A 115,343-nucleotide genomic window follows, 5' to 3' on the forward strand; every position below is an offset into this window, starting at 1 on the left:
GCCGCCGGCCCCGGCGCCTACCTCGCCGTCTCGGCGAGCGAGAACGTCGACATGGAAGCCGTCACCTACCGGATGCAGAAGACCGTCGACCGGCTCGGCAAGGAACTGGTGAGCCCGCCCCGGCAGGGCATGGACACCTGGCAGGGCGGCCCGGGCAGCCAGGCATGACCCCGCCGGCGCCGCGACGCGACAAAGGGCTGGTCCGCCCGTACGTCGTCACCGAGGGCCGCTCCCACCCCACGCGCAACACCTTTGACCTCGTCACCCTGGTGCTGGCGCACGAGGACCGGCCGCTCGGCGGCCTCAGTCCGGAGAAGCACGCCCTCATGGAGCTCTGTCTCGGCGGCGCCCTGTCCGTCGCCGAGATCGCCGGTCATCTGATGCTGCCCGTCAGCGTCGTCAAGGTGCTGCTCGGCGATCTCGTCGACAGCGGCCACCTCTCCACCCGGGCCCCCATCCCCTCGGCAGAGCTGCCCGAGGCCCAGATCCTCCAGGAGGTGCTCGATGGACTCCGCGCTCGCCTCTGACGGAGCCGTCTACCTGCCCCGTACCGTCCGGACCGCGGCGAAGATCCTCGTCGTGGGGCACTTCGCGGTCGGCAAGACCACCTTCGTCGGCTCGCTGTCGGAGATCCGGCCGCTGCGCACCGAGGAGACCATGACCCAGGCCGGCGCGCTCGTCGACGACCTGGCCGGCATCGACGGCAAGACCACCACGACCGTCGCCATGGACTTCGGCCGGCTCACCCTCAGCGAGAGCCTCGTCCTCTATCTCTTCGGCGCGCCCGGCCAGCAGCGCTTCACCCGGCTCTGGCAGGACATGACCCAGGGCGCGCTCGGCGCGCTCGTCCTCGCCGACACCCGGCGGCTGGACCAGTCCTTCGAGGTCATGGGGCTGCTCGAAGAGCTGGGGCTGCCGTACGCGGTCGCCGTCAACCACTTCGACGGCGCCCCCGCCTACCCCGACGAGGAGATCCGCGAGGCCCTCGACCTGCTCCCGGAGACCCCGCTGATCACCTGTGACGCCCGCGACCGGGTCTCCTCGACCCGCGCCCTGATCACCCTCGTGGAATACCTCAGCGCCCGCACCGCCCAGGAGCACGTGTGACCTTCCGCCCGGACGCACCACCCCCCGGGTGCCCCGCGCACCAGGCGCCGCCCACGGCACCCCCTCCGCAGGCGCCGCCCGCGACGTACACCCCGCTCTACGGGCCCGACTTCGCCGCCGACCCGCACGCCGTCTACCAGCGGCTTAGGCAGCACGGACCCGCCGCGCCGGTGGAGCTCGCCCCCCGGGTCAGGGCCGTGCTCGTCACCGACTACCGCGCCGCGCTCGAAGTCCTGCGCAGCCCCGGCCGGTTCGTCAAGGACGCCCGCCACTGGCGCGCCCTCGCCGACGGCCGCGTCGAGGCGGACAACCCGGTGGTGCCGATGATGGCCTACCGGCCCAACTGCCTGTTCTCCGACGGCGACCACCACCGCCGCTACCGCCAGGCCGTCGACGACAGCCTCGCCCGGATCGACCCCAACGCCCTGCGCGGCTACGTCGAGCGCAGCGCCGACAGCCTCATCGACCGCTTCACCGCGCTCGGCGAGGCCGACCTGCTCGGCAGCTACGCCAAGACCCTCCCGCTGCTGGTCTTCCAGCAGCTCTTCGGCTGCCCGCCCGAGCTCGGCGACCGGCTCGTCGAGGGCTTCTCCGGCATCTTCGACGGCGTCGAGGCCGAGCGCGCCGACGCCCTGATCACCAGCAGCCTCCTGGAGCTCATCGCCCTCAAGCGCCGGCAGCCCGGCGCGGACGTGATCTCCTGGCTGATGGCCCACCCCGCCCGGCTCAGCGACGAGGAGATGCTCCATCAGCTCGTCGTCCTGATCGGCGCGGGCACCGAGCCCCAGCAGAACCTGATCGCCAACGCGCTGCGGCTGCTGCTCTCCGACGACCGCTTCGCCGGCGACCTCGCCGGGGGCAGCCTGCCCGTCGACGACGCCCTCGACGAGGTCCTCTGGCTCGACCCGCCCATGGCCAACTACGCCGTCCACTACCCCCTGGCCGACGACACCCTCGGCGACGTCCCGCTGCGCGCGGGCGAGCCCGTCGTGGTCAGCTTCGCCGCCGCCAACACCGACCCCGCCCTGCGCACCGGCCAACCGGCCGGCAGCCGCGCCGGCAACCGCGCCCACCTGGCCTGGAGCGCGGGCCCCCACCACTGCCCCGCCAAGGACCCCGCCCGGCTCATCGCGGCCGCCGCCGTCGAGCGGCTGCTGGACCGACTCCCGGACCTGGAGCTGGCCGTCCCCGCCGACCGGCTCGTCTGGCGGCCCGGCCCCTTCCACCGCGCGCTCACCGCGCTGCCGGTGCGCTTCCCGCCGTTGCCCGTCCCCGTGCCGGCGCCCCCGCCCGTACACCCCGGTATGGCGCCACGGCACCCCGGTATGTCCCCGCAACACCCCGGTATGTCCCCCCACCCTCAGCCGTCCGCGCCGACCCCGGCCGAGACCCCTGGAGACCGCCGATGGACCGCTCCGCATGCCCCGTCACCATCGATCCCGCCGGCCGTGACATCCACGGCGAGGCCGCCCGCCTCCGCGCCCTCGGGGAAGCGGTCCGCGTGGAGCTCCCTGGGGGCGTGGTGGCGTGGGCAGTGACCAGCCAGCCGCTGCTCAAGCGGCTGCTGACCGACCCGAGGGTCTCCAAGGACCCGAACCGGCACTGGCCCGCCTGGATCAACGGCGAGATCTCCCCGGAGTGGCCGCTCTACACCTGGGTCGCGGTGACCAACATGTTCACCGCCTACGGGAGTGACCACAAACGGCTGCGCACCCTCGTCGCCAAGGCCTTCACCGCCCGCCGCACCGCCGCCCTGCGCCCCCGGATCGAACGGATGGCGACGGACCTCCTCGACCGCCTCGACGCCACCCCGCCCGGCGCGGTCGCCGACCTGCGCGAGGAGTACGCCTATCCCATCCCCATCCAGGTCATCTGCGAGCTCTTCGGCGTCGAGGACGAGTCCACCCGGGAGGGCCTGCGCCGCTGCGTCGACTCGATCTTCCACACCTCCGCCGACCCGGAGGAGGTCACCGCCACCTACACCGAGCTCTACGGGCTGCTGCGCGGCCTCGTCGCCGCCAAGCGGGAGACGCCCGGCGACGACATGACCAGCGTGCTGATCTCCGCCCGCGACGAGGAGGACGGCAAGCTGAACGAGCAGGAGCTCGTCGACACCCTCCTGCTGATGATCGGCGCGGGTCACGAGACCACCGTCAACCTCCTCGACAACGCCATTCATCTCCTCCTCACCCACCCCGAGCAGCTCGCCCTCGTCCGCGACGGCAAGGCCGGCTGGGACGACGTGATCGAGGAGGCTCTGCGCGTCCAGGCGCCCGTCGCCAACCTCCCGCTGCGCTACGCGGCGGAGGACATCGAGCTGGACGGGGGAGTGGTGCTGCGCGCGGGCGACGCCATCGTCGCCGCCTACGCCGCCGCCGGCCGCGACCCCGGCCTCTACGGCGACGACGGCGATCGTTTCGATGTGATGCGTGCCACCAAGGAGCACCTCTCCTTCGGTCACGGCGTCCACTTCTGCCTCGGCGCCCCGCTGGCCCGGCTGGAGGCGGCCGTCGCACTGCCCGCCCTCTTCGCCCGTTTCCCCGAGATGTCGCTGGCGGCGGCACCGGGGGAGCTCGCTCCGGTGGAGTCCTTCATCTCCAACGGCCATCGCGCGCTGCCGGTCCGACTGCGGCCGTAGCCCGCATTTTGAACTGCCCTTTACCCACCCGGAGTGATCGCGTAGCGTACGAAGGATCGACTCCAGGTGGGTGGCGGGTGGGCGGCGGCTATGGGCAACCCGTACGATCCTCTGCGTGTCCAAACTGACCGACCTGCCGAAACGGATCCTCATCGGCCGGGCGCTGCACAGCAACAAGCTGGGAGAAACCCTTCTCCCCAAGCGCATCGCCCTTCCCGTCTTCGCCTCCGACCCGCTCTCCTCCGTGGCGTACGCGCCGGGCGAAGTGCTTCTCGTGCTGTCCGTGGCGGGCGTCTCCGCCTACCACTTCAGCCCATGGATCGCGGTGGCGGTCGTCGTGCTGATGTTCACGGTGGTCGCCTCGTACCGCCAGAACGTCCACGCCTACCCGAGCGGCGGTGGCGACTACGAGGTCGCCAACGTCAACCTCGGCCCCAAGGCGGGCCTGACCGTCGCCAGCGCCCTGCTCGTCGACTACGTCCTGACCGTCGCGGTCTCCATCGCCTCCGGCATCGAGAACCTCGGCTCCGCCATCCCCTTCGTCGTCGAGCACAAGACCGCGTGCGCCATCGCCGTCATCGTGCTGCTGACCCTGATGAACCTCCGGGGCGTCAAGGAGTCCGGCAAGCTCTTCGCGATCCCCACCTACGTCTTCGTCGGCGGCGTCTTCGTGATGATCGCCTGGGGCGCCTACCGCGGCCTGGTCGCGGGCGACACCATGAAGGCCCCCACCGCCGACTACACGATCAACGCCGAGCACACCGGCCTCGCGGGCTTCGCCCTCGTCTTCCTGCTGCTCCGCGCCTTCTCCTCCGGCTGTGCCGCGCTCACCGGCGTCGAGGCGATCAGCAACGGCGTCCCGGCCTTCCGCAAGCCGAAGTCCAAGAACGCCGCCACGACCCTGGCCCTCATGGGCGGCCTGGCCGTCACCATGTTCTGCGGCATCATCGCCCTGGCCCTGGTCACCAAGGTGCGGATGGCCGAGAACCCCGCCACCGACCTGCTGAAGAACGGCACGCCGGTCGGCGACGGCTACACCCAGAACCCGGTGATCTCGCAGGTCGCCGAGGCCGTCTTCGGCAACGGATCGTTCCTCTTCATCGTGCTGGCGGCCGCCACCGCGCTGGTGCTGTTCCTCGCGGCCAACACCGCGTACAACGGCTTCCCGCTGCTCGGCTCGATCCTCGCCCAGGACCGCTACCTGCCGCGCCAGCTCCACACCCGCGGCGACCGGCTCGCGTTCTCCAACGGCATCGTGCTGCTGGCCGGCGCCGCCGCCGTCCTGACGTACATCTACGGCGCGGACTCCACCAAGCTGATCCAGCTGTACATCGTCGGCGTCTTCGTCTCCTTCACCCTGAGCCAGACCGGCATGGTCCGGCACTGGAACCGCCTCCTGGCGACCGAGACCGACCCGGCCAAGCGCCGCCACATGGTGCGCTCCCGCGCCATCAACACCTTCGGTGGCTTCCTCACCGGCCTGGTCCTGGTCGTCGTGCTGGTCACGAAGTTCACCCACGGCGCCTGGGTCGCCATCCTCGGCATGGTGATCTTCTACGCCACCATGACCGCCATCCGGCGCCACTACGACCGGGTCGCCGAGGAGATCGCCGCCCCCGACGAGCCCGGTGAGGAAACCGTCCGCCCGTCCCGGGTGCACTCCATCGTCCTGGTCTCCAAGGTCCACAAGCCCACCCTGCGGGCCCTGGCCTACGCCAAGCTGATGCGCTCCGACACCCTGGAGGCCGTGAGCATCAGCGTCGACGCGGCCGAGACCAAGGCCCTGCGGGAGGAGTGGCAGCGGCGCGGCATAGACGTCCCGCTGAAGATCCTCGACTCGCCCTACCGAGAGATCACCCGCCCCGTCATCGACTACGTCAAGGGCCTCCGCAAGGAGAGCCCGCGCGACGCGGTCAGTGTCTACATCCCCGAGTACGTGGTCGGCCACTGGTACGAGCACCTGCTGCACAACCAGAGCGCCCTGCGCCTGAAGGGCCGCCTGCTCTTCACCGCGGGCGTGATGGTCACCTCCGTGCCGTGGCAGCTGGACTCCTCCGAGGTCGCCAAGCGGCGCGCCCGCAAGCGCGCCGAGTGGAACGCGCCGGGCTCGGTGCGCCGCGGCCCGGTCGGGGAGTCGAAGAAGGAAAAGGCCGCGACGAAGAAGTAAGCGGCGCGGGACACCGATGTCGCTGATACACCGATGTCGCTAATGGGGTGCGGCGGGACGTAAACTGGACGGCTGTTGTCCAGGGGGGTCCCACCGCACCCCTTCCTTGTATTTCCTACGTAACTGGAGTCGACCAGTCATGCAGCACGAGACCGAAGCATCGCTGGTCGGCCACGAGTACGAGGTCGAGGTCGGCCCGGTGGCCCACGGCGGCCACTGCGTGGCGCGTACGGAGTCGGGCCGGGTTCTGTTCGTCCGGCACGCGCTGCCGGGCGAGCGGGTGATCGCCCGAGTGACGGAGGGCGAGTCGACGTCCCGCTTCCTGCGCGCGGACGCGGTTCGTGTGCTCGAGGCCTCCAAGGACCGGGTCCCGGCCCCCTGCCCCTTCTCCGGTCCCGGCAAGTGCGGCGGCTGCGACTGGCAGCACGCGAAGCCGGGCGCGCAGCGCCGCCTCAAGGGCGAGGTGATCGCGGAGCAGCTGATGCGTCTGGCGGGCCTCACGCCGGAGGAGGCCGGCTGGGACGGCACGGTCATGCCGGCCGAGGGCGACAAGCTCCCCGCGGGCCAGGTCCCGGCCTGGCGCACCCGCGTCCAGTACGCGATCGACGCCGAGGGCCACGCGGGCCTGCGCAAGCACCGCTCGCACGAGGTCCAGGTCATCGACCACTGCATGATCGCGGCCGAGGGCGTCAGCGAGCTGGGCATCGAGAAGCGCGAGTGGCCGCAGATCGCCTCGGTCGAGGCCATCGCCGCCACCGGCTCCCACGACCGCCAGGTCATCCTCACCCCCAAGCCGGGCGGCCGCCTGCCCATCGTCGAGCTCGACAAGCCCGTCTCCGTCATGCGCATCGGCGAGCGCGACAAGCAGGTCCACCCCGTCCACGGCCGCGCCTTCGTCCGCGAGCGCGCCGACGACCGCACCTACCGCGTCGGCGCCGGCGGCTTCTGGCAGGTCCACCCCCAGGCCGCCGACACCCTCGTCAAGGCCGTGATGCAGGGCCTGATGCCGCGCAAGGGCGACATGGCCCTCGACCTCTACTGCGGCGTCGGCCTCTTCGCCGGCTCCCTCGCCGAGCGCGTCGGCGACAAGGGCGCCGTCCTCGGCATCGAGTCCAGCAAGCGCGCCGTCGAGGACGCCCGCCACAACCTCCGCGACCTGGACCGCGTCCGCATCGAACAGGGCAAGGTCGAATCGGTCCTCCCGCGCACGCGCATCGACAGCGCGGACATTGTTGTCCTGGACCCGCCGCGAGCTGGTGCGGGCCGCGACACCGTCCGCCACCTGGCCACGCTGGGCGCGCGCCGCATCGCGTACGTGGCGTGCGACCCGGCGGCGCTGGCGCGGGACCTGAAGTACTTCGCGGAGGAGGGCTACGAGCCGGTGAAGCTGCGGGCGTTCGACCTGTTCCCGATGACGCACCACGTGGAGTGCGTGGCGATCCTGAAGCCGGTGAAGACGGAGGGCTGAGCTGCTGGCTTCGTACGTGCGCATGAGGTGCGGCACGAGCGTTGTGTGCGGTATCACGACGTTCGGCAGCATCCGGCCGACCGATGGCGATGTGCGGAGCGGACAGCACGATCAAGCGAGATCCGCCAAAAGGTCCGTCAAAGCCACCTCCTCCTCGACCCGTACCCCGAGCTCGCTCAAGGCCTGTGCCAGCCCAGGGTCCCAGGGTGATGCGGCCGGCGTGCCCGTCAAGGGCGGAAGCTGCGAGGCGGTGGCGGCCCGAGCGCGGTAGTCGGTGGCCGTGAACCGCCACGGGCGCCATGGCACATGGCTCAGCAGCACGTTCGCTATCCGGAGTCCGCCCCAGTCGAAGTCGCCGTGGTAGAGGAGAGCGGCTCCGTCCGCGTGCAAGTGGCGCAAGAGAGTGAGGGCGGCTGTGGACGGTTGGCCCTGGAGGCAGACCAGGGGTGGGCAGTCGGGGCCGTGGGCGTCGGCGGCGGCCGCCAGGACCGCCGGGTTCTCGCAGATCCGTACCACCGGCGGTGTTGCCCGGGGGCGTTGGTGAGTGAGTTGCCGGAGGGTCAGGACACATGGTTCGCCGGTTTCGGCCATCCAGTCCAGGGCCGGGGTGCCGCGAAGGTTCAAGGTGAGGACCGTCGAGGACAGCTCGTCGCGCAGTAGTCCCGCTGACGCCCATGCATCGCGCCGCCACGCGGCGCCGTTGCCTTCGGGGAAGCCGGTGAGGGCACGGATACCCGAGAGTGTGAGCGTAGCCAGGAGAGTGCCCTCGTCCAAGGCGTGCGCGCTGCCGAGTGCGCGGGCGGCGAAGGCTGGCAGGGAGACAGCCGGTTCGGCGGGGAGTTCCCGGAGCACCTTCGTGGCGTCGACGGACAGTCGCCTGGCGGCTTCAGGCGTTCGGGCGAGGCGTCGTACGAGGTTTTCGGTACGTGGATCGGTGGCCCAGGCGGTGAGGTCGGGTCGGTCGTGGCTCAGGGCCTGGAGCGGCTGATACGCCTCCTGCCAGGCACGGGACTCGTTTTGGCGTGCCCGGCTGAGGGGGACGACGGGACCTGTCAGGGCTTCTACAGCCGCTGCGAGACCGTCGGGGCTGACGCCGGAGCGGCGCAGGACCTCGTCCACGGCGTCGAGCCGGAGGGCCAGTGACCGGCCTGCGCGTGGCGTGCGGCCCAGCAGGCGTTCGACCGCCAGCCTCTGCGCTTCGGTGGGGGTGGCCAGCGAGACGGTCCCTGTGAGGGGCTGCTCGCGTTCGAGGCGTCGCCGCGCGCGCTCGACCAGCCACGCGAGCTCGGGGGCGCCGAGCAGTCGGCGGAGGCGCTCGAGATCGATTCCGGCGGGCGGCGGGGCGCTCATGACCACAACAGGTCCGGGCTGTCCACGGCGGACTCGTCCCGCTCGTACGTCGGCTCCTCCCGCCGCACCCGCGCCGAGCCGTCCCACTCCCAGCGGGTGACCAGGACCGCCGCGACGTCGTCGGTCCGTGAGAGCTGCGCGATGGCGATGCCGGGCACCTGCGGGTAGCAGGCCCACTCCCGTTCGCTGGTCATCACCACATCCAGGTCGAAGGCGTGCAGCAGGCCCAGGCACTTGGCCCGCGAATCGTCGTCGACTCCCGCGAACGCCTCGTCGAGGGTGACCAGACGGGGTGCGTGAGGGTTGCCCGCGCTCGCATAGTGCGAGGACGCGGCGGCGAACAGCGGCACCGACACGGTGAGGACGCGTTCGCCACCCGAGGCCGGTCCGGTGGCCGGGACCCAGCGGCCCTGCTGGTGGCGTTCGATGCCGAATTCGTGCCACGTGCGGTAATCGAGGGCGGTGGTGAGGTGTTCGAGCCAGCTGCCCGCGGCGTCGCCGGTCTGCTGCTGGGCGATCTGCGCCTGCAGGAACTCGCCGACCGCCTCCCGGTCCTCGGGAGTCCAGGCATCGGCGGACTGACGCAGGCGTTCCCGCGCCCGGTCGAGTCCCGCCGGGGCCTTGCGAGAGGCCCGCCACACCAGGCGCAGCTTCATGCCGGTCGAGGTCGGGCGTTCCTCCAGCTCGGCGTTCATGGCCCGTACGTGCCGCTCCGCCGCGCCGATCAGTTCCTGCAGGGTGCCCGCCACCTCGGTGACGAGGTGGGTTTCCAGGGCCTCCCTCTCATGGGCAGTCAGTATGCGGGTGAGTTCACCGACCTCGATGGCCAGCGCCTCGGCGAGTTCGGGTACGGCCCGTTCACGGCCCTGGTAGACGATGTCGACGACCATTCCGTCCTCGATCACGCGGGCGGACGCTGTGTGCCCATGCCGGGACAGGGCGTCCTGCAGCGTCTTGAACTCTTCGCTGAGCCGCCCCTGTACCCGCTCCCAGGCCCCGTCGGAGTCATCCGTCCCGGACAGTTCCGTCTCGATGGAACGGGCCAGGGCGATGGCGGGGGTGGCCGCCCATGGACCTTCGCCGGCGGGCGGCACCGCCAGACCGGGCAGGGCCACCGCGATCAGGCCGGTGCCGGCGAACCTCTGGAGACCCGCGATCGCCTCGGCACGGGCGGAGGCCGCCTCGACAATCCCCTGTTCGAGCTGCTCGATACGGCCTTCGGCCTTGCTGGCCCGACGGTCCGCGTCGGTGTGCCGCCCATGCGTGCGGCGCTGCTCGGCTCCGCATTCGCGCAGGGAGTCGGTGGTCTCGGCCAGGCGGCGCTGGAGTTCGGCGACGGCCGCGCCGACCATGGAGCGCAGGGTGCTGTGGCGCTCGGCGGCGGCGGTGGCCTCGCGGGCCGCGTCTGCGGCTCGCAGCGCGTGCTCCTCGGCCCGCTGCTCCGCTTGCTGGGCCTCGTCGCGTTCGTCGTCCGCCTGACGGGCCGCTTCGGCGCGCTCGCGCAGGATGGGCCACAGGTCGGCGAGGACGAGGGTGAGGCCGGTGAGGGCCTGGCGTACGGCGGCGAGCCCGGCCCGGTCGGAGGGCAGGCCCAGGTCGGCGGCGGTCGTGCCGAGTTCCGCCGTGGCCCGCTCGGCCTGTTGGGCCGCCTCGTTGAGATCGGCGGCCCGTTCGTCGCGCCGGGCACGGTCGCGGCGCACGGCGCCGGCGGCTGCGGCCACCTGGGCGTACGCCTGCCTGAGCGGCGCGTCGTCGGGTACGGCGGCCAGCTCGGCGTCGAGCCCCTGGCGGCGCGCCACGACGGCCTCGGCCTCGGCCACGGTGGCGGCCAGATCGTCTCGAAGCGCGGCGAGCTCCGTGCGCAGAGTGGCCATACGGGACCGGCGCGCCTCTTCACGGGCGCCCTCACCGATGTATTCCGCGGAGGACTTGGCCCACCGGCCGGTGAGCGCACCGACGCGGAAACGTCCGTCCGTCGCCGCCCAACTGTCCGCGCCGCCCGCCTCACCCAGCCCGATCGCCGCGAGCAGCCGCGTCACCGTCTCCTCACCGACCGCCGCGGCCCGTGCATCACCGTGATCGACGGCCGGGCGCAGCGCATCGGCCAGGGACGGGCCGGTCAGGAGCCCGGTCCGTGGCGCGAGCAGCACATCGTGCCCGTCGGGTTCGAGTGCCGTGCCGTCCGGGAGCACCCAGGCGTCCAGCAGGCCGGATGCCTCCAGGGCCGCTTCCAGCCCCGCGCGGTCGGTGTCGCCGAGTCCGTCCCGGAAGTCGACGAGCCGCCACAGGGGGGAGCCGGTCGCCCGCTCGCGCAGCCCCGGGGTACGGGTGTACGGGGCCTTGGGCCCGCGCTGGCCTCCGGCTTCGAGCGCGGCCAGCTCCTGTTCCATGTCCCGTACGCGGGACCGCAGCCCGGCCTTGCGATGAGTCAGGCCTGCCGCGTGATCGGCGAGGCGCGCCGACGTGGCGCGGTGGGCGCTCGAGGCGCGGGTATGGGCCGGGTAGGGCCCGTCGAGGTGCCGGGTCCACTCCTGGAGCTCGTCCAGGAGGCCGACCGGATCCAGGTATGCCAGCTCGTGGCACTCCTCGGCGTGCCGGCGTACGGCATCCAGCAGCGCCCGGCCGGCTGCCGCCGTGGTCTCCTCCGCCTTCTGCTGCGCCTCCGCCGCGAGTGCGAGGTCGGATTCCGCCTCGTCGAGCCGCCGGGAGGCCGCACGACGCTCGCTCGCGGTCCGGTCGGCCTCGTCGGCGAGGCGTTCCACGTGGGCGAGGTTGCGCCACGTGCGGTCCGTCGCCTCCTCGGCCGCCTCCCGGGTCGGCTCGTCCGGCAGGGCGACCAGGGCCTTGTCGGCTTCCTCGCGGGCCCGGGCGAGGATGGTGCCGGCCTGGCGCCGGGCCGAGGCGAGCCGGTTCTCGGCCGCGCCGAGCCGTTCCACTGCTCGCTTGTGGAGGCGTTTCGCCTCTCCCCGGTCGGCTTCCGCGCGCTCCCGTTCCCCCGCCGTGCGGGCCGCATCCGTGGCCGCTTGCTCCAGTTCACGGGCGCTGCGCATCTCGGGTCCCGCGCGCAGGGCGGTGTCCTGTGCCCGCAGCCGTGTCTCGGTCTCCTCCAGAACGGCGATGCGTTCCTCGGCGGCTGCCCGGTCCTCTTCCGCGCGGGCCTTGTGCGCCTGCGCTTCCACGAGATCCCGCTGCAGGTGCTCGTACCGGGAGTGCTCGCTGCGGGGGAGGCGGGCCCGCCGGCGGGACGCGACGCGGGCGTAGCGCCGGTAGTGGTCCAGGAACGCCGAGGCGGCGTGCTCGGCCTCGGCGGCGGCCCGCAGTTCCTCCTTCTCCTCGTCCAGGGAGCGGAAGGCCTCCGCCGCGTCGGCGACGACCGCCTGGTCCATGGGCGGCAGCGCTTCGGTCAGCGCCCGGGAAAGAGCGGCCTCGTTGGGCCGCTTCGACAGCTGGGGCTGGCGCAACTGGATGAGCAGGTCCACGAGGGCGGCGTACCGCTGCTCGCCGAGCCCGAACAACGCTTCGTCGACGGCCCTTCGGTAGGCCTTGGCCTGGTCGTACACCATGCCGTGCCCGGCGATCGCCTCGGCGAGCCGGTCACGGGACAGGGCGGTGCGGGTGGCGTCGAGCAGGCTGAGATCCCGGCCGACCCGCTGGTCGGTGACCGCGTACCAGTGGCGGGCGATGCCGCGCCCGGTGACGGCCTTGAGCCCGCAGGCGAGCGTACGGAAGTGGGCCTCGCCGGTCGTCCCGTCCCGTCGGCCGAACTCGATCCAGGTGTAACCGAGCCGTTCGGGATGAGGGTGTTCGCCCCCGAGGAGCAGGTTCCACTCCATGCGCTTGCCTGGGTCGCCGTCGGGCTCGACACGGCGCGGGGTGAGGTCCCCGTCCAGCAGGAACGGCAGGGTCAGGGCGAGAACCTTGGACTTACCGGTGCCGTTGTTGCCACGCAGCAACAGCCGTCCGTCGCGGAAGTGGAACTCCTCCTCGTCGTAGTGGAAGAGGTCGACGAGCCCGATGCGCATCGGTTGCCAGCGGGAGCGCGTGGGGACGGGGAGGGCGGTCACTGCTTGCTCGCCTTTCGCTGCTGGGGCATGCGCCGGTTGCGGGGTTCGAGGACGACGGCCTCGCCGACGGCGTACCGGGCGAGGGCCGGGCGGGGCGCGATCTCATCGCCGCGGCGGGTGATGAGTCCCAGGGCGGTGAGCTTGGCGAGTGCCTGCTCGACCAGTTCGCCTTCCGCTCCCGGTTCCTTGGCGGACTTGGCCCAGAAGCCTCCGTACGCGACGGCGAGTTCACGGACCTTTCGCTGGAGCTCACCGATGGTGACAGGCCCGTCCGCCGCCGCGAGATGCTCGGTGAGCAGCAGAGTGACGTGGCCGTGGGTGCCCTGTTCGGGCATGCGGACGTCGGTGAGGTCGTCGTCGGGGTCGATCATGGCGATGCCCTCGGCCCGTACTTCGGCGACGAGCCCGGTCAGTTCCGTGATGCGGGCGATGAGGAAGCCGCGCTGCCGGGTGAGATAGGCGAGTTCCGCGTCGGTCAGCTCGTCGTAGTACAGCACCGGATCGTCGAGCAGGCGACGGGTCAGTGTGCGGCGCATCGCGCGGAACCGCAGGTCCTCGCTGTCCAGGGCGGTGTCGGTGGTCAGCTCGGCCAGCCGCTCGTCGAAGGTGTCGGCTCGCACTGTGGAAGGGCCTCGGCGGGTGGCGAGCAGCCCGGCCAGCACGCGGCGCTCGACGTCGTACAGGACGTCGCCCGCTCCGCTGACGTACGCCTCCTCGTCACCGGCGACCCGCCGCAGAACACCGAGACTCAGCAGGAGTTTCACGACGGCGGCGAGATCGAGGCGCTCGTCGCGGCGGTCCAGGGTGAAGTGGATCCCGGCGGCGGTGAGGTGGGGATCCGCCGCGTCCATGACGACCTGATCGGCGAGGCGACCGAGTGCTATCTGGGCTTCGCTCCGTTCCAGGGTGGCGAGGGCGAGGCAGAGCAGGACATAGCGTCGGCGGGTGAAAGGGGCGCCGGCCCGGCCGACCTCACGAGCGGGGTGCGTCGGGTCGGCGGGACAGCCGGGAGCCTTGCGCAGGCGGGCCGCTTCGGCGTCCACGTGGAGGGACCAGCCGGTGTTGCGGTCGAACCACGCCCGCAGTTCCGAAGCGTGGCGGCGGACGAGCCGGAAGTCGTCCGAACGCGGTCCGTGGGCGAGGAGGAGAGGTTCCTTGAGCAGAGCGCGTGCGGCTTTGCGTAGCTCCGAGGAGTGTTGTCCCTCCAGGACCTCGGCGAGCGGGGTGCTCATCGCCTGCTGTCCCTCTCGGTCAGGTCGATGATCTCGACGATGTGGTCGGGGCCCCGGAACGTCCCCCCGGGGGTGGTGACCTCGGCGGTCGTGCCGTCGCCGAGCGCTGTGAGACGGATCTCCATGGAGCCGTCGTTGCTGGTGGCGGACGTGTGCGTCATGCCGGGCCGCCAGGTGGCGAGGGCGTCACCGAGGAGCTGGAGGAAGAGGCCGAACGCGAGCGGGTCGAGCTCACCGAGGGCGGAGAGCCGGGTCGCCCCGTCGGTGGCGAGCCGCGCCCGCGCGGTGGCGGTCTCGGCGGCTTGCTTGGCCGCGATCTCGGCGAGGTGGCGGCGTGCCTCGGAGCGGTCCTCGACCTTGCGGGGTTTGCCGCGCCGTTCGTAACTGCCCGTGCGCCTCAACTGAGGGCTGATACGAAGGGGTTCTGCTTCGGCCCACGGGGTGGCAGCCGGTACGGGCCGGGCCATGCGGGTGGCGAGGGTGTCGGCGTCGACGGTGAGATGACGGGAGGGGTAGAGCCCGAACGCGCTGCGCCACAGGCGGTGCCGGGCGTCGTCGTCGGGTGCCTCGGCGAACCAGCGGGCGAGCGTACGGAAGTCGGCGGAACGGTCGGAGCGCCCGGCTCTGCGTTCGTTCAGCGACCGTACGACCGCCAGGAGCTGGGGGATCGCGCCGAGAGCCCGGCCGCGCAGCAGCCGCGCCTGTGATTCCCGTCCGTTCCTGCTGATGAACCAGGCGGCGAGCCCGTCCCAGCGCCCGGTCCACCGCGCGCACGCCTCCCGCTCGGCGTGTTCCGCGTCCTCCGGAGAGGCGTCGGCGGCCTCGCGAACGGCGGCGGTCCGGAGCAGCGGTGCGATCACGTCGCCGTCCTCCAGTTCCAGGATCAGCTGGGCGATGCGTCCGCCAAGCGTGATCAAGTCCTGGATGAACCGCTCCAGATACTGGATGAGCCGGTCCTTGTAGGCGAGGAAGACCTCCTCCTCGACGTCGTGCAGGTCGATGGTGCGCTGCAGAGACCCCATGAAGGCCCGGGCGTTCTCGGCGAGGGTCGCGAACCGGCTGGTCAGCGCGTCGAGTGCGAGGTAGGTCTTGGCCGGGTCCGGTAACTCTTCGGCCCCCAGGACAAGGAGAGCACGCAGTTGGGTGACGATGTCGTGCAGCGCGACCGCCTGGAGCGCGCCCCGCCGGCCCAGCGCTTCGTCATACGCGGAAAGCGCCTCCTCCGCCGCCTCTCCCGCCTGGGTGAGCTGGTAGACGAACCGCTTGCGGTAGAAGTCCTCGACAGCGGTGACGCGGGCCGTATCGGGATCGGCGCGCAGGTTGCCCCACTTGACGAGGCTGTCGAGCGCGTTGACCACGGCATCGAGCTCGGCCGGACGCTCACCGGCGGGCAGGGCGGCGTGCACGTCCTCGGGGCGCAGGTGTACCGCGAAGCGCTCCTTGGCGGTGAGGAACGTCTGCATCGTCCGCCGATAGAGGGCGGAGCCGGGTGCGGTCAGATGCGCGAAGGGGGCGTACAGGGGAGGGGCTGGGGATTTGGGCGTCGGGGTCATCGCCCGGTCATTCTTTCCGATAACTCGTGGCATGGGTGCGTAAAGCTGGGAATCTCACAGGTCGAAGCAGCGCCTGTGGGTTTGTGTCGCACGCTGCAACTGGCTCGCCCCGCCCGCTTAGGGGAACGTTTCTCCACAGGGCGAAGCATGTTCGATCCCGGTGGGCCTATCGTCTGTGCTCCTTCCGACCCGAGAGGGAGCGAATCATGGACGCTCTACGGCACATCGCCGCCGGCCTGGTGCTGGACCTCGCCGCCGTCTGTCTGCTGGCCTTCGCGATCTACTATCCGCGCCATCGCCGACGTGACCTCGTACCGGCCTACCTGGCCCTGAACACCGGCCTGTTCACGGTCGTCGCGGCCTTGGCGGCGGTGGGCGGCAGAGGGGCGGCCGCGCTCGGGTTCGGGCTGTTCGGGGTGTTGTCGATCGTGCGGCTGCGGTCGGACGCGGTGCAGCAGGAGGACGTCGCGTACTACTTCACCACGCTCGTCCTCGGCCTCGTCTGTGCGCTGCCGAATGTGACGGTGCCGGTCAAGGCCGGGCTGAGTGCGGTACTGCTCCTCGTGCTCTGGGTCGCGGACAGTCACTGGCTGCTGGCCCGCTCGCGCCGCGCCGTCGTCACTCTCGACCGGGTGCACCGTGAATCCGCCGCGCTCCGGGCCGATCTCGCCAGGCGATTGGGCGAGCCACTGCGGTGGACCGTCATGGAGGTGGACTACGTCCGTGACCTGATGGTCGTCGACGTCCGGTACCGCGAGCCGGACCTGGACGAGAGCCCGCACCTCGGCACGGAGGTCTTGGCCGGACTCCGGGTCGCACCTGTCTGCGAGCCGGTATGACCGCCGCCATGGCAGCTTCCACGACAGCCGCGCGGGCCGTCGCGCGGGTGGCTTGGGCCGCCGCACCCATCTCCCTGACCGAAGTGAACGAACGGGCCGGACTGCTGACCCGTTTCGACCGCAGCTATCTCGTGCCCGCACCGGTCTTCCTGAGCATGGCCGGCTGGCTGACGGATGCCCGGTGGCCGGGTGGCCCCTTCCGGGTGCTGGCCATCGGCGGGCGTCGGGCCTTCCGGTATCACTCCGTCTACTACGACACCCCGGAGCTCCGCTCCTTCCACGACCACCGCCAGGGCCGCCGGCTCCGCTTCAAGATCCGTGAGCGGGTGTACGAGGACTCGGGGGAGCGGCAGTTCGAGGTCAAGCTCAAGGGGAGGCGTGGTGCCACGGTCAAGCACCGTCGCGCTCTGACCGGCTCGGAGACCCTGCTCGACCCCCATTGCCGCGCGTATCTCGCCGAGACCCTGCAGCGGGTGCACGGCATCGACGCGCCCACGGCCCTGCGCCCTTCCCTCACCACGGACTACCTACGGACGACTCTGGTGGGCGACGGCGAACGCGTCACCTGTGACGCGGGCCTGATCTGCGGCGACCCGCGCACAGGGCGGGCCGTACGCGGCGACGCCGCGCTCGTCCTCGTCGAGACGAAGTCCGCAGGCCACCTCAGTGACGTCGACCGGCTGTTGCACGCTCATGGGATGCGACCCGCCGTCTTCACCAAGTACTGCGGAGCCTTGGCGGCTCTTCGCCCCGCCCTCCCGGCGAACCGCTGGCGGCGGGCGGCCCGGCGGGTGTTCGGGGAGGGCGGGTGACGTGGAGGGCGGATGACAGCAGTCGTGAGGAGCGCGTCAGTGCCGTACTGGCCTCTCAGACCAGCGGTCGGTACGCCGTCAGCGTCACCGACAGCGTGACCTCGTACGGCTCCCGCAGCGCAGCGATCCGTGCCGCCAGGGCTTCGCCGTCGCGGTGCCAGGCATTCGGGCCCATGCCGACCAGTTGGGTCAGGGCGTGGTGGTCGAGCGTCATGGTCGTCGTCAGGGCGCGTGACGCCGTGGTCGAGAAGTGCGGGGCGAGCTGGTCGGAGAGGCGCTGTTCCTTGCGCTCGTCCACGCGCATCAGGTCGAGGGCGTCGATCAGCTCCTGGAGGTGGTCGGTGCGGGGCGTGACGACCAGGAGGGTGCCCCGCGGGTGGAGGACCCGTCGGAGCTCCGGGCCATTGCGGGGGGCGAAGGTGTTGACGACGAGCGCGGCGGAGGCGTCCTGCAGGGGGAGGGCCTGCCAGGCGTCGGCCACCACGGCGCCGATGCGCGCGTGCGCCTTGGCGGCTCGGCGTGCGGCGAACTTGGAGATGTCGAGGAGGATGCCCTCCGCCTCGGGAAAGGCGTCCATGACATGGGACTGGTAGTAGCCCGTGCCGCCGCCGATGTCGAGCACGCAACCCTCGGCCGACGAGTCGGTCGCGTCGCGCGCCAGGGCGACCAGCGCGTCGGCGATGGGGGCGTAGTGGCCGGCGCTCAGGAATTCCGCGCGGGCGTCGACCATCTCCCGGGTGTCGGCGCTGTACTTGACCGCCCCCGGGAGCAGGTTCACATAGCCCTGCTTCGCCACGTCGAAGGAGTGGCCGTTCGAGCAGGCCAGCGCACGGTCCTTCATGGCCAGGGGAGCGGTGCAGTGGGGGCAGTGCAGGTACCGCACAATATGGTTCAACATCGCGTACCGATCGTACCGTTATGCGTGATGCGTCAGGCCCGGGGATTCCGGGGTCGCAGGCCGGTGAGGGCCATGTCGACAAGGCTGTCGGCGAATTCGTGCGTCAGCGGCTGGCTCCGCAGCAGCCAGCGCTGGGCGAAGGGGCCGAGGATCAGCTCCGCGGCCAGGCGCGGGTCGATGTCCTCGGAGACCTCTCCCGCGTCCTGCGCGGCGCGGATCCGGTCGACGTAGGCCTGGGTGCCCGGTTCCATCACCTTGCTCGTGAAACCGGCGGAGACCTCGGAGTCGTTAACCATGGCCACGTAGAGCGCGCGATACGGGGCCTGGAACGCCGGGTCGTTGAACTCGTCGACCGTCGCCCGCAGCACGGCCTTGAGGTCCGTCGCGAGGTCGCCGGTGTCGGGCAGCGTGCCTTCGCCGGCCTCCATGGTCTCGGTGAAGGCGTCGAGCAGGACGGCCCCCTTCGACGGCCACCAGCGGTAGATCGTCTGCTTGCCGACGCCGGCGCGGGCCGCGATGCCCTCGATCGTCAGCTTGTCGTAGCCGGTCTCGCCGACGAGGGAGAGGGCGGCCTCGCAGATCGCCTGGCGTGAGCGCTGGCTGCGCCGGGCGGCGTCGGGTGCTGTCTTGTCGGGCATGAAACGGGAGTGTAGCGAGTGATCGAGGCGATACGTTTCGTTTCGCCGACGGGGTGGTGTTTGGGCGCCCAAGAGCCGGCCCCTGGGCCGATCGGCCCCCTAGGGGCGCGTGTCATTGGGCCTAACGGGGGCTTTTTATCCCTAGAATCGCGGGATGTACATACCCAGCACGTTCCCCGGAGGGGTGGTCCGGTGAACCGGTCCGAGGCGACTGATGAGCAGTGGGAGGGGCTTGCCCAGGTCGTTCCGTTGCGGAGCCACCAGGCCTGGCCGTCCTGGCCCGACCACCGGGCCCTGCCCGAGGAGGAGCCCGCCGAGAAGCAGCGACGGCTCGTCGTGCTCCGGGTGCAGATCTTCGCGGACGCCCGCGAGGTCGCCGAGCACCTGATCGCCCGCGTCCCGGTGCTGCTCGACCTCACGAGCGCCGACACCGACGTGGCCAAGCGCATCCTCGACTTCTCCAGCGGTGTCGTCTTCGGGCTGGGCAGTGCCATGCACCGGGTCGACACCAATGTCTTCCTGCTGGCCCCGGAAGGGACCGAGGTGGCCTCCGGGTACCCCGATCGTAGGAAGAATGATCAGATGAAACGGTTTGGCTGACGACGTGCCGCCTACGGTCCTCAGACATGGACGCCGCCAATCCGCATAAGCGCCCCGTCGTGACCGAACTGCGGCTTTCCGCTTTCAAGTCGCACCGCAACGCCGTCTTCCCGCTCGATCCGCTGACCCTCTTCCGGGGCGGCAGCGGCAGCGGCAAGTCCAGCGCCCTGGAGGCGTACGAGGTACTCGCCCGGCTCGCGGGCGGTGACACCCTCGACGAGGCGCTGGCCCCGGTGGCCGGCGGCGCCCAGGCGTGCGTACCGCAGCAGGCCAGACCCGACGCCCAGGGAAGGCGGGGCTTCCGGATCGGGTGCACCGTGGAGGGCCCGGTGGGGCCGGTCCTGCTGGACGTGGCCGTCCAGGCCGAGCCCGAACTGCGCGTCGTCGGCGAACGGCTGACGGGGTCGGGGCTGACGCTGCTCTCCACAGCGCTGCGCGACCCCGGGCTGCCGAGGGTCGAGGCCGCCTGGCACACGGCGGGGTCCGTGCCCGTCACCCGCGCGCCCCTGCCCGACGACCGGCTGGGCACGGCGCTCCTGCCACTGCGGGTCGCGGGGAAGACCGCCGGGCAGCGGATGGTCCTCGACGCCGCCGAACAGGTCGTGATCGCCCTGCGCTCGGTCTTCCCCTGTGACCCCCGGCCCGAGCTGATGCGCGCGCCGGTCGCCGCGCGCGACGGGCGACTGCGCGGCGCGTGCGACAACGTTGCCGCGGTCCTGGGGCGCACGCGCAACGAGTGCGTCACCCGGCACGCCCTGCTGGTCGCGGCTGCGGACGCGGGGTGTCGCGGCCCGGTCGACGGGCTGTCCGTGGAGGGCCTCGACGGCGGGTTCGTGCGGGCCGTCCTGGGACGGCAGACCGGGGCCGCCACCCCGCTGGAACGGCTGGGCGATGGAGAGCTGCGCTATCTGGCGCTGTGCCTGGTGCTGCTGACGGGGCCGGGGGTGCTGGCGGTGGATCCGGCGGCTGAGGTGCTGGAGGCCCGGCAGGTGCTCACCGTCCTGGCGGACGGCCTCGACCGGTGCCTCGACGCACGGCAGGCCCGGGAGCTGCTGGAACTGGCGGCGCGGATGTGCGAACGAGGGCACATCAGACTGGTGGGAACGCTGCGGGGAGCCGCGGCGGAAGTGGCCGGTGAGGTGGCAGGGGCATCGATGGTAGACCTGGGGGCGTGAGTGAACACCCTGAACAAACTGAGCACCCTGAGCCCCATGAGGAAGCCCGCCGTGGCTGCTCTGACCGTCATGACCACCCTGACGGGTCCGGCGGACCTGCCGGATCTGACGGGCCTGCCGGGCCGCACGGACCTGCCGGACCTGACCGCCGTGAGCCCGCCGGGGCGGCGGGTCTCGACGTCCGGGCGCTGCAGGACCGGCTGGCGGCCTTCGCCGCGGCACGCGACTGGCAGCAGTTCCACACCCCCAAGAACCTGGCCGCGGCGCTCAGCGTCGAGGCGTCCGAACTGGTCGAGATCTTTCAGTGGCTGACGCCGGAGCAGTCGGCCCGGGTGATGGAGGAACCCTCGACCGCGGCGCGGGTCGAGGACGAGGTCGCGGACGTCCTGGCCTACCTGCTCCAGTTCTGCGAGGTGCTGGGCATCGATGTCCTGGCGGCGCTTTCGGCGAAGATCGACCGAAATGAGCGGCGATTTCCGGCACTGAAGGAGGCCGGTGACGGCGTCGCCGACCACGGCGGTCGTCACTCTCCGGAGTGATTGAGTTATCCACACCGCATTTGGTATCCACAGATTTCTGAATTCCCCTGGCTTTTCCGGCGGTTAGTCATCACTCTGGGTAGTGAGAGCGGGCGGACGGAAAAGCATGGGGGACGGTCATGGAGGCAGTGCGGCTCATCGTGGCCACTCGGCACGCCCTGGCGCAGGCCAGGGAGGTGCGGGACATCGTCGTCGAGGCATGGCAGGCGCAGGCGCTGGCCGAGGCCATCGGCAGCCATCTCGCCCTTCACGGGCCCTTCGAGGCGCGCGCGGCGGCCCTCGGCCTCAGCGAGGCCGGGGCCCGGGCCTCCGGCGCGCTGCGCCAGACCGCGCTGCGGTCCGGAGGCTTACGAGCGGCGCAGCTCGCCGAAGTGCGTGACCCCTGGGCGGCGTTGACGGACCTCGGAGAGCTCCTGGGCGAGGTCGGCATCGCGCTGGTGGGCGTCGCCGGCGCCTGTGATGAGGATGCCGTCTACTGGCAGTGCATAGAGGCGATCGACGCCGCCGACGAGACCAGCGACAGGATCGGAGGGCTGCTCAGACGGCTCGCCCTGCGGACGCGAGGCGGTGCGGCATGAGGCGCCCAGGGGATTGCCTGGGGGAGTGGAGGTCAGTCCGTGCCGGCGCCGCCCCTGGGCGAGGTGGGCTCGGCGGGCTCCTCGGGCTCGTCGCCGACGGCTCGCCGCTCCGACGACTGAAGGTCGGCGTCGAGCTGCGTCAGATCGGCGTTGAGCGCCGCCATCAGCTCCTCCATCTGTTGCAGCAGGCCCTTGGGTGCGCCCTGCTGTGGGGAAGCGGCCTGGGTGGGCACGGCCTCGTCGGGCGCGGCTTCCTGGGTCATGGTGGCCTCCTCGGCCCTCGCCCTCCCCGAGCGGTCGGGCGGCGTTGCGATCATCGCCTCCGGCAGCGGACACCGGTGCGCGGGCCGGGCGGTCCGGCTCCGCCCGAGCCAACGATCAGCCGGACGCGCCGGACACTGGCGGAGGCTCCGTGGGCCGCCCGGCACGGGCGAATTTCACCCGGCCGGAGTGAGTAGGGGAGGGCGTGAGGCGATCTGTTGACGTCTGTTCGAGCGGGCGGGGCTGAGGCGCGCGGAGGGGGGCGCGATAGTGGTGGGAAGAGGCCCACCCAGCCGCTGGAGGAGCACCTTGACGTCCGCCCCTGATACCCCGCCAGGCACCTTGCCGATGACACCGCCTGACGTGTCCGGAGTGCTGGATGCGGGGGTGCCGGACGCGCTGCCCGGCACCCCGCTCGCGGCCGCGCTCGCGCGAGGGCCGCTCGTCCTGGACGGCGGGCTGTCCAATCAGCTGGTGGCCCAGGGCTGTGACCTGTCCGACGAGCTGTGGTCGGCCCGGCTGCTCGCCGACGACCCCGCGCAGATCGAGGCCGCGCACACGGCTTATGTCCAGGCGGGCGCCCAGGTGCTCATCACGGCCGGCTATCAGGCGACTTTCGAGGGGTTCGCGAAAAGGGGAGTGAGGAGGGAGGAGACGGCCGCGCTGCTGCGGCGGAGCGTGGAGCTGGCGCGCCGGGCGGCCGTGCGGGCTGAGCGGGAAGTCTGGGTCGCCGCGTCCGTCGGGCCGTACGGGGCGATGCTCGCGGACGGCAGCGAGTACAGGGGACGGTACGGGCTGAGCGTCGCGGAGCTGGAGCGGTTCCACCGGCCACGGATCGAGGTACTGGCCGGGGCCGGGCCGGATGTGCTGGCGCTGGAGACCGTGCCGGACGCGGACGAGGCGCGGGCGCTGCTGCAGGCCGTACGGGGCTGCGGGGTGCCGGTGTGGTTGTCGTACAGCGTCGAGGGCGGGGCCACCCGGGCGGGGCAGCCGCTGGCGGAGGCGTTCGCGGTGGCCGCCGGGAACGACCAAGTGATCGCCGTAGGGGTCAACTGTTGTGCGCCGGGTGATGCGGACCGGGCGGTGGAGATCGCCGCCCGGGTGACGGGGAAACCGGTCGTGGTCTATCCGAACAGTGGGGAGGGATGGGATGCGCGAGCAAAGGGCTGGCGGGGGCGTGCGACATTCGATCCCGCGAGGGTCGCGGTCTGGCGGGCCGCCGGGGCCCGGATCGTCGGCGGCTGCTGCCGTGTCGGCCCGGAACGGATCGCGGAGCTGGCCGCGCTACTGGAAAAGCAGTAGGAATCCGGCCAGATGGGCCCGGATAATCGACTGCGTGTTCCTGACGATCAGTACTTCCGGTGATGCCCAGAGCCCCGCGACCGACCTCGGATTCCTGCTGCACAAGCACCCCGACAAGGCGCAGCGGTTCTCCACCTCCCATGGCACCGCGCACGTCCTCTACCCCGAGGCCGGCGTGGAGCGCTGCACCGCGGCGCTGCTGCTCGAGGTCGACCCGGTGGCGCTCGTCCGGCGCGCCAAGGGACGGGGCCGGGGCGGCGCCCCCGACTCGGCGCTGGCGCAGTACGTCAACGATCGTCCTTACGCGGCATCCTCACTGCTGGCCGTGGCGATCGGCAGCGTGTTCTCCAGCGCCATCAAGGGACAGTGTGCGGCCCGGCCCGAACTGCCCGAGCGAGCCCGTCCGTTGCGCGTCGAGATTCCGGCGCTGCCGGCCCGAGGAGGTGCCGCGCTAGTGGAGCGGCTCTTCGCGCCGCTGGGCTGGACGGTGACCGCCCGTCCGGTGGCACTGGACGAGCGGTTCCCCGAGTGGGGGGACTCGCGCTATGTGGCGCTGGTGCTGGAAGGGGAGCTGAGGCTGGTCGAGGCGCTGCGGCAGCTGTATGTGCTGCTGCCGGTGCTGGACGACGCCAAGCACTACTGGGTCGCGCCCGACGAGGTGGAGAAGCTGCTGCGCTTCGGCGAGGGGTGGCTGGAAAACCACCCCGAGCAGCGACTGATTACCAGCCGCTACCTCTCCCGACGTTGGGGCCTCACCAGGGACGCCCTCGACCGCCTGGCGCTCGCCCGGCTGGCCGAGGCCGACGACACCGAGGCCGACGAGCTGGACAACGCGGTCGACGAGACGGCGGACACCGAGGAGCGGCCCGTGCCACTGGCGGTGCAGCGACGTGCGGCGATCCTCGACGCTCTGCGCCGGTCCGGGGCGTCGCGGGTGCTCGACCTCGGCTGCGGCCAGGGACAGCTGGTGGGGGAGCTCCTGAAGGACGCCCGCTTCACCGAGATCGTGGGCGTCGATGTGTCGATACGCGCGCTGAAGGAGGCCTCGCGACGGCTGCGGCTGGACCGGATGCCGGAGCGGCAGGCAGCCCGTGTGGCGCTGCTCCAGGGCTCCCTCGCCTACACCGACCGCAGGCTCGCGGGCTACGACGCCGCCGTGCTCAGCGAGGTCGTCGAGCACCTGGACCTGCCGAGGCTGCCCGCTCTGGAGTACGCGGTGTTCGGCGCGGCCCGCCCGGCGACGGTCGTCGTGACGACGCCCAATGTGGAGTACAACGTGCGCTGGGAGACCCTGCCGGCCGGGCACGTGCGCCACGCGGACCACCGCTTCGAGTGGACCCGGAAGGAGTTCCGGGCCTGGGCCGAGCGGGTGGCCCGGCGCCATGGGTACACGGTGGAGTTCCTGCCCGTGGGCCCTGACGACCCGGAGGTGGGGCCGCCGACGCAGATGGCCGTCTTCCACAGGCGCGACGACGCGGGCGAGGACGCCGGCAAGAAGACGCACAGCGATGTGAACGACGTGAATGACGTGAACGACGTCAATGGTGTGAGTGACAAGCAGCGCGGCACCGACGAGAGCGCGAAGGAGGCGAGGACCGCATGACCGAGGACCGCACAACGGAGAGCCGTACCGCGGCGGAAAGCACCACAGAGGGGCGCACGGCAGAAGAACGCGCCACAGGAGAACGCACGGCTGAGCAGCGTGTGACCGTGGACGTTCCCGACCTGTCGCTCGTGGTCCTCGTCGGGGCCACCGGATCCGGTAAGTCCACCTTCGCCGCACGGCACTTCAAGCCGACCGAGGTGATCTCCAGCGACTTCTGCCGGGGGCTGGTCAGCGACGACGAGAACGACCAGAGCGCCAGCAAGGACGCCTTCGAGGTTCTGCACTACATCGTCGGCAAGCGCCTCGCGGCCGGCCGGCTGACCGTCGTCGACGCCACCAACGTCCAGTCCGAGCCCCGCAAGGAGCTCGTCGCCCTCGCCAGGGAGCACGATGTGCTGCCCGTCGCGATCGTCCTCGACATCCTTGAGGACGTCTGCGCCGCGCGCAACGCCGCCCGGCCCGACCGGGCCGCCCTGCCCCGGCGCGTCATTCAGCGCCATCAGCGAGAGCTGCGGCGTTCCCTGCGCCACCTGGAGCGCGAGGGCTTCCGCAAGGTGCACGTCCTGCGGGGCACGGCCCGGACGGACTCCGCCGAGGTCGTGCGCGAACGCCGCTTCAACGACCTGCGCCACCTCACCGGCCCGTTCGACATCGTCGGTGACATCCACGGCTGCCGTTCCGAGCTGGAGAGCCTGCTGACCCGGCTCGGCTACGACCTCGTGCGAGACGGCGCCGGCCGCCCCGTGGACGCCGCGCACCCCGAGGGGCGCACTGCCGTTTTCGTCGGCGACCTCGTCGACCGGGGCCCCGACAGCCCGGGTGTGCTGCGCCTGGTGATGGGCATGGTCGCCGCCGGGCACGCCCTGTGCGTCCCCGGCAACCACGAGAACAAGCTCGGCCGCTTCCTCGGTGGTCGTCAGGTCAAGGTCGCGCACGGCCTCGCCGAGACGATCGAGCAGCTCGAGCGGGAGGCCGAGCAGGACCCGGAGTTCCGGGAGCGCGTGCGGGAGTTCATCGGCGGGCTCGTCAGCCACTACATCCTCGACGGCGGCGCGCTGGTCGTCTGCCACGCGGGGCTGCCCGAGAAGTACCACGGCCGCACCTCCGGCCGGGTCCGCTCGCACGCGCTGTACGGCGACACGACGGGCGAGACAGACGAGTTCGGCCTGCCCGTGCGCTACCCCTGGGCGGAGGACTACCGGGGCCGGGCCGCCGTGGTCTACGGCCATACACCGACCCCCACGGCCACCTGGCTCAACAACACCATCTGCCTGGACACCGGTGCCGTCTTCGGCGGCAAGCTGACCGCGCTGCGCTGGCCCGAGCGCGAGCTCGTGGACGTCCCGGCCGAGCGCGTCTGGTACGAGCCGCTGCGGCCGCTGGTGAGCGAGGCGCCCGGCGGCGCCGACGGCCGCCCGCTGGACCTCGCCGATGTCACCGGCCGCCGCGTCGTGGAGACCCGGCACCTGGGCCGGGTGGCGGTCAAGGAGGAGAACGCGGCGGCGGCCCTGGAGGTCATGAGCCGCTTCGCCGTCGAGCCCCGTCGGCTGGTCTACCTGCCGCCGACCATGGCCCCCTGCGCCACCTCCAAGGAGGAGGGCTACCTGGAGCACCCTGCGGAGGCCTTCGCCGCCTACCGCGCGGACGGCGTGCGCCAGGTGGTGTGCGAGGAGAAGCACATGGGCTCCCGTGCCGTGGTCCTGGTCTGCCGTGACGCGGAGGTGGCGCGCGAGCGCTTCGGGGTGCCCGACGGCGTGCCCGGCGCGGTGTACACCCGCACCGGTCGGCCGTTCTTCGACGACACCGAGGTGGCCACCCGCCTCCTGGAGCGGCTGGGCCGCTGCGTGGCGGGTGCCGGGCTGTGGGAGGAGCTGACCACCGACTGGCTGCTGCTGGACGCCGAGCTGATGCCTTGGTCCCTCAAGGCTCAGGGACTGCTGCGCAACCAGTACGCGGCCGTGGGCGCGGCCTCCGGCGCGGTCTTCCCGGGCGCGCTCGCGGCTCTGGAGTCCGCCGCCGCCCGGGGCCTGGACGTCGCCGAGCTGCTCGGCCGCCAGCGCGAGCGGGCCGAGGACGCCGAGGCCTTCACGGAGGCGTACCGCCGCTACTGCTGGCCCGTCGGCCCAGCCGCCGGCTCGGCCGACGGCACCGACGGGGACGTCCTGGACGGGATCCGGCTGGCGCCGTTCCAGATCCTGGCCGCCGAGGGGCGCAGTCTGGCCACCGTCCCGCACGACGAGCAGCTCGCGATGATCGACCGGCTCGTGGCGGAGGACGCGGGCGTCGGCGGCTCCGGCGTGCTGCTCGCCCCCACGCGCCGCATCGTCGTCGACACCGGGGACGAGTCGTCCGTCGCCGGGGGCACCCGCTGGTGGCTCGACCTCACCGCCGCCGGTGGCGAGGGCATGGTCGTCAAGCCGCTCCAGGCGTATGTACGCGGCGAGGACGGAAAGCTCGTCCAGCCGGGCATCAAGTGCCGGGGCCGCGAGTATCTGCGGATCATCTATGGGCCCGAGTACACCCGCCCGGAGAATCTGGCCCGGCTGCGCATACGCCACCTCGGTCACAAGCGCTCGCTCGCGCTGCGGGAGTACGCGCTGGGGCTGGAGGCGCTGGACCGGCTGGCGGGTGGGGAGCCGCTGTGGCGGGTCCACGAGGCGGTCTTCGCCGTCCTCGCACTGGAGTCCGAGCCGGTGGATCCCCGGCTCTGACGCTCCGCTGGAGGCGCGGTGCGGTCACCTGCGGGCCGGTGGGGGCTGGTCGCGCCCGCGCGGCGGTAGCCGCACATTGACACTGCCCCGCGCCCCTTACGCGGCACAGGCCCGCCCGCCCCTGCGGGCCGACTGCGGTTCGTCGCGCCCGCGCGGCGGTAGCCGCATATCGACACCGCCCCGCGCCCCTTACGGGGCGCGGGCCCGCCCGCCCCTGCGGCACTCCGTGCCCCGGTCGCCGAGTGAACGTGGCGGGTTGGGGTCAGGATGGGGGGATGGGATTCCATGTCGATTCCGAGGCCGGGCGGCTGCGCCGCGTCATCCTGCACCGCCCCGACCTGGAGCTGAAGCGGCTCACGCCCTCCAACAAGAACGCTCTTCTCTTCGACGACGTGCTCTGGGTCCGCCGCGCCCGCGCCGAGCACGACGGCTTCGCGGACGTCCTCCGGGAGCGCGGTGTGGAGGTGCATCTCTTCCAGGACCTGCTGGAGGAGAGCCTGCGGTCGCCGGCGGCCCGGGCGCTGGTGCTGGACCGGGTCTTCTACGAGAAGGAGTACGGCCCCCTCGCCACCGACCATCTGCGGGCCGCCTTCGACGGGATGCCGGTCGCCGAGCTGACCTCGTGGCTCGTGGGCGGAATGACCAAGCGCGAGTTCCTGGAGCGGCACAGCGAGCCCGTCTCCGTCCGCTTCCACGTCATGGACCTGGACGACTTCCTTCTCAATCCGCTGCCCAACCACCTCTTCACCCGCGACACCTCGGCCTGGATCTACGACGGGGTGAGCATCAACGCCATGCGCTGGCCCGCCCGTTGGCACGAGACCGTGCACTACGAGGCGGTCTACCGCCACCACCCGCTCTTCGCCCCGGGCGGCTTCCACGTCTGGTGCGACGGGCAGGCGGCCTACCCCTCCACCATCGAGGGCGGCGATGTGCTGGTCATCGGCGAGGGCGCGGTCCTCATAGGGATGAGCGAGCGGACCACCCCGCAGGCCGTGGAGATGCTGGCCCGGGGCCTGTTCGCGGCCGGGTCGGCCCGGACGATCGTGGCGCTGGACATGCCCAAGCGGCGGGCGTTCATGCACCTCGACACCGTGATGACCATGGTGGACGGCGACACCTTCACCCAGTACGCGGGCCTGGGCATGCTCCGCTCGTACACGATCGAGCCCGGTGTCGGCGAGAGCGATCTCAAGGTCACCGACCACCCGCCGGAGCATATGCACCGCGCGATCGCCGCCGCCCTGGGGCTCGACTCGATCAGAGTGCTGACCGCGCGGCAGGACGTCCACGCGGCCGAGCGCGAGCAGTGGGACGACGGCTGCAACGTGCTGGCGATAGAGCCGGGCGTCGTGGTCGCCTACGAGCGCAACGCGACGACCAACACCTATCTGCGCAAGCATGGGATCGAGGTCATCACCATCCCGGGCAGCGAGCTGGGGCGGGGCCGGGGCGGGCCGCGCTGTATGAGCTGCCCGGTGGAGAGGGACCCGGTGCCGGGGGCATAGCCTCCTGAGCTGGGGCAACCGGGACGCAGCCCTCTAGGCTGGCGCATAAAAATGTGGCAGGCTGTATACACTTCCGTTTTTGACCACCGACGGCGCCGCTACAGCCGCTGACGACGTAGGAGCCCACGCCATGGCGACAGACCTCAAGGGCCGCCACCTCCTCAAGGAGACGGACCTCACCGCCGAGGAGTTCCACAGCCTGATCGAACTGGCTGCGGAGCTCAAGGCCGCCAAGCGTACGGGCGCCGAGGAGCGTCGTCTCCAGGGCCGCAACATCGCGCTCGTCTTCGAGAAGACCTCCACCCGGACCCGCTGCGCCTTCGAGGTCGCCGCCGCCGATCAGGGTGCCCACACCACCTACCTCGACCCCGTGGGTTCCCAGATCGGCCACAAGGAGTCCGTCCCGGACACCGCGCGGGTCCTCGGCAGGATGTTTGACGCGATCCAGTACCGGGGCCACGGCCAGGGCGTCGTCGAGGAGCTCGCCGCGCACGCCGGCGTGCCCGTCTACAACGGCCTCACCGACGAGTGGCACCCCACCCAGATGCTGGCCGACGTGCTCACCATGACCGAGCACACCGCCAAGCCGCTGGAGCGCGTCGCCTACGCCTACCTCGGCGACGCCCGCTACAACATGGGCAACTCCTACCTCGTCACCGGCGCCCTCCTCGGCATGGACGTCCGCATCGTGGCGCCCAAGGAGCTGTGGCCCGCGCAGGAGGTCATCGACGAGGCCGGGCGGCTGGCAGCCGCCAGCGGCGCCCGGGTCACGCTCACGGACGACGTGGCCGAGGGGGTGCGCGGCGCGGACTTCGTCGCCACCGATGTCTGGGTGTCGATGGGCGAGCCCAAGGAGGTCTGGGACGCCCGTATCGCCCTCCTCGCGCCGTACGCCGTCACCATGGACGTCCTGCGCGCGACCGGCAACGCCGCCGTGAAGTTCCTCCACTGCCTGCCCGCCTTCCACGACCTCGGCACCTCCATCGGCCGTGAGATCCACGAGCGCCACGGCCTGACCTCCCTGGAGGTGACCGATGAGGTCTTCGAGTCCGCCCACTCGGTCGTCTTCGACGAGGCCGAGAACCGCATGCACACCATCAAGGCCCTGATGGTGGCGACCCTGGGCCGCTGAGCCGGCGCCTCGCCGCATCTCGATCCGCCTCGCGACGACGCCTCGCCGACGAGTGCGCGACAGGGCCCGAAGTCGCCCCGAGCCCTATCGCGCACTCGTGACGACAGTCACACAACGGTGATAGCTTCACCGGGCAGGCACCAGCCGTCCGGCTGAAGGAGGCCGCGCTCCATGAGTCCGTTCACCGGCTCCGCGTCCCGCACCGACGAATGGCGGCACCTGCGCCTGACCCTCGACTCAGGTGTCGCCACCGTCACCCTCGACCGTCCCGACCGGCTCAACGCCCTCACCTTCGGCGCCTACGCCGACCTGCGCGACCTCCTCCCGGAACTGGCCCGCGACGGATCCATACGCGCCCTGGTCCTCGGCGGCGAGGGGCGCGGCTTCTGCTCCGGCGGCGACGTCGACGACATCATCGGCGCGACCCTCGCCATGGACACCGCCCGTCTCCTCGACTTCAACCGCATGACCGGCCAAGTCGTCCGGGCCCTGCGCGACTGCCCCTTCCCCGTGATCGCCGCCGTGCACGGGGTCGCGGCCGGCGCCGGCGCGGTCCTCGCGCTGGCCGCCGACTTCCGCGTCGCCGACCCGACAGCGCGCTTCGTCTTTCTCTTCACCAGGGTCGGCCTCTCCGGCGGCGACATGGGCGCCGCCTACCTCCTGCCCCGCGTCGTCGGCCTCGGCCACGCCACCCGGCTGCTGATGCTCGGCGACCCCGTCCACGCCGCCGAGGCCGAACGCATCGGTCTCATCAGCCAATTGACGGAACCCGGTGGCGCGCCCGCCGCCGCCCAGGACCTCGCCCGCCGGCTCGCCGACGGGCCCGCCCTCGCCCACGCCCAGACCAAGGCCCTGCTCAACGCCGAACTCGACATGCCCCTCGCCGCCTCCCTCGAACTCGACGCCGCCACCCAGGCCCTCCTGATGCACAGCGCCGACTACGCCGAATTCCACGCCGCCTTCACCGAGAAGCGGCCTCCCGCGTGGCGGGGCCGGTGACCGCCCCGGTGGCCGCCTCAGCGGTGGCCCGCGTCGCGGTCGTCGGCGGCGGCCCCGCCGGCCTCTACGCGGCCGCCCTGCTCAAACGCCAGGCACCCGAACGCGACATCACCCTCTGGGAACGCAACGCCCCCGACGACACCTTCGGCTTCGGCGTCGTCCTCTCCGACGAGACCCTCGACGGCATCGAGACCGCCGACCCCGTCTTCCACGCCGCCCTACGCCGCGAATTCGTCAGCTGGGGGGACATCGACGTCGTCCACCGGGGCCGCACCGTCACCTGTGGTGGCCACGGCTTCGCCGCCCTCGGCCGCCACCGCCTCCTCGCCCTCCTCCACCAGCGCTGCCACGACCTCGGCGTCGCCCTCCGCTTCCGCGCGCAGGCGCCGCCCGCCGACGAACTGGCCCGCTCGTACGACCTCGTCATCGCCGCCGACGGCGCGGGCAGCCGTACCCGTGACACCCACCGCGATCACTTCCGCCCCACCATCACCAGCCATCGCTGCCGCTACATCTGGCTCGCCACCGACTACGCCCTCGACGCCTTCCGCTTCGAGATCGCCGAGACCCCGTACGGCGTCATGCAGCTCCACGCCTACCCCTTCGCTCCGGACGCCAGCACCGTCATCGTCGAGATGCGGGAGGAGGTGTGGCGCCGCACCGGGCTGGACGGCCGCGACGAACAGACGTCGCTCGACGCCTGCGCCGGCTGGTTCCCCGGGCCGCTGAAGGGCCACGCCCTGCGCTCCAACCGCTCCACCTGGAACGTCTTCCGCACGGTCGTCAACGAGCGCTGGTCCCACGGTCGTACGGTCCTGCTGGGGGACGCCGCCCACACCGCCCACTTCTCCATCGGCTCCGGCACCAAGCTCGCCCTTGAGGACGCCGTCTCCCTCGCCGCGCATCTGGACGGCGCCACGAGCGTCGCCGAGGCGCTGGCGGCGTACGAGGCGGAGCGCCGCCCCGTCGTCGAGTCCCTGCAGCGGGCGGCCCGCGCCAGCCTGGAGTGGATGGAGGACCTCGCCGTCCGCGTCGGCGGGCCGCCCCGCCGGTTCACCTTCGACCTCCTCACCCGCAGCCGCCGCGTCACCCACGACAACCTCCGGCTGCGCGACCCCGGCTTCGTCGCCGCCGTCGAGGAGGAGGCGGGTGTTCCGGCCGGTACCCCGCCGATGTTCACGCCCTTCCGGCTGCGCGGGCTGACGCTGCGCAACCGCGTCGTCGTCTCCCCGATGGACATGTACTCCGCCACGGACGGCACGCCGGGCGACTTCCACCTCGTCCACCTCGGTGCCCGTGCCCTCGGCGGGGCGGGGCTGGTGATGACCGAGATGGTCTGCGTCAGCGCGCAGGGGCGCATCACACCGGGGTGCACGGGGATGTACGCGCCGGAGCACGAGCGGGCGTGGGGGCGTGTCGTCGGTTTCGTCCACGAGCGGGCCCCCGGCACGGCCATCGGGCTCCAGCTCGGCCACTCCGGGCGGAAGGGGTCGACGCGGCTGATGTGGGAGGGCATCGACCAGCCCCTTCCCGAGGGGAACTGGCCCCTCGTCGCTGCCTCGGCCCTTCCGTACCGCCCTGGCGTCAATCAGACGCCGCACGCCTTGACCGTTTCCGAACTCGCCACTTTACGGGATGAGTTCGTGCGGGCGGCTGAGGCGGCGGCGCGTGCCGGGTTCGATCTGCTGGAGCTGCACTGTGCGCACGGCTATCTGCTGTCCGGCTTCCTCTCGCCGCTCACCAATCAGCGCTCCGACGCTTACGGCAGCGGTCTTACCGGTCGGCTGGCCTTTCCGTTGGAGGTTTTCGATGCCGTGCGGGAGGTGTGGCCGGCCGAGCGGCCGATGACCGTCCGGATCTCGGCGACGGACTGGGCCGAGGGCGGTACGACCGCGGACGACGCCGTCGCCATCGCCCGGGCCTTCGCCGAGCACGGCGCGGACGCGATCGACGTCTCGACCGGGCAGGTCGTGCCGGACGAGCGGCCCGCGTTCGGGCGCTCGTACCAGACGCCGTTCGCGGATCGCATCCGCAATGAGGTGGGGGTGCCGGTGATCGCCGTCGGGGCGATCGCGTCCTGGGACGACGTCAATTCGCTGATCCTGGCTGGGCGGGCGGATCTTTGCGCGGTGGGGCGGCCGCATTTGTACGATCCGCACTGGACGCTCCATGCCGCCGCCGAGCAGGGGTACGCGGGGCCCGGTGCGCCGTGGCCCTTGCCCTACCGGGCGGGGAGTCGGAGGCCGCCCACGGGGCGGCGGGTGTAGGGGAGGGATGCCCCGGTCCCGCCCTTTCACCGTTTCTTCCAGGGGCTCCGCCCCCGGACCCCCGTGTCCTCAAACGCCGGACGGGCTGGGTAGGTTGCTCAGAAGGGCCGGATCCGTTACGCCAGCGCCGGCGCAACGAAGCGTTCCCCCGCGTCCCTCAGGCGCGCGTGCAGGGCCGCGAAGACGCGGGCGGCGCGGCTGCCGGGCCAGTCCGGGGGGAGCAGGCCCGCCGGGAGGCCCGGGTCCGCGTATGGGAGGCGGCGCCAGCGGTCCAGGGCGAGGAGGTAGTCGCGGTAGGCCGCCTCCGGCGGCACCGGCTTGCGGCGGGACCAGCGGCGGAGGACCGGTTCGTGGGCGTCCAGGAACGCGCGGTGCTGGGCGGCCAGCGCGTCGAGGTCCCACCAGCGGGCGACCGACTCGGCGGTCGGCTCGAAGCCCAGGTGGCTGCCCCGGAACAGGTCGACGTAGGAGGCCAGTCCGAGCCGCTCCAGGGTGTGCCGGGTCTCCTCGTGCACATGGGCGGGGGCGATCCACACGCCGGGGGCCGCCGTGCCGAAGCCGAGCCGGGAGAGCCGGGAGCGCAGCAGGTGGCGCTTGTGGCGTTCGTGCTCGGGCACGGAGAAGACGGCCAGCAGCCAGCCATGGCCCGTACGGGCCGAGGGGCGGCCGTAGATGCGGCGGTCGCCGTCGTCCAGCAACTGCCGGGCGCCCTCCGACAGTCCGTAGCCCGCCGCGCCGCCGGGGGTGCGGCCGGCCACGAGCAGGCCGCGTCTCTTGAGCCGGGAGACGGCCGACCGCACCGAGGGCGAGTCCACGCCCACCGCCCCCAGCAGCCGGATCAGGGCCGCGATCGGCACCGGCCCGGCGGGGCCGCCGGCGTTCCCGCGCCCGTACGCGCCGTAGAAGGTGACGATGAGGGAGCGGGGGGTGTGAAGCGGTTGCTGGTCAGTCACGGGGAAACTGTAAAGCTCCGGAACGCAGCCGAAAGCGCTGTAATTTGCCCGTGGGCGTGCGGGGAAGGGCGGGGAGGAACACGATCTCGCGAGGGCACTTGTACGGAACGATCTCCTTTTTGGTGAACTCCCGTAGCTCCGCGACCGTTTCCTCGGTGGGCGGCACTCCCTCCCGCAGGACGACGTGGGCGACGACGATCTGCCCGCGCCGCTCGTCCGGACGGCCCACGACGGCCGCCTCCAGGACGTCGGGATGGCGCAGCAGGGCCTCTTCGACCTCGGGGCCGGCGATGTTGTGACCGGCCGAGATGATCATGTCGTCTGCGCGGGCCACGAAGCGGAAGTAGCCGTCCGGCTCGCGGACATAGGTGTCGCCGGTGAGGTTCCAGCCGTCGCGCACGTACACGCGCTGCCGTTCGTCGGCGAGGTAGCGGCAGCCGGTGGGGCCGCGCACGGCCAGCAGGCCGGGGCGCCCGTCGGGTACGGGCGCGCCGTCCGGGCCGACGACGCGCGCCTCGTAGCCGGGGACGGGGAGGCCGGTCGTGCCGGGGCGGATGCGGTCGTCGGCGGCGGAGATGAAGACGTGCAGCATTTCGGTGGCGCCGATGCCGTTGATCAGGCGTAATCCCGTCGCGTGCCGCCACGCGTGCCAGAGCTCGGCGGGCAGGTGCTCGCCCGCGGAGACGCACCGGCGGAGGGACGACACGTCGTACGGGCCGAGGGCGCCCAGCATCGCGCGGTAGGCGGTCGGCGCGGTGAACAGGACGGATACGCGGTGCCGTTGGACGTCGGCGAGCAGGCACTCCGGGCCGCCCCAGTCGGTCAGCACGGTGGACGCCCCGGCGTGCAGCGGAAAGACGAGCAGGCCGCCGAGGCCGTAGGTGAAGCCGAGCGGCGGGCTGCCGGCGAAGACGTCGTCCGGACGGGGGCGCAGTACGCACGCCGAGAAGGTGTCGGCGATGGCGAGGACGTCGCGGTGGAAGTGGACGCATCCCTTGGGGTGTCCGGTGGTCCCGGAGGTGAAGGCGATGAGGGCGACGTCGTCGGCGGAGGTGTCCACAGCGCCGTAGGATGCGGGTTTATTTGCCGAGAGCCGCAGAAGGTCGTCGGGTGCGTTCCCGCCGTACAGCGTGACGCGTAAGTCCGGTATGTCCGCCGCATGGAGGTCACCGGCCGACCGGGCGTCGCACAGGGCGTGCCGGACGTGGGCGATGCGGCAGACGGTGGCCAGCTCGTGCGGGCGCTGCGCGGCCAGGACGGTCACCGCCACCGCGCCCGCCTTGAGCACGGCCAGCCAGCAGGCCGCCAGCCAGGGCGTGGTGGGGCCGCGCAGCAGCACCCGGTTGCCGGGCACGACGCCCAGGTCCTCGGTGAGGACGTGCGCGATCCGGTCGACGTGCTCCTTGAGCAGTCCGTACGACCAGACGACCCCGGCCCCGGGTCCATCTCCGGATCCATCCCCGGATCCGTCCCCAGCCCTGGATCCGTCCCCAGCCCCGGATTCGCCCCCGGCCCGGATGATGGCCGGTCGCCCGGGGCCCAGCCGGTCCACCGTGGCATCCAGCAGGCGCTCGGCGCAGTTGAGGCGGTCGGGGTAGCGCAGGTCCGGGGCGCCGGGGAGGTCGAAGCGGAGTTCCGGCCACTGGGCGGCGGGCGGGAGGTGGTCGCGCGGGAAGGTGTCGATATGGGCCGATGGCATGAGCTCCATCGCGGATGCGCCCCCTCGTCGGCGGAATCGCCGGAGAAATCGGAGGTGAACGGGGGTCTTGCCAGCGACGCGGATCCACTGTCAGCGTAACGAGGCGGTGACGGCAGTCAATAGAGCGCGATAAACCACGTGAGAGAAGGGTGGGTCGGATGGCCACACCGTTCACAGGGGAGGGGGAGCGGCGCAAGGGCTCCGCGGAGCTGCGCGCGCTCGCCGCCCGTCGCTTGCGCCCCGTCGCGGACCGGGGCGCTCCCGGCAGGGTCAACAGGCCGCTCCTCGCGACGCTCGGCGAACTCGGCCTGCTCTCCCGCGTGGTACCCCTGGCCGGTCCCGTACGCGCCCAGGACCTCTGCCTGTTGCGCGAATCGCTGGCGTACGCCTGCACGGAGGCCGAGACGGCCCTCGCCCTGCAGGGCCTCGGCGCCCACCCCGTCGTCGCCCACGGCACCCGGGCGCAGCGGGCGCGCTGGCTGCCGGAGGTCGCCGCGGGCCGGGCCGTGGCCGCGTTCGCGCTGAGCGAGCCGGGCGCGGGCTCGGACGCGGCCGCCCTGGAGCTCCGCGCGGAGCCGACCGGAGCGGGAGGGGCGGCCAGGGCAGGCGGGACGGCGGGGGCATCGGGCTGGCGGCTCCATGGCGAGAAGCGCTGGATCTCCAACGCCCCGCAGGCCGACGTCTACACCGTCTTCGCCCGTACGGGTCCGGGGACCCGGGCCGCCGGGGTCACCGCCTTCCTCGTCCCCGCCGACCGCCCTGGCCTCGGCGGGGAACCGCTGGAGATGCTCGGCCCGCACCCCGTGGGCACGCTCACCTTCGACGGCGTGCCCGTGGGCCCCGGCGACGTCGTCGGCGAGGTGGGCCGGGGTTTCCATCTGGCCATGGCCACCCTCGACCTGTTCCGGCCCAGCGTCGGGGCCTTCGCTGTCGGAATGGCCCGGTCCGCCCTGGACGCCTCGGTGGCCCACGCGGGCGAACGCCGGGCGTTCGGCGGCCCGTTGAAGGACCTCCAGGCCGTCTCCCACCTGCTCGCCGAGATGGCCACCCGCACCGAGGCGGCCGCCCTGCTCGTCCAGGCGGCCGCCGCGGCCTATGACGCGGGGGAGCCGGGCGTGGCCGCCCGCTCGGCGATGGCCAAGCTCTTCGCCACCGAGACCGCCCAGTACGTCGTCGACTCCGCCGTCCAGATCCACGGCGCCCGCGCCCTGGCCCACGGCCACCTCCTGGAGCACCTCTACCGGGAGGTGCGCGCGCCCCGGATCTACGAGGGGGCGAGCGAGGTGCAGCGCACGATCATCGCGAAGGAGCTGTACCGGGCGGCGGGCGCGGGGGCCTCCCGGTGAGCCTGGAGCGGATCGACCCCGCCGGGCTCGCGCCGGCGCGCGGCTACAGCCACGCCGTCGCCGCCACGGGCGGGCGGCTGGTGCTCCTGGCCGGGCAGACCGCGCTCGACGCGGCCGGGACGGTCGTGGCGGGTGGCCTGCCCGAGCAGTTCGAGCGGGCCCTGACCAATCTCCTGGCCGCCCTCCGAGCCGCCGGGGGCGGGCCGGAGCACCTGGCCCGGGTGACGGTCTACGCGACGGACGTGGGCGCGTACCGGGCCCACGCCCGTGAACTCGGGCGGATTTGGCGGCGCTTGGCGGGCCGCGAGTACCCGGCGATGGCCGTCGTCGGCGTGGTCCGGCTCTGGGACGAGGAGGCGATGGTGGAGCTGGACGGGCTGGCCGTGCTGCCCTGACGAACTGCCCGTGCTGCCCTGGCGAAGTCGTGCCCGCCGTTCTGACGGGCGGGGGCGCCCGGCGGCCGTGCCGCTCCGGCCGGGGCGCCCGGTGTACCGTTTGCAGCGGTTCGCGAAACTGTTCGTGGAAACCCGAGTCAGAGCAACAGCAGAGCCGAGTGAGAGCAAAGGCGGCGTGTCGATGGCCCCCCGACGGAGTGCCGACCCCCAGGCCCTGACCTTCACCGAGCGGGCCCGGCGGCAGCAGATCGTCGAGTGCACCATCGACCTGATCTCCACCAAGGGCTATCCGGCCACCTCGCTCTCGGCGATCGCCGAGGCCGCCGGCATCTCGAAGGCCGCCGTCCTCTACCACTTCTCGTCGAAGGACAACCTCGCCCGGATCACGTTCGAGCACGTGCTGGAGGGCTTCAGGGCCTATGTCCAGGAGCGGGTGGAGCGCGAGACCGAGCCGTGCGCCGCGATCGTCGCGTACGTCCGCGCGATGATCTCGTACCAGCAGGCCAACCGCCGCCACGTCCGCGTCATCACCGAGATGCTCCTCGACGACGAGGGAGGCACCCGGCTCAAGAATCCGGGCTCCCACGACAGCCACGACCGCCTGGGCCACCTGGCCGGTCTCCTGGCGCGCTGCCAGGACACCGGCGAGACGCGCGCCTTCGACCCCGTGACCGTGGCGCTCGCGATCGGCGGGGCGATCGACGGTGTGATCTCCCACTGGCTCGTCCACCCCGACTACGACCTCGACGCCGCGGCCGACGAGCTGGAGACGTTCACGCTCAGCGCGATCCGGCGCCAGGACTGACCCCCGTACGGTCCCGGCAGGCCGGCGTCTCCGTCGGCGCGATGTCATCCGTCGGCCCGGCGTCATCCGTCGGCGCGGTGTCGTCCGTCATCGCCGGGCGAAGGCGGGCACGCGCTCCGGACGTATCCCGACGCCGCCCAGGTACCCGGACACCGTCCGCAGCACCGGTACGCGCCGCATCAGCCGGACCGGCACCGGCAGCCGGTCGGGGCCGAGCGTGCCGTCGAGGATGGGCCGCAGCATGGCCTCGTGCTCGGCGATCTGCGACCGCTGGATGACGGCGACCGGCAGAAGCCGCCGCTTCTGCACCCGCTCCAGATCGTGGACGCAGACCGAGCCGTTCCGCAGGGGCTCCGCGAGGATCCGCCCCGCCGCCACGGCGTCCTGCACCGCGAGGTTGACGCCGACGCCGCCCGTCGGCGACATGATGTGCGCCGAGTCCCCGATGCAGAGCAGTCCCGGCCGGTACCAGCGTCGCAGTCTGCCCATGGTCACGTCGAGCAGCTTCACGTCGTCCCACGAGCGGATCGTGTCCGTGACCTCCTCGTCCCAGCCGAACAGGTCGCCGAGCCGGGCGCGGAACCACTCGATCCCGTTGGCCCGCAGCTCCCGGTCGGTGCCCTTCTTGATGAGGTAGGACGTCTGGTAGTACTCGCCCCGGTCCGTCGTCGCGGCGAACTGCCCGTCCTTGGCGCGCATGAAGATCGCGCCTTCCTTGGCGGCGTCGTCGGACTGCGCGGGCACCTTGATCTGCCAGACGTCCATGGGGACGTCGAAGTAGTCGGGCCGCAGCCCCGCCAGCTCGCGGACCAGCGAGTCACGGCCGTCGCAGGCGACTGTGAGATCCGCCGTGATCTCCCCGGTGACGCCGTCCGCGTCCTCGTAGCGCACGCCGGTGACCCGGCCGCCCTCGGTGAGGAGACCCGTGACGGCCGTGCGCGTCCGCAGGGTGAAGGACGGCTCCTCGGCGGCCGCGCTCGCGAGGAGGTCGAGGAAGTCCCACTGCGGGACCATCGCGATGTGCTTGTGCGGGCCCGGGATGCGCCGCAGGTCGCTCAGGGTCACGACCGTGTCGCCGATGTGCATCCGGACCAGATCCAGTTTGCGGGACGGGAGCCGTGCGAACCGTTCGCCCAGGCCGAGTTCGTCGAGCAGGCGCAGTGTCGACGGGTGGACCGTGTCGCCGCGGAAGTCCCGCAGGAAGTCCTTGTGCTTCTCCAGCACGGTCACCTCGACGCCGGCCCTGGCGAGCAGCAGTCCGAGCATCATGCCCGCGGGCCCGCCACCCACCACACAGCACGTCGTGCGTTCCATGTCTTTTCCGCTCCCCTCACGGTGGACGTCACGGTGGACGCCTGGCTGACCACGCGGTCAGCTGTCTGACCGCTCGGTCAGTCCGGAGTCTACGACAGACGGAAACGCGAGAGCCCGGCGCGTCCGTGTGAACGGGCGCGCCGGGCTCGTGGCTTGGGTGGGGGCGGGGGCTTGTGCGGGCTAGATGTCCCGGAACGTCTCGATCTGGGCGCCGATGGAGTTGAGGCGCTCGGCCAGATCCTCGTAACCGCGGTTGATGACATAGACGTTGCGCAGCACCGAGGTGCCCTCGGCGGCCATCATCGCCAGCAGCACGACCACGGCGGGGCGCAGCGCCGGCGGGCACATCATCTCGGCCGAGCGCCAGCGGGTGGGGCCCTCGACCAGGACGCGGTGCGGGTCGAGGAGCTTGACGTCCGCACCGAGTCGGTTGAGGTCGGTGAGGTAGATGGCGCGGTTGTCGTAGACCCAGTCGTGAATGAGGGTCTGGCCCTGGGCGAACGCGGCGATGGCCGCGAAGAACGGCACGTTGTCGATGTTCAGGCCCGGGAACGGCATCGGGTGGATCTTGTCGATCGGCGCGCGCAGCTTGGAGGGGCGCACGGTCAGGTCGAGCAGCCGCGTACGGCCGTTGTCGGCGCGGTACTCGGGGCTGCGCTCGTGGTCGAGGCCCATCTCCTCCAGGACGGCGAGCTCGATCTCCATGAACTCCACCGGCACCCGGCGGATCGTCAGCTCCGACTCCGTCACCACGGCGGCGGCGAGCAGGCTCATGGCCTCGACCGGGTCCTCGGAGGGCGCGTAGTCGACGTCGCGGTCGATGGTGGCCACGCCGTGCACGGTGAGCGTGGTGGTGCCCACGCCCTCGACCCGCACGCCCAGTTCCTCCAGGAAGAAGCAGAGGTCCTGGACCATGTAGTTGGAGCTGGCGTTGCGGATGACGGTCACGCCGTCGTGACGGGCGGCGGCCAGCAGGGCGTTCTCGGTGACGGTGTCCCCGCGCTCGGTCAGCACGATGGCGCGCGTGGGGGAGACGGAACGATCCACCTGGGCGTGGTACGTGCCGTCGGTGGCCGTGACCTCCAGGCCGAAGTGCCGAAGCGCCGTCATGTGCGGCTGGACGGTACGGGTGCCGAGGTCGCAGCCGCCGGCGTAAGGGATCTTGAAGTGGTCCATGCGGTGGAGCAGCGGGCCCAGGAACATGATGACGCTACGGGTGCGGCGGGCGGCCTCGGTGTCCATCGCGCCCAGGTCGAGCTCGGCGGGCGGCACGATCTCGAGGTCGTTCCCGTCGTTGATCCACCGGTGTCGCACGCCGATGCTGGCGAGCACCTCGAGGATCCGGTAGACCTCCTCGATCCGCGCCACGCGCCGCAGGGTGGTGCGCCCGGCGTTGAGCAGCGTGGCGCACAGCAGGGCCACGCAGGCGTTCTTGCTCGTCTTGACGTCGATCGAACCGGAGAGCCGGCGTCCGCCGACGACGCGCAGATGCATCGGCCCGGCGTATCCCAGGGAGACGATCTCGCTGTCGAGGGCCTCACCGATGCGGGCGATCATATCAAGACTGATGTTCTGATTTCCCCGCTCAATGCGGTTGACCGCGCTCTGGCTGGTCCCGAGCGCGTCCGCCAGCTGCGACTGAGTCCAGCCGCGGTGCTGCCGGGCGTCGCGGATGAGCTTGCCGATACGGCCGAGGTAGGCGTCTGTCATGAGTCAGACGGTATCTCAGATATGAGATTCCTTCCGCATGCGCCATGGCCTCTCCACGCGTTCTGCTCCTATCCGAACAATCGGACAGGAGTGTGGAAATCAGAAGTCCGACGTGTCGAGCTCCAGGTCGAAGGGGGCGGGGAGGTGAACAGGGGCCCCGAACGGGGTAGGGCCTTCTGCTCGCGTGTAGCCGAGTTCACCTCCAGGCTTGCTGAAGAGCATGCAAGTGCGCTCCTGGCGGTCGACCAGGAGGTAGAGGGGGGCACCGTATTCGGCGTAGCGGCGGCGTTTCGCGACCCTGTCCGTGTCGCCGTTCGAATCGGAGGTGATTTCCACGACGAGGAGCGTTTGATCGGGCACGAGGGCGCCTCCGCCCTTCGCCAACTTGCGTGGCACTACAGCCAGGTCGGGGACGTACCAGTTAGGGCTGCCCGGCAGGTCGAGGTCGCCCGAGCCGGCTCTGCATTCGAGCTTCCGCAGCACAGGGCCGAGCTGCTCGCGAATCTCGTCGGCTACGTTCTCGTGGTCCCAGGTGGGCATGGCTGGTTGGATGACCCCCTCCACGATCTGCACTCGATCCCCCTCGATGTGCTGGATCGCATACTTCAGCGCCTTTTCGGGGTCGTCGGCTGCGTAGGTGTGGGGCTGGGCACTCATCGGTCCTCCCGAGGGCATCGTGACGGCAGCATGACGACTGTCCACTGTCTACGGCAATCCACTCCGGCGACCCGCCCGTTCGGCCCAACGCTCACCCGAACTGGTGAACCACCCCCTGCGGAGGACGCGCCCTAGCGCGTCGGCATCCTGTCCTTGAGGGTGTAGCCGCCCGCCACGACCGTCGCGTCGGGGGCCGGGGCCATGCACTTCTTCAGGGGGAGCTCCCCCTTCTCCGCTCCTCCCGACAGTCCGATCCGGCTCGGGCCGCCGTTCCCGTTGGCGACGTCGGCGACGTAGAAGCTCACGCCCATGCGCACGTGCCGCTTCAGGTAGCCCGCCTTCTCCCAGGGGCCGCCGTGGTCGGTGCGGACGAGCCTGCCGGTCACGGTCGCCACCGGGCCGCCGGTGGTCAGGCAGCCGACGGCGAACTCGCCCCAGTGGTCGGACGCGGGCTCCCCGTTCATGGCGTCCGTGCGGTGCGAGATACGGAAGGTGCCCTCGGAACGTACGGGGAAGTGGCCGGGGCCGTAGGAGGAGCGGGCGTCGACGGTGACGCGGATGTCGTTGCCGGGCACGGGGTAGTCCATGCGGCCCGTCCCCGTGAGGCTGGAGGTGCTCGTGATCCGCGGCTCATCCCCGGAGGGGCTCGCCGCCACGGCGGGGGCGGCGGCCGTGGCGGTCAGCGCGGCCGCGAGGGCGAGGAGGGTGAGCGTGCGCGGGGCCCGTATGGACACGTGATTCTCCAGGTCTGGAGGGGGCGGATCGGGACGTGTCCGATCCTGGTCGCCGGGCCGTTCCCGGCCGTCGCTCCCCGGGGCGAGATCGCGTGGCCCGCCTCCGCCGCGCGGCGGAACCTCCGTCGTTCACCGGGCGCGGGCCCGCTCGGCCTATCCGGGCATGACCGATCGGCGGCGATGTATTAGAGTTATCTCGACATCGAGATATCTGCCGAGAGGCGTACCGCTGTCGCGCCAGTAAGGCATACCTAAGTTAGGCACACCTTAGCGTACGCGCGCGCCATCGGGGCGGCAGGATTGCCGCAGTACGCGAATTCATGCATGAAGGAGACTGTCGTGTCGGCGAACAGCTTCGACGCCCGCAGCACGCTGCGCGTGGGCGACGAGTCGTACGAGATCTTCCGGCTGGACAAGGTCGAGGGCTCCGCGCGCCTTCCCTACAGCCTGAAGGTGCTGCTGGAGAACCTCCTCCGCACCGAGGACGGCGCGAACATCACCGCCGACCACATCCGCGCCCTGGGCGACTGGGACTCCCAGGCCCAGCCCAGCCAGGAGATCCAGTTCACGCCGGCCCGCGTGATCATGCAGGACTTCACCGGTGTGCCCTGTGTCGTCGACCTCGCCACCATGCGTGAGGCCGTCAAGGAGCTCGGCGGCGACCCGGCGAAGGTCAACCCGCTCTCCCCGGCCGAGCTGGTCATCGACCACTCCGTCATCGCCGACAAGTTCGGCACGAAGGACGCCTTCGGCCAGAACGTCGAGCTGGAGTACGGCCGCAACAAGGAGCGCTACCAGTTCCTGCGCTGGGGCCAGACCGCCTTCGACGACTTCAAGGTCGTCCCCCCGGGCACCGGCATCGTCCACCAGGTGAACATCGAGCACCTGGCCCGCACGGTCATGGTCCGCAACGGCCAGGCTTACCCGGACACCCTCGTCGGCACCGACTCGCACACCACCATGGTCAACGGCCTCGGCGTGCTCGGCTGGGGCGTCGGCGGCATCGAGGCCGAGGCCGCGATGCTCGGCCAGCCGGTCTCCATGCTCATCCCGCGCGTCGTCGGCTTCAAGCTGACCGGTGAGCTCCCGGCCGGCACCACCGCCACCGACCTCGTCCTCACGATCACCGAGATGCTGCGCAAGCACGGCGTCGTCGGCAAGTTCGTCGAGTTCTACGGCGAGGGCGTGGCCGCGACGAGCCTCGCCAACCGCGCCACCATCGGCAACATGTCGCCGGAGTTCGGCTCCACCGCCGCGATCTTCCCGATCGACGGCGAGACCCTGAACTACCTCAAGCTCACCGGCCGCTCCGAGCAGCAGGTCGCGCTCGTCGAGGCGTACGCCAAGGAGCAGGGCCTGTGGCTGGACCCGGCCGCCGAGCCCGACTTCTCCGAGAAGCTGGAGCTCGACCTCTCCACGGTCGTCCCCTCCATCGCCGGCCCGAAGCGCCCGCAGGACCGCATCGTCCTGGCCGACGCCGCCGCCCAGTTCGAGCGTGACGTCCTCAACTACGTCTCCACCGCCGACGAGGCGGGCGAGGAGTCCTTCCCGGCCTCCGACTCCCCGGCCGCCGCCAACGGCGTCCCGTCGAACCCGGTCACCGTCACCGCCCCCGACGGCAGCACCTACACGATCGACCACGGCGCCGTCACCGTCGCCGCGATCACCTCCTGCACCAACACCTCGAACCCCTACGTCATGGTCGCCGCCGCGCTCGTGGCCAAGAAGGCGGTCGAGAAGGGCCTGACCCGCAAGCCGTGGGTCAAGACCACCCTCGCCCCGGGCTCCAAGGTCGTCACCGACTACTTCGACAAGGCGGGCCTGACCCCCTACCTCGACAAGGTCGGCTTCAACCTCGTCGGCTACGGCTGCACCACCTGCATCGGCAACTCCGGCCCGCTGCCGGAGGAGGTCTCCAAGGCCGTCAACGAGCACGACCTGGCCGTCACCTCGGTGCTCTCCGGCAACCGCAACTTCGAGGGCCGGATCAACCCCGACGTCAAGATGAACTACCTGGCGTCCCCGCCGCTGGTCGTCGCCTACGCCCTCGCGGGCTCCATGAAGGTGGACATCACCAAGGACGCCCTCGGCATCGACACCGACGGCAACCCGGTCTACCTCAAGGACATCTGGCCGACCGAGGCCGAGGTCAACGAGGTCGTGGCCAACGCCATCGGCGAGGACATGTTCAACAAGTCCTACCAGGACGTCTTCGCGGGTGACGCCCAGTGGCAGGCCCTGCCGATCCCGACCGGCAACACCTTCGAGTGGGACGCCGAGTCCACCTACGTCCGCAAGCCCCCTTACTTCGAGGGCATGGGGATGGAGCCGGCCCCGGTCTCCGACATCACGGGCGCCCGCGTCCTGGCCAAGCTGGGCGACTCGGTCACCACCGACCACATCTCCCCGGCCGGTGCCATCAAGGCCGACACCCCGGCGGGCAAGTACCTCACCGAGCACGGTGTCGAGCGTCGTGACTTCAACTCCTACGGCTCCCGCCGAGGCAACCACGAGGTCATGATCCGCGGTACGTTCGCCAACATCCGCCTGCGCAACCAGATCGCGCCGGGCACCGAGGGCGGCTTCACCCGCGACTTCACCCAGGCGGACGCTCCGGTGTCGTTCATCTACGACGCCTCGCGCAACTACATCGAGCAGGGCATCCCGCTGGTCGTCCTGGCCGGCAAGGAGTACGGCTCCGGCTCGTCCCGCGACTGGGCCGCCAAGGGCACCGCGCTCCTCGGCGTCAAGGCCGTCATCGCCGAGTCCTACGAGCGCATCCACCGCTCGAACCTCATCGGCATGGGCGTCCTCCCGCTCCAGTTCCCCGAGGGCGCCTCGGCCGAGGCCCTCGGCCTGACCGGCGAGGAGACCTTCTCCTTCGCGGGCGTCACCGAGCTCAACGAGGGCCGCACGCCGCGCACGGTCAAGGTCACCACCGACACCGGTGTCGAGTTCGACGCGGTCGTCCGCATCGACACCCCCGGTGAGGCCGACTACTACCGCAACGGCGGCATCATGCAGTACGTGCTGCGCAACCTGATCCGCAACTGAGCGGTCCGGATACGCGGTTGAGGGCCGCACCCCGTTCACGGGGTGCGGCCCTTCCGCTTGTCCGGGCGGATGTTCCCGCTCTTCACCCTCCCGAGGCATTTCACAACACGACCGGGTGATAGGGGGATTGATGAAGTGTTGTGCATTCATATGCGGGTTAGGCTCCCCGCCGGGATGGACGCGACGGTGTCGTCCCAGAGGGAGGGATGAGCCAATGGGATCCGCCGTGACCTTCGGGGAGCTCGGCCGGCTGTACGGCGAGGAGCTGCCCGCGCGGATCGCCCTGTCGAGCCTGCTGCCCACCGGCGCCACCGCCGGCGCGGGCGCCGACCACCATCCCGTCTATCCGGCCCTCGTGAGAACCGAGCACGGCACGACCGTGGCCTACGCCTGCCAGTACAAGGAGAACCCCGGCAGCCTCGGCCTCCTCGCCGCCCTGGGCCTGGCGCCCAGTACGCCCGGCTACACCATGACCTGTATCCCGGCGGCCGTTCACAGCCGCTGACCGCGAGTACCGCGAGCACCAGGGAACCCCCCAATGACTCCGCCCCCGGCCGATCCGGCGGGGGTGGCATGCCCGGGCGCCGTTCGGCGTGCCGGGAGTGGACACCACAGAAGGGGAACGGAATGGACAACGCCATCAGCGCCATCAGCTTCGAGGAACTCGACGGGATCACGGGCGAGGTACTGCCCGAGCGGACCGTCATGGGCGTCATCGCCACCCCGCTCAACCTCGTCGGCCCGGGTGACCCCGGCGCCGGCGCCGCCTCCGGCAGCTCCAGCTCCGCGGCCGCCACGGGCGGCGGCGTCTTCGCCCCCGTTCCCCACGACCACGGCACCACCATGCTGTCCGCCTGTCAGTCCATCGACCGGCAGGGCACCCCCGGCCTGCTCGGCTCCCTCGGCCTGGGCTCCGAGAACCCGACCGCCAGCGTGGTCTGCACCCCGGCGGCCGTGGCCAGCCACTGATCGGCCTCTGATCGCCTGACGGACCCGCCCCAAGCGTCCGGGGAAGGGCCGGGACCCGCTTGCCCGGTCCCGGCCCTTCCCCGCCGCCCGCCACCCTCCGGAGGACGACCATGTCAGCGCCCTGCGCCCCACCCACCCTGGTGGCCGGCATGGAACTCGTCGGCGAGTTCGAGGGATCCGGCTACCGGGAGCCACCGCAACTGGTCTGCCGCCCCGACGGCCAGATCGTCCGGCTCCCGCCCCTGCTCTACCGGGTGGTGCGCGCCCTGGCCGGGCCCCTGCCTCCCGGCCCCGAGCCCGCCATGGCCCGGATCGCCGCCGACCTCTCGGAGGAGACGGGCCGGTGCTTCACCGAGGAACACATCGTCTTCCTCATCGACAAGAAGCTCGCCCCGCTCGGCATCACCACCTACAGCGACGGCTCCCCGCCACCCCCGACCACGAAGAACGACCCGTTCCTCGCCTTCCGCTTCCGGCTGGCCGTGCTGCCAGAACACGTCACCTGGTTCCTGTCGGGCCTCTTCGCCTGGCTGTTCCGCCCGGCGGTGGTCGCCCTCGGGCTCGCCGCGTTCGTCGCGGGCGAGGCATGGCTGTGGACGACCCAGGACACGGGCGCCGCGCTGCGGGACGTCCTCACCTCACCGGCCGCCGTCCTGCTCGTCGTCCTCCTGGCGATCGCCTCGTGCGCGTTCCACGAGCTGGGCCACGGCGCGGCCTGCCGCTACGGCGGCGTCCGGCCCGGCGCGATGGGCTGCGGCATCTACCTGGTGTGGCCCGCCTTCTACACGGACATCACCAACTCCTACCGGCTGGGCCGCGCGGGCCGCATCCGCGCCGACCTCGGCGGCGTCTACTTCAACGCCGTCTTCGTCCTGGGCCTGGGCGCGCTGTACGCGGCGACCGGCTTCCAGCCGCTGCTCGTCGCGATCCTCTCCGTCCACCTGGAGATGGTCCAGCAACTGCTGCCCACGCTGCGCTTCGACGGCTACTACATCGTCGCCGACCTCATCGGCATCCCCGACCTGTTCAAGTACATCGCCCCCATCCTGCGCCGGGTGTTTCTCCGCCGCCCGCAGGACGACCGGCTGCGCGCCCTGAAGCGCTGGCCGCAGGTCGTCGTCGCGGTATGGGTGCTCTTCCTGGTGCCGGTGCTGTCCCTGCAACTGGGCCTGGTGCTGATGAACCTGCCGGAGCTGCTCGCGGCGGACTGGCGGACGATCACGTCGCTGATGGCGCACGCGGGGGCGTCCGGTGCGTCCGGCGCGCTCGGTTCCTCCGTCGACCAGGTGCTGGCCATGGTGGCCGCGTGCCTGCAGGCCGTGCTGCTCGTGCTGCCCCTGGCGGGGCTGGCGCTGGTGGTGGGACGGCCGGTACGGGCGCTGGTCCGGCTGGCGTGGCGGCGGCCGGGGCGCGGCACGGCCGGCGGGCGGGCTTGAGGGCGGAGGGGCCTGAGGGCTGAGGGTGAGCCTGAGTGAGGCGGGCCTGCGTGAGGCAGGTGGTGAGGCAGGACGCGACGGCCTCACGCAGGCGGTGAGCCGAACGGCTCAGAACATCGTGTCGTACTGGCCCCAGCCGCCGCCGATGCGCACGCGGTTCGCGAACGGGTCGTTCTGGTTGCCGTTGCCCTTGTAGAGCCACAGCACACCGGACTTGTCGCGCGCGAGCAGGTCGCTGCGGTTGTCGAGGTCCACGTCGCCGCTGGACACCAGCATGTCGTACGCGTCCCAGCCACTGCCGACCTTGACCCGGCTGGCGAAGGGGTCGTTGGAGTCCCCGGTGCCCTTGTAGAACCACAGCACGCCGTTGCGGTCCTTGGCGACGATGTCGGCCTTGCCGTCACCGTTGAGGTCGCCGCGGCCGACGATGTCCGTGAACTGGTCCCAGCCGGCGCCGACGCGGATGCGGTCGCCGAGGGTGCCGTCGGGACGGGCCAGGTACAGCCACAGCACACCGGACTGGTCCCTGGCGATGAGGTCGGCCTCGCCGCTGCCGCCGAGGTTGCCCGGGGAGGTGATGCGGTTGTAGATGTTCCAGCCGCCGCCGATGCGCTGGTGGGTCGCCGGGACGTCCTTGCTGCCGCCGTGGACGTAGAACAGCGACCCGTCGATCGTCCGGAGGTAGTGGGACTCCGCGAGACCGTCCTGGTTCAGGTCGACCTGGACGGTGGAGGTGATACCGCGCCAGTCGGTGTTGACGGCCTTCCGGTCGGTGAACCCGCCGTGGCCGTCGGGGAAGTAGCGGTACAGGGTCGTACCGTTGACCGCCATCAGCGGGAATCGGGGGGCGTCGGCCGGCGACTCCGAGACGGGCGCCTTGCCCGCCGTCACCGGGGCGACGGACTGGGCGGCCTTCTGCAGGTCCTGAGCGGACAGAGCCGGGGCGTCGGCGGCGGCGGTGCCCGCCGTGGTGCCGATCAGGGCCGCGGCTATCGCCGCGGTGGCGAGACGCGACAGGGTGCGTCTGCGCTTGTGCCCGGAAATGTGGGCCATATGGCTCTCCTGTTCGAGAATGACGCGACATCCACGGATTCGGGGTGCCGCGATACGTCGGGATCCTGCCATACGGCTCTGACAAGGGCCGCACCCTACGGTTCGTCAGGTGCGGCCCAGGGTCACGTCGGAGAGGGATCAGAACAGGTTGTTGTACTGGCCCCAGCCGCCGCCGATGCGCACGCGGCTCTCGAAGGGGTCGGTCTGCTTGCCGTTGCCCTTGTAGAGCCAGAGGACGCCGGACTTGTCGCGGGCGAGCAGGTCGCTGCGGCCGTCCAGGTTCACGTCACCGGTGGCGACGAGCTTGTCGAAGATGTTCCAGCCGCCGCCGACCTTGACCCGGCTGGCGAAGGGGTCGGCGGTGTTGCCAGTGCCCTTGTAGAACCAGAGGTCGCCGTTCTTGTCCTTGGCGAGCATGTCGGCCTTGCCGTCGCCGTTCAGGTCACCCTTGCCGACGATGTCGGTGAAGATGTCCCAGCCGCCGCCGACGCGGTAGCGGTCGGCGAGGGTGCCGTCCGGGCGGGCCTGGTAGAGCCACAGCACGCCGGACTTGTCGCGGGCGAGGAGGTCGGCTTCCTTGCTGCCGCCGACGTTGCCGGGGGAGAGGAGGCGGTCGTAGATGTTCCAGCCGCTGCCGATCAGGATGGGAGCGGGCTCGTCCGCCTCGTCCTTCCCCTGTGGCGCGTAGACCAGCGTGCCGTCGGGCGTCCGGAAGTAGGCGCTGTCGTAGTACCCGTTCTGGGCGTGGTCGACGTTCACCATGGCGGTGGTGTTCCGCGAGTCGGCACGGGAGATCTGCTCCCGGTCGCCGAAGCCGCCCCGGCCGTCGGGCGCGTACACGAAGACCTCGCCGGTCGACTTCGTCGCCTGCAGCGGGAAGTACGGCGCCGCGACGGTCGGCCGGTAGTCGGGGGACGGGTCGGCGGCGGCGGTGCCCGCCGTGGTGCCGACCAGGGCCGCGGCTATCGCCGCGACAGTGAGGCGCGAGAGGGCACGTGCGCCCTTACGGCCAAAGGTGTGGGCCACCTAGTACTCCTGTGGTGAGAAAAGACGCGGTGCCCCTGCCGGGGACCGCGAGACGCACCGGATCATTCCACAGGGTCTTCACAAGCGGAGGGCCGCACCCCCGTTGGGAGTGCGGCCCCTGTGCCACGCCATACCCTTGCGCATCGCAGGGGGCTGCCGGCTCAGAACATCAGGTTGAACTTGTCCCAGCCGCCGCCGATCTTCGTGCGGTTCTCGAAGGGGTCGTTCTGGTTGCCGTTGCCCTTGTAGAGCCACAGCACGCCGGACTTGTCGCGGGCGAGCATGTCGCTGCGGCCGTCGTGGTCGAGGTCGCCGACGCCCACGAGCTTGTCGAACATGTTCCAGCCGCCGCCGACCTTGACGCGGCTCTCGAACGGGTCCTTGTAGTCGCCGGTGCCCTTGTAGAACCAGAGGTCGCCGTTGCGGTCCTTGGCGACGATGTCGGCCTTGCCGTCGCCGTTGAGGTCGCCACGCCCGGTGATGTCGGTGTACTGGTCCCAGCCGGGGCCGACGCGGTAGCGGTCGGTCAGGGTGCCGTCGGGGCGGGCGAGGTAGATCCACATGACGCCCGACTTGTCACGGGCGAGGAGGTCGGACTCGCCGGCGCCGCCGAGGTCACCGGGGGAGAAGACGCGGTCGTAGGCGTTCCAGCCACCGCCGATCATCTTGTTGCCGGCCTCGCCGGTGTACTCCAGCTGACCGTCGGCGTGCCGGACGTACCAGCCGTCGCTCTCGCCGTTGCGGTCGTGGTCGACCTGGGTGGCCTCGGTGAAGTTCTGCCAGCCGGAGTCGAGGAACCAGGCGTCCTTGAAGCCGCCGTGGCCGTTCGCCATGTACAGGTACACGAGACCGTCACGGTCGGCCGCGTAGAGGTCGAACTGGGGAGCCGCGGCCGTGCCCTTGTCGTCGGCGGCGGCGGACCGCAGCAGGCCGGCACGCGGCTTGGCGGCCTTCTGCGGTGCGTGCTTGGGGGCGCTTTCGGCGCGCTGGTGCGCCTTGGCGGCAGAGGGGCCTGCCGGAACGTCGGCGGATGCGGTCGCGGCAGCGGTGCCGACCAGCGCGGTGGCTATCGCCGCGGTGACGAGACCGGAGAGCGCGCGTCCACGCTTACGACCGGAGAGATTGCCCATGTACTTCTCCCTTGAAGGTGATTCAGGAGCGACGCCAGGAGCATCGCGACACCTTGATCTTTGACCCAAGCTTCACGCATATCAACTGACTTATCGGGAGTTGCGCATCACACCTGGGGCCGCACTCGTCACGAGTGCGGCCCCAGGTGCCACGGCTCCCGCGGGGCGCGGGTGTGATGCCGGATCAGAACAGGTTGTTGTACTGGTCCCAGCCGCCGCCGATCCTCACGCGCTTCTCGAAGGGGTCGGTCTGGCTGTCGTTGCCCTTGTAGAGCCACAGGACGCCGGACTTGTCGCGGGCGAGCAGGTCGGCCTTGCCGTCGCCGTTGACATCACCCGTGCTCACGAGTTTGTCGTACCGGTTCCAGCCCCCGCCGATCTTGACGCGGTCGGAGAGAGGGGCGTGGGACTCGCCGGTGCCCTTGTAGTACCAGAGGTCGCCGTTGCGGTCCTTGGCGACGATGTCGGCCCTGCCGTCGCCGTTGAGGCTTCCCTTGCCGACGATGTCGGTGTACTGGTCCCAGCCGGGCCCGACGCGGTAGGGCTTCTCCAGGGTGGCATCGGGGCGGGCGAGGTAGAGCCAGAGGACGCCCGACTTGTCGCGGGCGAGGAGGTCGGACTCGAGCGAGCCGCCGAGGTCGCCGGGGGACAGGATGCGGTCGTAGACGTCCCAGCCGGGGCCGATCACCTTGCTGCCGCGGACGCCTTGGTACACCAGCCGGCCGTCGTTCTGCTGGTGGTACCAGCCGTCCATCTCGCCGTTGTGGCCGTGGTCGACGGTCGCGGTGTCCGTGACGCGCGGCGACGAACCGAAGAAGCCGTAAACTTCGCGGTCCCCGAAACCACCCCGGTCGTTCGACCGGTACCTGAAGATGTCCTGGACGTCCTTGGCGTCCTGCGCGCGCTTGGTCGCGAACAGCGGGAACCGCGGCGCGCCGGCCGAGGGCCCCACGGACTTCGGAGCGGTGTCGGCGGCCGCGGTTCCGGCGGTCAGGCCGACCAGGGCGGTGGCGATCGCGGTGGTGCGTGCCAGACCCGTGAAAATACCCATTTCTTGCCCCCCATGGCTGAATATCAGGATGCCGCGCCGCGTGACGGGCGTAGCGAGACCTCCTTGATCATCCTATGAGATCTTGGGATTTCCAGGCGTCTTTCGGACATGAAGGGCCGCGCCCCGGCCGTGCCCCCTCGAAGGGGCTCTCAGCCCGCCGCCCCCAGCAGCTCCACCTCCGCCAGCGTGGCCTCCCGGCCGTCCGCCGGCTCCAGGCGCCAGTGGCGGTACGACGCCGGAGCGCGGAGGGCGAAGACGCGGGTCTGGCGGTCCCAGGTGAAGGTTTCGGCGGTGCGGCGGTCTACCTCGGTCCAGGTCGTGCCGTCCGGGGAGCCGCGGAGCACCCAGCCGGTCGGGGCCTTGGCGCGGTCGGCCGAGGTGAGGGTGTAGGACGTCACCCGGGGGGCGCCCGGTGTGTCCAGGGTGGCGGTGGTGAAGGTCGCCGATGTGCGGGACGTGTCGTCGGTCAGGGCCGAGCCGTCGTGGGCCGTGACGTCGGTCAGCGGGGCCGGCACCTTGTCGTCGCGCGTCAGCGACGTCGGGCCCGCGTCGGGGCCCGTGGCCCAGCGGGACGGGCTCGGGCCCATCGCGAAGTCCAGGGTGCCGCCCCTGGCCGGCAGGGCGTGGGGCAGTGCGGTGCTGTGCCACGCGCGGCCGTTGACGCGCAGGCCCTGGACGTAGATGTTGCGCGCGCTATTGCGCGGTGCGCGGATCACCAGGTCGCGGCCGCTCTCCAGGTGGACGGTGGCCTTGGTGAAGAGGGGCGAGCCGATCGCGTACTCTCCCTGGCCCATCACGAGCGGGTAGAAGCCGAGGGCGCTGAAGACGTACCAGGCGGACATCTCGCCGTTGTCCTCGTCGCCGGGGTAGCCCTGGCCGATCTCGCTGCCGAGGTACAGGCGGGAGAGGATCTCGCGGACCTTCTCCTGGGTCTTCCAGGGCTGTCCTGCCGCGTCGTACATGTAGGCGATGTGGTGCGCGGGCTGGTTGCTGTGGCCGTACATGCCCATGCGGACGTCCCGGGCCTCGGTCATCTCGTGGATGACGCCGCCGTACGAGCCGGCGAACTCGGGGGCGCCCGTCTCGGGGGTGGCGAAGTAGGTGTCGAGCTTCGCGGCGAGGCCGGAGCGGCCGCCGTGGAGGTTGGCCAGGCCGCGGGTGTCCTGGGGGGCGGTGAAGGCGAAGTTCCAGCCGTTGGTCTCGGTGTAGTCGTTGCCCCAGACGCGCGGGTCGTAGGAGGCGGGGGGCAGCCGCCAGGCGCCGTTCGCGTCGCGGCCCTGGAAGAAGCCGACGCGGTCGTCGAAGAGCCTGACGTAGTTCCGGGCGCGGTTGAGGAAGTACGCGGACTCCTCGCGGTAGCGCTCCTTGCGGGTCTTCTCGTACAGCGCGCCGGCCATCCGGCCCAGGCCGAAGTCGTTGAGGTAGCCCTCGAGCGCCCAGGACAGGCCCTCGCGGGTCTTCGTGCTGGTGTAGCCGAGGAAGACGGAGGTCTCCATGCCCTTGCGGCCGGTGCCGGGGCTGTCCGGGGCGACGGTGGCGTTCTTCAGCGCGGCCGCGTATGCCGCCTCGGCGTCGAAGGGGACGCCCTTGACGTAGGCGTCGGCGAAGGCGACGTCGGAGCTGGTGCCGGTCATCAGGTCGGCGTAGCCGGGGGAGGACCAGCGGGAGATCCAGCCACCGTCCTTGTACTGCTGGACGAAGCCGTCGATCAGCCTGCCCGCCTGGCGGGGCGTCAGCAGCGAGTACGCGGGCCAGGTGGTGCGGTAGGTGTCCCAGAAGCCGTTGTTGACGTAGACCTCACCGTCGACGATCTTGGCGCCGGTCGTGGTCGGGGTGCTCTCGCCGGCGGGCGGGGAGAAGGGGCTGGCGTAGCGCGGGCGGGGCCGGGTGAGGGTGCCGGTGTTCTCGAACCCGGAGTTGGGATAGAGGTAGAGCCGGTAGAGGCTGGAGTAGAGGGTGGTGAGCTGGTCGCGGGTCGCGCCCTCGACCTCGACGCGGCCGAGGAGGGTGTCCCAGGCGGTGCGGGCGCGGGTCATGACCTGGTCGAAGCCGGTGCTCGCGGGGATCTCCTGCTCGAGGTTGGCCCGGGCCTGGTCGGTGCCGATGAGGGAGGTCGCCACGCGCAGGGTGACCGTACGGCTCGTGCCGGGCGCGAAGCGCAGATAGCCGGTGACGGCGTCGCTGCCGGTGTCGCCCTTGAGCTTGCCGCTGTCGATGACGGGCGTGTCGAAGACGCCGTGGACGAAGAGGCGCCCGGCGCCGGTGGACAGTCCGCTGCGGACGTCCGAGTAGGCGCTGAAGGAGCGGTGCTCGGGGTCGAGGGTCAGCCCGCCCCGGTCCTTGACATTGTCGAGGAGGACGCTCGCCCGCTCCGAGGGGAAGGTGAAGCGGATCATCGCGGCGTGGTCGCCGGGGGTGATCTCCGCTTTGATGCCGTTCTCGAAGGTGACGGCGTAGTAGTGGGGCCGGGCGGTCTCGTTCTCGTGCCGGAAGGGCAGGGCGCGGGCGGCGCGGGAGGCGGGCGGGACGCCCGGGGAGGCCGAGGGCATGAGCTGGAAGGTCTGCCGGTCGCCCATCCAGGGGCTGGGCTGGTGACTGGCGGAGAAGGCCTGGAGGGTGGGGAGGTTGTCGGCGTTGTTGGTCGCCGCGTACTGGTAGAGCCAGTCCGTGACGCCCGCGTTGGTGACGGGCGTCCAGAAGTTGAAGCCGTGGGGGACGGCGGTGGCCGGGAAGGTGTTGCCTCTGGAGAAGTTCGAGCTGGAGTTGGTGCCGCGGGTGGTGACGGCCCGGTCCGCCGGATGGGCGACGGGCGGTTCCACGGGGGCCGGGGCGAGGGAGATGTCGTCGATCCAGCCGCGGAACTTCGCCGGGCCCACGGGCGAGTCGTACGCGATCAGCACCCGCTCCACGGTCTTCCCCGAGGCGACGGCGCCGATGCGCGATTCCTTGTTGTTCCACTGGTTGACGTAGAGCGTCTTGGAGGCGGCCTGGCCCTGCGGGGTCAGCCGCGCGCCGTGCTGGTCGACCGCGCCGAGCTCGCTGAGGTAGGTGCCGTCGGTGAAGGCGAGGTCGACGGCGACATGGGTGGCGGGGTAGCGGGCGTCCGGCTCGGGGAGGGCGGGGAAGATCTTGTAGGAGAGCAGGGTCCTCGGGGTGACGCGCAGATGGGTCCGGAAGACCTTGTTGTACGAGTAGGCGTGGCCGGTGGCCTGGTGCATGCCCCCGTAGCGCAGCGCGTGGGTGCCGGTGAAGCCCGCGCGGGCCTTGGCGGTGGGGGAGCCGGTGGGGCCGCGGTCGATGTGGCTGCGCATGTCGGCGGGCGGCGGGGTGCCGGTGTCGCCCGCCGCCAGCTGGAACTCGGCGAGCTGGGTGACGGGCTCGCCGTTGTTGCGGGTTATCTCCAGCCGGTACTGGCGGTGGGGACGGGACCCGGTGAAGGAGAACTCACGGGTGTGGAGGCGCTTTTCGAAGGCCTCGTCCCGGCGGGTGTCGAGCACCTGCCAGGTGCTGCCGTCGTCGGATCCCTTGAGCGTCCAGTCCCGGGGGTCGCGGCCGGGGGCGTCGTTCGCGGAGGTCAGGGCGTAGCGCACGGCGGTGACGGGCCGGTCGAGCTCGAATTCCAGCCAGGCCGTGCGCGCGAAGGCGAGCCATTTGGTGGCGCTCTCGCCGTCGACGAGGTTCTCCTTGACCTCGCCCGCCTCGGCGTGCTCGCCGCTGGCGCGGACGGCGGTGACCCGGTCGGTGACATTGCCGGGGATGCCGCTGGTGTCGTCGCCGTCGACACCGGCGGCGCGCGGGCGGCCGTCGCGGCCGGTCTCGACGGTGTCGGTCCAGTCGGGCCGGGGGTCGCCGGGCTCGAAGGAGGAGGCGAAGCGCTCGTCGGCCGGGGCGGCCGCGCCGGCCCGGGCGGGCGACGCCCCGACGGGTCCGCCCTGCGTGACCTGAGCCCCCGTCACCAGTACGGTGGCCACCAGGAGCGCCGTGGGACGGGCGAGCGTACGCCATCTGCGGTACCCGGTTCCCGTTCGCATCCCTTTGCCTCTCCGCTGAACCCGGCACGGACGGCCGGACGACTCAGACAACGTTGTCACCCATGACGCGCAGTGTTAAGTAGTGCGTGAGACACCAGTGGTGTCAAGGGTCTCGGGGCTGGTGTCGCCGGACGGGCCCCAGCGGGATCCCAGGGGGCTCCGAGGGGTGGGCGGAGAGGTCTCAACTCGGGAAAGACTGACGGTCAAAGCCGCTTTCGATCTTGCCCAGTTGAGCAGGAGTGGACTATACCTGTCGAACAGTCCGGGCGGCCGTGGCCGTCGTACGGACCCGGGGGAGAGCGGCGCACGAGCACGCCGTGGGGGATTCCTTCCGGAGCGCACCCAGCACCAAGCTTCAACTGACCCGCGGTGTCGGGCCCTTCGGCGGTGGCGAATTCGCAAGGGGAGACCGGTGCACCGCCTGAGTCCTGGAGAAGGCGAGGACTTGAGCATGGGAACCACCCCGGAATTCGGCCGGCGCGACCTGATCAAACGAGCCGCGGCGATAGGCCTGATCGCGGTGCCCACGATGAGCGTGCTGAGCGCCTGCGCCAGCGGCGACAGCGGCGGCGGAAACCAGGTCGACAAGGGCGAGAAGAGCACCAAGAACCCGCTCGCGGTCAATGAGGGCGCCGCCCTGGACGTCGTCATCTTCGACGGCGGCTTCGGCCAGCAGTACGCCAAGGACGCCGAGGCCGAATACCGGAAGGCCTTTCCCAAGGCCCAGGTCAAGCACTCCGCCACCCAGGAGATCCAGACCCAGCTCCAGCCCCGTTTCAACGGCGGCACCCCGCCGGACCTCATCGACAACTCCGGTGCCAAACAGATGGACATGGGCACCCTCGTCGCCAAGAAACAGCTCACCGACCTCAACGCCCTATTGGACGCGCCCTCCTACGACGACCCGTCGAAGAAGGTCCGCGACACCCTGCGTCCCGGCGTCGTGGAAATGGGGCAGTTCGACAGCGACGAGACCTGGGTCCTCTACTACGCCTACACGGTCTACGGCGTCTGGTACTCGAAGACGAACCTGGCGAAGCTCGACGCCCAATACCCCGAGACCTGGGACGACATGCTCAAGGTCTGCGAGGCGGCGAAGAAGAAGGGCATCGCCGGCTGGACGTACGCGGGCAAGTACCCGTACTACCTGCCGTTCAGCCTCTACCCCTTCATCGCCAAGATCGGCGGTGTCGAGGTGCTGCGGAGAATCGACAACCTGGAGCCCAACGCCTGGAAGGACCCGGCCGTCAAGGCCGCCTTCGACGCCTATTACGAGCTCTACAAGAAGGGCTACATCCTCCAGGGCACCCCGGGCCTGACCCATATCGAGTCGCAGACGGCGTGGAACGAGGGGAAGGCACTCTTCCTCCCCAACGGTTCCTGGGTCGAGAACGAGTCCAAGAAGACCACGCCCGCCGATTTCCAGATGTCGGTCGGCGCGCCCTCGAGCCTCGACAAGAACGACAAGCTGCCGTTCGGCACCCTGTGGGCCTCCGGCGGCGAGCCCTTCATCGTGCCGAAGAACGCCAGGAACCCACAGGGCGGCATGGAACTGCTGCGCCTGATGCTGGGCAGGAAGTCCTCCCAGAACTTCATCAAGTCCGTCTCCTCGCTCACCTCCCTCAACGGCGGCACCGAGGGCCTGACCCTCCCGCCGGGCCTCGCCTCCTCCCAGGAGGTGCTCACCAAGGCCGGGAAGAACGTGGTCAACCCGCGCCTCGGCGACTGGTACGTGGCCCTGCAGAAGGAGAAGATCGGCGTGGGGGCGCTCGGCGAGATGATGGCCGGCCGGCTGACGCCCGACGAGGCGATCACCAAGATCCAGCGCTTCGCCGACGAGACCGCCAAGGACGACTCCGTCAAGAAGTACAAGCACAAGTGAGCGGCGGCCATGCAGCACGGTAAGTACCGCTTCATCGCGGGATTCCTGATCCTGCCCCTGGCGCTCTACGGCGTCTTCGTCATCTCGCCGTTCGTCCAGGCCATCTACTACTCCTTCACGGACTGGACCGGACTGAGCCCCGACTTCCGGATGACGGGGCTCAAGAACTACCAACGGCTCTGGAACGACGACGTGTTCTGGAAGGCCGTCTGGCACAACGTCCTGTTGCTGCTGGTGCTCCCGGTGGTGACGCTCGGGCTCGGGCTGTTCTTCGCCTTCATGCTCAACGTCGGTGGTCGGCGCAGGAAGAACGCGGCGGTCGCCGGGGTGCGCGGCTCGGGTCTCTACAAGGTCGTCTACTTCTTCCCCCAGGTGCTGTCGATCGCCATCGTCGCCCTGCTGTTCCAGTTCGCCTACAACCCCAACAGCGGCGCCCTGAACTCCTTTCTGAGCGCCGTCGGCCTGGACTCCGTACGGCCGGAATGGCTGGGCGATCCCCGGCTCGCGCTGTGGTGCGTGACGGCGGTGATGGTGTGGAGCAACGTCGGCTTCTACGTGGTGCTGTTCTCGGCGGGCATGAGCGCCATTCCCCGGGACTTCTACGAGGCAGCCCTGCTCGACGGCGCCAATCGCCTGCAGACCTTCTTCCGGGTCACGCTTCCGCTGCTCTGGGACACCGCGCAGACCGGCTGGGTCTACATGGGCATCATGGCGCTCGACTCGTTCGCCGTCGTACAGATCATGACCGTGGGGCCGGGCGGACCGGACTACTCCACCGAAGTGCTGTCCTTCTACCTCTACACCAAGGCGTTCCGTGACGGGCAGGCCGGATATGCCACGACGCTCGGTGTCGCCCTGCTCATCGTCACCATGATCTTCGCGGGCGTCGTGCTGAAGCTCGGCCGGCGCGAAAGGCTGGAGTACTGATGGCCGTGACGGCGGAACCCACCGAGGGCGGCGGCGCCGCGACCCGGGACGCCGGGAAGGCCGCTGGTCCCGGGACGCCCCGGGGGAGCATGGGCCGCGAGGGCGGCGTCCTCAACGTCTTCTCCCACGGGGTGCTCTTCATCTGGGGCCTGATGGTCACCCTGCCCCTGCTGTGGGCGGTGATGAGCGCCTTCAAGACCGACAAGGAGATCTTCACCTCGCCCTGGGCGCTGCCGCACGGGCTGCACTTCGACGCCTGGAGCCGGGCCTGGTCCCAGGCGCACATGAGCGAGTACTTCCTCAATTCCGTGATCGTCGTGGCCGGTTCGCTCACCGGCACCATGCTGCTCGGGTCGATGGCCGCCTATGTCCTGGCCCGCTTCGAATTCCCCGGCAACCGCTTCATCTACTTCCTCTTCGTCGGCGGGATGAGCTTCCCGATCATCCTGGCGCTCGTGCCGCTGTTCTTCGTCATGAAGAACATGCAGCTGCTCGACACCTACCACGGGCTGATCCTGGTCTACATCGCCTATTCGCTGCCGTTCACCATCTTCTTCCTCAGCGGGTTCTTCCGGACCCTGCCGACGTCCGTCGCCGAGGCGGCGCTGATCGACGGGGCCTCGCACACCCGGACCTTCTTCCAGGTGATGCTGCCCATGGCCAAGCCCGGCCTGATCAGCGTCGGCATCTTCAATTTCCTCGGCCAGTGGAACCAGTACCTCCTGCCCACGGTGCTCAACGTGGGGGACGACGACAAGAAGCTGCTGCCCCAGGGGCTGGTCGCCCTCGCGGTCAGCCAGGGGTACAAGGGCGACTGGTCGGGGCTCTTCGCGGGCCTGGTCATGGCGATGCTGCCGGTGCTGGCCGCGTACATCGTCTTCCAGCGGCAGGTCCAGGCGGGGCTGACGGCCGGGGCACTGAAATAGGGCACCGGAGTAGCCGGCCGCCCCGGAGCGCGGGTGGCCGGAAATGGCCTCCCGGGCCGCCCGGCCCTTACGCTGTGGCGTCGGACCCTTGACGGGACGGAAGCCCGACGGCTGAGCTTAGGGTTCATATGTTGTAGGGATGGCCGGGCTCCAGAGCCGTAGTCCGGCCTCGGGGCGGCGGTCGGGCCGGCCCGGTGAGGCGGGAGTGGATGGGCGTGGAGACTCCGGGGTCGCAGTCGTCGCTGCACCGGGCCAACCTGGAGCGGGTCGTACGCGCGGTGCGCATGGCGGGCTCGCTCACCCAGGCGGAGATCGCCCGGACCACGGGGCTGTCGGCCGCCACCGTCTCCAACATCGTCCGGGAGCTGAAGGACGGCGGGACGGTCGAGGTGACCCCCACCTCCTCCGGCGGCCGGCGCGCCCGCAGCGTCTCCCTCTCCGGTGACGCCGGGATCGTCGTGGGCGTGGACTTCGGCCATACCCACCTGCGGGTGGCCGTCGGCAACCTCGCCCACCAGGTGCTGGCCGAGGACGCCGAGCCGCTCGATGTGGACGCCTCCGCCGAGGAGGGGCTGCGGCGGGCCGAATCCCTGGTCCGCACGCTGATCACCAAGGCCGGGATCGACCCGCGCAAGATCATCGGGGTGGGCCTGGGCGTTCCCGGCCCGATCGACGTGGAGTCCGGGGTGCTGGGCTCGACCGCGATCCTGCCCGGCTGGGCCGGCACCAACCCCCGCGACGACCTCGCCGCCCGCCTCGGCGTCCCCGTCCACGTCGACAACGACGCCAACCTCGGCGCCCTCGGCGAACTGGTGTGGGGCGCGGGCCGGGGCGCCACGGACCTGGCGTACATCAAGGTCGCCAGCGGCGTGGGCGCGGGCCTGGTGATCAACGGGAAGATCTACCGGGGCCCGGGCGGCACCGCCGGCGAGATCGGCCACATCACCCTGGACGAGTCCGGCCCGGTCTGCCGCTGCGGCAACCGCGGCTGCCTGGAGACCTTCACCGCCGCCCGCTACATCCTGCCGCTGCTCCACTCGGCCCACGGCACCGATCTGACCGTGCCGCGCGTGGTGGAGCTCGCCCGCGAGGGCGACCCGGGCTGCCGCCGGGTGATCTCCGACGTCGGCCGGTACATCGGCAGCGGCGTGGCCAACCTCTGCAACCTCCTCAACCCCAGCCGGGTCGTCCTCGGCGGCGACCTCGCCGACTCGGGCGAGCTGGTGCTCGCGCCCATCCGCGAGTCCGTCTCGCGCTACGCGATCCCCAGCGCCGCCCGCCGGCTGGAGGTCGTGCCGGGGGCGCTGGGCGGCCGCTCCGAGGTGCTGGGCGCCCTCGCGCTCGTCCTCAGCGAGATGGGCGACTCGACCCTGCTGGACCCGGCCGGCCCGCCGCGTTCCGCGATACCGGCCTGACGGCCCGCCCGGATTTCGCGGCGGGGCGCCCCCAATGGGCGCTTTCGCGCACTCCGGAAAGACACGCCGACGCCGCAATGCGTCACCTCTTGAGTTCACACAGATAACGAATGGCATCGTTGCCATCTCGTTAAGAATTTACTTCTTGACGCTCCTTTGGCGGCCGAGTTGACTTCCGGTCACCTCGGCCGCAACGACGCGGCCTCGTCAGGGAGGTAACTGCAAGTGAACGCTCATTTGCGTCGCGCGGCCGTGGCCTTGGCCGCCGTCTCGATGACCGCCGGGCTGGCGGCCTGCGGCAGTGCCAAGGAAGCGGGCGGCGGTACCGCGAAGAAGGACAAGAAGGGCCCGCTGACCATCGGTCTGCTGCTGCCGGAGAACCAGACCGCGCGCTACGAGCGGTTCGACCGGCCGCTGATCGAGAAGGAGCTCAAGGAACTCGCGGGCGCCGACACCGTCATCCTCTACGACAACGCCAAGCAGGACGCCTCCGTCCAGCAGCAGCAGGTCGACACGATGATCACTAAGAAGGTCGACGCGCTGATCGTCGACGCGGTGGACGCCAAGTCGATAGCGAGCTCGGTCAAGAAGGCCAACGACAAGGGAATTCCCGTCGTCGCCTACGACCGCCTCGCCGAGGGCCCGGTCAAGGCCTACACCTCCGTCGACAACGAGCGCGTGGGCAGGATCCAGGGCGAATCCCTGCTCAAGGAACTCGGCGACAACGCCTCCAAGGGCCAGATCGTGATGATGAACGGCGCGATCACCGACCCCAACGCCAAGATGTACAAGGACGGCGCCCACGCCGTCCTCGACGGCAAGGTCAAGATCGGAAGGGAGTACGACACCAAGGAGTGGAAGCCGGAGAACGCCAACGAGAACATGAAGGGCGCCATCTCCTCCCTCGGCAAGGACAACATCGTCGGCGTCTACTCCGCCAACGACGGCATGGCCGGCGGCATCATCACGGCCCTGCGCAGCGCCGGCTTCGACAAGCTCCCGCCGGTCACCGGCCAGGACGCCGAGCTCTCGGCCGTCCAGCGGATCCTCGCGGACGAGCAGTTCATGAGCGTCTACAAGCCCTACAAGCCCGAGGCGGACGCGGCCGCCGAACTGGCCGTCGCCCTCGCCCGGGGCAAGGACGTCGGCGACATCGCCAAGTCCACCGTCACCAGTGGCACCACCAAGAAGATCCCCGCCGTCATCGTCACGCCGTTCGCGCTCACCAAGGCGGACATCGCGAAGTACGTCGGCCAGGAAGGCTTCTTCACCAAGGACGAGATCTGCACCGCCAAGTACCGCGAGCGGTGCGACGCGGCCGGGCTGAAGTGAGGGGATGACGCACATGTCCGCTCCGCCCGTGCTGGCGCTGCGAGGGATCTCCAAGCGCTTCGGGGCCGTCCAGGCGCTCACCGACGTGGAGCTGGAGATCCACGCCGGTGAGGTGGTCGCCCTCGTCGGCGACAACGGCGCCGGCAAATCCACCCTGGTCAAGACCATCGCGGGCGTCGGCCCGGCCGATGACGGCGTCATCGAGTGGGAGGGCCGGCCCGTCACCGTGGACCGGCCGCACACCGCCCAGGAACTGGGCATCGCGACCGTCTACCAGGACCTCGCCCTCTGCGACAACCTCGACGTCGTCGGCAACCTCTTCCTCGGCCGGGAGATCGCCCGCGCCGGGCTGCTGGACGAGGTCGAGATGGAACGCCGCTCCCGGGAACTCCTCGCCACCCTGTCCATCCGCATCCCCAGCGTCCGGATCCCCGTCGCCTCGCTCTCGGGCGGGCAGCGGCAGACCGTCGCCATCGCCCGCTCACTGCTGGGCGAGCCCAAGGTCGTCATCCTCGACGAGCCCACCGCCGCCCTCGGCGTGGAGCAGACCGCCCAGGTCCTCGACCTGGTCGAGCGGCTGCGCGAGCGCGGCCTCGGCGTGATTCTCATCAGCCACAACATGGCGGACGTGAAGGCCGTCGCCGACCGGGTCGCGGTGCTGCGCCTCGGCCGCAACAACGGCACCTTCGAGGTGCGCACGACCTCCCAGGAAGAGATCATCTCGGCCATCACCGGCGCGACCGACAACGCTGTCACCCGCCGCAGGGCCCGTACGACCGGGGAGGGCACGCCGTGACCGCCGACCTGTCGAAGGAAGAACCGAAGGAAGGGCCGGCGGACACCCCGCCGCCCGCCGAGGCCGCGGCCCCGCCCGTCGACCCCCGGCTGCTGGTCCGCGAGGAGGGCTTCGCCGGTTACTGGAGCGAATTCCGCCGGAAGCTGCGCAGCGGCGAGCTGGGCTCGCTGCCCGTGGTGGTCGGCCTGATCGTCATCGGCCTGGTCTTCCAGCTGCGGGATTCGGCCTTTCTGGGCGCCGAGAACCTCTCCAACCTGTTCGTCACCGCGGCGGGCACCGGCCTGATCGCGGTCGGCGTCGTCTTCGTGCTGATCCTCGGCGAGATCGATCTGTCGGTGGGCTCGGTCAGCGGCCTGGCCGCCGCCGTCCTCGCGGTGCTCAGCGTCCACCACGGCGTTCCCGAGTGGCTCGCCCTGCTGATCGCCCTGGTCACCGGGGCCCTCGCCGGGGTGCTCCACGGCTTCTTCTTCGCCCGGATCGGCGTACCCGCCTTCGTCGTCACCCTGGCCGGCCTGCTCGGCTGGAACGGTCTGATGCTCCAGGTGCTCGGCTCCAACGGCACCATCAACCTCGACGACTCCGGGCTGGTCGCCGCGCTGACCAATCACTACTTCACCGACATCTCCGCCGCCTACGGGCTGGCCACGCTCGGCGTGGCGGTGTTCTTCCTGGCCTCCTGGCGCGATGCCAGGAGGCGCGAGGCGGCCGGCGTGCCCAGCCGGCCGCTCAGCGAGATCGTGCTGCGCACGGCCGCGCTCGCGGTGCCCGCCTACGCGGTGGCCTGGCTCCTCAACCAGTACAAGGGCCTGCCGCTGGCCCTGGTGATCTTCCTCGGGGTGGTGGTCGCGCTGGACTTCGCGCTGCGCCGCACCTCCTACGGGCGCAAGATCTTCGCCCTCGGCGGCAGCGTCGAGGCGGCCCGCAGGGCCGGTGTGAACGTCGCCGCCGTACGGATCTCGGTCTTCGCGCTCTCCGGCACGATGGCGGCGCTCGGCGGCATGTTCCTGGCCTCCCAGATCAACGCCGCCAACCAGTCCTCCGGCGCCGGCAGCCTGCTGATGAACGCCATCGCGGCGGCCGTCATCGGCGGCACCAGCCTCTTCGGCGGCCGGGGCTCGACCTGGTCGGCCCTGCTGGGCGTCCTGGTGATCCAGTCCATCGCCTCCGGCATGGCCCTGCTGGGCATCGCCTCGGCGGTCCAGTACATGATCACGGGCGCGGTGCTGCTGGCCGCCGTGGTGATCGACTCCCTCTCCCGCCGGACCCAGAAGACGGCCGGCCGGGTATAGCGGGCGGATCCGTACAGCGGGCGGATCCATGGCAACGGGGCCCTGACCGGGTGGCCGGTCCGGGCCCCTCGCCGTGCGCGTCCGTCCGGCCTTTCATAGGCTGTGTGATCTCGCTCCGCCGAACGCGTGAGATAGCTCGCATCACCCGTTCACCACCGTTGCGAGCGGACCACAGGCGGAACATTAGACTCGACGGACCGGCGAGCTCGACAAGGCTCGACAGCTCGAACAAGGAGGCACGGGTGGCGCTGCTGACCCGCATCAGGGAACCGCGCGATCTGGACCGGCTCACCCCGGAGCAGCTCGACCGGCTGGCCGCGGAGATCCGCACCTTCCTCGTCGACGCCGTCTCCAAGACCGGCGGGCACCTCGGGCCCAACCTCGGCGTCGTCGAGCTGACCATCGCCATGCACCGGGTCTTCGACTCGCCCAAGGACAAGATCCTCTTCGACACCGGCCACCAGGCCTACGTCCACAAGCTGCTCACCGGCCGCCAGGACTTCTCGCGGCTCCGCGCCAAGGACGGCCTGTCCGGCTACCCCTCGCGCGCCGAGTCCGAGCACGACGTGATCGAGAACAGCCACGCCTCGACGGTCCTCGGCTGGGCCGACGGCCTCGCCAAGGCCAACCAGGTCCTGGGCAGGAAGGACCACGTCGTCGCCGTCATCGGTGACGGCGCCCTCACCGGCGGCATGGCCTGGGAGGCGCTGAACAACATCGCCGTCGCCAAGGACCGCCCGCTCGTCATCGTCGTCAACGACAACGAGCGCTCCTACGAGCCCACCATCGGCGGCCTCGCCAACCACCTGGCCACCCTGCGCACCACCGACGGCTACGAGCGCTTCCTCGCCCGCGGCAAGGACCTGCTGGAGCGCACCCCCGTCGTCGGCAAGCCCCTCTACGAGACGCTGCACGGCGCCAAGAAGGGCCTGAAGGACTTCATCGCCCCGCAGGGCATGTTCGAGGACCTCGGCCTGAAGTACGTCGGCCCGATCGACGGCCACGACATCGAGGCCCTGGAGTCCGCCCTGCAGCGCGCCAAGCGCTTCGGCGGCCCCGTCCTCGTGCACTGCCTCACCCAGAAGGGCCGCGGCTACAAGCACGCCGAGCAGAACGAGGCGGACCGCTTCCACGGCATCGGCGCCATCCACCCCGACACCGGCCTGCCCGTCTCCTCCGGCGGCGCCAGCTGGACCTCCGTCTTCGCCGACGAGATGGTCGAGCTCGGCCGGGAGCGGGAGGACATCGTGGCCATCACCGCCGCGATGATGCAGCCCGTCGGCCTCGGCAAGTTCGCCAAGGCCTTCCCCGAGCGCGTCTACGACGTCGGCATCGCCGAGCAGCACGCCGCCACCTCCGCGGCGGGCCTGGCCACCGGCGGCCTCCACCCGGTCTTCGCCGTCTACGCCACCTTCCTCAACCGCGCCTTCGACCAGGTCCTGATGGACGTCGCCCTCCATAAGTGCGGCGTGACGTTCGTCCTGGACCGGGCCGGCGTCACCGGCGACGACGGCGCCTCCCACAACGGCATGTGGGACATGTCCATCCTCCAGGTCGTCCCCGGCCTGCGGATCGCCGCCCCGCGCGACGCCGACCAGGTCCGCGCCCAGCTGCGCGAGGCCGTCGAGGTCAAGGACGCCCCCACCGTCGTCCGCTACTCCAAGGGCACCGTCGGCCCGGCCGTCGAGGCCGTCTGCCGCATCGGCGGCATGGACGTGCTGCGCCGCCCCGCCGACGCCACCGAGAAGCCGGACGTCCTCCTCGTCTCCGTCGGCGCGCTCGCCCCGATGTGCCTGGAGATCGCCGACCTCCTCGACAAGCAGGGCATCTCCACCACCGTCGTCGACCCGCGCTGGGTCAAGCCCGTCGACGAGGCCCTGCCCGGCCTGGCCGCCGAGCACCGCGTCGTCGTCACCGTCGAGGACAACGGCCGCGTCGGCGGCGTCGGCTCGGCGGTCGCGCAGGCGCTGCGCGACGCCGGCGTGGACCTGCCGCTGCGCGACTTCGGCATCCCGCCGCGCTTCCTCGACCACGCCTCCCGCAAGGAGGTCATGGCGGAGATCGGGCTCACCGCGCCCGACATCGCCCGCCAGGTCACCGGCCTCGTCGCCAAGCTCGACGGCCGCCTCGAAGGTGCCGACGAGACCCTCGAGGCCGCGGAGACGGTGAAGGCCACCGAGGCCGCCGACGCCACCGAGACCGCCGAGGCCGTCCGCGACTGACGGGACCCGCACCGAGCCGAAGGGCCGGCCGCACCACCCTCACGGGTGGTCCGGTCGGCCCTTCCGCATGGATGCGCCTGCCCTCCATCGGGTGAATCCTGGGGGTGGGTGGCTGTGGCCGCCCGTGTCACACCCCGATCATCGCGGACACTCGCCCAGTTCGGGCAGGGCGAGCGACGCCGAGCAGGTGGAGGTGAGCCGATGAGCGCAGAGCGGCCCGTCCGGAGCGACCGCGGCAGAAGCGGCATGTTCCGGACCAAGACGGTGGAGCAGTCCATCCAGGACACGGAGGAGCCGGAACACAGCCTCCGGAGGGACCTGTCCGCCCTCGACCTCACGGTGTTCGGCGTCGGCGTCGTCATCGGCACCGGCATCTTCGTCCTCACCGGAAAGGTCGCCAAGGAGAACGCCGGGCCCGCCGTGGCCCTCGCCTTCGTCCTCGCCGGCATCGTCTGCGGGCTCGCGGCGCTGTGCTACGCCGAGTTCGCCTCCACCGTGCCGGTGGCCGGGTCCGCGTACACCTTCTCGTACGCCACGCTCGGCGAGCTCCCCGCGTGGATCATCGGCTGGGACCTGATCCTGGAGCTGGCGCTGGGCTGCGCCGTGGTGGCCGTCGGCTGGTCCGGCTACATCCAGTCGCTGCTGGCCAACGCCGGCTGGCACCTGCCGGGGCCGCTGACCGGCGCCCATGGCGGCACCTTCGGCTTCGACCTCCTCGCCGCCGTCCTCGTCCTGGTGCTGACGGCCATTCTGGTCGCCGGGATGAAGCTGTCCTCGCGGGTGACGGCGATCGTGGTCGGCGTGAAGGTGACCGTGGTCCTCATCGTCATCATCGTGGGCTCCTTCTTCATCAGCGGCTCCAACTACCAGCCCTTCGTCCCGCCGTCGAAGGGCACCGAGGGCGGCAACGGGCTCGCCGCCCCGCTCGTCCAGCTGATGTTCGGCTTCACCCCGTCCAACTTCGGCGTCATGGGGATCTTCTCGGCCGCCGCCGTGGTGTTCTTCGCCTTCATCGGCTTCGACATCGTGGCCACCGCCGCCGAGGAGACCCGCAACCCCCAGCGCGACCTGCCACGCGGCATCCTCGGCTCCCTCGCCATCTGCACCGTGCTCTACGTGGCCGTGTCCATCGTCGTCACCGGCATGCAGAAGTACGACAAGCTGTCCACGAAGGCGCCGCTCGCCGACGCCTTCAAGGACGCCGGGCACCCCTTCTGGGCCGGGCTGATCAGCTTCGGCGCGGCCGTCGGCCTCACCTCCGTCTGCATGATCCTGCTCCTCGGGCAGAGCCGGGTGTTCTTCGCCATGAGCCGCGACGGGCTCCTGCCCCGCTTCTTCTCGACCGTCCACCCACGCTTCGGCACGCCTTACCGCTCCACGATCCTCCTGGGCGTCGTTGTCGCGGTCGTCGCGGGCTTCACCTCGATCGATGTCCTCGCCGAACTCGTCAACATCGGCACGCTGTTCGCCTTCGTCGTCGTCGCGCTGGGCGTCGTCGTCCTGCGCCGCACCCGGCCCGACCTGCCGCGCGCCTTCCGTACCCCGTTCGTGCCCTACGTCCCCGTGCTGTCGGTGCTCGCGTCGCTGTGGCTGATGCTCAATCTGCCGGCGGAGACGTGGGTGCGGTTCGCCGTGTGGATGGTCATCGGCGTCGTCGTCTACTTCGTCTACGGGAGGAGGATGAGCCGGGTGAGTCAGGCGCAGCGGAGCGGGCCGCCCACGGTCTGACCAGGACCAGGACCAAGACCGGGGCCCGTCGCCGGACCCGGGGGCCGCGGACTACGGGCGCACCGCCCGCGGCCCCACCACCTCGGCGCCCAGCGCCCGCACCCGCTCGCGCAGTTCCCGGTCCGCCGTGACGACCACACAGCGCCGCCCGGGCGCCCGCGCGGCGACCAGCTCCACGATCCGGTCGTCCCCGCTGCCGTCGGCCGCCTCGACGTCCACCCCGGGCACCGGGGCGGTGCCGCGCGCGGCGCCCTCCACCACCAGCACGATCTCCGGCGCCCCCATGGGGGGAGGCTCCACCGCCCCTTCCGGCAGTCCCTCCCGCGCGTATTCCGCCAGCAGGTCCCGCAGCCGCTCGGCGGCCCCGCGCCGGTCGCGCCACCAGCCGTCCGGCACCGAACCGACGACGTTGGCGGCGTCCACGACAAGAAGAGCGGAATCAGGGGTTTCGGGGTTTTCCGGGGCCCGTGCGGTCATGGCGACAGCTTCGCACGCCGTCAGCGGGCGGAATCCGCAGTGTTAATGTCGAGGATCGACAAAATCGATAAAGGCTTTCCAAGAGAGGCTGGTCAGCGAGTCATGGCAGTGCGCACGGCCACCACCACCGGCTGGTTGCTGCGGGGTAACGACGGCCGGCTGACGGCCTACGCCCCGGTCTCGGGCGGTCTCATCCGCTGGACCGAGACCCGCCCCGGCGAAGGCGAATGGACGGGCCCCCAGCGGCTGGACGTGCCGGGGCTGGAGCCGTACCTGTCCATAGCCCGCAGCGCCGAGGGCTATGTCTACCTCGCCGGGCTCCGCCGCCGTCCGCACGAGGACGGCCGGGCCGAGACCGACGTGGTCTACGCCACCCAGTTCCAGTCGGGCCGCGCCCTGACGCAGTGGCGGACCATCGGCACGCCCCACGGCGCCGACTGGGAGAAGGCCGGCCGGATCGGCTTCCCCGTGGCCGCCGCCGACGGCGTCGGCCTCCACCTCTACTTCCGCAACGCCGGCCGCGGCGTCAGCGGCCGCCGCCAGGACGCCCGGGGCATCTGGGGCCCCTGGCTGGACCTCGCGGGCAGCAAGGTCGTCGAGTCGGGGTCCGCGGCCGTCTCCGCCGACGGGCACGTCGAGCTCGTCGTCCCCGCGCCGGACCACGTCCTGCGGTGGCGCCAGGAGGAGCCCGGCGGGCCGCTGAAGCGGATGCCCGACACGGCGATGAAGTCCCTGCCGGAATCCCTCTCGTCCGTGCCGGGCGGGGAGGGGAACGTCGCGCACTTCTGGCGCACCGAGGGTGACTCGGTGCTCCACACGCGGAGCGGTGAGGGTTCGCCGGTCGCGCTGGCCTCCCTGGGCGGCGACGGCAGCGGGCCGGTGGCCGCGTTGCGCACGGTGCTCGGCGGGCGCGAGCGCACGGTGCTGGCCCAGCGGGCGGACTCCGGGCGGGTGGCGGTGGCGGTGTACGACGGGGACGACGCGTCCTGGTCGCAGACCGACGAGGAGTGTGTGGGCGCGCCGGCCCTGGCGGTGGATGCGGCGGGCCGCGTGGTTGTGGCCGTCATCGGCTCGGACGGGAGCCTGCGGGTCGCGCGGCAGCGCGGGGACGGGCCGGAGCTCGAGCTCGGGCCGTGGGCGCGGGCGTAGTTCTGCCCCGGCCCCGCCCTTTCACCGTTTCCGAAGGGGCTTCGCCCCCTCGAACCCCCGGACCGGGCGAAGCCCGGTCCGGGGCGGAGCCCCGGTTACAGACGCGTCGCGCCGCGCAGACCCGTCGCGTAGAAGCCGTTGCCGTCGAGGCGGGCCGTGCCGCCCTTGTCGCCGAAGGTGGGGCCGTTGGCCTCCTCGCGGCTGGAGACGAAGCGGGGCTTGCCGTCGGTGTCGAGGCCCATGTAGATGCCGACGTGGTCGAGGCGTTCGCCGGTGCGCTTGTCGATGTCGAAGAAGACCAGGTCGCCCGGCTGGAGCTTGTCGATGGCCGCCGGGCGCTTGTTCGTCAGCTCCAGTACCGGCACGCCCGGGGCGAGGCGGGCCATGCCGTTGGCCGTGCGCGGCAGGCCGTCGCCCTTGACGTCCTTGCCCAGCAGGGGATAGCGGGCCCGGTAGCCGAAGACCGTGCGGACGAACCCGGAGCAGTCCATCGCGCGGAAGCGCTGCGCCTCCGGCTTCTCCGCCGTGCCGTCGCGGAACGTGTAGGGGATGCCCAGGTAGTCGTAGAAGTCGGACTGCTCCAGGCGCAGGTCCCCGGCCTCGGAGCCGTTGGGGTTCAGCGGGCCGAACTGGGCGTCGCCCGCGTACGGGACGCCGTGGGCGTCCTTCTTCTGCGGGGCGCCGTCGAGGTACTCCATGGAGAACGCGAAGATGTCCGGCTCCTGGCTGCCGAGCTGGGTGGCGAACCACTCCTTGAACCAGGGGGCCTTCTCCGCGCCCTCCTTCCACTTCTCCGGCAGCAGCCGCACCCAGCTGTCGGTGGTGACCTTCGCCGACGTGAAGTTGGGCTCGGTGAACGTCCGGCTGGGGCCGGTGAGCACGGCGGTGCGGGCGTTGTCGGTGAAGGTGGCGAGCACCGAGCCGTCGGCGGAGCGCACGACCGTACGGGCCGGGGCGGCGAGGCGTTCGAAGCGGCGCTCGCCGGAGGCCGTCTTGCTCGCGGACTTGGCCGCGGGGCCGCCGAGGGTGCGTACCGGCGGGGCCGGGTCGTCCTGGCGGTCGCGCAGCTCCACCGTGAGGTAGGCGCTGCCGCCGAGCAGTCCCGCGAGAACCAGGGCGTGCAGGGTGCGCTTGCCGCCGGGCCCGCCGCCCTTGCGGCGGGTGCCGCGCTTCCGTTCCAGTTTCCGGGACATGTGCGTGAGCTCCGTGGTCAGACAGTGGGCATGAAGCCGAGCAGGATCCCGGCGGTCAGGACGACGTAGTTGGCGAGCGACACCGTCGCGGTCGCCAGCAGCGTCGCGCCGCGCGGCTGGCGGACCAGCTGATAGGCGATCAGGCCGGGGACGATGAAGCCCAGGGTCTGGTTCGCGTACATCAGGGGGAACTGCTGCTGGAGGACGATGTGGAGCGTCGCCTGGAGCACCACGCCCGTCAGGACGACGGCGGCGAAGAGCCGCTTGCCGTAGAGGATGACGTGGCGCTGGAGCAGCAGCGTGCCCAGATAGGTCAGCACGGTGATGCCGACGACCATCGCGGCGCGCTGGAGGTCCTCGACCAGGGTCAGGGCCAGCCAGCCGGGGGTGATCATGCCGCCGGGGGAGAGGTTGGTGGTGAGGTAGCAGACCAGCGAGAACAACAGCCCCAGCGCGATCCCGATGGCGGCGATCTCGGGAGTGAGGACGGCGGGGATCAACGGAAGTCTCCTGTGGGATCCATGTAGGTCGGGACGTACACCGGGGGTTCTGGCGGCTGCTGCCGCTCCTGTGGCTGTTCGTCCGTCGGCAGCTCCGCCAGGCGTTCCAGCAGCAGTTCGCCCTGGCCGTGGATGTTGCCGATGGCGATGAGCGAGGCGCCGGGGCCGAGCCGGCCCAGGATCTCCCGCTCCAGTTCGGCCGGGTCGCGGCGGTCGCCGCCCAGGTCGACGATCCGTGAGCGCCACTCGGCGGGGATCGCGTCGGCGGCGCTCTTCGTCGGGTGGCCGATCAGGAAGACCGACTCCGGGGCGAGCCGGGGGATCAGCTCGCCCATCTGGCCGTTGCGCTCGACGCGGTCCGGGCGGCAGTTGACGAGGACGTGCAGGGGGCGCTCGACGGCGCCGAGGCCCAGCAGCTGCTCGACGTTCATCAGCGTCGACTCGGGGTCGTTGGCCGCGAAGACGTTCGCGAAGCGGAACGGCACGCCCTCGGGGGTGCGGTAGCGCTCCACGGACAGCACACCCGGGTCCGGCGGCGCGTCGTACATGCCCCGCAGGGCGGTGGCCCGGTCGACGCCGAGGAGCTCGGCGACGGCGAGCGCGATGGCCACGTTCTCCTTGAACGTGAACCAGCTGAAGCCGCGCAGCTCCTCGTCGGTGACCGTCTCCGGGTCCACGGCGATCAGCCGGCAGTCGCGCCTGGCGGCCTCCTCGCGCAGGATGTGCAGCCGGTCGCGCTCGGCGGTGACGCAGATGCCGCCGACCGGCATGGACCGGCTCAGGGAGCGGGCCACGTCGTCCAGCGTCGGGCCCATCTCGGCGAGGTGGTCCTCGCGGACGTTGCACAGCACACCGATGGTGGAGCGGATCAGCTTGGTCTGGTTGACCTCCTGCAGGGCCGGCATCACGGCCATGCACTCGATGACCAGGGCGTGCGGACGGTAGGCGGCGGCCCGGCGCACGATGCCGATCTGCTCGACGACGTTCGCGATGCCGAACTTGCGGTAGACGGGCTCCTCGGTGGCGTCCGGGTGGATGAAGCGGGCCGCGGTGCCGGTGGTCTTGGCGACCGTGACCAGCCCGCCGCCGCGCAGCGCGCCCGCGCACAGCCGGGTGATGGAGCTCTTCCCCGGATGCCGTTGATCAGCACCCGGGTGGGGATCGCGTCGAGGTTGGTGAAGTGCCGGCGCTGCTCGATCACGCCCGCGACCAGGAGGACCGCACAGCAGATCACCAGGACCGTATAGAGGAAGAGCACGCGTCAGGTCCTTCCGGAGGGGCGCGCCAGCTGCTGCCGGATCAGTTCGAGGTTGCGGACGACCGCGCCCGTCTCGTCGTGGTGCTGCGGGAACAGCACCGTTCTGCGGTCGCCGCCGGCCAGCGCCTCCGCCTGGTCGGCGAGCCCCAGCAGCGGGCGGATGACGATGATGTGCAGCCAGCCCAGGCAGGCCACGGCGGCGGTCACCCCGAGGAGCCCGGCGAGCATGGTGCGCCGCTGGGCGCGGTACTCGGGCAGCTCCAGCCAGGACGTCGGCTGGGAGCTGACGACCTGCCAGCCGAGGTCCTTGACCGCGCCGCCGCCGGTGAAGGGCGCGGCGGCCGCGAGGTCGGAGGTGCCCTTGCCGCGGTGGAGGACGGCGGTGCCGGAGGTCTTGCCGGGGTGCTTCGCGGCGGTGACCGCGAGGTCGTCGAGGTGGCCCGAGGGCAGCTTCGTGAAGGCCCGGAAGCCGTGGGCGCGGTCGGCGGCGACGATCCGGTGGCCCTTGTCGATCAGCCAGACCTGGCCGAGGCCGGGCCGGGTGACCATCGAGACGAGGAACTGCGGGTCGTACTCGCCGACCACCGCGCGGCCCTTGCCGCCGGGCACGGCCGCGTAGGCGGCGATCAGCGGCTCCTTGCCGGAGGTGTTGAGCTGGACGACGGAGTCGTCGTGGGGTGCCTTGCCGGCCGGGTGGTGCGCGGCGGCGCCGGCGTGCGCGAGGACCTTGCCCGCGCCGTCGACGACGTAGACCGCGCGGTACCGGCCGTGCTCGCGCAGCGTCTTCTCCAGGACGGCCCTGTCGGCCGCCTCCGACGCCTCGCGGTCGTCCGCGCCGATGACCTGGGCCACGGAGGCGACGTCGGCCCAGCCCTCGTTGAGGGCCTTGCGCACCCGGTCGGAGGCGGTGTCGGTACGGCGGCGCTGGTCCTCCACCAGCTGCTGGGGCACGGCCACGGTGCCGCCCGCGCGGTTGACGAGCAGCAGCAGCGGCGCGGCCCAGGCGAGCAGGACCACGGCGCACACGATCACCGAGCCCCGGGTGCCGAAGCCGCCGCGCGCCCGCCCGGAACGCGTGGGCCGCTCGCCGAGCAGCTGGCGGCGCAGGCTCTCCAGGGCGGCGCCGACCCGGGCCGGCTCCCGGCCCTTGAAGCGGCGGACGGGCCGCTCCAGCTCCCCCCGGGCGAGCCGGCGGCTCTCCAGGTACAGCTGGAGCAGCGGCCGCTGGACGGTCGTCAGCAGCACCCAGCCCACGATCAGGGCGAGGACGAGCAGGACGCCGGCGGCGACGAGGCCGAACGCCTGGGTGCGCACGGCGGACGGGTCCTCGGTGATCTCGACGGACGTGACGACGGACAGGCCGAGGCCGCCCGCGGGGCTCGTCTCGCCGGGGACGCGCCCGGCGGCCGCGTAGCCCACGGCCATCCGGGTGTCGCCGCGTCCGGTGCCCATGAGGTGCCCGCTCGCGCCGGGGTGGCCGCCGGGTTCGGGGGTCTTCGCGGACTCGGCGGCGGCCTTCTTCCGGGCGCCCTTCGCCCACGCCTTGCGGGCGACGGACGGGCCGTCGCTGGCCAGGACCGTACCGGCGGAGTCGACGACCAGCAGCGAGCGGTCCTCGCCGGAGGAGATGCCGGGGACGTTGAGGGTGCCGGAGGCGACGAGCAGCCGGGGCCGTTCGCCGCGCAGGGCGGCCACGACGAGCATCCGGGTCTCGCCGGACGGCAGCCGCACCAGCTGCGGGCCGAGCGGGGCGGGGGCCCCGGCCTCGGGGTCCTTGGCCTTGGGGTCCTTGGCATTCCGCGCGCCGGGCTGCCCGGCCTTGTCGCTCTTGCCGCCCAGGACGGTCGCCAGGGGGATGTTCTCGCCGCGCGCGGCGAGGAGGGTGCCGCTGCCCGGGTCGACGACGGCGGTGCCGCGCCACTTGCCGTAGACCTTGCCGAGCTGGTCCATCAGGGCGTCGGGGGCGCCCGCCCTGTCCCCGTCGAACTGGGCGGCGGCGCGCTCGATGTCGGTGACGCTCTCGTCGAGGGAGGCCCGCAGCGACAGGGCGCCGTCCTCGGCCACATGCTGCTGGGAGGTCAGCACGGCCCGGTCGACGAGCGCCCGGTCGCGGTCGCCCAGCACCAGGGCCGTCGTACCCGCCACCGCCAGCAGCAGCGCCAGCAGGGCGGCGATCGGCGGACGGGCGCCGCCCAGCAGGGGCATGTCGGCACGCCGGCGCGTCCTGCGCCGACGGGAGCCGCGCGAAGCGGACAACAGTCTTCCTCTCGGTGGTGAGCGCGCGGGGCATGCTCACCGGAACCAAGAGGTCCTGGCCCTACTGTCTGCCGCACTGCGTTTTCGAAGCGTGAATCGTCCGGATTCTAGGCAGACTTTAAAGAAACGACCAAGTCGTTTGTCTGTACATGATCGACTTTGACCTTTTCCGCGGCTACTCCGTGAGGGTCAGCGGGCGCAGACCGTCCTTCTCCGCACCCCGGTTGAGCACCGTGCCCCGGGTCCGCTCGAAGGCCGTCCGGTAGCGCGAGCGCTGCTGCGCCGTCAGCCCCCCGCCCTTCAGCGCCGCCCCCACGTCCACCAGCCGGATGCTCGGCTCCAGCTCCACCATGGTCGGGACGAACCGGGCATCGGACACCGACCACGCGCCCTTCCGCTTGGTGAAGGAGAACCAGCCCATCACGCCCTCCTCGGTGACACCCAGCGGCTGCGCGTGCCGGGCCACCTGATTGCCCAGACCGTAGGCGAACCAGGTGCTCCCCACCTTCTCGAAGGGCTGCACCACATGCGCGTGATGGCCGACGACCAGATCGATGCCCGTCTCCTCGGCGATCCGCTCGGCCAGCCGCGCCTGCGTCCTGCTCACCTCGGGCCGCCCCTCGCGCCCCCAGTGGACGCTTGCGAAGACCACCTCGGCACCCGCCGCCCGCGCCCGCTTCTCGTCCTCCGCCATCCGCCGCACATCCGTGACGTTGACCAGCCACGGCTTGTCCTTCGGCACGGTCGTGTCGTTGAGCCCGTACGTGTAGGAGAGCTGTGCCACCTTCACGCCCTTGACGTCCAGGACGAGCGGCGTGGCGGCCTCCCGCGCGTCGCGCGCCGAACCGGTGTGCCGCAGCCCGGCCGCGTCGAGGGTGTCCAGCGTCCGACGGACGCCCTCGGGGCCGTGGTCGAGGGTGTGATTGGAGGCCGTCGAGCAGGTGTCGTAGCCCAGGTCCTTGAGCGTGCCGGCGATCTGCGGCGGCACGCTGAACTTCCGGTAGCCGAGGAAGGGCCCCTTGGGGTCGGCCAGCGCGGTCTCCATGTGGCAGACCGCGAGATCCGCCTTGGCGACGACCGGTTTGATCCCGGCCATGACGGCGCCGAAGTCGGGCCCCGGACGGCCCGCCGCCTTGGCGTCCTTGACGGCCTGCTCGGTGATCTCCGGGTGGATGAGCACGTCGCCACCGGCGGCCAGCGTGAAGGACGCCTCCACCCCGCCCGGTTCCGCGCGGGCGTACAGATACCCTGCCGTCGAGCCTCCGACGAGGAGCGTCAGGACCATGGCAAGCAGAATACGGCGGCGGAGGAAGCGTTTCACCGGGGTATTTTTACCGCCATGAGGCTCAAGCCCGAAATCTCCCCGCTGCTGACGTCCGTGCTGGTCGGCACGCTGACGCTCACGGCGCTCACCGGGCTGACCGGCTGTGCCGACCTCTCGGGCCGCGCCCGCCCGGGCGCCGCCGGCGCCCCGGACACCGGGCCGCCGGACGCGGCGGGGGCGGTCGATCTCGGCGCCCGGATCACGGGCTTCACCGACGGCATCACCCAGAACGGGCACTACCGCGTCCCCGCCGCGAGCGACCGGCGGGCCGTCGCCGACGGCGTCCGCCTCCTCCTCGACGGCGACCGCGCCGCCGCCGAACGGTCGCTGGCCGGGGCCGGCTACGCCCTGCGCACCCTCGCCGACCGTCAGGACGGCCGCCGCTACGCCGAGATCGCCGACGCCACCCGGGAGGGCGAGACCACCCGGGGCTGGGGTCGCGTCTACCTCGCCCTCCAGGGGCCGGCGCGCTGGTCCGTACAGGTGCCGCACCCCAGCGCGGATCAGCGCACCGAACAGCTGGGCATCGGTTTGCTGCGGGGCGCGCCGGGGGGAGTGCTGATTCTCGCCGGCGCGCATCGCAACGCGGCCGATTCCACGGATGGGGACGCCGCCGATGTCGCCCATCGTGCGGACTCCGTCTTCGCCGCTGTCGCGGCCGTGCTCGCCGACCGGCGGCTGCCGGCCGTCCAGGTGCACGGTTTCGCCGACTCCAGCCTTCCGGAGCACGACGTCGTCGTCTCACCCGGCAAGGGCGATGCCGGTCTGCCGGCCGCGCGTCGGCTCTCGGCGGCGCTGGGCCGCGAGAAGCTGCGGGTGTGCGAGGTGTGGCGGCGCTACTGCGGCCGCCTGGAGGGCCGGACGAACGTCGAGGGCGACCACGCGGACGCGGTGGGGGCGCCGTTCCTCCACGTCGAGCACAGCCGGACGGTGCGGTTCGATGACGCGCTGATGGGGGAGGCGGTGCGCGCGTTGACCGAGGTCGTGCGGCGGTGGAGTGCGGGGCGGGCGTAGGGGGAGGAGGCCCCGGTCCTCAAATGCCGGACGGGCTGGAGAACTCCAGCCCGTCCGGTGGTGGGTACTGCTACTGCGCCGGGACGCTCGCCACGCCCTGCGGCAGGAAGCGGCGGCCGATGACGCGCTCGGAGACGCCCTCGCGGTCCAGGTACGGCGTGACGCCGCCCAGGTGGAAGGGCCAGCCGGCGCCGGTGATCAGGCACAGGTCGATGTCCTGCGCCTCGGCGACGACGCCCTCGTCCAGCATCAGGCCGATCTCCTGGGCGATGGCGTCCAGGACGCGCGCCCGGACCTGCTCCTCCGTCAGGACGCTGTCGCCCTGCACCAGAAGGGCGGCGACCTCCGGGTCCAGCTCCGGCTTGCCGGAGTCGTAGACGTAGAAGCCGCGCTTGCCGGCCTTGACCACGGCGGCCAGGTTCGGCGAGACCTTGAAGCGGTCGGGGAAGGCGGCGGCCAGCGTCTCGGAGACGTGCAGACCGATCGCCGGGCCGACCAGCTCCAGCAGCACCAGCGGCGACATCGGCAGGCCGAGCGGCTCGACGGCCTTCTCCGCCACCGCGACCGGCGTGCCCTCGTCGATGACGTTCTGGATCTCGCCCATGAAGCGGACCAGGATGCGGTTGACGACGAACGCCGGGGCGTCCTTCACCAGCACCGCCGTCTTCTTCAGCTTCTTGGCGACACCGAACGCCGTGGCCAGGGCCGCGTCGTCGGTCCGCTCGCCGCGCACGATCTCCAGCAGCGGAAGGATCGCGACCGGGTTGAAGAAGTGGAAGCCGACGACCCGCTCGGGGTGCTTCAGCTTCGACGCCATCTCGGTGACCGAGAGGGAGGAGGTGTTGGTCGCCAGGATCGTGTGCTCGGGCACGACCGCCTCGAGCTCGGCGAACACCTGCTGCTTGACGCCCATCTCCTCGAAGACGGCCTCGATGACGAAGTCCGCGTCGCCGAAGGCGGCGGCCTTGTCCAGCGAGCCGGTCACCGAGGCCTTCAGGCGGTTGGCCTTGTCCTGGTTGATACGGCCCTTGAGGAGCAGCTTGTCGATCTCGCCGTGGACGTAGGCGACACCCTTGTCCACGCGCTCCTGGTCGATGTCGGTCAGGACGACCGGCACCTCCAGGCGGCGGAGGAAGAGCAGCGCCAGCTGGGACGCCATCAGACCGGCGCCCACGACACCGACCTTGTTCACCGGGCGCGCGAGCGAGCGGTCCGGCGCGCCGACCGGGCGCTTGCCGCGCTTCTGCACCAGGTTGAAGGCGTAGATGCCGCTGCGCAGCTCGCCGCCCATGATCAGGTCCGCGAGGGCCTGGTCCTCGGCGTCGAAGCCCTGGCGCAGGTCGCCGTTCTTGGCGGCGGCCATGATCTCCAGCGCCCGGTAGGCGGCCGGGGCGGCGCCGTGCACCTTGGAGTCGGCGAAGGCGCGGCCGCGCTCGATGGCCTGGTCCCAGGCCTCGCCGCGGTCGACCTCGGGCCGGACGACCTCGGTCTCGCCCTTCAGCACCGAGGCGGTCCACAGGAGCGACTGCTCCAGGAAGTCCGCGCCGTCGAAGAGGGCGTCCGCGATGCCCAGGTCGAAGACCTGCTTGCCGCGCAGCTGCTTGTTCTGGTTCAGCGAGTTCTCGATGATGACCGAGACCGCGCGGTCCGCGCCGATGAGGTTCGGCAGCAGGGCGCAGCCGCCCCAGCCGGGCACCAGGCCGAGGAAGACCTCGGGGAGCGAGAAGGCCGGGATGGCCTTGGACACCGTGCGGTAGGTGCAGTGGAGACCGACCTCGACGCCGCCGCCCATCGCGGCGCCGTTGTAGTACGCGAAGGTCGGGACCGCCAGCGACGAAAGGCGCTTGAAGACGTCGTGGCCGCCCTTGCCGATGGCCAGGGCCTCCTCGTGCTTCTTCAGCAGCTCGACGCCCTTGAGGTCGGCGCCCACGGCGAAGATGAACGGCTTGCCGGTGATGCCGGCGCCGACGATGTCACCGGCCGCGGCCTCCGCCTCGACCTGGTCGATCGCCTTGTCGAGGTTGGCGAGGGACTGCGGGCCGAAGGTGGTCGGCTTGGTGTGGTCCAGGCCGTTGTCCAGCGTGATGAGCGCGAAGCGCCCAGCGCCCGGGAGGTCGAGGTGGCGCACGTGCGCCTGGGTCACGACCTCGTCGGGGAACAGCTCGGCCGCGCCCTTCAGGAGCTCAGTGGTGGTGCTCACTTGTCGCCTCCGTCGAAGTGCGGGTTCTCCCAGATGACCGTTCCGCCCATGCCGAAGCCCACGCACATCGACGTGATGCCGTAGCGGACGTGCGGCTGCTCCTCGAACTGGCGGGCCAGCTGCGTCATCAGCCGGACGCCGGAGGAGGCCAGCGGGTGGCCGAACGCGATGGCGCCGCCGTACTGGTTGACGCGCGGGTCGTCGTCGGCGATGCCGTAGTGGTCCAGGAGCGAGAGCACCTGGACGGCGAAGGCCTCGTTGATCTCGAACAGGCCGATGTCGGCGATCGTCAGACCGGCCTTGGCCAGGGCCTTCTCGGTGGCCGGGACCGGGCCGATGCCCATGACCTCGGGCTCCACACCGGCGAAGGCGTAGGAGACCAGGCGCATCTTGACCGGCAGGCCCAGCTCGCGCGCCACGTCCTCGGCGGCGATCAGCGAGGCGGTGGCGCCGTCGTTGAGACCGGCGGCGTTGCCCGCGGTGACGCGGCCGTGCGGACGGAACGGGGTCTTCAGACCGGCCAGGTTCGCCAGCGTGGTGCCCGGGCGCATCGGCTCGTCGGCGGTGGCCAGGCCCCAGCCCGTCTCGCCGCCCTCGGGGGACGTGCGGCGAATGGAGATCGGCACCAGGTCGGCCTGGATCTTGCCGTCGGCGTACGCCTTGGCGGCCTTCTCCTGGCTGCGCACCGCGTACTCGTCGGCCCGCTGCTTGGTGATGTGCGGCAGGCGGTCGTGGAGGTTCTCCGCCGTCATGCCCATGAAGAGGGCCGACTCGTCGACCAGCTTCTCCGACACGAAGCGGGGGTTGGGGTCGACACCCTCGCCCATGGGGTGACGGCCCATGTGCTCGACGCCGCCGGCGAGGGCGATGTCGTAGGCACCGAGGGCGACACCGCCGGAGACCGAGGTCACGGCGGTCATCGCGCCGGCGCACATACGGTCGATGGAGTAGCCCGGCACGGACTGCGGGAGGCCCGCGAGGATGCCGGCCGTACGACCGAGCGTCAGCCCCTGGTCGCCGATCTGCGTGGTCGCGGCGATGGCGACCTCGTCGATGCGGGCGGGGTCGAGGTCCGGGTTGCGGCGCAGCAGCTCCCGGATGCACTTGACGACCAGGTCGTCGGCGCGGGTCTCGTGGTAGATGCCCTTCGGGCCCGCCTTGCCGAACGGGGTGCGGACGCCGTCGACGAAGACGACGTCCCTAGCGGTACGAGGCACGTTGGCTCTCCTCCAGGTGCGGATCGCTGCGCGCGGGCATGCCGAGACGGCTCCGCCGCGGTGCGGGCTGACAACCGTCATGCTACTTGCGGGTAACCATGCTGCCCAGACCCCTGGGCGGGAGCGGCGAAGGTCACATTCCGTGGGGGAAACGCGAAGGGGCGGGACCGGGGAATCCTCCCCGGTCCCGCCCCGAGCGCGGGTCAGGCCGATGCCTCCGTCAGCGCCTTCACCAGCGCCGGTGTCACCTGCTCGACCTGCCAGGCGCGGGCGCCATGGGCGGTGAGGGTCTCGGCGACGGAGTCCACGGTGGGGTGCCTCGGCGGCTCCCAGCACAGCCGGCGCACGGTGTCCGGGGTGATCAGGTTCTCCTGCGGCATGGTGAGCCGCTCGGCGATCTCGGACACCGCGGTGCGCGCCGCGGCCAGCCGGGCCGCGGCCAGCGGGTCCTTGTCCGCCCAGGCGCGCGGCGGGGGCGGGCCGGTCAGCGGCTGGCCGGGCTGCGGGAGCTCGGCCTCCGGGATGGCCTTGGCCCGGTCGATCGCGGACTGCCACTGCTCGAGCTGCTTGCGGCTCATCCGGTGCCCGAAGCCGGGCAGCGCGGCGAGCGCGTGGGTGTTGGGCGGGATGTTGAGCGCGGCCTCGATGATCGCGCCGTCGCCGAGCACCTTGCCGGGGGAGACGTCGCGGCGCTGGGCCACGTTGTCGCGCGCGGTCCACAGCTCGCGCACCACGGCCATCTGCCGGCGGCGGCGGACCTTGTGCATCCCGGACGTGCGCCGCCAGGGGTCCTTGCGCGGCGGCGGGGGCGGGGCGGAGGCGATGGCGTCGAACTCCTCCTGGGCCCACTCGAGCTTGCCCTGCCGGGACAGCTCCTCCTCCAGCGCGTCGCGGAGGTCGACGAGCAGCTCCACGTCCAGCGCGGCGTAGCGCAGCCAGGGCTCGGGCAGCGGGCGGGTGGACCAGTCGACGGCGGAGTGGCCCTTCTCCAGGGCGTACCCGAGGACGTTCTCGACCATCGCGCCGAGCCCGACGCGGGCGAAGCCGGCGAGCCGGCCCGCCAGCTCGGTGTCGAAGAGCCGGGCCGGGGTCATCCCTATCTCACGCAGGCACGGGAGGTCCTGAGTGGCGGCGTGCAGCACCCATTCGGCGTCGCCGATGGCCTCGCCGAGGGCGGACAGATCGGGGCAGCCGACCGGGTCGATCAGCGCCGTGCCGGCGCCCTCGCGGCGCAGCTGGACGAGGTAGGCGCGCTGGCCGTAGCGGTAGCCGGAGGCCCGCTCGGCGTCCACGGCGACGGGCCCGGTGCCCGCGGCGAAGGCCGCGACGACCCGGGCCAGGGCGTCGGCGTCGGCGACGACCGGGGGCATGCCTTCGCGTGGCTCCAGCAGGGGGATCGGCGCCGAATCGACGTCGTCCGGGGGGCCGCCCCCGGTGGTTCGCAGTGTCGTGTCTTCTGCGGTCTCTTGGGCGTCGGTCACCGGTCAAGGGTATCTGTGGATGGCAAGCGCCCGTCGCCGGAACGTTCCGGCGACGGGCGCGGCGGGGATTTCGCGGGGCGCTCAGTGGATGATGCCGGTGCGCAGCGCCACGGCCACCATTCCTGCCCGGTCCCCGGTGCCGAGCTTGCGGGCGATGCGGGCGAGGTGGCTCTTGACGGTGAGTGCCGAGAGCCCCATCGAGACGCCGATGGCCTTGTTGGACTGGCCCTCCGCAACCAGCCGCAGCACCTCCACCTCGCGTCCGGACAGTTCGCGGTAGCCACCGGGGTGGCCGGGGGCGCCGGGGGGCCGGCGCTGCATCCGCGCGGCGGCGGAGCCGATGGGGGCGGCCCCGGGGCGGCCGGGGATGCCGAGGTTCGTACGGGTGCCGGTGACGACATAGCCTTTGACGCCGCCCGCGAGGGCGTTGCGCACGGCGCCGATGTCGTCGGCGGCGGACAGGGCCAGCCCGTTGGGCCAGCCGGCGGCGCGGGTCTCGGAGAGCAGCGTCAGGCCGGAGCCGTCCGGTAGATGGACGTCGGCCACGCAGATGTCGCGTGGGTTGCCGATCCTGGGCCGCGCCTCCGCGATGGACGAGGCCTCGATCACGTCGCGCACGCCCAGCGCCCACAGATGGCGGGTGACCGTCGAGCGGACCCGGGGGTCGGCGACGACGACCATGGCCGTCGGTTTGTTCGGGCGGTAGGCGAGGCTAGCGGGTTGCTCGAGGAGAACGGACACCAGGCCTCCAGTGGGGGGAGTGGCGGGACGGGTGCCGACTTTGGGGATAAGCCGGGGCGATCCGTATGGGAAGGGTCACAAGGTCCTTCGGCAATGAAAGGGCCCGGCTTTAGGGAATGATCACGAATTGGTGAGTAACAATTCGGGCAATTGAGACGATTGCCCGATCGATTCGTCTGTCTCCCCGACTCGAATCATGACCGGATAACCCACCACCCTTGACCGAAAACTGCCGGTCAAGGGTGGTTTCGGCGGAAGACGACCGCCTACTGTCGGCGTCCGGGTCAGCGGCTGCTGTGCGGCCCCCGCCGCTGCGGCAGCGTCACGATCCCCGCCTCGGGCGCGCCCCCCGGCGGCAGCCCCGCGATCTGGCACAGCAGGTCGCACCACGCCGACAGATGCGCCGCCGTGTCCGGCACCCCCCGCTCGGCACCCGCCGGACCCTTCGCGGGGGCCGGCGACCACGACGCACGGATCTCGATCCGCGTCGACGGCTCCCGCTCCCGCAGCCCCCCGAAGTAGTGCGAGCCGGCGCGCGTCACCGTGCCGCTGATCGCCGCGTACGGCACCCGGCGTGCCTCCAGCGCCCCCGTCAGCCAGGACCAGCACACCTCCGGCAGCAGCGGGTCCGCCGCCATCTCCGGCTCCAGCTCCGCGTGCACCAGCGTCACCAGCCGGAACGTGCCCCCCCAGGCGTCGTGCCCCGCCGGGTCGTGCAGCAGGATCAGCCGCCCGTCCGCCAGCTCCTGGTCGTCCACGACGACCGCCGCCTCCAGCGCGTACGAGTACGGGGCGAGCCGCTGGGGCGGCGGTGTCGCGTCCAGCTCGATCTCGGGCCGCAGGCGTACCCCCTGCAACCCCGCGACCGCCTGCCGGAAGACGGACGGGGTGCCCTCCCCATCCGCGTCGTCCGGACCGTCCGAGAGGTGTCCCTGCGCCGCAGCCATGCCCGGAAGACTAGGCGGAAGGACCCGCTGTTCCGGGTAGGGACACCCACACGGGCGGGTCACTCGTTCGGCCCGTGCGAAGATTTGGGGCATGAGCGAGCGCAGCGAGCAGCAGACCGGCCGCACCGCGGCACACGATTCGGCGTTCCTGAAGGCGTGCCGCCGTGAGCCCGTGCCCCACACCCCGGTGTGGTTCATGCGGCAGGCGGGCCGCTCGCTCCCCGAGTACCGCAAGGTGCGCGAGGGCATCCCCATGCTCGAGTCCTGCATGCGGCCCGACCTCGTCACCGAGATCACCCTGCAGCCCGTGCGCCGTCACGGCGTCGACGCCGCGATCTTCTTCAGCGACATCGTGGTGCCGCTCAAGGCCATCGGCGTCGACCTCGACATCAAGCCCGGCGTCGGCCCGGTCGTCGCCGAGCCCGTCCGCACCCGCGCCGACCTGGAGCGGCTGCGCGCCCTGGACCCCTCCGACGTCCCCTACGTCACCGAGGCCATCGGCATGCTCACCGCCGAGCTGGGCACCACGCCCCTCATCGGCTTCGCCGGCGCGCCCTTCACCCTGGCCAGCTACCTCATCGAGGGCGGCCCGTCGCGGACGTACGAGAACACCAAGGCCATGATGTACGGCGACCCGCAGCTGTGGGCCGACCTGGTCGACCGCCTCGCCGACATCACCGCCGCCTTCCTGCGCGTCCAGATCGAGGCCGGCGCGAGCGCGGTCCAGCTCTTCGACTCCTGGGCGGGCGCCCTCGCCCCCGCCGACTACCGGCGCTACGTCATGCCCGCCTCCCGCAAGGTCTTCGACGCCGTCGCCGGCTACGGCGTGCCGCGCATCCACTTCGGCGTGGGCACGGGCGAGCTGCTCGGCCTGATGGGCGAGGCCGGCGCGGACGTCGTCGGCGTCGACTGGCGCGTCCCGCTGGACGAGGCCGCGCGCCGGGTGGGCCCCGGCAAGGCGCTCCAGGGCAACCTGGACCCGACGGTGCTCTTCGCTCCGCGGGAGGCGGTCGAGGCGAAGACGGACGAGGTGCTGGCCGCCGCCCGCGGGCTCGAGGGGCATGTCTTCAACCTCGGCCACGGCGTCATGCCCACGACGGACCCGGACGCGCTCACCCACCTCGTCGAGTACGTCCACGAGCGCTCGGCGCGCTAGCCGCGCTCCGCGCGCGGTGTCCTCAATCGCCGGACGGGCTGAAATTCAGCCCGTCCGGCGATTGAGGACACGCGGCGCAGCCGCGTCCGGGGGTCCGGGGGCTTGCCCCCGGTTACGGGAAGGGGCGGGCAGGGGAAAGAAACACCGTCTCCCCCTCCCCCGCAGCCGCACGTCGAAGCGGTACGTGCGATGCCCGCCCGGGTCGGGTGCGGCCAGCAGCGTGTCCCGCCGCCCTGGCGGCAGCGCCGCCAACAGCGGGTCTCCGGCCGGCAGCCGGAAGTACACCCGCGTGAACAGGTGCCGCGACAGCCCCCGTACGAACACGCACAGCGCCAGAAACGGCGCCCCCTCCGGCGGCGGCAGCGTGCGCAGCGCGTAGTGGCCGTCGCCGCCCGTCGGTACGCGGGCGAAGCCCGTGAAGCGTGCCCCGTCGCGGCGGAGGCTGCCGGGGGAGCCGGTGAGGGAGCCGTCCGGGGCGGCCTGCCAGAACTCCAGGAGCGCGTCCGCCACCGGGACCCCCTCGCCGTCGAGGACCCGGCCGTGGACGGTGATCGCGTCGGGGTGGCCGGCGGGGGCCGCGTCGGGGCCGCCCGGGAAGGGCAGGGCCGTGCCGTAGTAGGGCCCGATCGTCTGGGACGGCGTGGCGTGGGGCGACGGCATCAGTGACGGCCCTCCCCGGACCGGACGGCGGCGGGCCCGTCGAGGACGATGTCCCAGCGGTAGCCGAGCGTCGACGCCACCGCGTCATTCAGCCCGGGGTCGTAGGCGGCGACCAGCCGTCGCCGGGCGGCGGGGTCGGTGACGGCGTGCCAGACGCCGTCGTGGGCGAGGAGCGGGTCGCCGGGGAAGTACATCTGGGTGACCAGCCGCTGGGTGAAGGCCGTGCCGAAGAGCGAGAAGTGCACATGCGGCGGGCGCCAGACGTTCGCGTCCGGGAAGACCGGATAGGCGCCGGGCCGGATGGTGGTGAAGCGGTAGCGGCCCTCGTCGTCGGTCAGGCAGCGGCCGGTGCCGGTGAAGTTCGGGTCGAGCGGCGCCGGGTGGCGGTCGAGCCGGTGGGTGTAACGGCCGGCGGCGTTGGCCTGCCACACCTCGACCAGCTGGCCCCGCACGGGGCGCCCCCGGCCGTCCACGACCCGGCCGGAGACCGTGATGCGCTCGCCGATCGGCTCACCGGGGTGCTGCCGCGTCAGATCGGCGTCCAGCGGGCTCACATCGGCCGCGCCGAACACGGGACCGGTCAGCTCGACGGCGCCGGGGGAGAGCGCGAGCGGTACGAGTGGCTGCCGGGGGTGGCGTTCGGCGGGGCCCGTATAGGGCTCGGGGGCAGGTGTCGTGGTCTCTTCGCGTAACGCTTCGGGCGCTGCCATGGCCATGGCCTACCCCGGTCCGGCGGCGGTGATCCCCGCGTCCCCGCCGGACCGGCGATTGTCGGTCAGCGTGTCGTCAGGTCGGTCAGCGTTCGAGGACCAGCGCCTGCCCCTGCCCCACCCCGACGCACAGCGCCGCCAGCCCCGTCCCCGACCCCGCCGCCGCGAGGGCGTGGGCGACCGAGCCCGTCAGCCGGGCGCCCGAGCAGCCCAGCGGGTGGCCGAGGGCGATCGCCCCACCGCGCCGGTTGACGACGGCGGGGTCCAGCTCCGGCCACTCCGCGAGGCACCCCAGCGCCTGGGCGGCGAACGCCTCGTTCAGCTCGAAGTCCGTCACGTCCGCGAACGTACGGCCCGCCTTCGCCAGCGCCCGCCGCACCGCCTCGACGGGACCGAGGCCGTAGAGGTCCGGCTCGATGCCGGTGACCGCCGTCGCCCGGATCCGCGCCAGCGGCTCACGGCCGCTCGCGCGGAGCCCCTCCTCGTCGCAGAGCAGCAGCGCCGCCGCGCCGTCGTTGAGCGGTGAGGAGTTGCCCGCGGTGACCGTGCCGCCGGACTTGCGGAAGGCGGGCTTCAGCGCGGCGAGCGCCTCCGCCGAGGTGCTGTCGCGGATCGACTCGTCCCGGGCGAGGGCCACCCCGTCCAGGGGCACGACCTCGGCGTCGTAGCGGCCCTCCTGCCACGCCACCGCCGCCTTGCGGTGGCTGGCGAGCGCGAAGGCGTCCTGTTCCTCGCGGGTGACGCCGTGCTTCTCGGCGATCAGCTCCGCGCCCTCGCCGAGGGAGACCGTCCATCGCGGCGGCATGGCCGGATTGGTCATCCGCCAGCCCAGCGTCGTCGAGTACAGCTCCTGGTGGCCGGCCGGGAAAGCCCGCTCCGGCTTGGGCAGCACCCAGGGGGCGCGGCTCATCGACTCCACACCGCCCGCGATCATCACGGACGCGTCGCCCAGGGCGACGGCCCGGTACGCCTGGACGACCGCCTCCATGCCGGAGGCGCACAGCCGGTTGACGGTCGCGCCCGGCACGGAGACGGGCAGCCCGGCGAGCAGGACCGCCATCCGGGCCACGTCGCGGTTCTCCTCGCCCGCGCCGTTGGCGTTGCCGAGCACCACGTCGTCGACCCGGGCCGGGTCCAGCTCGGGGGACCGGTCCACCAGGGCGCGCACGACGTGCGCGGCCAGGTCGTCGGGGCGTACGGGGGCGAGCGCGCCACCGTACTTCCCGACCGGGGTACGGACGGCGTCGACGATGTACACATCCCGGATGCGGTCGTTCATGGGGTCTCCGTAAACGTTCGTGGCGGGTGGGACGGTCGTTGTTCCGCGCGAGTCTCGGCCCGGCCCGGGTCGCTGTCAATGGTGGGCCGACCGGCCCGGACGGGGTGCCGACCGGCCCGGAAGGCCGGTTTGAGACAGTGGGGGCATGAGCGCAGCGCACACCCCTTCGCGGCATGTGGTGGTCATCGGTGGCGGCGTCTCCGGCCTGGCGGCGGCCCTGCGGCTGCTGGAGGGCGGGGCGCGCGTGACGGTCCTGGAGGCCTCCGGGCGCGTCGGCGGGAAACTGCTCGCGGGCGAGATCGCGGGCGCGCCCGTGGACCTGGGCGCCGAGTCGGTGCTCGCGCGCCGCCCCGAGGCCGTGGACCTGGCCCGCGCGGCCGGTCTCGGCGACCGGCTGGCGCCGCCCTCCGCGACCGCGTCGCTGTGGACCCGGGGCGAGCTGCGGCCCCTGCCCAAGGGCCACATGATGGGCGTCCCCGGCGACCTCGCCGAGGTGGCCGCCTCCGGCGTCCTGTCCGCCGAGGGCCTGGCCCGGATCGCGAAGGACGAGGAGCTGCCGCCCTCCGAGCTCGGCGAGGACGTCGCCATCGGCGAGTACGTCGCCGAGCGGATGGGCCGCGAGGTCGTCGACCGGCTGGTCGAGCCGCTGCTCGGCGGCGTCTACGCGGGCGACGCGTACCGCATCTCGCTGCGGACCGCCGTCCCCCAGCTCTTCGAGGCGGCGCGCGCGCACGGCACCCTGACCGAGGCCGTACGGGCGCTCCAGGCGCGGGCGGCCGCCGCGCCGCGGCAGTCGGGGCCGGTCTTCATGGGCGTGGAGGGCGGCATCGGCCTGCTGCCGGGCGCCGTCGCGGACACGGTGCGGGCGAAGGGCGGCACGGTCCGCACCGGCGCGCCCGTCGTGGCGGTCGGGCGCTCCGGCGACGGCTGGCGGGTCGAGCTGGCGGACGAGGTCCTGGCGGCGGACGGCGTCGTCGTCGCCACCCCCGCGTCCGACGCGGCCCGGATCATCGCCGTCGCGGCGCGGGCCGCGGGCGCCGACGCCGCCGTGGCGGAGCTCGCCGGTATCGAGTACGCCTCCATGGCGCTGGTCACCATGGCCTTCCGCCGCTCCGACGTGGCGGGGCTGCTGCGCGGCAGCGGTTTCCTCGTGCCGCCCGTCGACGGGCGCAAGATCAAGGCGTCCACGTTCTCCAGCAACAAGTGGCGCTGGAACGCCGACGCCGCCCCGGACCTCTTCGTGCTGCGTACCTCGATCGGGCGGTTCGGCGACGAGGAGGACCTCGAGCGCGAGGATGCCGAGCTGGTGTCGATGTCGCTGAAGGACCTCGGCGACGCCGTCGGCCTGTCGGCGGCACCGGTGGAGACACGGGTGACCCGCTGGCACGGCGGGCTGCCGCAGTACCCGGTGGGCCATCTCGGCCGGGTCGCCCGCATCCGCGAACACGTCTCCCGTCTGCCCGGCCTGCGGGTCTGCGGGGCCGCCTACGACGGCGTGGGCATCCCCGCCTGCGTCGCGAGCGGCCGCCGGGCCGCCGACGAGGTACTGGCGGCCCTCACACCGACCCTGACGGCAGCCGCCGACGGCGACGGGGGAGAATAGGGACATGACTGACGCCTCTGACGCCCCTGTGAAGACGCCGAACGCCGGCAAGAAGGCCAAGGACCTCAACGAGGTCATCCGCTACACGCTCTGGTCGGTGTTCAAGCTGCGCGACGTGCTGCCGCAGGACCGCGCCGGCTGGGCCGAAGAGGTCGAGGAGCTCTTCGCCCAGCTGGCGGAGAAGGACGTCACGGTGCGCGGCACCTACGACCTGTCGGGTCTGCGGGCCGACGCCGACGTGATGATCTGGTGGCACTCCGAGACCTCGGACGCCCTGCAGGACGCCTACAACCTCTTCCGCCGCACCCGCCTGGGCCGCGCGCTGGAGCCGGTCTGGTCGAACATGGCGCTGCACCGCCCCGCCGAGTTCAACAAGTCGCACATCCCGGCGTTCCTCGCCGACGAGACGCCGCGCGACTACGTCAGCGTCTACCCGTTCGTGCGCTCCTACGACTGGTACCTGCTGCCCGACGAGGACCGCCGTCGCATGCTCGCCGACCACGGCAAGATGGCGCGCGGCTACCCCGACGTCCGGGCCAACACGGTCGCCTCGTTCTCGCTGGGCGACTACGAGTGGATCCTCGCCTTCGAGGCGAACGACCTGTACCGCATCGTCGACCTGATGCGTCACCTGCGGGCGTCCGAGGCGCGGATGCACGTGCGCGAGGAGGTCCCGTTCTACACGGGCCGCCGCAAGGCCGTGGCCGACCTGGTGGCCGGGCTCGCCTGAGCGTGAAGGAAGGGCGGGACCAGGGGTTTGTGCCCCGGTCCCGCCCTTTCTCCGTTTCCCGGGGCTCCGCCCCGGAGCCCCGGTCCTCAAACGCCGGACGGGCTGGATTTATGTCGTCGCACGCGGCTCCGGGCGCGGCGCGCAGTAGACGCGGCGCGCGGGGACCTCGCCGGTCAGCAGGTACGTCTCCAGGTAGCGGTTGACGCAGGTGTTGGGCCCGCCGCCGATGCCGTGGGTGCCCGCGTCCCGCTCGGTGACCAGGGACGAGCCCGGGAGCCGCTTCTGGAGCTCCAGCGCGCCCTTGTACGGGGTGGCCGCGTCCCGTTCGGCGGCCAGCAGCAGCGTGGGCGGCAGACCGGACTTCCGGCCGAGCCTGACGTCGAGCGGCTTCTGCCGGGGCTCCTGCCAGTAGGCGCACGGCAGGTTCATGAAGGCGTTGCTCCACGTCTCGAACGGCGCCCGCTGGGCGAGCTTGGTGTTGTCGCGGTCCCACACCTCCCAGGAGCGCGGCCAGGGTGTGTCGTTGCACTCGACGGCCGTGTAGACGGCGTTCTCGTTCTCGGCCGCCCGCGCGCCCGCCTCGCCGCCGCCGGCCACCGCGAGCAGCGGGCTCTCGTCGCCCTGGAGGTACGCGGAGAGGACCCGCGCGGCCTGCGCCCAGAAGCTGTCGGTATAGCCGGCCTTGAGGAAGACGCCCTGGAGCTGGCCGGGGCCGACCCGGCCGCCGGCGGCCCGGCGGGTCAGCGCGCGGACCGCCTTCTCGTAGGAGGCCAGCACCTCCTGCGGGGTGCGTCCCAGGTGGTAGACGGCGTGGTGCCGGGCGGCCCAGCGGCGCCAGTCGGCCCAGCGGCGGTCGAAGGCGGCGGACTGCTCCAGGTTGTTGTCGTACCAGACCTTGCGGGGGTCGGGGTTGACGACGCTGTCGAAGACCATGCGGCGCACGTGCGTGGGGAAGAGCGTGGCGTACAGGGCGCCGAAGTAGGTGCCGTAGGAGGCGCCGACGTACGTCAGCTTCCGCTCGCCGAGCGCGGCCCGCAGGACGTCGAGGTCCCGGGCGTTGTTGAGGCTCGTGAAGTGGCGCAGGTCGGCGCCGTTGCGCCGGGCGCAGCCCTGGGCGTAGGCCTTGGCCTTCTTGAGCTGCTCCTTCTTGTACGCCTCGGTGGGGTGCTCGGGTGCCTGGGTGGGGCCCTTGCCGAAGCCCGCCGGGCTCACGCAGGACAGCGGCGCGGAGCGGCCGACGCCGCGCGGGGCGTAGCCGACCAGGTCGTACTCCTCGGCGACGTTCCGCCACTGGGGGAGGCGGGTGAGCAGCGGGTAGAACATGCCGTTGCCGCCGGGGCCCCCGGGGTTGAAGACGATGGCGCCCTGCCGGTCCTCCTCCCGGCCGAGGGCCCGGGCGCGGCTGACGGTGAGGTTGATCTGCTTGCCGCCCGGGTGGGCGTAGTCCAGGGGCACGGTCACGGTGCCGCACTCGATGGGGGCGGGGAGGCCCTCCGAGGCGGGGCAGTCGTCGAAGTCGACGCCCCGGGCGGCGGCCAGCCTGGCCGCCTGGGCCACACCGTGTGCCTCGGCCCGCCCGTCCGGGGCATGGGCGTGGGCCGGGGCGGAGGGGAGGCCGGTGAGCCCTGTGAGGACCAGGGATCCGAGGGTTCCGTACAGGGCTGCTGCTCTCAGTGGCACTGGCGCTATCCCTTCATATGTAATGCGGCAAAAGGGATAATTAGGCCAGCAGTTGACGAAGTAAAGCACCGGGGTGCGATGTCGGGTGCGATGCGCCCGAAGAGAGGCCGGTGCGGCGCTCAGCCGCAGCGCCGCCCCTCGTTGACGCAGCGCACGACGGTCGCCATCAGCCCGGCGGGCATGACGTTCGCGAAGTCGGCGTGGTCGGTGACGGGCTTGCGCAGCTGCTCGGGAAAGCTGTCCACGGCGAAGGACGGGCCCCGGGGGACGCGATAGGTCAGCTCCATGCGCAGTTGCGGCACGGGCGTGAGCCCGCGCCCGCAGCGGCCCGTGGCGGTGTCGGGGAAGACCAGGTGCGCCCGGTGCCCCGCCGAGTCGGTGTGCTGCCCGTCCCAGCAGCTCGGGAAGTCCAGCAGCCGTACGACCGCGCTGCCACGCGGGCAGAGCGGGTACTTGTCGGTGAGGTGCCGGTCGGCGAAACCGGTGCAGCTCCAGCGGGCACGGGCGTCCTTGGCGCCGTTGGTGGAGGCTTTCGCGTCACCGGTGATCGCGCGCAGCCCCTCCGGCATGGCGGAGACCTTCGTCGTGGGGCTGCCGCGGAAGGTGAGGGTCACGCTGTCGGGGGTCAGGACGCGGCCTTCTGCCTCCTGCCCGTCGGACTCGCCGGACTTGTCGGAGTCGCCGGTGAGGCGAAGGACGGGCCAGAAGTACGCCGACTTGTCGCCCCGGGCGCAGGTGGTGCCGGCCGCGCGCAGCGAGGCGTCGGTGGAGAAGGCGTCGGTGGAGAGGTTGCCGACGTAGTCGTGGAGGTGGTGGGCGCCGTTGCGCACGCCCGGCGTGACGATGAAGTTGTCGGGGTTGCGGTGGCCGTTCTCGTTGCGGCCGCAGCGGGCGGTGAAGGTCCCGGTGGAGGCGGAGGGCTGGTTCCGGGGCGGGCGCGCGTCGGGGCCGGCGCGGCGGATGTCGGCGAAGTCGGCTGGGGAGGGACCGCCGTGGGCGTGATTGTCAGTGGGGTCTGTCACTCTGGGTGACGGACTCGGATGGGCGGAGGCGTTGCCGGTGACGGCGGCGAACGTGCCCGCCGAGCCGAGTAACGCGAGCAGGGCGAGAAGGATCAGGTGCCGGGCGCCGAGGCGGCGCCGGTGAGCGGCGGTCATGGCGGCTCAGTTCCCTTCGGAGGGTGAGGGGGACGCGGGGGAGGAGGTCTGTGGTGAGGAAGTCTGTGATGAGGGGGCGGGCGACGGTGCCTCGGGCGAGGGCGGGGACACCGACATGGACGGGGTCACGGCGGACGGCGTCGCGGCGGGCGGAGGCGGACCGGTGACGGCGGCCCCCGGAGGCGCCGGCGGGGACGGCGTCCCGGGTGCCGGCGCTCCGAGCCCCGCCGTGAGGGCGTCGAAGTCGACGAGACCGGTGTCCTCCAACACCTTCATGTGGTCCAGGACGGTCGCGTTGGCGTCCTCGGCCAGCTCGCGCACGGCCGCGTTGCGGGTCGCCGCGCGGATCTGCCCGACCAGCGCGAAGACCCGGCCGTGCGCGAGCCGCAGGACGCCCACGAACTCGCGGTCGTACGCCGCGCCGTGCGCGGCGTCCAGCCGCGACAGCCAGCCGCGCTGCTCGGCGGTGGGCTGGCTGGGCAGATCGAGGCCCAGCCGGGCGGCCACGTCGCGGACGTGCCGGTCGAGCGAGGTGTGGCCCTCCACGAGATGCTCGCCCGCCCGTTTCACGGCCGCCGTGCCGCCCCGCTCCACGGCCTGCTGGCCGGCGGGCAGCTCCCAGAGCCCGGCCTGGCGGACCCGGGCGACGAAGTCGCGGTCCGACGCCGACAACGGCCCGAAGCGAGTGGACACCGAGCCCGCCGTGAGATCGGCGGCGCCCGTGCCCGGGCCCGCCCGGTCGCGATACGACCAGACGGGGAAGAGCAGCGCGGCGGCCGTCGCCACCAGGGCGGTGACGACGAGACCGGTGCCGGTGAGGGAACGTACGGCGCCTTTCGGGGATCGCATGGCACCTCCTTGTGCGGCACCGCACGTTAGGGGCCCGGCGCTGATCGCCAAGGGGATTCCGGGCGGCCGCACCGGCGGCCGGGCCCCGGAACCCCGGGCCGACCTGCGGCTCCGCCGTTCCGGAGAAATCCGGCGGGAGGCTGTGTGCCACGTCACTTCCGGGGCGAGGGCCCACGGGGAGCCGGCCGTCGCCGGTAGGGTGCGCGCTTCCGCCGCCGGCCCGGGCATGGACGAGGCCCCGCGGTCGGGGGATGCCGCGGGGCCTCTACCGGTTCAACGGGCGTCCGATTGGGTTGGTTCCCGCACTTCTGCGGCAGTATGGCGGGTGGGGGTGATGGGCGTGCGCGAGCGGCCGGAAGCGAAGACGAGCGCGAACGGAAGGGCTTACGACCCCGAGAGGCTTTTCCTCCCACCCGACGACGACCTCGCCCCGAACCGGCCCGGGGAGACCCTGCGCGCCCGGCTCGACGGGTCCCGGACCGGCCGTGTGGCGCTGATGCTCGCCCGGCTGCTCGGCCGGCGGCCCGTGGAGGACGCCTGGCGCCGGGAGCTGGCCGCCCAGCAGCTCGTCGGGTCGGCGCTGGAGCTGCTGACGGCCGGCGACTGGGAGGTCGTCCACTCGATCGTCCTGCCGGGGGACGCCGTGATCCCCCATCTGCTGATCGGGCCCGGAGGCGTGTTCTGTGTCGCCCCCGAGCCCGCCCACGGGGCACGGCTCACGGTGGACGACACCGCTGTCCACTGTGCGGGGGAGCGCCACCCCCGGCCGTACGTCCGGCGGATCCGGCACAGCGCGGCGCGGTCCTCGCTCGTGCTCTCGCGCGGCTGCGACTTCCCGGTGCGGGCACGGCCCGTCCTGGTGCTGGTCGGCGCGGCCGAGGTCGAGGCCGGGACGGCCGGCCCGCCGGCGGACGTACGGGTGCTGCGGGAGGAGGACGTACCAGGGCTCGGCGGGCTGGGCGGCGTGCTGCGCCCGGAGCGGGTGGACCGGATCCACACGGTGGCGCGCAACCGGCGCGTCTGGCTCGGGGCCTGACCGGGGTCGCCCTCTCCGGGGAGGGTCAGCGGGGCCGGGGGATGCCGGTGAGGAGCTGCCGCAGCAGCTCCGCGTCCTCGGGAGCCAGGCCGTCGGCGAAGCGGGTCAGCACGACCTCGCGGTCGGGGCGGCCTTCGAGCACCTTGTGCATCCGGCGGGCGGCGAGCCCGGCCTCGTCGGTGAGGGGCGCGTAGGCGTAGGCGCGGCCGCGCGGGGTGCGGGTGAGGACGTCCTTGACGAGCAGCCGGGAGAGGATCGTGACCACCGTGCTGTAGGTCAGCTCGCCCGGGAGGGTGGCCTGGACCTCGCGGGGGGTCAGCGGGGTGCCCGCCCGCTGCAGCGCGGCGAGGACCTCGCCCTCCAGCGCGCCACTGGCACGGCGCCGGTCCCGGCGCACGGCGACAGCGGGTGCGGCTGCGGCTGCTTCCATCTGTTCCGACGTTCCTTCCGCTGTGCCGCGCCATGACCTGTGCACATGACCTCTACAGGAGTGTAAAGGACTCGGCGAACTCTGCGTAACCTAACGGATCTTCAGATTCCGGGTATGGCAGACTCCCGGTAATCGAGCGGCAGAGTCAAAGACGGATGTTCGGGCAAGGGTGGGGCACAGCGGTGAGTGAACGGCACAGCAGGGCGGGTGCCCGCAAACCCCTCGCTTCCGTACGCGGCCGTCGAGGGCAGCGGGCCCGCTCCCGCCGGGGTGCCACCGGCGCCACCGGTGCCCTCGGCTTCCTCGGCGCCCTGGGCGCTCGCCTGGCCCGGCTGCGGCCCGCCTACCCCCGCCCGGGCCGGACGGGAGCGCGCCGCTGGATACCCTCGTGGCGCCAGACCCTCGGCCTGTTCGGCTGCCTCTTCGGCACCCTCGCCGCCGCCGTGACGGTCCTCTACGCCACCACCGACATCCCCACCGACCTCAACGCCTTCGCCACCCAGCAGGACAACGTCTACTACTGGGCCGACGGCAGCGAGATGGCCCGCACGGGGCCCGTGAACCGCCAGGACGCGGCCCTGGACAAGGTCCCCGAGAAGGTGCGCTGGGCGGCCCTCGCCGCCGAGAACGAGACCTTCTACACCGACAGCGGCGTCTCCGTCAGCGGTATGACCCGTGCCGTCACCAGGATGATCGGCGGCGGGGACACCCAGGGCGGCTCCACCATCACCCAGCAGTACGTGAAGAACGCCTACCTCAACCAGCGGCAGACCTTCACGCGCAAGCTCACCGAGATGTTCATCGCCATCAAGCTCGACAACAAGATGAGCAAGTCGGACATCCTCCAGGGCTACCTCAACACCAGCTGGTACGGGCGCGGCAGCTACGGCATCCAGCGCGCCGCCCACGCCTACTACGGCAAGGACGTCTCGGAGCTCACCCCCAGCGAGGGCGCCTTCCTCGCGTCCCTCCTCAAGGGCGCGGGCCTCTACGACCCCTCGCTCGGCCCCAAGAACCACGAGCGGGCCGTGGAGCGCTGGAAGTGGATCCTCGACCGCATGGTCACCATCGGCAAGCTCTCGCCGCAGGAACGGGCCACGTACACGACCTTCCCCGAGCCCAAGGCCCCGCCCAAGCCGGCCGGGCTCACCGGGCAGACCGGCTATCTCGTGGACACCGCCCACGCCTACGTCCTCGCCCACACCGACGTCTCCGACAAGGACTTCGACCTCGGCGGCTACCAGATCCACACCACCTTCGAGAAGCCCAAGGTCGACGGCCTGGCCAAGGCCGTCACCGACGCCACCCGGGGCCTCGACCCCGACAAGCGGGAAGCCGACCGGGACGTACGGATCGGCGCCGCCTCCGTCATGGCCGACGGGCGGATCGTCGCCCTCTACGGCGGGCCGGACTACCTCAAGCAGGGCTTCAACGACGCGAACTCCACCGTCGTCCCGGCGGGCACGGCCTTCGCCCCGTTCGTCTACGCCTCGGCCCTGACCAACGGCATCCAGCGCGAGCGCGGCGGCCCCCGCATACCCGTCACCCCCGCCACCGTCTACGACGGCGACGACAAGATCGCGATACGGACGCCCGAGGGCCCCTACTGGGACCGCTCCGGGAAGATCGTCAAGGGGCGCAACGAGGGCGGCAAGTCCTGGGGGAAGATCACGCTGCGGGACGCGGTGGCCCAGTCCGTCAACTCCTCGGTCATGCAGCTCGGCATGGACGTCGGCCTGGACAAGGTCGGCCGCACGGCCGTCCAGTGCGGGATCCTGGAGGACAGCCTCGGCCCGCAGGTGCCCGCCTTCTCCCTCGGCACCACCCGGCCCAGCGCCATCCGCATGGCCGCCGCCTACGCCACCTTCGCGGCCAAGGGCATGAACGCCGAGCCGTACTCCGTCACGGAGGTCAGCCGCAACGGCGACCCCGTGCCCGTGGAGAAGTCCGTCGCCGTGCGCGCGCTGTCCGCGAGCGTCGCCGGCGCGGTGGACGATGCTCTGCGCCTCGGTGTGCAGAAGGGCCGCGGGGCGGCGGCCAAGGCCGCCGGGGCGGGCACGGCGGCCACGGCCGGCACCGGCCCGGACAACAAGTCCGCGTGGTTCGCGGGCTACCGGGGCACGGTGGCGACGGCCGTCTCGCTGTCCCGCATCGACCCCAAGTCGCAGGAGCTGCTGCCTCTGGACGGGCTGGGCGGGACGGCGAAGTCCGTCCAGGGGAGTGCGTACCCGGGCGACATCTGGACGCGCTTCATGGCCAAGCGCTAGCGCGCCCCTTGCGGGGCTTACTTCAGGAACGTCTTCCAGTCCGGTGCCTGGGCCGGGTCCAGGCCACGCAGCTTCGCCAGGACCTTGGGGTCCTGGGCGTCCAGCCAGTCGGCCAGCTGCTTGAAGGACACGCAGCGCACCCCGTCCTTCTTGCACACCGACTTCATGACGTCCTCCACGGCCTTCATATAGATGCCGTCGTTCCAGTCCTCGAAGTGGTTGCCTATGAAAAGGGGCGCGCGGCTGCCGTTGTAGACCCGGTTGAAGCCGTTCAGATAGCCGTCGCGGGTCAGCTTCCGCCACTCCGTGTACTTCGCCGGGTCGCCCTTGGTGTTGTCGCCGGACTGGTTGTAGAGGAAGTTGAAGTCCATGGAGAGGACCTGTTTGTCGCTCTTGGGGTACGGGAGCAGCTGGAGCGGGAAATTCCAGATGTCGTTCACCTTGGACGGCCACAGCTGGAAGTCGCCGGGCGAGCTGGCGTCGTAGCGCCAGCCGAAGTCCTTCGCCGCCGTCAGCAGGTTCTTCTGGCCCTCCAGGCAGGGGGCGCGGCCGCCCACCAGCTCCTTCTTGTAGTCGAAGGGCAGCGGGGGCAGGTCCTTGTAGCCGGTGTTCGTCTTCCAGTTCTCCACGAAGGAATACGACTGCTCGATCTCGCTCTTCCACTCCGCCGGGCTCCAGTCGCCACCGCCCTTGGTGCCGCAGAAATGCCCGTTGAAGTGGGTGCCTATTTCATTGCCGTCCAGCCAGGCACCGCGCACCTGGTTCAGGGTGTCCCGGATGTGCTGGTCGGTCGCGAAGGATATCGCCGCGTCGCCCGGCTTATGCTGCGGCGGCTTGTACAGGGTCGCCTTCGATTTCGGCAGCAGATACATGGCGGTCAGGAAGAACGTCATGTGCGCGTCGTTCTCCTTGGCGACCTCCCGGAAATGGGAGAACAGGTGGTCGTCGCCCTCCAGGGCGCCGTCCCAGGAGAAGACGACGAACTGCGGGGGCTGCTCGCCGGGCTTCAGCTTCTCGGGCTTGGGCACCTTCGGCTGCGGGCCCGTGAAGGACGTCGAGCCGTCCCCGAGGACCTTGACCTTGCCGTCCCAGGGCTCCTCTTCCCGCTTCTTGCCGTCGCCGGACGCGCCCGCCCCGCCGGCCCGCTCGGCGGACGACGAGGCGTTGCCCTTGCGGCCCTCGCCCCCGTCACCCTGCGTCAGCCCGACGACCAGCGCCGCCACCACGCATATGGAACCCAGCGCCGTCGGACCGTAGACAGACCTCTTCGACAACCTCGTACTCCCTGGCGCCGGTACAGATGTTCAGGCGGCAAGTATCACAGGCGCGTGTGACAAGTCCGTAGCAAGGGATGGTCCGCGACGGCCGCGGGCGAAACGGGCGTGATCCCGGTGAGTGCGGGAGCGTGCGGGCCGGCCGCCCGCGCCCGGGTGATCAGCTCGAACCGGGACCGGAACTGTCGGACGCCTTCTTCGCGGCACGGCGGTACTCGGCGTTGATGCGCTGAGCTTCCTCGAGCTGGTCCTCAAGGATGACGATGCGGCAAGCGGCCTCGATCGGGGTTCCTCTGTCGACGAGCTCGCGGGCGCGGGCGGCGATCCGCAGTTGGTAGCGGGAGTACCGGCGATGGCCGCCTTCCGAGCGCAGCGGAGTGATCAGACGAGCCTCGCCGATGGCTCGGAGGAAGGCAGGGGTCGTGCCGAGCATTTCGGCGGCCCGGCCCATGGTGTACGCGGGGTAGTCATCGTCGTCCAGGCGATCGCTGAGTGGAATGTCTGCTGTCATGTCACCTCGTTGTGCAACGCGTCGAGGGGCCCCGGTGCCGTACGGCACCAGGGCCCCGAAGGAAATTCAACACCATCTGTCGGCCCTCATGCTGTGCCGACCTTCTGTTTCCGCTACCCGGCCCGTGAGGGGGAGGGATGCGGGGATCGCGGTTGCGTGACCGGGGACCACCATCCAATCGGGGTCTTGCGGTACCCGGACCGGGAGCCTCCCGGGCCGGGCGATCCTGATGGCGTCTGCTCCTCCGTCCTTCCTCCGAACCAACCACTGGATGAACAGGTACTGCGGTACTACGACTTGCTACCCGCCAGTTCATGTCTGCCGGGTCTCGCTCGACCTTGTCGACGAGAAAAGGCTAACCATGCCGGGAGCCAATGTCTACTCTGGCAAGAGTAGATTTTTGTGCTCGTAGCACACAGATATCCTTTGGCCTGCGGTGATGGGGGCAAGTCGCCGCGGCGGCGAAACGGCGATGAGGGCCCTGCCGACGCGCGTCGGCAGGGCCCTCACCGGGTCTCTGGTGGCGGTTTCCCGCCCGTCCCTCACACCTCCGGGGGGACGATGCCTCCGAGTAGTGCCGACGCGGTGTGGAGCGGAGTGGGGCCGCCCACCGGCGTGGTCTCGGGGTGCTCGTGGCAGGTGAAGCCGAGGCGGGTCATGGCCCGGACGACTTCGCCGCTGGTGAAGTCGCGGCGGTCCTGTCGGGTGACGACCTGGCCCACTTGCTTGACCGGGTAGCGGTGGCGGCCGACGGTCACGGACTCACCTGTGACGACCTCGGGCGCGACGCCCTTCATCGAGGCGAGCACCCCGTCCTTGGTCAGCTCGAACGGGTACCGGGCGATGACACAGCGCATGATGCCTCACAACGAAGAAGCGGCGGAGAAGGGCGACGGGCTGACCGGGCGACTACGGAATTCCCGCGGCAGATGGGCGGCGCGGAGAATTTCGAGGGACGAGCCGAATGTGAAGCTGGCCGAGTCGGGGCGGCGAGGAATGCGTCACCGGTGGGAGACGCGGTGGAACTCTCCCGCCGCGTGCCCTGAAAAGCGGCGAGCCGGGGCCCGCACCCCAGCGGTGCGGGCCCCGGCTCGCGAAGCATGCGTCAGCGCCGGTGTCAGGCGGGAACGATGTTCTCGGCCGTCGGGCCCTTCTGGCCCTGCGCGATGTCGAAGGACACCTTCTGGCCTTCCTGCAGCTCGCGGAAGCCCTGGGCGCTGATGTTCGAGTAGTGGGCGAAGACGTCGGCGCCGCCGCCGTCCTGCTCGATGAAGCCGAAGCCCTTTTCGGCGTTGAACCACTTCACGGTGCCGGTAGCCATGTCATTTCTCCTTGGGAGACGGTGTCAGGAATTCACCCTGTGTGAATTCCATGTCGCCGTGATGATTACCCCGTCGGAAATGAACCTTCTGGCAACCACACCTGCAACTGGGATCGACAGTAGCACGGCGCGATCGGCCCTGCACGGTCGATAATTCCGCTCCGGTCGAGGGTCGAGGAATATTCTCCGGGGCCCGCACTTATTTCTCATGTCGCGGGAACAGATATTGATCCGCGGGGGTGCGGACTTTTCTGCCGTGTACTTCCACCCCGGCCCTGTGACCTCTGTCGACGGGGGGTGCCGGGCGTGGTGTCCGGAGGCCCTGGCGCCCGGCTAGGGGAGTCGTAGGCGCGGGAGCGGGCAGTAGCGCTCGCCCCCTTCGACCGCGACAGTCGGCCCGGGCGCGATCTCCGTGAAACCGGCGTCCCTCACCACCGGCAGCCCACTCGCCGTCAGCTCCGCCCAGCGCTCCGGGTCGGCCGTCCGCACCGACAGGGCGAAGCCGTCCTCGCGCCACGCGTCCCGCGCCGCGTCGTCCAGGGCCCACCACGCGAGCTGCGCGCCGTGCCCGGCCTGGGCCATGGCCTTGCCCGCCGACATCTCCAGCCCGGGGTTGATCCACAGCACCGGCCGGGTGAGGTCCGGCGCGGCCGGCGGCTCCGGGTCGTCCAGGTCGGTGCCCGACACCTGAAGCTTCACCAGCTCCTTGGGCCAGCCGTCGAGCGGTACGGGCGGGAAGACCCGCACCTCGGCGGTCGCGCCGGTGACCGCCATGCCCGGCAGCGCGGACGCCTTGCGCCACTCCGCACCGCGCGCCCGCCGCACGACCTTGCGGATGCGGCCGTCCTCCCAGTCCGCCACCGCCCGGGCCCACTCGCCGTCCCCGGCCGCCCGCTCGTCCGACAGCAGGAACAGCACCGCCCGCGCCGCCGTCTCCAGCGCGTCCGTGCGCGCCGGGGGCGCGGCCTTCTCGATCCGCACCACGAGGGGCAGGACGAACTGGGGGGCGCGGTCGCGGGGGTCCTCGTCGTACGGGACAGTGTCGTTGCTGGTCACGCCCCCAGTCTGCCAGCCGCCCCGGAGGCCTCACGTGGCCCGTCCGGCATCCGTGCGGACGCGCCCGGGGGCCCTTCGCGCAGGATCCCCGCGCACCGCGCCACGAACGCGGCCGCCACCCCCGTCGGTTCCACCCGTGAGAACACCGTCTGCTCGCGCCGCCACGGCGGGTCCACGGCCACCGCCACCGCGCCGGTCGTCGTTTCGGCCAGGTACCGGGGCGCCGCCACGATGCCCAGCCCGGCGGCGGCCATCCGTACCGCCGTCGACGAGTGCTCCGTCTCCACCGCCGTCACCGGGGCGAAACCCCGCTCCTCGCACACCACGTCCAGCCACCGCCGCCCGCCCAGCACCGGCTCCAGCGCGCACCGTACCCACGCCCGGTCCGCCAGTTCCTCCAGCGCCACCGGCGTCGCACGCCCCGCCAGGGGGTCGTCGGCGGAGACGACCAGGACGATCTCCTCGTCGCCGAGGGAGACCACCGGACCCGGCCAGCCCTGCGGGCGCGGGCCGACGGCCAGGTCGGCGACGCCACGTTCCATGCGCTCGCGCAGCTCGTCCGTCGTGACGCACTCGTGGAGTCGCAGCGCGACTCCCGGGAATTCCGCCCGCCAGCGCGCGAAAACCGGTGGCAGAACGCCGACGGCCAGCGCGTGCAGCGTCACGATGTGGAGCTCGCCGCCCTCGGCCCCGGCGGCCGCCCGGGCCGCGCGGCGGGCCCGGCCGGCGCTGCGCACGGCGAGTTCGGCGTGCGGCAGGAAGGCACGGCCCATCGGCGTGAGCCCGACCCCGCGCGGCAGCCGCTCGAGCAGGGGGCCGCCGACCGTCCGCTCCAGCGCCTTGATCTGGTGGGAGAGCGCGGACTGGGTGACGTTGAGGGAGTGCGCGGCCCGGCTGAAGGACCGCTCCTCCACGACCGCGACCAGGTATTCCATCTGCCGAAGACTCATCGCCCGTGTGCCCCCGCCCGGCTCATGAAGAACCGTCATCGATTCCATCGAAAACTTGCGTTGGACTCATCATGGCTGGTCGGCGGAGGGTGAGGGCATGCGAGAAGAGACAGATGTCATCGTCATCGGAGGCGGCACCGGCGGTTACAGCACCGCGCTGCGCGCCGCCGCCCTCGGACTCGGCGTCGTCCTCGTGGAGCGCGACCTCGTCGGCGGCACCTGTCTCCACCGGGGCTGTATCCCCAGCAAGGCGATGCTGCACGCCGCGGAACTCGTCGACGGCATCGCCGAGGCCCGCGAACGGTGGGGCGTGAAGGCGACGCTCGAATCCGTCGACTGGTCCGCCCTGACCGCGACCCGCGACGACATCGTCTCCCGCAACCACCGCGGGGTGGAGGGCCGGCTGACGCACGCGGGCGTCCGCGTCGTCCGCGGCTCGGCCGCCCTGACCGGCCCCCGCGCCGTACGGATCGGCACCGGCGACGAGGCGGGCGCCGAGTGGCGGGCCCGGCGCGGGATCGTCCTGGCCACCGGCTCGCGGCCCCGGACGCTCCCGGGGCTGGAGCCGGACGGCGCCAGGGTCGTCACCAGCGACGACGCGCTGTTCGCCCCCGGGCTGCCGGGCTCGGTCCTGGTGCTGGGCGGCGGGGCGATCGGCGTCGAGTACGCCTCGCTGCACCGCTCCATGGGCGCCGAGGTGACGCTCGTGGAGGCCGCCGACCGGCTGCTGCCCCTGGAGGACGCCGACGTCGGCCGCCATCTGACGCGCGGTCTGAAGAAGCGCGGCATCGACGTCCGGACGGGTGCCCGGCTGGAGGAGGCGCGCCCGTACGACGGGGGAGTACGGGCCGTCGTCCGCACCGCACGCGGCGAGCTCCGCGCCCTGGACGCGGAACGGCTGCTGGTGGCCGTGGGCCGGGTACCCGTCACCGACGGGCTCGGCCTCGCGGCGGCCGGACTGGCCACGGACGCCCGCGGTTTCGTCGCCCCGGCCGACTGGTCCCGGCTGGAGACGGCCGTCCCCGGCATCCACGTCGTCGGCGACCTGCTGCCGCCGCCCTCCCTCGGCCTGGCCCACGCCTCCTTCGCGGAGGGCCTGCTCGTCGCCGAGACCCTGGCGGGCCTCGCACCCCGGCCCGTCGACTACGCGGCCGTACCCCGCGTCACCTACTCCGGCCCGCAGACCGCCTCCGTGGGCCTCACCGAGGACCAGGCCCGGGAGCGCGGCCACGCGGTGCGGGCCGTCACCATGCCGCTGACGGCCACCGCCAAGGGGATGGTGCACGGCCAGGGCGGCATGGTGAAGGTCGTCGCGGAAGGGGACGGCGGCCGGGTGCTGGGCGTCCACCTCGTGGGCCCGCACGTCTCCGAGATGATCGCCGAGAGCCAGCTGGTCGTCGGCTGGGACGCGGACGCCACCGACGTCGCCCAGCACATCCACCCGCACCCCACGCTCTCGGAGGCGGTCGGCGAGGTCATGCTCGCTCTGGCGGGCCGGGGCCTGCACCAGCCGTAGGGACGGGGGCGGGGGGACGGGGGCGGGGGGATGGAAAAACCGTTGGACGACCGCGTCCCACGGCACCTAAAGTCCCCGCAGACGTCCGAGAACCCGGAAAGGAGGGCCGCGAGATGCACCGCACCGACACCACCGACAGCACTGTCACCGCTGTCCCGCGCTCCCGCCCCCTCCGCCGGGCGTCCTCCGTCTGACACCTCGTCCGACCGGGAGCGCGACCGCCTCCTTCCGGAAGGATCCCCATGACCTCCCTGGTCATCCGTGCCCTCACCGAGCACGACACCGCGCTCTTCACCTCCCTCGACACGACCCTCGCCCCCGCCCTCGTCGGCAGGGCCGCCTTCGGCCACTCCTACGCCCCCGTCCACCTCGGCGGCGAGTACCGCCCCGACTGGACGTGGGTGGCCCTGCGCGACGGCCGCGTCGTCGCGCGCGCCGCCTGGTGGGGCGGGCCCGACGACGAGGCGCCCAAGGCCCTCGACTGGTTCGACTTCGCCGACGGCGAGAGCGAGGCGGCCGCCCAACTGCTGCGCACCGCCCCGCTGAGCGCCGAGTACGCCCTGCTCGCCCCGCCCGGCTGGCGCGACCGGCCGCGCGTGCGGGCCGCCGTCGAGGCCCGCCGGGTGGCGGCCGAGGCGGCGGGGATGCGGTTCCTCGTCGAGCGGTACCGCTACGAGTGGACGCCCGCCCGCCCCCTGCCGGAACGCACCGGCCGCCTGGTGTACCGGCCGGAGCCGGACGACGCGGTGTTCCGCGACGTCGTGCGCCGCACCATGCACGGCACGCTGGACGCCCACGACCGCCGCAACATCGCCGAGTCGGGCCTGGACGCGGCCGCCGACGAGATGATGGACCTCCTCCACTGGCTGCCCTCACCCCGCGAATGGTGGCGCCTCGCCTTCACCCCGGACGGCGACCTCGCCGGCCTCCACGTCCCCGCGCACAACCCCGCCGGGCCCTGCGTCGGCTACATCGGCGTCGTGCCCGAGCGGCGCGGGCGCGGCTACTCCCACGACCTGCTCGTCGACTGCACGCGCGACCTGGCGGAGCGGGGCGCCACGCGGATCGCCGCCGCGACGGACATGGGCAACGCCCCGATGGCGGCGACCTTCGCTCGGGTGGGGTACCCGGTGACGCAGGAGCGGATCGATTTCGTGCCGATGGATTAGGAGGGGCCGGAGCCCACCAGATCCGAGACCCGTACGAACTCGTACCCGCGAGCCCGCAGCTCCGGGACGATCTTCTTCACCGCGTCCTCCGTCGTCGGTGCCGCGCTGCGCGTGCAGTGCATCACCACGACGGAGCCGGGCTTGACCTGGGAGAGCACCTGCGCGGCGACGGGCTGGGCCTGTTTCGCGAAGGCGTCGCCGCTGATGACGTCCCACTGGACGGCCGTGACCTTCGCCGGGCCCATCTCGCGCAGCGTCGCGTCGTCGTGGCAGCCGCCGGGGAAGCGGAAGTACGGGACGACGTGCTCGACCCCGGCGGTGCGGAAGGCCGCGAACGCGCGCTCGACGTCCGCGCGGGCGGTGCCGCGCGGGACGGTCGGCAGGCCGTAGCAGGGGGTGGTGAAGGCGTGGTGGCTGTAGGAGTGGTTGGCGACCTCGAAGAGGGGGTCGGCGCCTATGGAGCGGGCCTCGTCGGGGTACTGCTCGGCCCACCTGCCGGTCATGAAGACCGTGGCGGGCACCTTCAGGGTCCGGAGCGTCGCGATGAGCCCGGGGTTGTCGAAGCGCTCGCCGCGCGCCGCGCGCGGGCCCTGGTCCGACGTCATGTCGGCGTCGAAGGTGAGAGCGACCCGCTTCCGGCCGTCCCGGGCGCCGTGCGAGAAGACGGGCATGGCGCCGCCCGGCCCCGCCGGAAGGGTGGGCGCGGCGGATAGGGAAGGGGAGGCGGAGGGCGACGCCGGTGCCGTACGGGCCGGGCCGACGGCGCGCGGCTTGTCGTCCCCGCTCTTGCCGGACGATCCGCAGGCGGTCAGTCCGGCGCAGAGCGCCAGGGCGGCGGCGGGTGCCAGGGATCTGCTCAGGGAGCGCACGGGCCGGGTACGGCGGCCGTCACTCGCCGGCGTCGACGAGCGACTTCGCGTCGCGCGCCAGCGCCGTGAGCCGGGAGATCGCCCGGAAGTACTTCTTCCGGTAGCCGCCGTTCAGCATCTCCTCGCTGAACAGCTCGTCGAAGGGCCGGCCGGAGGCCAGCACCGGGACCTCGCGGTCGTAGAGCCGGTCGGCGAGGACGACCAGGCGCAGCGCGGTCGACTGGTCCGGCACGGCCCGGACGCCGGTCAGGCAGACGGCGCGGACGCCGTCGCACATGGCGCCGTAGCGGCTCGGGTGGACCTTGGAGAGGTGGTCGAGGAGGTCCGGGAAGGCGTCCAGGGAGGCGCCCTCGACGCGGTGCGCCACCCGCTCGACGGTGTCGTCGTCGTACGGGGCGGGGGCCTGCGGCAGGCCGCGGTGGCGGTAGTCCTCGCCGTCGATGCGCAGGGGGCGGAAGTGGGCGGAGAGGCCCTGGATCTCGCGGAGGAAGTCGGCGGCGGCGAAGCGGCCCTCGCCGAGCTTGCCGGGCAGGGTGTTGGAGGTCGCGGCGAGCGCCACGCCCGCGTCGACGAGCTTGCCGAGCAGGGTGGAGACGAGGACGGTGTCGCCCGGGTCGTCGAGCTCGAACTCGTCGATGCACAGCAGCTTGTGCTCGCTGAGGGTGCGGACGGTCTGCTGGAAGCCCAGGGCGCCGACGAGGTTCGTCAGCTCCACGAACGTGCCGAAGGCCTTCCGCTCGGGGGCGGCCGGGGTGGCGTGCCAGAGGGAGGCCAGCAGGTGGGTCTTGCCGACGCCGTAGCCGCCGTCGAGGTAGACGCCGCGCGGGCCGGCGGGGGCGGCGGGCTTCGTCTCGCGCCGGAACCAGCGCTTGCGGCCAGCGGCGGCCTCGCCGCCGAGCCCGCCCGCGAAGCCGCCGAGGATCTTGACGGCCTCGGTCTGGCTGGGCTGGTTCGGGTCGGGGATGTAGGTGTCGAAGCGCACCCCGTCGAAGCGCGGCGGCGGCACCATCTCGGCCACCAGGCGGTCGGCCGGGACGTGCGGGGCGCGCGAGGTGAGCGCGACGGGGCTTCCGGCCGGGTCGCCGGCTCCGGCTATCGGACCGGGGGCCGCGGGGGCCGTGGCGCTTGCGGGTGATGCGGTGGAGGACGACACAGCTGTCCAGCGTAGCCCCTGAAAGTGCGGTGGCCCGCCCGCGCGGAGCGAGCCATGTCACACTGCGGCCTATGCGACGCCTGTTCCCCTCCCCGCTCAGCCCCGCCGACCTCGACGACCGCGAATGGGGGCCGGCCGAGCTCGCCGACCTCTACGCGTACCCGGCGGACCTGCCCGCCGGGACGGCGTGGCTGCGGGCCAACATGGTCTCCTCGCTGGACGGCGCGGCCCATCACGAGGGCCGGTCGCAGCCGCTGTCCTCGGCCGCCGACATGCGGATCTTCGGCACGCTGCGGGGTCTGGCCGACGCGGTGGTGGTCGGCGCGGAGACCGTACGGCAGGAGGGCTACCGGCCCGCGCGGGCCCGGGAGGTCTTCGCGGCGCGGCGGGCGGCGCTCGGCCAGGGGCCCGCGCCGGTCATAGCCGTCGTGAGCGCGGGGCTCGACCTGGACTTCTCGCTTCCGTTGTTCACCGCGCCGCTGGTGCCGACGATCGTGCTGACCGGGGCGGACGCCCCGGCGGAGCGGGTGGCCGCCGCGCGGGCGGCGGGCGCCGAGGTGCTCGTGGTGGCGGGCGAGGGGCCGGGCGTCGACGTGGCGCGGGTGCCGGGGCTGCTGGCCGGGCGGGGGCTGACGCGGCTGCTGACCGAGGGCGGCCCCCGGCTGCTGGGCCAGTTCGCGGCGGCCGGGGTGCTGGACGAGATGTGCCTGTCGCTGGCGCCGGTGGTGGCCACGGGAACGGCGCCGCGGATCATGGCGGGGCCGCCGCTGGCGGTGCCGGAGCGCTTCGCGCTGGGGTCGGTGCTGGAGGACGGCGGTTTCCTCTTCACCCGCTACAGCCGGGTCTGACGGCGGCGGGTCCGGCGGCAGCGGGTCTGACAATCGGCGGAATTTATCGTTCCGCTTTAACTCGGGGTGGGCAGAATTGAGTCAGACGCTCCCCCGGGGGCACAGGATCAAAACAGGCGGGTTCCCGGGGAGCCCGCGCAGGATGGTTTCTGTTGGGGCCCGGTGGCCCATGGAGAAGAAGGGCTCCCACCGTGTTCACGAGCGTATTGATGATCGAGCAGCCGCTCTCCGCGACGGATGTCGACTTCGTCACGACCCTCCACGACGACAGCATGTCCTTCGTGGTCCTCATGCGCCCCAGAGGCGACGAGGACCGGCTGCTGCGCGCCATCGACGACGTGGCCCTCGGCGAGCTGGAGCAGGCGCTCCACGAGGCCGACGAGCCCGAGGGCGAGGCGGCGCTGCGGCCCGCCGCGGTGGCCCTGGAGCACTCGCTGCGCAGCCTGCGCGCCGCGGGCTGCGAGGCCGTCGGCCAGCTCATCGACGGCCACCCGCTGGACCTCCTGCGCTCCGTCGTGGAGCAGACCCACGCCGACGAGGTGATCGTGCTGACCGCGCCCCACCTCGTCGAGGAGTTCTTCCACCGCGACTGGGCCTCGCGCGCCCGCCACAAGGTCGGGGTGCCCGTCCTCAAGCTCTACGCGCACGCCGACGAGGCGGCGGAAGGGGAGGCGGCGGCCGGCACCCGCGACTGAACCGGCGGGCGCGGCCCGCGCCCCGTCAGCCCAGCCTGCCGTCGCGCATCGTCAGCACCCGGTCCGCCCGGCCGAGCAGCCCCCGGTCGTGGGTGACCAGCACCGTCGCCGTGCGGTGCCGGCGGGTGACCTCGGCCAGCAGTTCGACGACCCGCTCGCCGCGCTCGTGGTCCAGAGCCGACGTCGGCTCGTCCACCAGCAGCACGGCGGGGCCGCCGAACAGCGCGCGGGCGATGTTCACGCGCTGCCGCTCGCCCCCGGACAGCTGATGGGGACGGCGCCGCCGCTTCGCCGCGTCCAGCCCGACGGACTCCAGCAGCTCCGCCGCCCGCGCCCGGGCCGCCCGGACGGACGCGCCGCGCAGGTGCGCGACCGCCAGCACCTGCTCCTCGGCCGTCAGCGACGGCAGCAGGTTCGGCTGCTGGAAGACGATGCCGATCCGTTCCCGCCGCAGCGCGGTGCGCTCCTTGGCGCCCATCGCCCCGGTGTCTCGCCCCGCCACCACCACGCGCCCCGTGTCGGGGCGGCGCAGGGTAGCCGCGACCGCCAGCAGGCTGGACTTGCCCGAGCCCGACGGCCCCACCACGGCCACCAGCTCGCCGGGCGCCACGTCCAGGGAGACCCGGTCCAGGGCGGTGAGGGTGTGGTCGCCGTCGGGGTAGGTGAGGACGGCGTCCTGGAGAGAGAGGGAAGGGGCGGTCATCGGGTGGCTCCCAGCGCGGTCAGCGGGTCGACGGACGTGATGCGGGCGACGGCCAGCGCGGAGCCGGCCAGCCCCAGCAGGACCATGGCGGCCACCGGGACGGCCACCGCCGCCGCGCTCAGCTCGAACGGCACCACCGCCGACGCCAGCGCCCCGCCCGCCGCACCGGCCCCGGCGCCCACGGCCGCGCCGGCGGCCAGCACCACCGCCGCCTGCCCCAGCGCGTCCCGCACCAGATAGCCGCTGCTCGCGCCCACGGCCTTGAGCACCGCCACGTCGGGCCGCCGCTGCACCGTCCACACGGTGAAGAAGGCCCCCACCACGAGCGCGCTCACCACGAACAGGAAGCCCTGGACCATCCGGAGCGTGCCGTGCTCGGCGGCGTAGCCGTCGATGCCGTCCAGCGCGTCGTCGAGGGCGACGGCCTTCGTGGTGCGGGCGGCGTCCCCCGAGGGCGCGCCGGAACCGGTCACGGCCAGCGCGGTCGGCCGCGCCAGGTGGCTCACGTCGCGCCAGGTGGCGAGCGTCGTCCACACGGTCGGCGCGTGGCCGTGGCCGCGGTCGGGCGTGACGCCGGAGACGGTCAGCTCCCGGGTGCCGAGGGCGATCCGGTCGCCGGGCCGCAGCCCGTGCTCCCGGGCGATCCGCCGGCTCACGGCCGCCTGCCCGTCGCCGGGGGCGGTCCCCTCCTCGGGGGTGGGCGCCAGCCGCTCCGGGCCGCCGAACACGCTCACCGACTCCGCAGAGCCGCCCGCCGTCAGCCGGGTCATCGCCACGCCGAACGGCTCCGCGGACCGCACCCCGGGCGCCCGGCGCCAGGCCTCGGTCTGCCGCTCGTCGACGGTGCTGTTGGAGAACGACACCTCCGGCGCGGCCCCCGCCGGGGCACCGAAGACCACGCGGCCCGCCGGCAGCCCCGCCACGGCCGACGACGCCTCCCGGGCCAGGCCGTCGGTCAGCCCGTAGAGGAAGACCACGAGCGTGGTGATGAGCGCGACGACCGTCCCCATGAGGGCGAAGCGCCCCCGGGCGAAACGGATGTCGCGGAGCGCGACGAACAAGGGATTCCTTCCGGTGCCGGATCGGGACCCCTCCAGGCTGCCGCCCCGGGCCCGTTCCGCCATCGGGCCCCGGGACGGCCCCCGGACCGTCCGTCCGATGCACCCGGAAATCAATCGAACGGTTGATGGCAGCCGGTTCCGGAGCTCCCGGCGAGGGCCCGTACGCTCGGTGGGATGAGCCGAACGAGTCCCTCCGACCCCGGCGCGCCCGCCGCGCTCCCGCGCGGACGCGAGGCCTCCGACGTGCCCCCGCTGCGCCTGGTCCGCCTCGCCTTCCACGGCGCCTTCTACGCGCTGCTCGCCGTCGCCCTGGCCCCCACCGTGGCCGGACGGCCGTCGGCGGGACCCCTGGCCGTGCTGCCGCTGGGCGCGCTGCTCGCCGCCGTGTACGCGGCCGGGACCGTCCGGCCCGCCCGCCGCCCCGGACTCTGGCTCTCCGCCGTCACGGCCCTGTGGCTGGCGCTCCTCGCCCTGGACCGCGGCTTCAGCTATGTCGCGTTCCCCCTGTTCTTCCTCTTCCTGCGCGCCCTCCCCGTCCGCTGGGCGCACCCCGCCGTCGCCGCCGCCACGGCGGCCGTCGTCGCCGCCCAGGCCACCGCGCCCGGCGGGCTCACCGTCGCGAAGGTGATCGGCCCCGCCTCCGGGGCCGCCGTCGCGATCCTCACCGCCTACGGCTACGCCGCCCTCCACCGCGAGGGCCGGCGCCGCCAGCGGCTGATCGACGACCTCGTGCGCACCCGCGACGAGCTCGCCGCCGCCCAGCGCGAGGCGGGCCGCCTCGCCGAGCGTCAGCGCCTCGCCCGCGAGATCCACGACACCCTCGCCCAGGGCCTGTCCAGCATCGTCCTGCTCGCCCGCGCCGCCGAGACCGCCGAGCGGGAGACGGCCCGGGAACGGGTCCGCGAGATCGGGCTGACCGCCGCCGACAACCTCGCCGAGGCCCGCCGCTTCGTCCAGGCCCTCACCCCGCCCGCCCTGGAGGACGCGCCCCTGCCCGAGGCGCTGCGCCGGGTGACCGCGCGCACCGTCCCCGGGGCCGTCTTCCGCCTCGACGGCGAGCCCTGCCCGCTGCCCGTGGAGACCGAGGTGGCCCTGCTGCGCCTGACCCAGGAGGCCCTCGCCAACGTGGCCCGCCACGCGCGGGCCGAGCACACGGCCGTCACCCTCGCCTTCCTCGACGGGCAGGTCGCCCTCGACATCTACGACGACGGCGTCGGCTTCACCCCCGGCCACGGCCCGGCCGACGGCCGCCGCACCTTCGGCCTCCACGGCATGCGCGAGCGCATCGCCGGCCTCGGCGGCACCTTCACCGTCGAGTCCGCCCCCGGCGAGGGCACGGCGATCGCGGCGACGGTGCCGACGGTCCTCCGCGCCGTGGAGGCGGCGGCATGAGCGCAGGCATCGGGGTCCTCCTCGTCGACGACCACCCCGTCGTCCGGCGCGGGCTGCGCGCCATGGTCGACGACCTGCCCGACGTGACGGCCGTGGGCGAGGCCGCCGACGGCGCCGAGGCGCTGCGGCTGCTGGACGAGGGCGTCCGGCCCGACGTCGTGCTCATGGACCTCCAGATGGGCACCGGCATGCACGGCGTCGAGGCCACCCGGCGCATCACCGCGCGCCCCCGGCCGCCCGCCGTGCTGATCCTCACCACCTACAGCACCGACGCCGACATCCTGGCCGCCGTCGAGGCCGGAGCCACCGGCTACCTCCTCAAGGACGCCCCGCCCGAGGAGGTCGCGGCCGCCGTCCACGCCGCCGCGCGCGGCGAGACCGTCCTCGCCCCGCCCGTCGCCGCCCGCCTGCTCGGCCGGGTACGGGCAGGAGGCCGGCCGGCGCTGTCGCCGCGCGAGACGGAGATCCTGGGACTGGTGGCCGAGGGCCTGGCCAACCGGCAGATCTCCAAGCGGCTCTTCATCAGCGAGGCGACGGTCAAGACCCACCTCGTGCACATCTACGACAAGCTCGGCGTCGACAGCCGCACGGCGGCGGTCGCGGCGGGCCTGGCGGCGGGGCTGATCCGGGCGGTGTGACGGGGCGGTCGGCCAGGGTGCAAGAATCCTGTAGCTACACCGGCACCGAACACCAGGGAGCACCGCACATGGCACCGGCCGTCCCCACGACGATGGACCGACCGCACTTCATCGGCATCGGCGGCGCCGGCATGTCGGGCATCGCGAAGATCCTCGCCCAGCGCGGCGCGGCCGTCGCCGGCAGCGACGCGAAGGAGTCGGCCACCGCCGAGGCCCTGCGCGCCCTGGGCGTCACGGTCCATATCGGCCACGCCGCGGAGCACCTGGCCGCCGACGCCACCTGCGTCGTCGTCTCCAGCGCCATCCGCGCCGACAACCCCGAGCTGGCCGCGGCCGCCGAGCGCGGCGTGCCCGTCGTCCACCGCTCGGACGCGCTGGCCCGGCTGATGGACGGGCTGCGCCCGATCGCCGTCGCCGGCACCCACGGCAAGACGACGACGACGTCGATGCTCGCCGTCTCCCTGGACGCCCTCGGCCTGAGCCCGTCGTACGCCATCGGCGGCGACCTGAACGGCCCCGGCACCAACGCCCTCCACGGCTCCGGCGACATCTTCGTCGCCGAGGCCGACGAGAGCGACCGCAGCTTCCACAAGTACGCGCCCGAGGTCGCGATCATCCTCAACGTGGAGCTGGACCACCACGCGAACTACGCGTCGATGGACGAGATCTACGAGTCCTTCGAGACGTTCGTCGGCCGCGTCCGCCCCGGCGGCACGCTGGTCGTCTCCGCCGATCAGGCGGGCGCCCGCGAGCTCACCGAGCGCGTCTCCGGCCGCCACGACATCGAGATCGTCACCTACGGCGCGGCCGAGGACGCCGACGTGCGCGTCCTGAAGGTCACCCCGCGCGGCCTGTCCAGCGAGGTCACCATCCTGCTGAACGGCAAGATGCTCACCTTCGCCGTCTCCGTGCCCGGCAGCCACTACGCGCACAACGCCGTCGCCGCCCTCGCCGCGGGCGTGGCCCTCGGCATCCCGGCGCACAACCTCGCCTCCGCGCTCGGCAAGTTCACCGGCGTGGGCCGCCGCCTCCAGCTCAAGGGCGAGGCGAACGGCGTCCAGGTCATCGACTCCTACGCCCACCACCCCACCGAGATGACCGCCGACCTGGAGGCCATCCGCGGCGCGGCGGCCGGCTCCCGCGTCCTGGTCGTCTTCCAGCCGCACCTCTTCAGCCGCACCCAGGAGCTCGGCACGGAGATGGGCCAGTCCCTGACCCTGGCCGACGCCTCCGTGGTCCTCGACATCTACCCGGCCCGTGAGGACCCGATCCCGGGCATCACCAGCGCCCTGATCATCGACGCGGCCGAGAAGGCCGGCGCCGACGTCCGCGCCGAGCACGACATGGCCGCGATCCCGGACGTGATCGCGGGAATGGCACGCCCCGGTGATCTCGTTCTGACGATGGGCGCGGGAGACGTCACGGACCTCGGTCCGAAGATCCTGGCCCGCCTGGAGAACTGACCGACACACCGCGGAGGGCGTACGGCATGGCGTACGAGGTCGAGAAGACGGACGAGCAGTGGCGCGCGGAGCTGACGCCGGCGGAG

At 72.0% G+C, this 115,343-nt stretch carries 96 protein-coding genes and 1 pseudogene (2 of these 97 running past the window's edge); 51 read left to right on the forward strand and 46 right to left on the reverse strand.

Going from position 1 to position 115,343, the window contains the following annotated elements; translation table 11 throughout:
• The 7 genes from EKH77_RS24580 to EKH77_RS24610 all read left to right on the forward strand — a co-directional run.
• Positions 1-168 carry the final stretch of a roadblock/LC7 domain-containing protein gene (locus tag EKH77_RS24580; protein ID WP_189449684.1) on the forward strand. Its footprint begins 264 nt before the window's first position, so only the last 168 of its 432 coding nucleotides appear in the window; the start codon falls outside the window, past its left edge; its stop codon occupies positions 166-168.
• Complete coding sequence (locus EKH77_RS24585) at positions 165-527, forward strand: DUF742 domain-containing protein (protein WP_126916477.1); 363 nt, start codon at positions 165-167, stop codon at positions 525-527. Before EKH77_RS24580 ends, EKH77_RS24585 begins: the two co-directional genes overlap by 4 nt.
• Complete coding sequence (locus EKH77_RS24590; RefSeq protein WP_126916478.1) at positions 505-1,107, forward strand: GTP-binding protein; 603 nt, start codon at positions 505-507, stop codon at positions 1,105-1,107. The genes EKH77_RS24585 and EKH77_RS24590 overlap by 23 nt, the downstream gene beginning before the upstream one ends.
• On the forward strand, positions 1,104-2,645 hold the full coding sequence (locus EKH77_RS24595) for a cytochrome P450 (protein ID WP_240667507.1): 1,542 nt from the start codon (positions 1,104-1,106) through the stop codon (positions 2,643-2,645). The genes EKH77_RS24590 and EKH77_RS24595 overlap by 4 nt, the downstream gene beginning before the upstream one ends.
• Positions 2,642-3,745 (forward strand): cytochrome P450 family protein, encoded by a 1,104-nt coding sequence (locus EKH77_RS24600; protein ID WP_240667508.1) that lies wholly within the window; start codon positions 2,642-2,644, stop codon positions 3,743-3,745. The genes EKH77_RS24595 and EKH77_RS24600 overlap by 4 nt, the downstream gene beginning before the upstream one ends.
• Before the next feature lie 115 nt (positions 3,746-3,860).
• On the forward strand, positions 3,861-5,912 hold the full coding sequence (locus EKH77_RS24605) for an APC family permease (protein WP_126916480.1): 2,052 nt from the start codon (positions 3,861-3,863) through the stop codon (positions 5,910-5,912).
• Between the two features lie 139 nt (positions 5,913-6,051).
• Positions 6,052-7,380 (forward strand): class I SAM-dependent RNA methyltransferase, encoded by a 1,329-nt coding sequence (locus EKH77_RS24610; RefSeq protein ID WP_126916481.1) that lies wholly within the window; start codon positions 6,052-6,054, stop codon positions 7,378-7,380.
• A gap of 111 nt (positions 7,381-7,491) precedes the next feature.
• On the opposite strand, the gene EKH77_RS24615 is transcribed toward EKH77_RS24610, so the two are convergent.
• Genes EKH77_RS24615 through EKH77_RS24630 form a run of 4 tightly spaced genes read right to left on the reverse strand, consistent with a single transcriptional unit; the run spans position 7,492 to position 15,579 of the window.
• On the reverse strand, positions 7,492-8,730 hold the full coding sequence (locus EKH77_RS24615) for a TIGR02679 family protein (protein ID WP_126916482.1): 1,239 nt from the start codon (positions 8,728-8,730) through the stop codon (positions 7,492-7,494).
• Entirely contained in the window at positions 8,727-12,794 is a 4,068-nt protein-coding gene (locus tag EKH77_RS24620) for a TIGR02680 family protein (protein ID WP_126916483.1), read from the reverse strand. The genes EKH77_RS24615 and EKH77_RS24620 overlap by 4 nt, the downstream gene beginning before the upstream one ends.
• Positions 12,791-14,026 carry a TIGR02678 family protein gene (locus tag EKH77_RS24625; RefSeq protein WP_126916484.1) on the reverse strand — a complete coding sequence of 412 codons (1,236 nt, stop codon included), beginning with the start codon at positions 14,024-14,026 and terminating at the stop codon, positions 12,791-12,793. The genes EKH77_RS24620 and EKH77_RS24625 overlap by 4 nt, the downstream gene beginning before the upstream one ends.
• Positions 14,023-15,579 (reverse strand): TIGR02677 family protein, encoded by a 1,557-nt coding sequence (locus tag EKH77_RS24630; protein ID WP_126916485.1) that lies wholly within the window; start codon positions 15,577-15,579, stop codon positions 14,023-14,025. Before EKH77_RS24630 ends, EKH77_RS24625 begins: the two co-directional genes overlap by 4 nt.
• Positions 15,580-15,785: 206 nt before the next feature.
• Between EKH77_RS24630 and EKH77_RS24635 the strand changes: the two genes are divergently transcribed.
• Together EKH77_RS24635 and EKH77_RS24640 are read left to right on the forward strand one after the other, a co-directional pair.
• Positions 15,786-16,418 (forward strand): DUF4956 domain-containing protein, encoded by a 633-nt coding sequence (locus EKH77_RS24635; protein WP_126916486.1) that lies wholly within the window; start codon positions 15,786-15,788, stop codon positions 16,416-16,418.
• 8 nt (positions 16,419-16,426) lie between these two features.
• Positions 16,427-17,230, forward strand: coding sequence for a polyphosphate polymerase domain-containing protein (locus tag EKH77_RS24640; protein WP_164737854.1), 804 nt, complete (start codon positions 16,427-16,429; stop codon positions 17,228-17,230).
• Between the two features lie 55 nt (positions 17,231-17,285).
• On the opposite strand, the gene EKH77_RS24645 is transcribed toward EKH77_RS24640, so the two are convergent.
• Together EKH77_RS24645 and EKH77_RS24650 are read right to left on the reverse strand one after the other, a co-directional pair.
• Complete coding sequence (locus EKH77_RS24645; protein WP_126916488.1) at positions 17,286-18,128, reverse strand: putative RNA methyltransferase; 843 nt, start codon at positions 18,126-18,128, stop codon at positions 17,286-17,288.
• Positions 18,129-18,160: 32 nt separating this feature from the next.
• The gene (locus tag EKH77_RS24650) at positions 18,161-18,766 is read right to left on the reverse strand and encodes a TetR/AcrR family transcriptional regulator (RefSeq protein ID WP_126916489.1); all 606 of its coding nucleotides are present in this window, start codon (positions 18,764-18,766) and stop codon (positions 18,161-18,163) included.
• A gap of 192 nt (positions 18,767-18,958) precedes the next feature.
• Here EKH77_RS24650 and EKH77_RS24655 point away from each other — a divergent pair, with 192 nt between their 5' ends.
• The 4 genes from EKH77_RS24655 (at position 18,959) to EKH77_RS24670 (ending at position 21,658) form a co-directional block, all read left to right on the forward strand.
• Positions 18,959-19,366, forward strand: a complete 408-nt coding sequence (locus EKH77_RS24655) for a cell division protein SepF (protein WP_126916490.1) — start codon at positions 18,959-18,961, stop codon at positions 19,364-19,366.
• 26 nt (positions 19,367-19,392) lie between these two features.
• Positions 19,393-20,541, forward strand: a complete 1,149-nt coding sequence (locus EKH77_RS24660; RefSeq protein ID WP_126916491.1) for an ATP-binding protein — start codon at positions 19,393-19,395, stop codon at positions 20,539-20,541.
• Between the two features lie 188 nt (positions 20,542-20,729).
• The gene (locus tag EKH77_RS24665) at positions 20,730-21,080 is read left to right on the forward strand and encodes a nucleotide pyrophosphohydrolase (protein ID WP_126918265.1); all 351 of its coding nucleotides are present in this window, start codon (positions 20,730-20,732) and stop codon (positions 21,078-21,080) included.
• A 119-nt stretch (positions 21,081-21,199) separates the two neighbouring features.
• On the forward strand, positions 21,200-21,658 hold the full coding sequence (locus EKH77_RS24670) for a DUF6099 family protein (RefSeq protein ID WP_126916492.1): 459 nt from the start codon (positions 21,200-21,202) through the stop codon (positions 21,656-21,658).
• Between the two features lie 32 nt (positions 21,659-21,690).
• Here EKH77_RS24670 and EKH77_RS24675 read toward each other — a convergent pair whose 3' ends face one another.
• The gene (locus tag EKH77_RS24675) at positions 21,691-21,921 is read right to left on the reverse strand and encodes a hypothetical protein (protein WP_126916493.1); all 231 of its coding nucleotides are present in this window, start codon (positions 21,919-21,921) and stop codon (positions 21,691-21,693) included.
• 361 nt (positions 21,922-22,282) lie between these two features.
• Between EKH77_RS24675 and mmuM the strand changes: the two genes are divergently transcribed.
• From mmuM to EKH77_RS24710, 7 genes are all read left to right on the forward strand, one after another.
• Positions 22,283-23,221, forward strand: coding sequence for a homocysteine S-methyltransferase (gene mmuM / locus EKH77_RS24680; protein WP_417922184.1), 939 nt, complete (start codon positions 22,283-22,285; stop codon positions 23,219-23,221).
• Between the two features lie 34 nt (positions 23,222-23,255).
• Complete coding sequence (locus EKH77_RS24685) at positions 23,256-24,824, forward strand: 3' terminal RNA ribose 2'-O-methyltransferase Hen1 (RefSeq protein WP_126916495.1); 1,569 nt, start codon at positions 23,256-23,258, stop codon at positions 24,822-24,824.
• The gene (locus EKH77_RS24690) at positions 24,821-27,538 is read left to right on the forward strand and encodes a polynucleotide kinase-phosphatase (RefSeq protein ID WP_126916496.1); all 2,718 of its coding nucleotides are present in this window, start codon (positions 24,821-24,823) and stop codon (positions 27,536-27,538) included. The genes EKH77_RS24685 and EKH77_RS24690 overlap by 4 nt, the downstream gene beginning before the upstream one ends.
• A 275-nt stretch (positions 27,539-27,813) precedes the next feature.
• Complete coding sequence (locus tag EKH77_RS24695) at positions 27,814-29,046, forward strand: arginine deiminase (protein WP_126916497.1); 1,233 nt, start codon at positions 27,814-27,816, stop codon at positions 29,044-29,046.
• Between the two features lie 130 nt (positions 29,047-29,176).
• Positions 29,177-30,178: an ornithine carbamoyltransferase gene (gene argF, locus EKH77_RS24700; protein ID WP_126916498.1), complete on the forward strand. Its 1,002-nt coding sequence runs from the start codon at positions 29,177-29,179 to the stop codon at positions 30,176-30,178.
• 171 nt (positions 30,179-30,349) lie between these two features.
• Positions 30,350-31,177: an enoyl-CoA hydratase family protein gene (locus tag EKH77_RS24705; protein WP_126916499.1), complete on the forward strand. Its 828-nt coding sequence runs from the start codon at positions 30,350-30,352 to the stop codon at positions 31,175-31,177.
• A complete protein-coding gene (locus EKH77_RS24710) occupies positions 31,162-33,444 on the forward strand; it encodes a bifunctional salicylyl-CoA 5-hydroxylase/oxidoreductase (RefSeq protein WP_240667509.1) in 2,283 nt (760 codons plus the stop codon). The genes EKH77_RS24705 and EKH77_RS24710 overlap by 16 nt, the downstream gene beginning before the upstream one ends.
• A 116-nt stretch (positions 33,445-33,560) precedes the next feature.
• Here EKH77_RS24710 and EKH77_RS24715 read toward each other — a convergent pair whose 3' ends face one another.
• Positions 33,561-34,397, reverse strand: a complete 837-nt coding sequence (locus EKH77_RS24715) for a PaaX family transcriptional regulator (RefSeq protein WP_126916500.1) — start codon at positions 34,395-34,397, stop codon at positions 33,561-33,563.
• Positions 34,390-36,105, reverse strand: a complete 1,716-nt coding sequence (locus EKH77_RS24720; RefSeq protein WP_126916501.1) for an AMP-binding protein — start codon at positions 36,103-36,105, stop codon at positions 34,390-34,392. The genes EKH77_RS24715 and EKH77_RS24720 overlap by 8 nt, the downstream gene beginning before the upstream one ends.
• Before the next feature lie 149 nt (positions 36,106-36,254).
• Between EKH77_RS24720 and EKH77_RS24725 the strand changes: the two genes are divergently transcribed.
• From EKH77_RS24725 to EKH77_RS24735, 3 genes are all read left to right on the forward strand, one after another.
• Positions 36,255-37,442, forward strand: coding sequence for an acyl-CoA dehydrogenase family protein (locus EKH77_RS24725; RefSeq protein ID WP_126916502.1), 1,188 nt, complete (start codon positions 36,255-36,257; stop codon positions 37,440-37,442).
• Positions 37,439-37,837 carry a RidA family protein gene (locus EKH77_RS24730; RefSeq protein WP_126916503.1) on the forward strand — a complete coding sequence of 133 codons (399 nt, stop codon included), beginning with the start codon at positions 37,439-37,441 and terminating at the stop codon, positions 37,835-37,837. The genes EKH77_RS24725 and EKH77_RS24730 overlap by 4 nt, the downstream gene beginning before the upstream one ends.
• A gap of 181 nt (positions 37,838-38,018) precedes the next feature.
• Positions 38,019-38,642, forward strand: a complete 624-nt coding sequence (locus EKH77_RS24735; protein ID WP_126916504.1) for a TetR/AcrR family transcriptional regulator — start codon at positions 38,019-38,021, stop codon at positions 38,640-38,642.
• An 87-nt stretch (positions 38,643-38,729) separates the two neighbouring features.
• On the opposite strand, the gene EKH77_RS24740 is transcribed toward EKH77_RS24735, so the two are convergent.
• The 4 genes from EKH77_RS24740 to EKH77_RS24755 form a co-directional block, all read right to left on the reverse strand.
• The gene (locus EKH77_RS24740) at positions 38,730-39,956 is read right to left on the reverse strand and encodes an FAD-dependent oxidoreductase (protein WP_126916505.1); all 1,227 of its coding nucleotides are present in this window, start codon (positions 39,954-39,956) and stop codon (positions 38,730-38,732) included.
• A gap of 180 nt (positions 39,957-40,136) precedes the next feature.
• Entirely contained in the window at positions 40,137-41,666 is a 1,530-nt protein-coding gene (locus tag EKH77_RS24745; RefSeq protein ID WP_126916506.1) for a helix-turn-helix domain-containing protein, read from the reverse strand.
• Between the two features lie 99 nt (positions 41,667-41,765).
• Positions 41,766-42,323, reverse strand: coding sequence for a Uma2 family endonuclease (locus tag EKH77_RS24750; protein ID WP_126916507.1), 558 nt, complete (start codon positions 42,321-42,323; stop codon positions 41,766-41,768).
• Between the two features lie 131 nt (positions 42,324-42,454).
• On the reverse strand, positions 42,455-43,057 hold the full coding sequence (locus EKH77_RS24755) for a hypothetical protein (protein ID WP_126916508.1): 603 nt from the start codon (positions 43,055-43,057) through the stop codon (positions 42,455-42,457).
• 339 nt (positions 43,058-43,396) lie between these two features.
• Here EKH77_RS24755 and acnA point away from each other — a divergent pair, with 339 nt between their 5' ends.
• From acnA to EKH77_RS24775, 4 genes are all read left to right on the forward strand, one after another.
• Positions 43,397-46,111 (forward strand): aconitate hydratase AcnA, encoded by a 2,715-nt coding sequence (gene acnA, locus EKH77_RS24760; RefSeq protein ID WP_126916509.1) that lies wholly within the window; start codon positions 43,397-43,399, stop codon positions 46,109-46,111.
• 214 nt (positions 46,112-46,325) lie between these two features.
• Entirely contained in the window at positions 46,326-46,616 is a 291-nt protein-coding gene (locus tag EKH77_RS24765) for a hypothetical protein (protein ID WP_126916510.1), read from the forward strand.
• Between the two features lie 122 nt (positions 46,617-46,738).
• The gene (locus tag EKH77_RS24770; protein WP_240667510.1) at positions 46,739-47,080 is read left to right on the forward strand and encodes a hypothetical protein; all 342 of its coding nucleotides are present in this window, start codon (positions 46,739-46,741) and stop codon (positions 47,078-47,080) included.
• 110 nt (positions 47,081-47,190) lie between these two features.
• On the forward strand, positions 47,191-48,516 hold the full coding sequence (locus EKH77_RS24775) for a hypothetical protein (protein WP_206279916.1): 1,326 nt from the start codon (positions 47,191-47,193) through the stop codon (positions 48,514-48,516).
• 108 nt (positions 48,517-48,624) lie between these two features.
• Here EKH77_RS24775 and EKH77_RS24780 read toward each other — a convergent pair whose 3' ends face one another.
• From EKH77_RS24780 to EKH77_RS24800, 5 genes are all read right to left on the reverse strand, one after another.
• On the reverse strand, positions 48,625-49,569 hold the full coding sequence (locus EKH77_RS24780) for an FG-GAP repeat domain-containing protein (RefSeq protein ID WP_126916511.1): 945 nt from the start codon (positions 49,567-49,569) through the stop codon (positions 48,625-48,627).
• Positions 49,570-49,707: 138 nt separating this feature from the next.
• Complete coding sequence (locus EKH77_RS24785; RefSeq protein ID WP_126916512.1) at positions 49,708-50,595, reverse strand: FG-GAP-like repeat-containing protein; 888 nt, start codon at positions 50,593-50,595, stop codon at positions 49,708-49,710.
• 161 nt (positions 50,596-50,756) lie between these two features.
• A complete protein-coding gene (locus tag EKH77_RS24790; protein ID WP_126916513.1) occupies positions 50,757-51,725 on the reverse strand; it encodes an FG-GAP repeat domain-containing protein in 969 nt (322 codons plus the stop codon).
• 184 nt (positions 51,726-51,909) lie between these two features.
• Positions 51,910-52,776, reverse strand: a complete 867-nt coding sequence (locus EKH77_RS24795) for an FG-GAP repeat domain-containing protein (protein WP_126916514.1) — start codon at positions 52,774-52,776, stop codon at positions 51,910-51,912.
• 149 nt (positions 52,777-52,925) lie between these two features.
• Positions 52,926-56,807: a GH92 family glycosyl hydrolase gene (locus EKH77_RS24800; RefSeq protein WP_126916515.1), complete on the reverse strand. Its 3,882-nt coding sequence runs from the start codon at positions 56,805-56,807 to the stop codon at positions 52,926-52,928.
• Between the two features lie 451 nt (positions 56,808-57,258).
• Here EKH77_RS24800 and ngcE point away from each other — a divergent pair, with 451 nt between their 5' ends.
• From ngcE to EKH77_RS24850, 9 genes are all read left to right on the forward strand, one after another.
• Positions 57,259-58,689, forward strand: a complete 1,431-nt coding sequence (ngcE, locus tag EKH77_RS24810; protein WP_206279917.1) for an N-acetylglucosamine/diacetylchitobiose ABC transporter substrate-binding protein — start codon at positions 57,259-57,261, stop codon at positions 58,687-58,689.
• A 9-nt stretch (positions 58,690-58,698) separates the two neighbouring features.
• On the forward strand, positions 58,699-59,616 hold the full coding sequence (locus EKH77_RS24815; protein ID WP_126916517.1) for a carbohydrate ABC transporter permease: 918 nt from the start codon (positions 58,699-58,701) through the stop codon (positions 59,614-59,616).
• Entirely contained in the window at positions 59,616-60,542 is a 927-nt protein-coding gene (locus EKH77_RS24820; RefSeq protein WP_126916518.1) for a carbohydrate ABC transporter permease, read from the forward strand. Before EKH77_RS24815 ends, EKH77_RS24820 begins: the two co-directional genes overlap by 1 nt.
• Positions 60,543-60,757: 215 nt before the next feature.
• Positions 60,758-61,957, forward strand: coding sequence for an ROK family transcriptional regulator (locus EKH77_RS24825; protein ID WP_126918269.1), 1,200 nt, complete (start codon positions 60,758-60,760; stop codon positions 61,955-61,957).
• Positions 61,958-62,182: 225 nt separating this feature from the next.
• Complete coding sequence (locus EKH77_RS24830) at positions 62,183-63,289, forward strand: substrate-binding domain-containing protein (protein ID WP_164737855.1); 1,107 nt, start codon at positions 62,183-62,185, stop codon at positions 63,287-63,289.
• 4 nt (positions 63,290-63,293) lie between these two features.
• Positions 63,294-64,085 carry an ATP-binding cassette domain-containing protein gene (locus EKH77_RS24835; RefSeq protein WP_126916519.1) on the forward strand — a complete coding sequence of 264 codons (792 nt, stop codon included), beginning with the start codon at positions 63,294-63,296 and terminating at the stop codon, positions 64,083-64,085.
• On the forward strand, positions 64,082-65,374 hold the full coding sequence (locus EKH77_RS24840; RefSeq protein WP_126916520.1) for a sugar ABC transporter permease: 1,293 nt from the start codon (positions 64,082-64,084) through the stop codon (positions 65,372-65,374). The genes EKH77_RS24835 and EKH77_RS24840 overlap by 4 nt, the downstream gene beginning before the upstream one ends.
• A 242-nt stretch (positions 65,375-65,616) precedes the next feature.
• On the forward strand, positions 65,617-67,596 hold the full coding sequence (dxs, locus tag EKH77_RS24845; RefSeq protein ID WP_126916521.1) for a 1-deoxy-D-xylulose-5-phosphate synthase: 1,980 nt from the start codon (positions 65,617-65,619) through the stop codon (positions 67,594-67,596).
• A 201-nt stretch (positions 67,597-67,797) separates the two neighbouring features.
• Positions 67,798-69,324, forward strand: a complete 1,527-nt coding sequence (locus EKH77_RS24850) for an amino acid permease (RefSeq protein ID WP_126916522.1) — start codon at positions 67,798-67,800, stop codon at positions 69,322-69,324.
• 51 nt (positions 69,325-69,375) lie between these two features.
• On the opposite strand, the gene EKH77_RS24855 is transcribed toward EKH77_RS24850, so the two are convergent.
• Positions 69,376-69,801 carry an NTP pyrophosphohydrolase gene (locus EKH77_RS24855; protein ID WP_126916523.1) on the reverse strand — a complete coding sequence of 142 codons (426 nt, stop codon included), beginning with the start codon at positions 69,799-69,801 and terminating at the stop codon, positions 69,376-69,378.
• Positions 69,802-69,903: 102 nt separating this feature from the next.
• Between EKH77_RS24855 and EKH77_RS24860 the strand changes: the two genes are divergently transcribed.
• A complete protein-coding gene (locus EKH77_RS24860; RefSeq protein ID WP_126916524.1) occupies positions 69,904-70,950 on the forward strand; it encodes a hypothetical protein in 1,047 nt (348 codons plus the stop codon).
• 95 nt (positions 70,951-71,045) lie between these two features.
• Here EKH77_RS24860 and EKH77_RS24865 read toward each other — a convergent pair whose 3' ends face one another.
• The 5 genes and pseudogenes from EKH77_RS24865 to EKH77_RS24885 all read right to left on the reverse strand — a co-directional run bounded on the left by EKH77_RS24865 (position 71,046) and on the right by EKH77_RS24885 (position 77,442).
• Entirely contained in the window at positions 71,046-72,143 is a 1,098-nt protein-coding gene (locus EKH77_RS24865; RefSeq protein ID WP_126916525.1) for a C40 family peptidase, read from the reverse strand.
• Between the two features lie 17 nt (positions 72,144-72,160).
• On the reverse strand, positions 72,161-72,643 hold the full coding sequence (locus tag EKH77_RS24870; protein WP_126916526.1) for a poly-gamma-glutamate biosynthesis protein PgsC/CapC: 483 nt from the start codon (positions 72,641-72,643) through the stop codon (positions 72,161-72,163).
• A gap of 67 nt (positions 72,644-72,710) precedes the next feature.
• A pseudogene (gene pgsB, locus EKH77_RS24875) lies at positions 72,711-73,901 on the reverse strand (poly-gamma-glutamate synthase PgsB); the annotation flags it as partial.
• 3 nt (positions 73,902-73,904) lie between these two features.
• The gene (locus tag EKH77_RS24880) at positions 73,905-76,157 is read right to left on the reverse strand and encodes a cache domain-containing protein (protein WP_240667511.1); all 2,253 of its coding nucleotides are present in this window, start codon (positions 76,155-76,157) and stop codon (positions 73,905-73,907) included.
• A gap of 175 nt (positions 76,158-76,332) precedes the next feature.
• Positions 76,333-77,442: a CapA family protein gene (locus EKH77_RS24885; RefSeq protein WP_126916527.1), complete on the reverse strand. Its 1,110-nt coding sequence runs from the start codon at positions 77,440-77,442 to the stop codon at positions 76,333-76,335.
• 54 nt (positions 77,443-77,496) lie between these two features.
• Here EKH77_RS24885 and EKH77_RS24890 point away from each other — a divergent pair, with 54 nt between their 5' ends.
• Positions 77,497-78,495: a hypothetical protein gene (locus EKH77_RS24890; protein WP_126916528.1), complete on the forward strand. Its 999-nt coding sequence runs from the start codon at positions 77,497-77,499 to the stop codon at positions 78,493-78,495.
• Between the two features lie 70 nt (positions 78,496-78,565).
• Here EKH77_RS24890 and EKH77_RS24895 read toward each other — a convergent pair whose 3' ends face one another.
• The 5 genes from EKH77_RS24895 to EKH77_RS24915 form a co-directional block, all read right to left on the reverse strand.
• Positions 78,566-80,695, reverse strand: a complete 2,130-nt coding sequence (locus EKH77_RS24895; RefSeq protein WP_126916529.1) for a 3-hydroxyacyl-CoA dehydrogenase NAD-binding domain-containing protein — start codon at positions 80,693-80,695, stop codon at positions 78,566-78,568.
• Positions 80,692-81,912: a thiolase family protein gene (locus tag EKH77_RS24900; RefSeq protein ID WP_126916530.1), complete on the reverse strand. Its 1,221-nt coding sequence runs from the start codon at positions 81,910-81,912 to the stop codon at positions 80,692-80,694. The genes EKH77_RS24895 and EKH77_RS24900 overlap by 4 nt, the downstream gene beginning before the upstream one ends.
• Before the next feature lie 203 nt (positions 81,913-82,115).
• Positions 82,116-83,393 carry an HRDC domain-containing protein gene (locus EKH77_RS24905; protein WP_126916531.1) on the reverse strand — a complete coding sequence of 426 codons (1,278 nt, stop codon included), beginning with the start codon at positions 83,391-83,393 and terminating at the stop codon, positions 82,116-82,118.
• Between the two features lie 81 nt (positions 83,394-83,474).
• Positions 83,475-84,134, reverse strand: coding sequence for a response regulator transcription factor (locus tag EKH77_RS24910; RefSeq protein WP_126916532.1), 660 nt, complete (start codon positions 84,132-84,134; stop codon positions 83,475-83,477).
• Positions 84,135-84,418: 284 nt separating this feature from the next.
• The gene (locus EKH77_RS24915) at positions 84,419-85,081 is read right to left on the reverse strand and encodes a DUF3000 domain-containing protein (RefSeq protein WP_126916533.1); all 663 of its coding nucleotides are present in this window, start codon (positions 85,079-85,081) and stop codon (positions 84,419-84,421) included.
• Between the two features lie 91 nt (positions 85,082-85,172).
• Here EKH77_RS24915 and hemE point away from each other — a divergent pair, with 91 nt between their 5' ends.
• Positions 85,173-86,237, forward strand: a complete 1,065-nt coding sequence (gene hemE / locus EKH77_RS24920; protein ID WP_126916534.1) for a uroporphyrinogen decarboxylase — start codon at positions 85,173-85,175, stop codon at positions 86,235-86,237.
• Between the two features lie 45 nt (positions 86,238-86,282).
• Here hemE and pcaG read toward each other — a convergent pair whose 3' ends face one another.
• The 3 genes from pcaG to EKH77_RS24935 form a co-directional block, all read right to left on the reverse strand.
• Positions 86,283-86,897 (reverse strand): protocatechuate 3,4-dioxygenase subunit alpha, encoded by a 615-nt coding sequence (gene pcaG / locus EKH77_RS24925; RefSeq protein ID WP_126916535.1) that lies wholly within the window; start codon positions 86,895-86,897, stop codon positions 86,283-86,285.
• Positions 86,897-87,607, reverse strand: coding sequence for a protocatechuate 3,4-dioxygenase subunit beta (gene pcaH, locus EKH77_RS24930; protein WP_240667512.1), 711 nt, complete (start codon positions 87,605-87,607; stop codon positions 86,897-86,899). The genes pcaG and pcaH overlap by 1 nt, the downstream gene beginning before the upstream one ends.
• A gap of 85 nt (positions 87,608-87,692) precedes the next feature.
• Positions 87,693-88,886 carry a thiolase family protein gene (locus EKH77_RS24935; RefSeq protein WP_126916537.1) on the reverse strand — a complete coding sequence of 398 codons (1,194 nt, stop codon included), beginning with the start codon at positions 88,884-88,886 and terminating at the stop codon, positions 87,693-87,695.
• Positions 88,887-89,031: 145 nt separating this feature from the next.
• Between EKH77_RS24935 and hemG the strand changes: the two genes are divergently transcribed.
• Positions 89,032-90,489: a protoporphyrinogen oxidase gene (gene hemG / locus EKH77_RS24940; RefSeq protein WP_126916538.1), complete on the forward strand. Its 1,458-nt coding sequence runs from the start codon at positions 89,032-89,034 to the stop codon at positions 90,487-90,489.
• 4 nt (positions 90,490-90,493) lie between these two features.
• Positions 90,494-91,219: a hydrogen peroxide-dependent heme synthase gene (hemQ, locus tag EKH77_RS24945; RefSeq protein WP_126916539.1), complete on the forward strand. Its 726-nt coding sequence runs from the start codon at positions 90,494-90,496 to the stop codon at positions 91,217-91,219.
• 108 nt (positions 91,220-91,327) lie between these two features.
• Here the strand turns inward: hemQ and EKH77_RS24950 are convergent, their stop codons facing one another.
• The 3 genes from EKH77_RS24950 to EKH77_RS24960 form a co-directional block, all read right to left on the reverse strand.
• A complete protein-coding gene (locus tag EKH77_RS24950; RefSeq protein WP_126918272.1) occupies positions 91,328-92,893 on the reverse strand; it encodes an alpha/beta hydrolase in 1,566 nt (521 codons plus the stop codon).
• A 125-nt stretch (positions 92,894-93,018) separates the two neighbouring features.
• Positions 93,019-94,056, reverse strand: a complete 1,038-nt coding sequence (locus EKH77_RS24955; RefSeq protein WP_126916540.1) for a DUF1996 domain-containing protein — start codon at positions 94,054-94,056, stop codon at positions 93,019-93,021.
• A 6-nt stretch (positions 94,057-94,062) separates the two neighbouring features.
• Entirely contained in the window at positions 94,063-94,905 is an 843-nt protein-coding gene (locus tag EKH77_RS24960; RefSeq protein ID WP_126916541.1) for a DUF4142 domain-containing protein, read from the reverse strand.
• Positions 94,906-95,245: 340 nt separating this feature from the next.
• Between EKH77_RS24960 and EKH77_RS24965 the strand changes: the two genes are divergently transcribed.
• Positions 95,246-95,941, forward strand: a complete 696-nt coding sequence (locus EKH77_RS24965) for a nuclease-related domain-containing protein (protein WP_126916542.1) — start codon at positions 95,246-95,248, stop codon at positions 95,939-95,941.
• A gap of 25 nt (positions 95,942-95,966) precedes the next feature.
• Here EKH77_RS24965 and EKH77_RS24970 read toward each other — a convergent pair whose 3' ends face one another.
• Positions 95,967-96,371 carry a BlaI/MecI/CopY family transcriptional regulator gene (locus EKH77_RS24970; RefSeq protein ID WP_126916543.1) on the reverse strand — a complete coding sequence of 135 codons (405 nt, stop codon included), beginning with the start codon at positions 96,369-96,371 and terminating at the stop codon, positions 95,967-95,969.
• Positions 96,372-96,526: 155 nt separating this feature from the next.
• Here EKH77_RS24970 and EKH77_RS24975 point away from each other — a divergent pair, with 155 nt between their 5' ends.
• Positions 96,527-98,638, forward strand: a complete 2,112-nt coding sequence (locus EKH77_RS24975; RefSeq protein ID WP_126916544.1) for a transglycosylase domain-containing protein — start codon at positions 96,527-96,529, stop codon at positions 98,636-98,638.
• A gap of 17 nt (positions 98,639-98,655) precedes the next feature.
• On the opposite strand, the gene EKH77_RS24980 is transcribed toward EKH77_RS24975, so the two are convergent.
• From EKH77_RS24980 to EKH77_RS25005, 6 genes are all read right to left on the reverse strand, one after another.
• Positions 98,656-99,912, reverse strand: coding sequence for a hypothetical protein (locus EKH77_RS24980; RefSeq protein ID WP_126916545.1), 1,257 nt, complete (start codon positions 99,910-99,912; stop codon positions 98,656-98,658).
• 160 nt (positions 99,913-100,072) lie between these two features.
• Positions 100,073-100,423 (reverse strand): helix-turn-helix domain-containing protein, encoded by a 351-nt coding sequence (locus EKH77_RS24985; RefSeq protein ID WP_126916546.1) that lies wholly within the window; start codon positions 100,421-100,423, stop codon positions 100,073-100,075.
• A 542-nt stretch (positions 100,424-100,965) separates the two neighbouring features.
• Positions 100,966-101,280, reverse strand: a complete 315-nt coding sequence (locus EKH77_RS24990) for an SCO5918 family protein (protein WP_126916547.1) — start codon at positions 101,278-101,280, stop codon at positions 100,966-100,968.
• A 260-nt stretch (positions 101,281-101,540) separates the two neighbouring features.
• Positions 101,541-101,744: a cold-shock protein gene (locus tag EKH77_RS24995; protein WP_126916548.1), complete on the reverse strand. Its 204-nt coding sequence runs from the start codon at positions 101,742-101,744 to the stop codon at positions 101,541-101,543.
• 333 nt (positions 101,745-102,077) lie between these two features.
• Positions 102,078-102,800, reverse strand: coding sequence for a peptidyl-tRNA hydrolase (locus EKH77_RS25000; protein WP_126916549.1), 723 nt, complete (start codon positions 102,798-102,800; stop codon positions 102,078-102,080).
• Positions 102,797-103,750: a LysR family transcriptional regulator gene (locus tag EKH77_RS25005; RefSeq protein ID WP_126918273.1), complete on the reverse strand. Its 954-nt coding sequence runs from the start codon at positions 103,748-103,750 to the stop codon at positions 102,797-102,799. The genes EKH77_RS25000 and EKH77_RS25005 overlap by 4 nt, the downstream gene beginning before the upstream one ends.
• Positions 103,751-103,847: 97 nt before the next feature.
• Here EKH77_RS25005 and lpdA point away from each other — a divergent pair, with 97 nt between their 5' ends.
• On the forward strand, positions 103,848-105,266 hold the full coding sequence (gene lpdA / locus EKH77_RS25010; RefSeq protein ID WP_126916550.1) for a dihydrolipoyl dehydrogenase: 1,419 nt from the start codon (positions 103,848-103,850) through the stop codon (positions 105,264-105,266).
• A gap of 242 nt (positions 105,267-105,508) precedes the next feature.
• The gene (locus tag EKH77_RS25015) at positions 105,509-106,435 is read left to right on the forward strand and encodes a GNAT family N-acetyltransferase (protein WP_126916551.1); all 927 of its coding nucleotides are present in this window, start codon (positions 105,509-105,511) and stop codon (positions 106,433-106,435) included.
• Here the strand turns inward: EKH77_RS25015 and EKH77_RS25020 are convergent.
• Together EKH77_RS25020 and zapE are read right to left on the reverse strand one after the other, a co-directional pair.
• Positions 106,432-107,304, reverse strand: a complete 873-nt coding sequence (locus EKH77_RS25020; RefSeq protein ID WP_240667513.1) for a polysaccharide deacetylase family protein — start codon at positions 107,302-107,304, stop codon at positions 106,432-106,434. The two genes, EKH77_RS25015 and EKH77_RS25020, sit on opposite strands and share 4 nt — an antisense overlap.
• 19 nt (positions 107,305-107,323) lie before the next feature.
• On the reverse strand, positions 107,324-108,400 hold the full coding sequence (gene zapE, locus EKH77_RS25025) for a cell division protein ZapE (protein WP_240667798.1): 1,077 nt from the start codon (positions 108,398-108,400) through the stop codon (positions 107,324-107,326).
• Positions 108,401-108,528: 128 nt separating this feature from the next.
• Between zapE and EKH77_RS25030 the strand changes: the two genes are divergently transcribed.
• On the forward strand, positions 108,529-109,305 hold the full coding sequence (locus tag EKH77_RS25030) for a pyrimidine reductase family protein (protein WP_126916553.1): 777 nt from the start codon (positions 108,529-108,531) through the stop codon (positions 109,303-109,305).
• A gap of 191 nt (positions 109,306-109,496) precedes the next feature.
• Entirely contained in the window at positions 109,497-110,000 is a 504-nt protein-coding gene (locus tag EKH77_RS25035; RefSeq protein WP_126916554.1) for an indole-3-glycerol phosphate synthase, read from the forward strand.
• A 25-nt stretch (positions 110,001-110,025) separates the two neighbouring features.
• Here the strand turns inward: EKH77_RS25035 and EKH77_RS25040 are convergent, their stop codons facing one another.
• A complete protein-coding gene (locus EKH77_RS25040) occupies positions 110,026-110,703 on the reverse strand; it encodes an ABC transporter ATP-binding protein (RefSeq protein ID WP_126916555.1) in 678 nt (225 codons plus the stop codon).
• Positions 110,700-111,764 carry an FtsX-like permease family protein gene (locus EKH77_RS25045; RefSeq protein ID WP_126916556.1) on the reverse strand — a complete coding sequence of 355 codons (1,065 nt, stop codon included), beginning with the start codon at positions 111,762-111,764 and terminating at the stop codon, positions 110,700-110,702. Before EKH77_RS25045 ends, EKH77_RS25040 begins: the two co-directional genes overlap by 4 nt.
• A 174-nt stretch (positions 111,765-111,938) precedes the next feature.
• Here EKH77_RS25045 and EKH77_RS25050 point away from each other — a divergent pair, with 174 nt between their 5' ends.
• The 4 genes from EKH77_RS25050 to msrB all read left to right on the forward strand — a co-directional run.
• Positions 111,939-113,156 carry a sensor histidine kinase gene (locus EKH77_RS25050; RefSeq protein ID WP_126916557.1) on the forward strand — a complete coding sequence of 406 codons (1,218 nt, stop codon included), beginning with the start codon at positions 111,939-111,941 and terminating at the stop codon, positions 113,154-113,156.
• Positions 113,153-113,794: a response regulator gene (locus EKH77_RS25055; protein ID WP_126916558.1), complete on the forward strand. Its 642-nt coding sequence runs from the start codon at positions 113,153-113,155 to the stop codon at positions 113,792-113,794. Before EKH77_RS25050 ends, EKH77_RS25055 begins: the two co-directional genes overlap by 4 nt.
• Positions 113,795-113,862: 68 nt before the next feature.
• The gene (gene murC / locus EKH77_RS25060) at positions 113,863-115,257 is read left to right on the forward strand and encodes a UDP-N-acetylmuramate--L-alanine ligase (RefSeq protein ID WP_126916559.1); all 1,395 of its coding nucleotides are present in this window, start codon (positions 113,863-113,865) and stop codon (positions 115,255-115,257) included.
• Positions 115,258-115,283: 26 nt separating this feature from the next.
• Positions 115,284-115,343, forward strand: partial view of a peptide-methionine (R)-S-oxide reductase MsrB gene (gene msrB, locus EKH77_RS25065; protein ID WP_126916560.1) — the beginning only. Its footprint extends 348 nt past the window's final position; only the first 60 of its 408 coding nucleotides appear in the window; it begins with the start codon at positions 115,284-115,286; its stop codon lies off the right edge, out of view.

This window comes from Streptomyces luteoverticillatus (assembly GCF_003970715.1).
Taxonomy (GTDB): Bacteria; Actinomycetota; Actinomycetes; order Streptomycetales; family Streptomycetaceae; genus Streptomyces; species Streptomyces abikoensis.

Bases quoted from the DNA above. Each gene is read 5' to 3' on its own strand.
- EKH77_RS24735 (WP_126916504.1), top strand. From the start codon at position 38,019: ATGGCCCCCCGACGGAGTGCCGACCCCCAGGCCCTGACCTTCACCGAG.
- EKH77_RS25050 (WP_126916557.1), top strand. From the start codon at position 111,939: ATGAGCCGAACGAGTCCCTCCGACCCCGGCGCGCCCGCCGCGCTCCCG.
- EKH77_RS24790 (WP_126916513.1), bottom strand. From the start codon at position 51,725: ATGGGCAATCTCTCCGGTCGTAAGCGTGGACGCGCGCTCTCCGGTCTC.
- EKH77_RS24995 (WP_126916548.1), bottom strand. From the start codon at position 101,744: ATGGCTACCGGCACCGTGAAGTGGTTCAACGCCGAAAAGGGCTTCGGC.
- EKH77_RS24645 (WP_126916488.1), bottom strand. From the start codon at position 18,128: ATGTTGAACCATATTGTGCGGTACCTGCACTGCCCCCACTGCACCGCT.
- EKH77_RS24975 (WP_126916544.1), top strand. From the start codon at position 96,527: ATGTTCGGGCAAGGGTGGGGCACAGCGGTGAGTGAACGGCACAGCAGG.
- hemQ (WP_126916539.1), top strand. From the start codon at position 90,494: ATGACTGACGCCTCTGACGCCCCTGTGAAGACGCCGAACGCCGGCAAG.
- EKH77_RS24725 (WP_126916502.1), top strand. From the start codon at position 36,255: ATGGCCACACCGTTCACAGGGGAGGGGGAGCGGCGCAAGGGCTCCGCG.
- EKH77_RS24635 (WP_126916486.1), top strand. From the start codon at position 15,786: ATGGACGCTCTACGGCACATCGCCGCCGGCCTGGTGCTGGACCTCGCC.
- EKH77_RS24670 (WP_126916492.1), top strand. From the start codon at position 21,200: ATGGAGGCAGTGCGGCTCATCGTGGCCACTCGGCACGCCCTGGCGCAG.
- EKH77_RS24800 (WP_126916515.1), bottom strand. From the start codon at position 56,807: ATGCGAACGGGAACCGGGTACCGCAGATGGCGTACGCTCGCCCGTCCC.
- EKH77_RS25040 (WP_126916555.1), bottom strand. From the start codon at position 110,703: ATGACCGCCCCTTCCCTCTCTCTCCAGGACGCCGTCCTCACCTACCCC.
- EKH77_RS24615 (WP_126916482.1), bottom strand. From the start codon at position 8,730: ATGAGCGCCCCGCCGCCCGCCGGAATCGATCTCGAGCGCCTCCGCCGA.
- EKH77_RS24675 (WP_126916493.1), bottom strand. From the start codon at position 21,921: ATGACCCAGGAAGCCGCGCCCGACGAGGCCGTGCCCACCCAGGCCGCT.
- EKH77_RS24660 (WP_126916491.1), top strand. From the start codon at position 19,393: ATGGACGCCGCCAATCCGCATAAGCGCCCCGTCGTGACCGAACTGCGG.
- EKH77_RS25055 (WP_126916558.1), top strand. From the start codon at position 113,153: ATGAGCGCAGGCATCGGGGTCCTCCTCGTCGACGACCACCCCGTCGTC.
- EKH77_RS24775 (WP_206279916.1), top strand. From the start codon at position 47,191: ATGTCAGCGCCCTGCGCCCCACCCACCCTGGTGGCCGGCATGGAACTC.
- EKH77_RS24640 (WP_164737854.1), top strand. From the start codon at position 16,427: ATGGCAGCTTCCACGACAGCCGCGCGGGCCGTCGCGCGGGTGGCTTGG.
- EKH77_RS24585 (WP_126916477.1), top strand. From the start codon at position 165: ATGACCCCGCCGGCGCCGCGACGCGACAAAGGGCTGGTCCGCCCGTAC.
- EKH77_RS25030 (WP_126916553.1), top strand. From the start codon at position 108,529: ATGCGACGCCTGTTCCCCTCCCCGCTCAGCCCCGCCGACCTCGACGAC.
- pcaH (WP_240667512.1), bottom strand. From the start codon at position 87,607: ATGGCAGCGCCCGAAGCGTTACGCGAAGAGACCACGACACCTGCCCCC.
- ngcE (WP_206279917.1), top strand. From the start codon at position 57,259: ATGGGAACCACCCCGGAATTCGGCCGGCGCGACCTGATCAAACGAGCC.
- pcaG (WP_126916535.1), bottom strand. From the start codon at position 86,897: ATGCCGTCGCCCCACGCCACGCCGTCCCAGACGATCGGGCCCTACTAC.
- EKH77_RS24935 (WP_126916537.1), bottom strand. From the start codon at position 88,886: ATGAACGACCGCATCCGGGATGTGTACATCGTCGACGCCGTCCGTACC.
- EKH77_RS24765 (WP_126916510.1), top strand. From the start codon at position 46,326: ATGGGATCCGCCGTGACCTTCGGGGAGCTCGGCCGGCTGTACGGCGAG.
- EKH77_RS24630 (WP_126916485.1), bottom strand. From the start codon at position 15,579: ATGACCCCGACGCCCAAATCCCCAGCCCCTCCCCTGTACGCCCCCTTC.
- EKH77_RS24745 (WP_126916506.1), bottom strand. From the start codon at position 41,666: ATGACAGACGCCTACCTCGGCCGTATCGGCAAGCTCATCCGCGACGCC.
- EKH77_RS24955 (WP_126916540.1), bottom strand. From the start codon at position 94,056: ATGACCGCCGCTCACCGGCGCCGCCTCGGCGCCCGGCACCTGATCCTT.
- EKH77_RS24915 (WP_126916533.1), bottom strand. From the start codon at position 85,081: ATGGCTGCGGCGCAGGGACACCTCTCGGACGGTCCGGACGACGCGGAT.
- EKH77_RS24590 (WP_126916478.1), top strand. From the start codon at position 505: ATGGACTCCGCGCTCGCCTCTGACGGAGCCGTCTACCTGCCCCGTACC.
- EKH77_RS24990 (WP_126916547.1), bottom strand. From the start codon at position 101,280: ATGCGCTGTGTCATCGCCCGGTACCCGTTCGAGCTGACCAAGGACGGG.
- EKH77_RS25005 (WP_126918273.1), bottom strand. From the start codon at position 103,750: ATGAGTCTTCGGCAGATGGAATACCTGGTCGCGGTCGTGGAGGAGCGG.
- EKH77_RS24865 (WP_126916525.1), bottom strand. From the start codon at position 72,143: ATGTCCCGGAAACTGGAACGGAAGCGCGGCACCCGCCGCAAGGGCGGC.
- EKH77_RS24855 (WP_126916523.1), bottom strand. From the start codon at position 69,801: ATGACCGCACGGGCCCCGGAAAACCCCGAAACCCCTGATTCCGCTCTT.
- lpdA (WP_126916550.1), top strand. From the start codon at position 103,848: ATGCGAGAAGAGACAGATGTCATCGTCATCGGAGGCGGCACCGGCGGT.
- EKH77_RS24970 (WP_126916543.1), bottom strand. From the start codon at position 96,371: ATGGAAGCAGCCGCAGCCGCACCCGCTGTCGCCGTGCGCCGGGACCGG.
- EKH77_RS24780 (WP_126916511.1), bottom strand. From the start codon at position 49,569: ATGGCCCACATTTCCGGGCACAAGCGCAGACGCACCCTGTCGCGTCTC.
- EKH77_RS24795 (WP_126916514.1), bottom strand. From the start codon at position 52,776: ATGGGTATTTTCACGGGTCTGGCACGCACCACCGCGATCGCCACCGCC.
- EKH77_RS24885 (WP_126916527.1), bottom strand. From the start codon at position 77,442: ATGGTCCTGACGCTCCTCGTCGGAGGCTCGACGGCAGGGTATCTGTAC.
- EKH77_RS25015 (WP_126916551.1), top strand. From the start codon at position 105,509: ATGACCTCCCTGGTCATCCGTGCCCTCACCGAGCACGACACCGCGCTC.
- EKH77_RS24705 (WP_126916499.1), top strand. From the start codon at position 30,350: ATGAGTCCGTTCACCGGCTCCGCGTCCCGCACCGACGAATGGCGGCAC.
- EKH77_RS24960 (WP_126916541.1), bottom strand. From the start codon at position 94,905: ATGCGATCCCCGAAAGGCGCCGTACGTTCCCTCACCGGCACCGGTCTC.
- murC (WP_126916559.1), top strand. From the start codon at position 113,863: ATGGCACCGGCCGTCCCCACGACGATGGACCGACCGCACTTCATCGGC.
- EKH77_RS24740 (WP_126916505.1), bottom strand. From the start codon at position 39,956: ATGGAACGCACGACGTGCTGTGTGGTGGGTGGCGGGCCCGCGGGCATG.
- EKH77_RS24625 (WP_126916484.1), bottom strand. From the start codon at position 14,026: ATGAGCACCCCGCTCGCCGAGGTCCTGGAGGGACAACACTCCTCGGAG.
- EKH77_RS24720 (WP_126916501.1), bottom strand. From the start codon at position 36,105: ATGGAGCTCATGCCATCGGCCCATATCGACACCTTCCCGCGCGACCAC.
- hemE (WP_126916534.1), top strand. From the start codon at position 85,173: ATGAGCGAGCGCAGCGAGCAGCAGACCGGCCGCACCGCGGCACACGAT.
- argF (WP_126916498.1), top strand. From the start codon at position 29,177: ATGGCGACAGACCTCAAGGGCCGCCACCTCCTCAAGGAGACGGACCTC.
- EKH77_RS24985 (WP_126916546.1), bottom strand. From the start codon at position 100,423: ATGACAGCAGACATTCCACTCAGCGATCGCCTGGACGACGATGACTAC.
- EKH77_RS24695 (WP_126916497.1), top strand. From the start codon at position 27,814: ATGGGATTCCATGTCGATTCCGAGGCCGGGCGGCTGCGCCGCGTCATC.
- EKH77_RS24890 (WP_126916528.1), top strand. From the start codon at position 77,497: ATGAGGCTCAAGCCCGAAATCTCCCCGCTGCTGACGTCCGTGCTGGTC.
- EKH77_RS24815 (WP_126916517.1), top strand. From the start codon at position 58,699: ATGCAGCACGGTAAGTACCGCTTCATCGCGGGATTCCTGATCCTGCCC.
- EKH77_RS24835 (WP_126916519.1), top strand. From the start codon at position 63,294: ATGACGCACATGTCCGCTCCGCCCGTGCTGGCGCTGCGAGGGATCTCC.
- hemG (WP_126916538.1), top strand. From the start codon at position 89,032: ATGAGCGCAGCGCACACCCCTTCGCGGCATGTGGTGGTCATCGGTGGC.
- EKH77_RS24850 (WP_126916522.1), top strand. From the start codon at position 67,798: ATGAGCGCAGAGCGGCCCGTCCGGAGCGACCGCGGCAGAAGCGGCATG.
- EKH77_RS24860 (WP_126916524.1), top strand. From the start codon at position 69,904: ATGGCAGTGCGCACGGCCACCACCACCGGCTGGTTGCTGCGGGGTAAC.
- EKH77_RS24650 (WP_126916489.1), bottom strand. From the start codon at position 18,766: ATGCCCGACAAGACAGCACCCGACGCCGCCCGGCGCAGCCAGCGCTCA.
- EKH77_RS24820 (WP_126916518.1), top strand. From the start codon at position 59,616: ATGGCCGTGACGGCGGAACCCACCGAGGGCGGCGGCGCCGCGACCCGG.
- EKH77_RS24690 (WP_126916496.1), top strand. From the start codon at position 24,821: ATGACCGAGGACCGCACAACGGAGAGCCGTACCGCGGCGGAAAGCACC.
- EKH77_RS24750 (WP_126916507.1), bottom strand. From the start codon at position 42,323: ATGAGTGCCCAGCCCCACACCTACGCAGCCGACGACCCCGAAAAGGCG.
- EKH77_RS24610 (WP_126916481.1), top strand. From the start codon at position 6,052: ATGCAGCACGAGACCGAAGCATCGCTGGTCGGCCACGAGTACGAGGTC.
- EKH77_RS24770 (WP_240667510.1), top strand. From the start codon at position 46,739: ATGGACAACGCCATCAGCGCCATCAGCTTCGAGGAACTCGACGGGATC.